Source organism: Halomonas caseinilytica (assembly GCF_001662285.1).
GTDB classification, from domain to species: domain Bacteria; phylum Pseudomonadota; class Gammaproteobacteria; order Pseudomonadales; family Halomonadaceae; genus Halomonas; species Halomonas caseinilytica.
In genome coordinates, this window is record NZ_BDEO01000002.1 from 1 (window position 1) to 112667 (window position 112667).

The following is a 112667-nucleotide window of genomic DNA, read 5'->3' on the forward strand; positions in this document are numbered from 1 at the left end:
GGTTATCCCTTATCGTCTCGGGCGTGCTCGGCGATGACCCGAGCCAGCCGGTCAGCCAACACCTCGCGATGCAGCATGTACTGCTGGAGATCGCCGGCGTTGGTGAGAAAGAACAGCTCGTGGATGATGCCGCCACCATCGCTGACAAAGGCCAGCCGGTAGTGCTGGCCGGCGTCCTCCGGCTTTGTGCCACGGCTGGCAATGCCGAGGACCGCAGCCGTTACCTCACAGAGACGGCCTGCCAGCGGATACGCCGAGCGACGCGAGAGCGTCTCGGTGCCGGTGGCCGCCGGAGTCGCGGCATTGCAGTGGAACTCGATGGCAATGTCAGCGCCGGCGGCGATCTTGACCGCCTCGCGCAACGGCAGGTTATCGCCGGCATCGCCATCGGTGAGGTGCCGGATGCCCTGGCGGGCCAGCGCCTGGCTCAGCAGGTCGCGGAACTCCAGGACGATCTCCGCCTCGGTCACGCCATGGGCAACGGCACCGGGATCGGTGTCACTATGGCCGGCACTGATCATCACGGTATGCACCTGCGGTGCCGCTTTCGGTACCGCCGCAACCTCAGTGACCCAGCCCATGCAACACCTCCAGATAAGTGCCGGCCGGAGCCGGCGCCGCCCACCACGGCGGGAGTAACTCGGTGCGTCAGAGGCGCCAACGAAAAACCCCGGCTCGAGGGCCGGGGCTTCTGTCGTCTTCGTATCGATTCACCGATCAGGCGCAACTATCTGACGGTAGCTATATGATGGGCGGCGAGTGCGGTGGCAACAAGCGGGTGGTAATGCCAACGCCGTAATGCGCAGGTAGAACGACTCCAGGTCGCCCTAATACGATGTGTTCATGCGCGGGTTTGCTTCCTCAGCTGATCGCCCAGCACCGACTGCAACGCTTCATGCAGGCGGTCCAGCCGGTCATAGTACGTCCGGCGAGCGATCCCCAGCCGCCGCGCCTTCTCGTCGCTGTACCCGTTCCAGCGATAGTGCTCATGAGCCAGCACTTGGTGGCGATCATCGAGCTGCTGGAGGGCCTGCTCGATCTGCCACGCCAGTTCGTCCATCTCTCCCAGATTGAGCGGGTCACGGCTACCCTTCGGCCCACTGGATCGGGGCGGGATGCCACCGAACTCCACCAGCCGGCCGATCGGCGAGCACTGGCGCATGCCCTGCCCTCGGTGCTGGTCGGCCCAGTGCTTCAGCAGTTCGTCCATTCTCGCAATCATGTGGTGTGCTCCTCGTCGTGGTGGTAACCAGGCCTGGTGGGGGCCTCTGTCGGAACGTCTGACTATCTGTCGGAATGTCTGTCTGATGAATTTCCTGTGTCCCATCAGCTAGTTATTTCATTCTTCAGACAGTCAGACAGAATATATAAGGGGTTAGTCGTGTGCGTACGCGCGCGCATGGGCTACCGGGAAAATCAGCGTCGGACTGTCGGAAACCGCGTGGTTGCGGCAATCCTGCGTCTGAAAGTCCGTCTGATGGTCTGTCTGACTGTCGGACTCACTGGCGAGCTCCCTCGTCGGATTTCAGCTCGAGCTTGAAACGGAAGGTCCTCGCCTGCTCGGCCGCATGGTCAGGCCAGCCTGTCTTGCCAATCCGGTCAGCCTGCTCAGGGGGCACGAACAGCCGAGTCGTCTTGAACTCACCGTTCGTCGCTGGATATCGAATGTCTCGTCGATCGCGCATCAGATCTCGAGCCACTTCATCGCAGAACCATCGCTGCTTGGTCTTGAACTCGTTGGTATTCTCGCACCATCGCAGGAAGGCCTTCCAGAGGTCGGAGACCGCCACCACTCCGTAAGGCAGCCCTAGGTCACCCGCTCGCCACTCATGCACGAAGAAGCGCGCCGGCGACAGGCTCGAGTCGATCAACCGCTGCTTGGCATCCGACAATGGCGGCTTGGTGTGGGCCTTGAAGTCCCCCAGGTCGAGATCCAGCAAGTAGCGGTAGAAGCACTCGACGCCACCCTGGTCGATCTCCTCGGCCAGCTTCTCGAAGTAGTCCGGGGGCGGTACATCCTCCACGTGCAACACGAAGTAGCGCCGATCCCCCAGGTCGAGCTCTAGCGGTACGGTCGAGTTGGAGAGGAAGACGAAGTTCACATGGTTGCGCTCGCTGCGCAGCGGCATATTCTTCTCGTTGATTTGCAGCTCGTCACCGGTCACCACGTGCTTGAGTACGCCCTTGTAATGGGCCTTCTCCGCCCGGCTGACAACCTCTTCAGCCAAGGCGAACAACCGGCGCGACTGCCAGCCAGTGAACTGGCTCTCCAGCTGCGCCTGGCCGATCGTGATGCCGTACTCGCCATAGATGCGCTTGAGGATGCCCTCGAACAGCAACGACTTGCCAGTGCCCTCCGAGCCATGCACGAGCACCGCCGTCGCCATCTTGGTGCCCGGACGCTGCAGCGGTAAGGCCATCCACTTGAGTAACCAGAAGTATTCCTCCTCCCGGTATCCGCACAACCGCCAAACGTGGTTGAGAATTCGCTCGCAGCCCTGACGAGACCGGGCATCCGGCTCCATCTTGAATCCATCGTACAGATTGACCGCCAGTCGTGGATCGACCGTTTCAGTAGGGTCGAACACCACCTCCTCGGCAATCATCCGCCAAGGATGGTCCTGCCATTCCTTGAAGGTTTCCCGACCCACCGCCTCGCGAACGTGAGGCACGCGGATCAACTTACGCCGCTGGCCATCCCAGATCAGGTCAGTGCCGTAGATCAGCCGGAAGTGGTGGAGCATGTCCTCCTTCCGCACGCGGACGCCATAGGGATTGTCCTCCCCTTCCCCCTCCGGCGGGTGTGAGCGCGCGCTGGGGTCATCCTCAGCCTGGTCACCGCACGCCCGGGAGGGGGCCACGGGGAGGGCCTCATCATTGGCTGCCTGGAGAGACGCATTGATCCTGTCACGAACGGCGTCCAGCCCTTGCGCGATATGCAGGTCATTAAAATCCATCAGGCTGCCTCCGTGCGCTCAGTCGTCGGGAACACCGCCACGGCGTTTAGCGCCTCAGCCACTTGCTCGGCCTTGCGTCGGCCGGGATTGTTGGCCACCTCCGGGTCATCATCTCCGCAGATCACCAGTTGAGCATCCGGGTACAAATTGCGCAGCAGCGGCGCCACTCGGGCCAGGTTCCCGGCATCCAGTGCCACGGCCACCGGCCAGCCCATCGCTGCGTGAATGCTCGCCGCTGTGGCATAACCCTCGGCCACACCGATCAGCGGCGCACCCTCCGGCTCGCCGAGCATGTGCCATAGTCCAGCCTTACGGCCGTACTTGGGAAACAACTTGGTGCCGTTGGCCTTGATCACCTGCAGCGAGTGCACCATGCCCTCGACATCGCGCAGCGGAATGACCAGGTCGCTCTGCTGGATGCGCAGGAACGACACATGGTCCGGCCGAGGCTTGGGCAGTTCGTCGAAGAAACGCTTCACTTCCTCGCCCGCCCACACGTTGGTCATCTGAGCCCGGTCATCGATGCTGATCACCAGCACACAGCGCGGGAACCACACGCCGTGCGCCCCCACCTGCTTGTGCTCTAGGTAGGGCGAGCGCCCCTGGTCTCGGCAGTGGTGCTGCAGCACATGCCGACAGGCCATGCCCACCGCCCGATGCATCGCCGCCCGGCGTTCCTCATCGGCCTCGATCTCGGCCTCGCGCGCCTTGCGCCGCTCCTCCGCTTCGGCCTTCAGCCGCCGGCGATCCTCGGCACTCATCTCGCGGCGCTCACGCTGCCAACCACCGTCGATCGCCAACTTGATGATGGTCCCCAGGCGCACATGTCCGGGTGTCAGGCTGCGCCATACGCTCTTGGCGTCGGCGACTTTATAGCTGCTGGCCTGCTGGCTCCACTCGTCCCAGGCCGCGAAGCCATCATCGCCGTATTCCGTTTTGCAGGCGTTGCCCACGTTGACCCACGTCTCGCGATCATCGGCAGGGATGTACTGCAGGGCCAGGCGCAGCTCTTCTGTAGTCAGAGGATCATGCATAAACACCTCCTCTCTGAGCCACCCCATAGCGAACAACATTACATCCTCCACTGTCTAAATAAGGGAGCCGAAAATAATCCGAGAGCAAAAAGAGGGTATATCCATGGCTAATACGGAACTGAAGACAAAAATCCTTGATCACGTCACGGAGCATCGCGTCTTCGAGTTCACTATCCCGATTGAAGCAACCCATTTTAAAGATCATAGTTGGCATGAAGTGCTCGCCGCTTGCGACGACCTGCAAAGGTCGGGATTTCTGAGCTACGAACTTCCACAACAACGTCTCTCCTACATCCGCCCTACCGACAAGCCCGGCTTTAATGGAGCAGAACGCGTCTTGCTCAATGGCAACGAAAAGGTCGTTTTGGTCACGCCAAAGAAGCTTGACAGCCCTGATGGATAAGCATCTCGCCATGCTCATCGACGCCCCTCCCTGATCGTCTGGCACGCCACGCAGGTGGCCACGCCCGGCAGCCGTTCACGACGAGCGGCGGGGATTTCCTCGCCGCAGTCCTCGCACTCGGTCGGACCTTGCTGCGCGGTAGCCTGGGCGGCCGCTGCCTGGCGGGCGGCCAGCGCCTGGTCCATCCGCCAATCGATGTAATCCTGGGCAATATCAGCTTTATCCATCGTACTCATCCCCCACATTGACCGCCGCGACCTCCAGTGCCAGCACCGCCTGCATCAGGCGGCGGGCACGCATGCGCAGCTCGGCTTGCTCGCGCTCATCGACGATCCCGTCGCGGGTCGTCTCGCGCACGCTGCGCAGCAGAGCGCCCAGCTGGTCGTGCAGCACCCCGATCACCTCGATCAGGTCATGCGGTGTTTCGGCCTGGCAGGTATCCGGCCGCATCCAGATCACACCACCGGCCACCTCGCCGATAGAGTCGAGGACGCGCTCATCCTGGGTAGCGCCCAGCACCGCCTCCAGTGAATCGAGGTCGATCCGGTGCGGCTCATGGGTTGGGCTCAAACGATGCTGCAGGGTGGTGGGGTTCAAACCGAACAAGGCGGCGATAGCCTTGGCACCGCCGGGATACTCCCGCGCGGCATGGTAGAGAGACAGGTTGAGCGGTAGCACCTCGCGCTGGGCGCGGTCTACCGACGAGGGCCAGCGTTTCGACATGGCGTTACTCCCGTATCGTTGCCATGCGCCACGCTTGCCAATGCGTTATCATGCCAAGCGTGCCACATGTGGTGTGCGCACACGCAGAGAGAGCCTGTGGTGGGCATAACCTCTCTGCACCCGCCGGGGAGACGTCTGTGGTGGGCAGATCCCCGGCACCCACAGGCCGCCGCTTAGGCGGCCTGTCCTTTTCGGTTCCGCTTCGGCGGAAACACGTCATCAAGCGTGCAGTCAGCCCCCAAAACCTGCAGGGCGTGAACAATGTCGCGACTGATATCCAGAGAGGGAGTACGTAGCCCCGTCTCATAGTTGCTCAGGCGCGGCGAAGGCCAACCGAGCTGGCCAGCCAGGTCCTTCTGCTTGATGCCGTTCTTATGTCGAATGTCTGCGATTCGGTTCATAGCCTGCCTACACAGAACTCAGGTCAGTAGCCCCAAGATATTCACGTTTAGTGAGAAAGTCCACCCCAAAAAGTGAGAAACATAGATAACGGAGCGTGATATTTTCACGGGCATGGAGACCCTCGGCGAACGAATAGCGCGCTTACGCCGCGCTAAGAAGTACACACAGCATACCTTCGCGGATGCCTGCGGCTGGGATTCAGCGTCGCGGGTGGGCAATTATGAGCGAGACCTCAGAGAGCCGAGCCTGGCTGACCTTCGCCTCATGGCGAGGATACTAGGCGTCCCGTTGATCGAACTGATCGAAGGTGACACGCCCAACGAAGTGCGCGAGCTCCCCGAGCAGTATGCTGCGATCCCCCAGCTCACCGCGATAGCCGCCGCCGGCAACGGTCACCTGAACGACCATGTCGAGGTAAACGGCGGCCTAGTATTCAAGCGCGAATGGCTGCACCGGAAAGGCCTGAAACCCCAACACCTTATCGCCTTTTACGCCGAGGGCCACAGCATGGAGCCTACCATCGCAGATGGCGATGTACTGCTCCTCGATAAAAGCCAGACCGATCCCGTGACTCGCGGAATCTATGCCATCCGTCGCCCCAACGGCGAGATCAGCGTGAAGCGTCTCATCCAATCTCTCACCGGTCGTTGGACTATCCGCAGCGACAACGATGACAAGCGCCAATTCCCTGATGAACCAGTCTCCCAGGATGAAATGGAGGGACTGGCGATACTCGGTCGAATCGTGTGGCATGCGGGCGTTCTGTGACACATAACGAAGACTGATTTTCACGTTTTGGTTGACAACATCGTCACATTGCGTGATGTTTAATGCCATACCCGCCCACCACGGAGTATGGCAATGCACACCACGACCACCACCCCCTGCCGGGTGTACCTGCACCCGGCTGCGGTCTTCGGACCCATCTCCCTGCGTGCCATCGAGCACGTCACCGGCCGTAAAGCCGTCATCGACGACACCGGCAGGAAAGTCCAGCTAATCCCCAAGTCCCAGCACGCCCGACTGTCTCAGCCGGGAGGTGCCGCATGATGACCACATCCCAGGAACGCGCCCTGCGTCGTCTGCTCAAGGTCGGCGGCAAACTGCAGCTGCCGGGCTTTCTCTCCTCAATCACGGTCCACGTCGAGTGCGCCGAGGCGACCACGATCGGCAAGGACGTGGCGCACGTCAGCATCACCGAGGGTGACTTCCTCGTCTGCCACTACCAACGCTTGAGCGCCCGGGACCTCTACCCGCTCGTCGCTGAGCGACTGGATGACCTGGTGATGGGAGGTGCGGCATGAGCATGACGGCCCTCGGCACGCCAATAACATCCGGCGTCACCAGCGCCCTGCAGGAGCTGCTGGCGAGGTGACCTATGACCCGATTTACAGATCCAGCCGCTGCTATCGCAGAGGCGGAGTATCTCGCCGCACAGACCGACCAGCCCCAGGCCATCGTCCGCGATGGAGATGGGATGCAGGTGATGGACTACAGCGATGCCTGGCACCAACGCCTGAATGTCATCGAGACCGTGACCCCGACATGGGAGGACATCGAATGACCCGCTACACCCTCAAACAAGCCGCCGCCCTGCTCGGCACCGGCCGCACCACCCTGTGCCGCGAGCTGCGCGAGATGGGCATGCTCGACAGCCACAACCTTGGCACCCGGCAGCACACGAGCGCCGGCCGTCTGATCGTCGAGCTGCGCACCTTCAAACACGTTGGCCTGGGCCAACCCAAGCCCTACGGCAAAACATTCGTGACCGACCGTGGACTGCTCTATATCGCCAACCGCCTGGGTCGCGATGTCGTCACCCAACGAGAGGCCGCCAACGATGCGCAGGCCTGAGTCGACGAGCATGCCGGCCTGGCTCGACGACGCCGAGCCGGTCAGCACCGTCGCCCTGCTCTATCGCGAGTTCGGCGACGTGCTGATTCCCATCGAGGCCGTGCGGCAGCGCTATTTCCGCAATCGCAAGGCTGAACGTTTCCGGCGCGCCCTGCGCGAGGGGGAGATTCCTCTCCCTGTAGTGAAGCTCGACAGCAGTTACAAGGGGCAGGGCTTTATCTGCCTCTACCAGCTGGCCGCTTACATCGAGCACCAGGCCCGCCAGGCAGCCGCCCGGCACGAGGTCATGATCACCACCTCGGACAGCGACCGACGCTTGCGCGACCGCCTGATCGACGCGGTACCACTCACCGATTCCCGACCGGCAACCGCCGGGGAATGACCGGCCCAAAGGGCCAACCACCACCACGAAGAGGACACACACCATGACAGACCAACCCACCACCGACATCAACGCCCTGCTCGATGACCTCGATGCCGGCGTGTTCCGCGAGAAGCTGGGCCGCGCCCTGACTGACGTCGCTGCCGGCGTCGTCCAGCACGGCAAAGCCGGCGACGTGACGATCAAGCTCTCGCTGAAACGGATCGCCGACAGCCGCCAGGTCAACTGCGACCACAAGCTGACCTATACCCAGCCCACGGCCAAGGGCAAGAAGAGCGAGGAGAACACCACCTCTACCCCGCTCTATGTCGGTCGCGGCGGCACGTTGAGCCTGTTTCCCGAGGAACAAGGCAAGTTCGATTTCGCCCAGCCGCAGGGCCAGGGCACCACCCAGGGCGCGTAATCGCCCTTCCACTCACCACATAACCCACCCGCACACCACATAGGAACCATCATGGAAGCTCAAGCACTCGAAAAGATCGTCGCCCTCGCCCACGCCAGCCAGATCGGCAACCCGGGCACCGACGTGCCGACCATGCTCGTGCCGCACGGCTACTCGCTGGAATCCCTCGAGCGGTATCAGGATTTCCCCAGCCGCTTTCGAGGCACCTATTCGACCAGCTCGATCGAGGACTACGCCGCCTATGTCAACGGCGAAGCCATCGCCCGCGTGTTCGTCGACACCGACGACATGGACGCCGAGGCATTCTTCGATCTGGGCGATGCCGACAGCGCCGGCCACGGCGAGCACCGCGCCCGCTTGAAATTGCAGCGCACCGCGCCTTATACCGCCTGCCTGCAGGCCCACGAGCGTGCCTTCGGCCAGAAAGAGTTGGCCCATTGGATCGAGGACTGGCATGCCCACATCACCGGCGAGAGCACCTCGGGCAAGGAGCTGACCGTCAAGGAACTGGCGACCCTGGTGCGACGCATCGAGGTGAAGGCCAGCAGCGAGCGTACCCACGAAGAAGGCGACTGGAACACCCAAAGCTCCGGCCTCGATGCCCTCGACGCCCGCGCCGGCGAGGACACCCCCGCGTTCATCCGTTTCGCCTGCCTGCCTTATGAAGGCCTGCGCCTGCGCACCTTCGACCTGCGCGTGTCGATCCTCACCGACGACAGCAAGCCGCGTCTCAAGCTGCGCATCACCGGCCTCGAGGGCATCCAGGAAGAGATCGCCAAGGAGTTCAAGCAGGTGCTCGGCGAACACCTCGGTGATCACGCCACCCTGCTGCTCGGCAACTTCGCCAAGCGCTAACCCCAAACCCACCGACACCCCGCCGCTGCCCACCACGGCGGCGGGGCTGACCACCACGCACGGGAGCACACCACATGATTCGTCATCAGCTACTCGACCACCCGATGTTCGATGAGCAGCCACTCGAGGAGATCCTCAAGCCCTTCGGATTCGAGGTCAGCCTCAAGCTGACCGAGCCCCCTATTGATCCGGTCGTCGACGTTCCCGAGGCCATCGACGCCTACGCGAACAATCCCAATGCCTATATCGACCGGCTCAGCTTCGAGCACCCCAACGGGTTCACCGAGATCGACCGGAGCGAAAACGACGACGGCGACATCTACAGCGTGGCCGTCCGCGCCAAGACGGTGTTCGCCCAGCTGCTGCTGTGCGCCGATTCCATCTTTGCCGGCCCGAACAGTTCCTATGTCGACGTCTATCACGAGCGCATGCGGCAGCTCTCGACCGAGGGATTCAGCCATGAGCGTGATGATGGGTACGTCAACGGTCAGCTCGGGTTCGCCGCCGCGAGCTACGCCTATGCGGCCTCCCTCCCGGAGAGGTTCCGGGGCCGGGTGACTGGCATCTACTCGATCGACAATGACCCTATTCTCCGCGACATGTGGCCCGCGACCTGGAGCAAGAAGTGGTGGAAGCCCAGCGACCGGCGCCACGACCTGGTTAAAGCCGGTGCCCTGATCCTCGCCGAGATCGAACGCCTAGATCGCACCGCCGAGCGGTAGGGAGAGGAAGCATCATGATTCCATTCGCTATCGGCTACGCCGCAGGCGTGATCTCCGTCGCAGTGGTGGCCGCCCTGCTCATCGCTAAGGGCGCCAAAGATCTCAACCATCGTGGCGAGGTCGTGCATTCTTACGATCCTAAACCTGGCATTAACACGCACGAGATGCCAAGCCAGGAACGCTCCGAGGTGCTACCAAAAGGAGATCGCAATGCTGCCCGTTGATCACGTCACGATTGAGCGCTTCGCCGAACTGACTGGCTACACCGAAGGAGCGGTGCGCTCGAAGATCCGCGACGGCAAATGGCGCAACGGCCATGAATTCATCAAGGCCCCGGACGGCCGGGTGCTCATATCATTGGAGGGATACGCACGGTGGGTAACAAGCGGAGCAACTACGAAGGGGTCCGGGTCGCTTCGGCCAGCACTGTCGAGATCGACTTCTACTACCAGGGAGTCCGCTGCCGCGAACGCCTCAAGCTCCAGCCCACGCCCGCTAACCTGAAGAAAGCAGCGCGCCACCGCGCCGCGATCATCGACGCGATCGAGGCCGGCCAATTCGACTACCAGGTGACATTCCCGCGCAGCAAGAACGCTCGCAAGTTCCTGCGCGGGGATCGGCTGGACCACTACCTGCGCAGCTGGCTCGATGCAAAGCGGCCGACGCTCAAGGCCAGTACCATCCGCACTTATGAGACGATCATCGAGCGGCTGATTATCCCCGAGTTGGGGGATCGGATGCTTGAAGAGATGACGCGACCGATCGTACGCGAGTGGGTCGCTAAACTGACGTGCGGCAACAAGCGGATCAGCAACATCCTGACCGTGCTGCGCTCGGCCTTGAGCGATGCCATGCACGACGACATGATTCCCACCAACCCCATCAAGGGCTGGCACTACCACCGCAACGATGGCCCAACCAGTAGCCGTGGACCCGATCCGTTCACCAAAGAAGAGCAGGCCGCCATCCTCTCCGCCATGCGCGACGAGGTGCGCCCCCTCTTCCAGTTCGCGTTCTGGACGGGCATGCGACCCAGCGAGTATATCGCCCTGGAGTGGGGCGACATCGACTGGAAACGCATGGAGATCACCGTCTCAAAGTCCAGTACCCGCGACGCCAAGGGCAACCTCGAGGACACAAAGACCAGCGCTGGCCGACGCACCATCAGCCTGTTGCCACCGGCGGCCCAGGCATTGAAGGACCAGAAGCGGCTCACCAGGCTGAACCCCTCGGGCCGCGTGTTTCTCTGGCCTCGCGGCCAGCAGCCATTCCGCAGCGACGCCGACATCCGCGAGAAGCTGTGGCGCCCTGCTGTGCTGCGCTCTGGCGTGCGGTACCGCACCCTCTACCAGACGCGCCACACCTTCGCCTCGATGATGCTCTCCGCCGGCGAGCCGCTTGCCTGGGTCAGCAAGCAGCTGGGCCACCGCGACGTCGTGTTCACTGCGCGCACCTACGCCAAGTGGGTACCCAATTCGTCACCGGACATCGGTATGCGCGCCGTGGAGATGTTCACCTAACGTGGTCAATTTCTAGTCAGCATTTACACATAAGATATTGAAAGATGGGGAAGTCTAGAAAATTCAAGTCTCCCCATCCGCACCATAATACCCTTATTTTTCAGCCGCCTATCGCTGTGGGCAGACACCGGGTTATAGCTCAACGGTAGAACCGCACTCGGCTCCCCCATTCCCAATCAGCCCCCTCCCCGTCCCGCTGTCTCACGATTCGCCAGTTGTCTCACGCCAAAAGCCGTCCATTACCATGGCAAAGCAGCAGCGCCCTCCCCCATACGAGCAACTCGGCCAACGCATCCAGATTGAGATCGCTGCAACAAGCCGCCGCGGAATCGCCAGGTCCATCTTGAGTCCTCGTCAGGTGCTGCTGACGACCTTGAAACGCTGAAAATGTCGAATTCCGCGGCTGCCCGCCCCCTCGGCCCAGTGCATACCGCCGGAGGCCCGGCAAGATGGGGAGCAACAAGCCAAGGATCATGCATCTACTAGCATTACTGTTCTTGATCGCATGTACCCATAGGGCTAGGTTCGACAAAGTGTTACGACTAGCCTTCGCCTTCTTGGCGCCTCTCCAACGTAAAGGGGATGAGGCAGCGAGTTCGATGAACCACAACAACCACAAGGAGTTCAGCAATGCGATATACGACCAAGGCTATGCTTGCGATCGGCTTGGTATCTACCGGTGTAGATGCTAGTGAGATTGCCCACTATGAGTTTGACTCGGAGACGCTAGGCGCCTCTTACCCCTACACTCTCTACACGCCGGATGGTTTCGACGAAAGCGACAAGCGCTACCCTGTCATGTACCTTCTCCATGGCTCTTTCGGCAATGAGGATGACTGGGCTTCCAAGGGTTCACTTCAAGAAACCGCAGATACCTTGATAGAACAAGGGAAAATACCTCCGGCTCTCATCGTAATGCCCGGCAGCCAAAGCTGGTGGGTCGATGGAAATAACGAACCCGCCGCTACAGCCTTTATCAACGACCTCCTTCCACATGTTGAAGCCACCTGGCCAGTCATCAACGATCGGGAAGGACGTGTCATCGGTGGGCTTTCAGCAGGCGGATACGGTACTATCAACTTCGTCTTTCAGCACCCTGAGATGTTTGCTGCAGGCGCTGCCTTAAGTCCGGCCGTTTACACACCCCTTCCCCCGGAACATTCGTCTGCCTGGCGCCACCCTGCCTACCTAGATGAAGAGAGCAATTTCTCCAAGGAGTTATGGAAAGATCTCAACTACACGTCCTATATCGACGACTATATGGATGGAGAGGAGATCGTGCCACTTTACATTAACTCCGGAGACCATGACACCTTCGATATTGCTTACCATGCCACTGAGCTGTATCAGATTCTCAGAGAGCACCAACCAAATCAAGTGGAGCTGCGCATCGTTGACGGCGATCATGAATGGAGTGTTTGGGAAGACACTCTGCCTGAAGCTATGGAGTATGTTTTCCGCTTTGCCAGACGTCCTCTCGGCACACTGCCTGAATAAGGAACTATGGCTTATACGGCGTCCTGTGCAAGGGCGGACTAAGGTATGGTGCCCAGGCAGGTACTTCAGGCATCAGTAGAGCAACCTCTTCGAACCCCATCTTTTGGGCAATCAGCGCTCTTCCTGCCGATCCACCGCATGGGTTAAGCGCCCTGCTCAGGACTGTGTTGAAACTACGTGGTCAGAATGAGGCGCTCACCAATACAAGAGAAAAGCCAGGAACACTGTTACAGGTGGCTGGTCACAGAAGTGGCTGCCTATGGCTTCCCGTTTCGGTGGCCACTCTTTATTCGTATGGAGACGACTATATGAAAACTCGATTGAAGGCCCTCACCATTGCTGGGCTATTCGGCCTCATGTCTATTGGGCAAGCTCACGCTCAGTCTCTTGACAGCATGAAAGACAAGGCCACTGACATGATGTCTGGCGGTGGGGGTGAAGGGGGAACAAGCCTGTTGAGCTCCCTATCGAGCGGCTCTTTCAACCCTGCAAGCTTGACCAACCTGACAGGCGTGATCAGCTACTGCCAAGAGAACGGTTATCTTGGTAGCACCGCCGATGTCGCAAAAAATCAGGTAATGGAGCAACTCGGCGTTTCATCTGAACCCACAGATGATAGCGACTACCAGCAAGGTTTGGGTGGCGTCCTTCAAGGAGACAAGCAATCGTTCAATTTAGCCTCACTTGGTGACCAGGTCGGTGAAAAAGCCTGCGGTATGGTGGCTGACCAAGCCATGTCCTTTGTCGGAGGATAGCTTTCCAGGGTGCCCCGTTACAGGCGGGCATCACTTACCCACCCGTCGTGTCTTGATCGCATCCATGCACGAGCTGTGATTCCCTCCTTGGCCACCAGTGGCTTTTTGCCAACGCGGTTGATATCGATACCCAACACAGCAGCCATGATGCCGAACACCGCCAGGGCGGAATTGTTGTCGATCTGGCGATGTCTCGTTCGACGACTGGATACGAGAAGACAAACCAGAGGAACGAGCTCATGAGAAACGTCATTGTCGGCGCCTTCGTGTCACTGGATGGCGTCATGCAGGCGCCCGGCGGGCCTCAGGAAGACCCGACCGGTGGATTCCACTACGGCGGCTGGGTCATGCCGTTGATTGACGAGGTCTTCGGTGAAGAGGTCGACAGGCTGTTCGATCAGCCCTTCGACCTTCTGCTCGGCCGTAAGACCTACGAGATCTTTGCGGCGCACTGGCCATACGCGGAGGGAGGCCCGGACGATTCCGTGGCCAAGGCGTTCAATTCGACCACCAAGTACGTAGCAACCCGAAAGGGCCTGAACCTGACCTGGAAGGGCTCGGTGGCCCTGCGTGATGCGGCGCTGGATGTCGACAGGCTGAAGCAGGAAGACGGACCGGCACTGGTCACGCAGGGCAGTACCGACTTGATTCGAACGTTGCTCGCCAACGATCTCGTCGACGAGCTCAACATGTTCACTTTCCCGATCGTGCTCGGAAGCGGCAAGAAACTGTTTAACGATGGCGCACGGGCGACGGCCTTCAAGCTGACCGCCAACCGTGTCTCCCCCAACGGGATCGTGATCTCGCGATATGAGCGCGACGGTGCGGTGAAAACCGAGGACCATGCCATGGATCCTCCCACGCCGGCGGAAGTCGCACGACGCGAGAAGCTGCAACGAGAGGGCTAGCTGACATCGTGCACTACCGAGCGACGCTCTCGCTGTCCATGGGCGCACGACACTCTCGCCACGTTGTCATCTTGTTGCCACCGGGTGTCGCCATCACGCCACAGGGCAAAGCTCCGATGTCTTGCTAGTATCCATCGGGTCTATCCCGATTGGAGTGATCATGCGTCCCATCTTCCTGCTGCCTACCGTCATCGCCCTGTCCATCCTGACGGGTTGTGCCTATCAGCCAGCACGTATCGGCTCGGTACCCGCCATCATCATCGACGACGGCCGCTATGAGCGCAGATATGACAGAGACGATGACGAGGATCGCTGGGAACGTCGCAGGGAATGGGAGGAAGAACGCTGGGAACGTGAACGCGAGCGTCGCGAAGAAGCCCGCGAACGGGCGCAAGAGCGTCGCGAACGACTCCGTGAACGCTGGGAAGACAGGCACGACGAGTGGGAGGACCGACACGACGACTGGGAAGACCGCTGGGATGACTGAGAACCGTACGCGGGATGACGCCCCACCTAGTCGCACGCGCTCTTGGGTGCTCCCCTCTCCGCCAGCCTGACCTCGGCGCCATCCATCTCGATCCTGAGGTTGGCGCCCCCCTATATTTTTCGAAAATATCGAATCGTATATGGATTTTATGTCTCTTTTGTTCGGCCTAAGAAATCTATTAGCATACTAATTATTGAGAGGAAGGCCTCTCGAGACACGCCGAAACACAGGAGATACACCATGAAATTCAAGCCGATGTTCTCAGCACTGTTGATCGCCGCTCTTCCGCTCGCCGCCCAGGCTGGCCAGGCACCAGCGCTCACCAAGCAATTGAACGAGCCGCTGTCCACTGCCAGCCAGACAGAAGACCAGAAGATCCAAGGTCATGCGCCAGTGGCAGATGTCTCCTCCGATCTCGTGGCCGAAGGCAGCAGCGCCGCCATGACCAAGGCCCGCCTCAAGCTGCAGGCAAAACAGCAACACACGACCGATATCGCAGTGACAGGCGATCCCCTGGCTCCGGCCCACGAAGCCACCAGCTAAAAAATGGCCGCCCGCCAGGCCTCCCCGGGCAAAGGTGACGCGCTACGTTAGATGACAGGCACGTCCCGTCCCGGGGACCTCTTCCTCCATGCCGGCAGCGCCAAGCGTCGCTCGATCAAGCGCACGCTCTTTTCCATCGCTCTGGGCGCCAGCCATCAGGCCACCGGGACAGTATGGCAATGATCAGGCAGGCGAAGAGCCATCGCGCCCACAACACGCCGGTCAGGTCTGCCCCCAGCAGCAGGATCAACAAGGTATCCTCGATGACGCTATGGCAGAGTCCCAGGAAGCAGAGCGCCAGGAAACTGTCGCGTCGGGTCATGCCGCCGGCATCGACATCGCGAATCAGCAGGCCCGCCCCGTAACTCAGCCCCAGCGTGAAACCGATCACGGTGATATTGGCCGCCGACCGGCCAATGCCAAGCACACGCAGCAGGGGCGCCAGAGCGAGATGAATCAACCGCTCGAGCCCCAGATGCCGTAGCACCGCCAGCAGCACCATCAGGCCGAGGATGATCGGGTAGATCATCGAGAGGGTGCGCAACTGCGCCATGCCCCAGGCCAAGGCTCCCTCAGGTAGCGGCGCCGGACGCCAGGCGATCTCGGCGGTTTCCTGAAGTAGCCCGCCCATGGCATAGACCCAGTGCAGAATGCCACCCAGCATCAGGGCACCTCCCAGGCGCAGCACCATGGTGACCCACCAGGGCACGCCGGCACGCTTGGCCACAGCGCCCTCGACGGGCAAGGAGTGACCTACCAGCATCAGAGCGCCGAGCACCGTGACCTGTGCCACGCTCAGCGACATGTCGCCGGCGACCTCGAAGAACACCACGAGCCCCGTGAAGATATTGGTCAGGAGAGTCGCCGCCCACACCACGCCCATGGCGTCGGGCAACCCCAGCCAACCCATCAGCGGGGACAACATCTCGCCGAGCCACTCGATGGCACCGAGCCACTCCAGGCCCTTGACGACCAGCAATGCCGGTATCAGTACCTTGAGCAGGGTCACATAGACGAAAAACGCATCACGCAAGAGCTGCCAGCCGACACTGGCACAACGACGGACATACATGACGGGCTCCATGCCAGAATGAACAGGGACCATCCTAGCCCGCAGCGTGCAGAATCTTCTTTTAAATACGGCATTTACGACATATATTATGTCGAATTATCTCTTGTTTTTCGCATATTATGTCATTGGATAATCTCGATCGCCGCATTCTCGACCGCCTGCAACGCGATGCCGACCTCACCAACCAGACACTGGCCGACGAGGTGGGACTCTCGCCCTCGGCCTGCCTGAAACGCGTCAAGCGATTGCGGGAAAGCGGCATCATAGAGCGCCAGGTCGCGCTGTTGAGCCCCGAGGCCATGAAGCCCTGCCTGCACATGGTGGTGGAAGTCACGATGGAACGGGACCACAAGCCTCTCTACCAGCGCTTCCTTCAGCGAGCCATCGCTGCCCCGGAGGTCAAGCAGTGCTACCAGGTCACCGGGGAGTGCGACTTCGTGCTGATCGTCGTGGTCCCCGACATGGATGCCTACGATCGCTTCTGCGACAGCGTCCTCTATGCCGACGACAACATGCGCAAGTTCCGCACCCTTCTCTCTCGCAAGCGCAACAAGTTCGACACTGCCGCCCTGATTGCCGACTGACCCCATTCGATCGGTACCAGGCCGCCAGCATGTCAACTCTTAAAAAAATATGGGTTTACATGTAGAGTGCGAAGCACATTCGCATGGCTGCCCGGAGACCCGATGAGCGCTTCCCCCCGGAATCCCACTTCCACCAGGAATCCCTCCCCCGTCTGGCATCCCTATGCCCATCTCAAGAGCCAGTCCCCCGCCCCCAAGGTGGTCGGCGGCGAGGGGCCGCGCTTCACCCTGGAAAGCGGCGAGTCGTTGCTGGATGCCACCTGCTCCTGGTGGTGCATGATCCATGGCTATCGCCATCCCCGACTGGTGCGCGCCATCCAGCAACAGGCCGATGAACTGTGCCACGTGATGCTAGGCGGGCTGACCCATGAACCCGCCGATCGGCTGGCACGGGAACTGGTGCGCATTACCCCGGAAGGGCTCAACCACGTCTTCTATTCGGACAGTGGCTCGGTGGGCATGGAGGTCGCCATGAAGATGGCCGTGCAGTACCAGTACCTGCGCGGCCAGCCCGACAAGCATCGCATGCTGTCCCTGATGAAGGCCTACCATGGTGACACCGCTGGCTGCATGGCGGTCTGCGACCCCGAGGAAGGCATGCACTCGCTGTTCGCTGGCTTTCTGCCGAAGCATCACTTCGCGCCGGCGCCCACCGCCTCGTTCGATGCCGAGGAGGATGCCGTGCAGGCGGATCTCGACGCCCTGCGCGCGGTGCTGGAAGCGCATCATCACGAGATCGCCGCTCTGCTCATGGAGCCGCTGCTGCAGGCGGCCGGTGGTCTCAACATGACCTCGCCTGCCTACCTGCGCGGGGCCCGTCGGCTCTGCGACGAATTCGATGTCCTGTTGATCCTCGACGAGGTCGCCACCGGCTTCGGCCGCACGGGACACATGTTCGCCGCCGAGCACGCCGATATCACGCCGGACATCATGGTACTTTCCAAAGGGCTGACCGGCGGCTATCTCGGCCACGCCGCCACCCTGGCCACCGACCGCGTGCACGACACCTTCATCGGCGACAGCGAGCTGCATGCCTTCATGCATGGCCCGACCTTCATGGGCAATCCCCTGGCCTGCCGGGTCGCCCTGGAGAGTCTGGCGGTCTTCGAGGAAGACGACTACCTGGGGCGTATCGCGACCCTCAATGACATACTGCGCACGGAACTGCTGGACGACGCGGCGCTACGCGCCCATCCAGCCGTGGCCGATGTTCGCGTGCTGGGCGCCACGGCGGCGATCGAGGTTCACGACGCCGACTCGCTCGAGGGCGCGGCGGACTTCGCCAGGCAGCAGGGTGTCTGGCTACGTTCCTTCGGCCGCTGGCTGTACACCATGCCCGCCTACATCACCTCCCCCGAGGAAATGCGCCAGATCACCGGCGCGATGAAAGGCTGGTTTCGGTAGCATGGCGAGACATTCACCGAACGCGGCACCACCATGACCACACTCAGCAAGACCCAGTCGAGCTTCTATCGTCGCCTCTATGTAGCCCACCTGGTCGCCGCCGGTACCGACAGCGTACCGGCGATCATCGCCGCCACGGGCATGCCCCGACGCACCGCCCAGGACACCTTGTCGGCACTGGCCGAACTGGACATCCATTGCGAGTTCGAGCCTGTCCCCGGCGAGCGTCACAACATCGGCCACTACGTGATTCGCGACTGGGGGCCCATCGACCCCGACTGGGTCGCCCGCCATGCCGAACGCCTGCGCGAGGCGCTCGGCTACCCGCCGGCCTGAACATCAGTGCGATGCGCTCTGGCACTCAATTCGTACGACTGAACAACAACCGAAGACCGAACCCCAGCATCACCATGCCGAGCACCCGGTCGACCCAATGGCCGATGCGCAGGAAACGGCGCTTGACCGCCGGCCAGGAAAGCAGCAACGCCACGCTCGAGAACCAACCGAACTGCAGCAGCATCATCCACAGACCGAGGGCGGCCAACTGCAGTGGCGGCATGTCGGGCGTGAGCACCAGGCTGAACACCGAAAGGAAATAGAGCGGCGCCTTGGGATTGATGGCATTGCACAGAAAGCCCATCGACACCAGCTTCCACGCGGATCGCCGCAGCACCTCCCCCGGCGCCTCGGATGTCGAAGAAGCCGCCCGACTGCGCAACCCCTTGATGCCGAGATAGATCAGATAGGCCGCTGCCAGATACTTGATGACCCACAGCAAGCCACTGGACTGGCTCATCAATGACGCCATGCCAATGGACGAATAGACGATATGCACCGACAACCCCAGCGCAATGCCCAGACTGCACAGGAGTCCGGCGCGTCGGCCGTGCACCAGGGACTGCTGGGAGACCATCACGAAATCCGGTCCCGGCGAGGCGGCGGCCAGTAGATGAACCACTGTCACGGTGAGAAAGGCCTGGAGGAGTTCCATCACGCAACGCTCCTGAAAGGTGAACGAGAAAGCAGGGGAATCTCTCTTCCGATACTAGCGTCCCGCCCATTGGCTGTCTGCCTCGGCACCGGCGCGTTCAGCCCCCTTCTGTTAGGCTGAAACCCACATCTCGACGACGAGGAACCAGCCAGCATGCCCCTGACACCTTCCCGGATGACCGAACTGCAAAGCCCCTTGCCCACCTTTCGGCTGCCCGATGCGGAAGGTCACCTGGTAGGCAGCGAGGGCTATCCCAACCAGCCACTGCTGGTCATCTTCATGTGCAACCACTGCCCCTTCGTGAAGCACCTGGCCGACGCCCTTGCCGACTTCGCCCGTGAGTACCAGGCACGGGGCCTGGCGGTGGTCGGTATCAACAGCAACGACTTCCAGGCCCATCCCGAGGATCGTCCCGAACGCATGGTGGAGGAAGCCCGCGCACGCGGCTATACCTTTCCCTATCTGGTCGACGAGACCCAGGACGTGGCACGAGCCTTCGATGCGGCCTGCACCCCGGACTTCTTCCTGTTCGATCGCCGACACAGGCTCGCCTATCGCGGCCAGTTCGATGACAGCCGTCCGAGCCACGATACACCGGTGACCGGACGCGACCTCCGCGAGGCCGCCGATGCCGTACTGGCCGACCAGGCGCCCAGCGAGACACAGAAGCCTTCCATGGGCTGCAATATCAAGTGGAAGTGACCCGAATGCCATGACCGCCGACACGTCCGCCCCGCTCACCCTGCGCCCGGCCACACCGGACGATGTGCCACGACTGCGTCACTGGGATACCCAGCCCCATGTCGTGGCGGCCTCGCCCAACGATGACTGGGGCTGGGAGACGGAGCTGCTGCGTACGCCGCCCTGGCGGGAACAGTTGATCGCCGAGCTCGGCGGCCGCCCCATCGGCTTTCTCCAGATCATCGACCCCGCGCAGGAAGACAGCCACTACTGGGGGGCGGTATCGGCCGGACTGCGCGCCATCGATATCTGGATCGGCGAGACGCAGGATCTCGGCAAAGGATACGGCCGTCGCATGATGCGCCAGGCACTGGAGCGCTGTTTCGCCGCCGAGGATGTCACGGCCGTGTTGATCGACCCGCTCGCCGCGAATCGTCGCGCCCAGCGCTTCTACGAGCGCCTGGGCTTTCGTTTCCTGGAACAGCGGCGCTTCGGCGACGACGACTGCTTCGTTTACCGGCTCTCGCGCCGCCAATGGCTCGCAAGCCCCGCCAGACACGCATCAGACCATGCCCCGTACCATCAGGAGGAAACGTCCATGAACGCCCATCTCTACTTCGAGATCCAGGCCGAGATGCCCGATCGTGCCCGCCACTTCTATAGCGAGCTCTTCGGCTGGACATTCACCCGAGTCGAAGGGTTACCAGTGGCATACTGGCGTATCGACGCCAAAGGCATGCAAGGCGGCCTGCTGCAACGCCCCGCCGCCACGCCACCGGATGGATGCGGCACCAATGCTTTCACCTGCTCCTTCGAGGTCGACGACATCCATGCCAGTACCGAGCGCATTGCCGCCCTCGGCGGCCGGGTCGCTCTGCCGGTCTTCGCCGTTCCCGACACCTGCTGGCAAGGGTACTTCCTCGACCCCGAGGGCAATACCTTCGGGCTCTTCCAGGTCGACGAACAGGCCCGGTAGTCCGAGGAACGGCCCCTCGTCGCCATCTCACGCTCGACACAGCCACGGTCTCGGGCCGCTTCGCGCAGGCCCCGTCACAACAACGCCGCCACCCGCCCGAGCTCATGCTGGCTGAAGACCTTCACGCCATGCCGCGTCAGCAGCGCCGAGGTCACGCCCATACCAGCTACCGTATGCCCCGCGAAATCACCATCATAGATACGCTGGCTGCCACAGGAGGGACTGGCCTCGGTGAGGATGGCATAACGGATTCGATGGCGCTGACAGAGCGCCAATGCCAGCTCGGCGCCATGCAGAAAGGCCGGCGTGACATCCTCGCGATCACGGGTGATGACGCGAGCGCTACCCTCGAGAACATCGTGACCATCTCCCGCCTGGATCTCGGCCGGCGCACGAGGCGTGGCGAGCCCGGCCTGCACCTCGGGGCATACCGTGACCAGCCGTCCTTGCTCGCGCCAGCACGCCAGGAGGTCGCTCTCCTGTGTCTTGGCACGACCATCATAGCGAACCGGCTGGCCCAACAGGCACGCACTGATCAGGATTTTCTCCACTGGTCCCCCGAACTTTTCATCCTCCAGCTTTTTCATACCCAGCTTGCGATGTCTTGGTCACGCTGGACATAGCGCTCGCCATAATCCCTTGGGAGTACCGACCCAGCGCTCCTCGCCCAAGGTGACTCCCCCCAACTCAAAGGACGTCCTGGACCCTGAATCGCACTCGAAACCCAGCGAACGATAGAACCGCAACGCTCGCTGATTGGCGGTCAGCACCCATAGGCTAATGCGAGTGGATGAACCTTGACGTATTTCTGCCAAGGCATGCTGCCAAAGTCGCCGACCGACCCCGCGAGACCAATAAGCCGGATCCAGATAGAAGCTATACACCTCGATCTGGCATGGCACGGCTTCGGTGTCGCGACAGGAGCCCCAGGCGCAGAAGCCGATCACCCGTCCGTCACTCTCGGCCACCATCACCCGAGTCTCGTCATGCTTCAACCTGGCCTGCCACTGGCGCTGTCGTTGCGCGACAGACAAGCGCTCCAGATAATCCCGCGATAGCATATCGCGATAGGCTATCTGCCATGACCGGACATGCACATGGGCGATGCCGGCGGCATCCTCCGATCTCGCCCGTCGCATGACGATAGATGCCTCCTCGGTCACGCCCTCACCTCGCCTCCCATTCAGGCGCCAGCATGCCGTATACCCGGTGCGTCACGGGTTGCTCGCCGAGCCACTCGCACTCTCGCAAGCGCCCTTCCTCAGTGAACCCCAGTCGCTCGGCCACGGCACGGCTCTTCGCGTTGTGCTCGCCGCAATGCAACTCGATGCGATGCAGCCGCAGCTCGCCAAAGCCGAGTTCCAGCAACTCGCGTACGCAAGCCGTCACGATGCCGTGGCCGGTGGCGTCATGAGCCAACCAATAGCCCAGCGCCGCCGAGCGCCGACGCGCCACGATTCGATTGAATCCGCAGGCACCCACCAGATCGCCGCGCCACAGAATGGCGAAATGCATGGCAGTACCTGCCTGCCACTCCTGCATCGCCGAGTCGATGAAGGCGCGGCTATCGTCGACCGATCGGGTGGCCTCCACCCAGGGCAGCCACTTGTGCAGCATGGGCCGGTTGGCATCGACGGCGTCGAAAAGCGCCGAGGCATGATGGCGGTCCAGTGGCACCATGGTGAGCTCGTCGGAGACCTCGCGAGATCGTGACAGCGTGACAGTCATGAGGCGTTTCTTCCTTGAATCGCTCGAACGTATTGCCTGGAAGCCCCATCATGCCACTTTTGTGACACGATCTGCGATTCCTCGGTACCTCCTGGCGCCTCTCTTCCGTCGTCACGATCCTGTCGCCATGAAACCGGGATATTTGTTAGAGTGCTATCTATCATCCTTCATGGTACATGGTGGAACCTCAGGAGGCTTCCATGCAGATTGATCTGACCGGCAAGACGGCCATCGTCACTGGCTCCACCGGCGGCATCGGCTTCGCCATCGCCAAGGGTCTGGCCGAAAGCGGGGCCACGGTGGTAGTGAATGGGCGCAAGCAGTACGCCGTCAACGATGCCCTGGACCGCCTGCGCCAGCAGGTGCCGAATGCCGATGCGCGCGGCGTGGCCGCCGACCTCGGCGGTGCCGATGGCTGCGAGGCCATGCTCACCGCCGAGCCCGAGGCCGATATCCTGGTCAACAACGTCGGCATCTTCGGCCCTCAGGACTTCTTCGACACGCCGGACGATGAATGGCAGCGGTTCTTCGATGTCAATGTCATGTCCGGCGTGCGCCTGTCGCGGGCCTATGCCGGCGGCATGGTCGAACGGGGCTGGGGGCGCATCCTCTTTCTGTCGTCGGAATCGGCGCTTAACATTCCCGAGGACATGATCCACTACGGCGTGACCAAGACCGCCTATCTGTCGCTGTCTCGGGGCCTGGCCAAGCGTCTGGCCGGCACCGGCGTCACGGTCAACGCGATACTGCCGGGGCCGACGCTCTCCGAGGGCGTCCAGGAGATGCTTGCCGAGCAGCAAAAGGAAAGCGGCAAGTCGATGGAAGACACTGCACGGGACTTCGTGATGGCCCAACGACCCAGCTCGATCATCCAGCGGGCCGCCAGCGTCGAGGAAGTGGCCAACATGGTGGTCTACGCCGCCTCGCCCCAGGCCTCGGCCACCAGCGGCGCCGCCCTGCGGGTGGACGGCGGTGTGGTGGACAGCATCGCCTGAGGCCTGTCGCAAGGCGTCGCTATCCGGCCGACGAGAGGCCGGTCGGGTAGCGTGCGCGGCGGCGAGTCAGTCCGTACGCCAGGGATCGTAGCTGCCGAAATTCCATAGGTGCCCCTCGAGGTCCCGACAGCTGTACAAGCGACCGCCATAGGGCTGGTCCTCGGGCGGCATCAGTACTGTCGCGCCCATCGCTGCGGCCTGGCGATGGTGAGCATCGACATCGTCGACGATGACATAGGGGCTCTGCGTCACCGGCGCCTCTCGTGCCGGCATCGGCACCTGCCAGCGGTCGAATTCTCCTTCCCGCGCCGATCCCAGCATGACCATGCCGTTACCGAGGGTCAGTTGGGCGTGGGCGATGCCGCCGGCATCGTCTTCCACGACCCGATGCCGCTCGAAGCCGAACGCCTCGCACAACCAGTCGATCGCCTCGGCAGCATGGCGATAGCGCAAGGTCGGCATAATGGTGGCTCGAATGTGGTTCGTCATTTCAGCCTCCCCCCAGTCGAGGTTCGCCAGTCTGTTTACCCGCATCAAGCACAAGATATCACCTCACCTTGCCGGTCGCCCGGTAACCGCCGAAATCGACACCGCCCCACCAGGACATAAAAAAGCGGCGGGCAAGGCCCGCCGCAACACCGATCAGAGCGCCTGATCAGAGAGAGCCACAAGGATCAGATTTCGAACCCGCGACCGAAGTCGTCGGGGGACAGTGTCATCAGCGACTCGCCGCCAGCCTGGACCATCTGGGCATGAGCGCGAGTGCGTGGCAGCAGCCGTTCATAGTAGAAGCGCGCGGTATTGATCTTGGCGCGGTAGAAGGCGGCATCATCGGTTCCGGCTTCCAGTGCCGCCTGAGCGTGCTTCACGGCACGGGCAAACAGATAGGCAAGCGTCACGTAGCCGGCATACATCAGATAATCGACGCTGGCTGCCCCCACCTCCTCGCGGTCATTCATGGCCTTCATGCCCACGCTCATGGTCAATTCGCCCCACTCGGTATTGAGCTTGGCCAGCGGGCGCACGAACTCGGCCATGGCGGGATTGCCTTCCTCGGCCTGACAGAACTTGTGAATTTCCTTGGTGAAGACCTTGAGCGTCTCACCCTGGCTCATCAGCACCTTGCGACCCAGCAGATCGAGCGCCTGAATACCGGTAGTGCCCTCGTAGAGGCGGGTGATACGCGCATCGCGTACCAGTTGTTCCATGCCCCATTCCTGAATGAAGCCATGCCCACCGAACACCTGGACCCCCTCGTTGGTCGCTTCGAACCCGACCTCGGTGAGAAAGGCCTTGACGATGGGCGTCAGCAGGCCAAGCAGGGTCTCGGCCTGCTCGCGTCGGTCGGCATCGTCGCTACGTTCCACCAGATCGACCATCTGCGCGGTGTAGAGCACCAGCATGCGACCGCCCTCGGCGAAGGCCTTCTGGGTCAACAGCATACGGCGAACGTCCGGATGCACGATGATCGGGTCGGCCGGCTTGTCCTCGGCCTTGGCGCCGGACAGTGCACGCATCTGCAGGCGCTCTCGCGCATAAGCCAGGGCATTCTGGAAGCTGGCTTCGGTGAGCCCGAGTCCCTGAATGCCCACGCCGATACGGGCAGCGTTCATCATGGTGAACATGCAGGCCAGCCCCTTGTGGGGCTTGCCGACCAGAAAGCCTTGAGCACCATCGAAGTTCATCACGCAGGTGGCATTGCCATGAATACCCATCTTGTGCTCGAGGGAGCCGCAGCTCACGCCGTTCCGCTCACCGGGGTTGCCATCGGCATCCGGCATGAACTTCGGTACCACGAACAGCGAGATCCCCTTGGAACCCGCCGGCGCGTCCGGCAACTTGGCCAGTACCAGGTGAACGATGTTCTCGGCCAGGTCGTGATCGCCGGCGGAAATGAAGATCTTGGTGCCACTGATCGTATAGCTGTCGTCATCATTGGGCACCGCCCGGGTCTTGATCAGCCCCAGATCGGTCCCGCAGTGCGGCTCGGTCAGACACATGGTGCCGGTCCAAACGCCCTCGACCAGCTTGGTCAGGTAGGTGTCCTTCTGCGCTTCGGTACCATGGTGGCGCAGGGCATCGGCAGCTCCATGAGACAACCCCGGATACATGCCCCAGGCCAGGTTGGTGGCACAGATCATCTCCGAGAGCACCATGGCAAGCGACGGCGGCAACCCTTGCCCACCCTGTTCCGGGTCAGCAGCCAGACCCGGCCAGCCACCCTCCACATAACGGTGGTACGCCTCCTTGAACCCCTTCGGCGTCTTGACCTCGCCGCCCTCGAGCAGACAGCCTTCCAGGTCGCCGCTCTGGTTCAACGGCAGCAGTTCCTCTCGCGCGAAGCGTGCGCCCTCCTCGAGGATCGCCCCCACTACATCGGGCGTTGCCTCCTCGCCACCGGGCAGCCCCGCGTAATGGGTCGGATAATCGAGCATCTCGTCCATGACGAAGCGCAGATCACGCAAGGGGGCCTGATAGTCGGGCATTGTCTCTCTCCTCGAACGTGGACGCAGGAGGCGGCCCATCCATCACTGGCAAACCGCCTTTCAAACATTTGTTTGAAATTACGCTCGCCACGCATGACAGTCAAGCGTTCGTTCAAGACGGAAAACGGAAGGCAGAAGCTGGAAGACAGCATGAGTTCCGACAGCATGGGGTCATGGTTTTTTCTTCCAGCGATCGCTTACGACTTATCGCTCCCGGCGAGGCCGGGTCATTGCATCCTGATTCCGCCGTCCAGGCGAATCACTTCGCCGTTGAGCATCGGGTTGGTGACGATCTGCTCGGCCAGGCGGGCATATTCATCAGGCTTGCCGAGCCGCTTGGGGAAAGGAACGGAGGCGGACAAGGCCGCCACGGCGTCTTCCGGGATGTCGCTCATCATCGGTGTCTCGAACACACCGGGGGCGATGGCCATGACGCGAATGCCGTGCCGCGAAAGTTCACGGGCCGCCGGCAGGCTCATGCCGACCACGCCGGCCTTGGAGGCACTGTAGGCGCACTGGCCCACCTGACCGTCGAAGGCGGCGACCGAGGCCGTGTTGATGATCACCCCTCGTTCTCCGTCCTCGAAAGGGTCATTCTGCGACATCGCCGCCGCGGCCAGACGCATCACGTTGAAGGTGCCTACCAGATTGATCTGCACGGTACGTGCATAGGCCTCGAGATTGGCAGGATTGCCCTCGCGATCCAGGAGCTTGGCCACGCTGACAACCCCGGCGCAATGAATCACACCGGCCAGCCCATGCTTGCCACCCAGTGACACGGCCGCCTCCACGGCGGCTTGCATGTCATCTTCTCGAGTCACGTCCCCGCGTACCGCCAGGGCCGCCTCACCGAGCCGGGCGGCATGCGACTCGACCGTCTCGCTGAGATCGCACAGCACCACCCGGCCGCCGGCAGCGACGATGCGCTCCGCCGTGGCGGCGCCCAGCCCGGATGCGGCACCGGTGATCAGAAAGGCGTTGTCCTTCAATTGCATCGCTACATCTCCATGGTCATTGAGCGGTCGTCTCCGCCTTGTCGGCGGCATCAGCACGCAGTTTGAAGCGCTGGATCTTGCCGCTGGGTGTCTTGGGCAGGGTGTCGACGAATTCGATCACCCTGGGAAAGGCATGGGTCGAAAGGCGCTCGCGCACCTGCTGGCGGATCTCGTCGGCAAGCGTATCGCTGGCCTCGACGCCATCTCGCAGGACCACATAGGACTTGATGATCTCACCGCGAATCGCGTCGGGCTGGCCCACCGCGGCCGACTCCGCCACGGCCGGATGCATGAGAACCGAGTTCTCTACATCGGTGGGCCCAACTCGATAACCGGCGGTAGTGATGATGTCGTCGTCGCGACCGGCGAACTGGAAGCTACCATCCTCATTGCGCTGCACCACGTCACCGGTCAGATAATAGCCCCCCACGAAGGGTTCCTTCTCCTGCCAGGTATAGCCGGGGAAGAAATGTGCCGGAGAACAGGCGATGTCGACCGCCAGCACGCCGGGTTTCCCAGGCGGCAGCTCGTTGTACTCGGCATCGAGGATCGCCAGGCGATAGCCAGGCATCGGCACGCCCATGCCACCGACATGCTTGGGATGCGCCAGGGCGTGATGGTTGCAGCAGGTCATGCCGGTCTCGGTCTGGCCATAGTGGTCCATCACCGAACAGCCCAGCGCCGTTTCCACCCAAGTGACCACCTCGGTATTGAGCGGCTCGCCGGCAGAACTGGCACGCCGCAAGGAGAGCCGCTCATGAGCGTCATCGAACAGTCCCGATGCCTTCATCAGGCGGTAGGCGGTGGGCGCGGCGGCGAAATTGGTGATGCCATGACGCTCCATGAAGCTCAGCGCACCCTCGGCACTGAAGCCAGACTCGCAGAAGTGCGTGGTCACACCCAGCAACAGCGGACCGACGATGGCGTAGTAAAGACCATAAGCCCAGCCGGGATCGGCCATGTTCCAGAAACGGTCGCAGTCATCGAGACCGATGGCCAGTTCCATGTAGAGCGCGAAGGCCGGCATGGCGGCGAGCGGCACGGCAACGCCCTTGGGCTTGCCCACGGTGCCGGAGGTGAACATCTGCAGGAAGGGGGCATCCGGCGACTGCCGCGGTGCCGCTGTCTCGATGGGCGAATGCGCCAGGGCCGAGGCCCAATCCAGATCATCGCCATGCTCGGCATCGGGCCCACCCACGACGAGTACCGGCGGGCACCGGTCCAGACCATCGAACTTGGCGCGATTGTCGCCATCGGTGATCACCAGGCGGGTATCGGCACGCTCCAGCCGATACGCCACTGAATCGGATCCGAAGGCGGTGAACAGCGGCTGGTAGACCGCGCCGATGCGCCAGCTGGCCAGTATCGCGATCAACAGCTGTGGCGAGCGAGGCAACATGCAGGCGATACGGTCGCCCTCGCCCAGGCCGTGCTCGGTGAGCCAGCCGGCGAGCTTCTCGCTTTCGGCAGCCAGTTCGCCATAGCTCAGCGTCGTGATCCGTCCTCGCGTGTCCTCGTGGACCAGGGCCGTCACTTCGGTGCGCCCTTCGCGCAAGTGGCGCCCGCAACAAGCCTCGAATGCATTCAACCGGCCATCGCAATGGTCGTCGAGCCGGGCGACGACATCGTCGATGGCAAAGGTCTCGAGATAGGCATGATAGTCGGGAAAGGTCGTGGTCATGGGCTTGCCCCCTTGTGATTGTTGTCGGAAACCGCTCGCCATGTTTTCGTTGACGTAAGCGTCAACCTATCAAGCGCTAGGGTCAAGCTAGAGGCTCGTGCTCGGCAGGGCAAGCGCCGAAGACGCAAATGGAGCTAGACCATGGTCGACGCCATGCCCAAACGACAAGCGCCCGTCAGCCGGCAGGATGGGTCAACATGGCGACGAGCTCCCCGGCGAGTTCATCCGGCGTCCGTTCACCATCAGGGTCATACCAGCGCACGGTCCAGTTGAGCGCGCCCATCACGAAACGCGAGACCAGAAAACGATCGCCCCGGATCAGGCCGGCGGCCAGGGCGTCGTCGATCACCTCTTCCCAGAGTGCCTCATAGGCATCGCGCAGGTGGCTGAGATGGGCTCTCGCCGGCGCGTCCAGGCGTCGCCATTCGTACAGCGCCACCACATGGGCGTTGCGGTCGGTGAGCAGCGTCTCCAGGTGAGCCCGGGCCATGGCGTGCAACCTCGAAGCAGGGTTGCTGTCGCAGTCATCGAGGGCTGCCCGTGCGATACCGAGGGCGTTTTGCGTGCCTTCCTCGATCACCGCGGCCAGGATCTCCTGCTTGTCGCGGAAATGGTGGAACAGGCTTCCGGACTTGATGCCCATCTCCTGGGCCAGCATGCGCACCGTGGTACGGTCGAAGCCTTCCTGAACGAAGAGCTGGGCAGCCTGGCGCGTCAGTTCCTTGCGGCGCGGAGAGTCATTCATTACATTCATCGAGATTTACACTAGCGCTTGCTTGGTTGACCCTGAGAAGATCATAGCCCCGCCGACGGGTCAACGCCGTTGACCAACGCGCCCTCACAATCACAACCATCACTGATCGGGAGATACCTCATGAGCCACGCCGACGATATCGTATTCCTCTCCGCGACTCGCACGCCCATGGGCGGCATGCTCGGCAGCCTCGCCTCGCTCACTGCCCCGGAGATCGCCGCCACGGCGATCCGCGCCGCCATCGAACGTGCCGGCATCGAGGCCTCCGACATCGACGAGGGCATCCTGGGCTGTGTACTGCCCGCCGGCGTCAAGCAGGGGCCGGCCCGGCAGGCCATGCGTCAGGCCAACATTCCCGACACCATCGGCGCCACCACCATCAACAAACTATGCGGCTCGGGCATGAAAGCCACCATGCTGGCCCATGACCTGATTCGTGCCGGTAGCGGCGAGGTCCTGCTGGCCGGCGGCATGGAATCCATGTCCAACGCCCCGCATGTGCTGACCCGGGCGCGCACCGGCTACCGCCTGGGGCACGGCGAATTGAAGGACCACATGTTCCTCGATGGCCTGGAAGACGCCGAGACCGGCCAGTTGATGGGCGGCTTCGCCCAGCAGATCGCCACCGAGCGCGGCTATTCCCGCGAGCGGCTCGATGACTTCGCCATTGCCTCGCTGGAACGCGCCATGCAGGCCACCGAGGCAGGCCACCTGGATGCCGAGATGGCACCTGTCACGGTCAAGGATCGCAAGGGCGAGACTCGGGTCGAGCACGACGAGCAGCCCTTTCAGGCCCGGCTCGACAAGATTCGCGAACTGCGCCCGGCCTTCGCCAAGGACGGCACCATCACTGCCGCCAACTCGAGCTCGATCTCGGATGGTGCCTCGGCGCTGATCCTGGCCAGCCAGGCGGCGGCGGATCGGGCTGGCGCCAAGCCCATCGCCCGCATGCTCGGCCACAGCACCCATTCGCGCCATCCAAGCGAGTTCACCATCGCCCCGGTGGGCGCCATCGACAAGCTGATGAACAAGCTCGACTGGGGTGTCGACGACGTGGATCTGTTCGAGATCAACGAAGCCTTCGCCGTGGTCACCCTGATGGCCATGGACGACCTGGGCCTGCCCCATGACAAGGTCAACGTCTTCGGCGGTGCCTGCGCCCAGGGCCACCCCATCGGCTCCACCGGCTCGCGGATCATCGCCACCCTGATCCACGCCCTGCGCACCCGAGGCGGCAAGCGCGGCATCGCCAGCCTGTGCATCGGCGGCGGTGAAGCCACCGCCGTGGCCGTGGAACTGATCGACTAGGGCGCTTCGCCCATTGCCCCTTGCTAATGGCGAGGGGCGGCCAGGCGCTCCAGCCGCAACCGCTGGCGATCGTCGAACAATCGCCGACTCCCTGCAGCCACCGCCACCAGGGTGCCGAACCCGGTGCCCAGGGTCAGGGTGAACATCACCAGGATCTGATACTTGACCGCCAGTGCCGGCGGGCTGCCGGCCAGTATCTGGCCGGTCATCATGCCCGGCAGGCTGACCACGCCGGCGGCGGCCATGGCATTGATGGTGGGCATCAGGCCGCTGCGCATCGCTTCGCGGCGGATATCGCCGACCGCCTCCTGCCAGCGCTGCCCGAGCATCAGGCGATTCTCGATCACCGCCCGCTGGCGCCAGGCCGTGTCGGTCAGACGGTCCAGCGCCAAAGCCACGCCGGTCATGGTATTGCCCAGCATCATGCCCAACAGCGGGATGGCGTATTGAGGCCGATACCAGGGATCCGGCCCGATGACCACGGTCAGGGTCAGCACGGCCACGCTGAACGAGGACACGAACATCGCCAGCGTGCCGATGCCGAACGCCCAGCCGCCTACCAGGCGACGCGTCTGGCGTGCCATCACCTCGCGCCCGGCAATCAGCAACATGCCGAATGCCATCAGCGCCACCCAGTGCAATGCCGATGCCGCGAACAACGCCTCCAGCACCAGGCCCACCAAGGACAACTGAATCACAGTGCGCGCCGCGGCGAACAGCAGGCTTCTGGCCATGCCCAGTCGCGCGACGACCGTGCACCCTGCCAGCGCCACCACCAGCAGTGCCGCCAGGGCCAATTGCCACCAGCTGAGCACGATCACGTCCATGCGCTCATCTCCTCCTCTTCCACCAGTTGCCCATCGCGGAGGCACCAGTGACGATCCGCCACCCGAGCGATCTGGCCCGTGTCGTGGGCCACCCAGAGCGTCGGCCAGCCTCGAGCGCGAATGCGCTCGACCAGCCAGGCTTCCACGCGTCGGATCGTGACTCCGTCGAGATTGGCGGTGGGTTCGTCAAGCAGCAATGCCCGGGGCCCGCGGGCGACTGCCCGCAATAGCGCCAGACGCTGCCTCTCCCCGGAAGAAAGCCGCGCCACCTGCCAATCAAGCACGTCCGGAGTAAAGCCCAACATCTCCAGATCGGCCGGGGCGACCGTCGGCAGATGATCGCCAACATGATCGGCCCACCAATGACTCTCCGCCGGCACCAGCATCACCTGGGCCCGCCATTCATGGGCCGGGATCATCGACTGCGCCCGTTCACCCAGCCATGCCTCCCCTGCGTGAGGCTCGAGGTCCGCCAGGGCACGCAACAGCCGGCTCTTTCCCGAACCGCTGGCCCCCGAAAGGCAAAGAATCTCGCCGGGCGCGAGGTTCAGGTCGACGTCGCTTAGTTCACCTACGGCGAAGCGCTCGAGGCTCAGCGAATGAGGGCACACAAGTGATGGCTCCTGAACGGGGTCAACGAAAGTCGGCAATAGCATTCGCCTATCAAGAAAGCACGATAATGCCTCACTATCCGCTTCTCTGGACAGCACCACCGGAAAGCTGAACACCCTTTCGGGTCTCGATGACAGTAACTCCCGACTCTTCGCGAATCACGCTTCAGGGTCACCTAACCTTCATCGGCACGACATCTCCTCGACCCATCGTTGTCACGACCTCTGACCAAGCTATCGCCCGAGTTCCCATTTCCCGACACAGGTGATGACCCGTGCACAGCTTTCCCCGTTTCCTGATCGCTGGCGGCATGGCCGCCACCGCCCTGGCCGCCGGCCTCTCCCAGGCTCAGGCCGACTTCCAGCTCAGCGAGCGTTTCACCGACGCCGACGGTGACCTGGTCGCCGACATCCCCGACGACGAGTCCCAGTGGCTCGACCCGGACACCCTGGTGTTTGCCTATACACCGGTCGAGGATCCCGCCGTCTATGCCGACGTGTGGGCCGGCTTTCTGGAGCACATGGAAGAGGTAACCGGCAAGGAAGTGCAATTCTTCCCGGTACAATCCAACGCCGCCCAGATCGAGGCGATGCGTGCCGGACGCCTGCACGTGGCTGGCTTCAATACTGGCTCCAATCCCCTGGCAGTGGCCTGTGCCGGCTTTCGCCCCTTCGCCATGATGGCCGCCGAGGATGGCTCTTTCGGATACGAAATGGAGATCATCACCTACCCGGATTCCGGCATCGACGAGGTGGAGGACATTCGCGGCAAGACCCTGACGCACACGTCCGAAACGTCCAACTCGGGCTTCAAGGCTCCTACCGCCCTGATGGCCTCGGAGTTCGGCATGACCTCCGGCGAAGACTATGAGGTCGATTTCTCCGGCAAGCACGACAACTCCGTGCTCGGTGTGGCCAACGAGGACTACGAGGTCGCCACCGTTGCCAATTCGGTGAAGAACCGCATGATCGACCGCGGCGTCATCGATGCCGATCAGCTCGAGGTGATCTACCAGTCCGACACCTTCCCCACCACCGGCTATGGCACCGTCTACAACCTGGCTCCCGAGCTGCAGGACGATATCAAGGAAGCCTTCTTCAGCTTCGATTGGGAAGGCAGTCAGCTTGCCGAAGAGTTCGGCCGCAATGGCGAGGAACAATTCATTCCCATCAGCTTCCAGGATCACTGGGCCGTCATCCGTCAGATCGACGAAGCCAACGGTGTCGAGTACAACTGCGACTGAGTCGGCCGTCCATCAGGAAGCAGGCGGCAAGTCGCCTGCTTCCTCGTCGCATGCTGAAAGGTGACAAGTGCTGACCCTCGATCACTTATCCAAGACGTACGGCGCCGGCTCCTCGGGCGACAAGGCATTGCACGAGGTGACCTTCCAGGTGCCGCAAGGCCAGGTGCTGGGGCTGATCGGCCCTTCCGGCGCCGGCAAATCCACCCTGATCCGCTGCATCAATCGGCTGGTGGAACCCAGCGCCGGGACCATCCGGTTGGGCAAGACGAACCTGGCCGGGCTGCGCGGCCGGGAGCTGCGCCGGGCTCGCCGGCGCATCGGCATGATCTTCCAGGAATACGCTCTCGTGGAGCGCCTCACCGTGATGGAGAACGTGCTCTCCGGGCGACTGGGCTATGTCCCCTTCTGGCGTAGCTTTACCCGACGCTTCCCGGGCCACGACATCGAGAACGCCTACCGCCTGCTCGATCGGGTGGGCCTGCTCGACCACGCCGACAAGCGCGCCGATGCCCTCTCCGGCGGTCAACGACAACGTGTGGGCATCGCACGTGCCCTGGCGCAGGAGCCGGAGCTTTTGCTGGTGGATGAACCCACGGCAAGCCTTGATCCACGGACCAGCCGACAGATCATGCGCCTGATCACCGAGATCTGTGCAGAACGTGACCTGCCGGCCATCGTCAATATCCATGATGTCCCCCTGGCCCAGCAGTTCATGCATCGTATCGTCGGGCTGCGCAGCGGCGAGATGGTCTTCGATGGTGCGCCTCAGAAACTCGACGACACCATGCTCACCGAGATCTACGGCGCCGAGGACTGGACCCTCATGCGCCAGGAACACGAAGACGACGAAGTCGCCGAACGGGCTGGTCGACTGCCACTCGCGGAGAGCGTGGGATGAAGCAGGCTCGGCACTATCCACGTCACTGGCGACGCCCGCCGCAGATCATCACTGGCCGTCGCTGGCGAGTCCTCCTGCCGCTGGCGATCCTGGCCTATCTGACATTGGCCATCAGCTCGCTGGAAGTCGACACGGCACGCCTGATCGATGGCCTGGAACGCGGAGCCCGCTTCGCCCATGGCTTCTTGCAGCCGGACTTCAGCAGCCGCTGGAGCGATATCCGTCAGGGGCTGATCGAGAGCCTGACCATGACACTCACCGCCACCGTGGTGGGCATTCTGATCTCGGTGCCCATTGGCATCGGTGCGGCACGCAACCTGGTGGCACGCCCGGTCTATCTGGTGTGCCGCTCGATCATCGCGGTGAGCCGTTCGCTGCAGGAGATCATCATCGCCATTTTTCTGGTGGCCATGTTCGGCTTCGGGCCTTTCGCCGGCTTCATCACCCTGGCCTTCGCCTCCATCGGTTTTCTGGCCAAGCTGCTCGCCGACGACATCGAGGAGATCGACGCCAGTCAGGCCGAGGCCATACGCGCCACCGGCGCCAGCTGGTGGCAACTGGTCCACTACGCCATCCAGCCCCAGGTGATGCCACGCCTGCTCGGCCTGTCGCTCTATCGGCTGGACATCAACTTCCGCGAAAGCGCGGTGATCGGGATCGTCGGTGCCGGCGGCATCGGCGCCACACTCAATACCGCTATCGACCGTTACGAGTACGACAGTGCCGGGGCCATCCTGCTGATCGTCATCGCCATCGTCATGCTGGCGGAATACGCATCCAGCCATCTGAGGAAAACCCTGCAATGAGCAAGCTCGACGTCAAGCCCGGCGAGCCCTCCCACTACTCGCAAGCCTGGACGTTCCGCACGCCTCGGGCCCGCCTGGCCCTGTGGCTCGGATGGCTGGCACTGGTGGCGTTGTTCGTGTGGTGCTGGCAACTGATGAACGAAGACACCATGTGGCTGTTCGTCGCCGATGCGCCGCGCCAGGCCGCCGACATCGGCAGCCGCTTGTTTCCGCCGGCGCTGGGCTACATGCCGGAGTTGCTGGCGCCCCTGTGGGATACACTCAACATCGCCACCCTCGGCACCTTGGGTGGCGTCATTCTGGCGGTACCGGTAGCGTTTCTGGCGGCGCGCAACACCACGCCTTCGGCCGCGCTGGTCCGCCCCGTGGCACTGCTGGTGATCGTGACCTCGCGCTCGATCAACTCGCTGATCTGGGCCTTGCTGCTGGTCGCGATCATCGGTCCGGGACTGCTGGCCGGCATCGTCGCCATCGCCCTGCGTTCCATCGGTTTCGTCGGCAAGCTGTTGTACGAGGCCATCGAGGAGACCGATGCGCGCCAGATCGAGGCCATGGTCGCCACCGGCGCTCGATCCGCCCAGGTGATCCATTACGGCATCGTGCCCCAGGTACTGCCCGCCTTCTGGGGCATTTCAGTGTTTCGCTGGGACATCAACATTCGTGAAAGCACCATCCTCGGCCTGGTCGGCGCCGGGGGAATCGGCATGAAACTGCAGTCCTCCATCGACACCCTGGCCTGGTCCCAGGTCGCCACCATCCTGCTCGTCATACTGGCTACCGTGGTGGTCAGCGAAGCGATCTCGGCACGCATGCGGCGCGCCTTGATCTAGGCCCTGTCGCGGAGGTCGAGGAATAGGCACCCGGCGCTAGCCACGACAAGCTCGATGGATCGTCAGCACAGGGCCACGCGACGCTCGGAGCGGTCGCCCAGGTGAGCGAGACGCGCCCGGAGCGTTTCGAGGCGCGTGATCTCGCCTTCCGCCCCGGCCATCAGGATAGCCGATGTCCAGTCGGGAAGGTCGGGAGCGATGCCGTAGTAGACCCATTGGCCGTCACGCCGATCCACCAGCAGCCCACACTGACGCAGCTGGGCGAGATGGCGCGACACCTTGGGCTGCGACTCGTCCAGCGCATGGGTCAATTCGCAGACGCATAACTCCCCTTCCTGCCGAATGAGCAGCGTCAGCATCAGACGAGTCTCGTCGGCCAGGCACTTGAAGACGCGCAAGGGTGTCATATGGCTCAAGGTCGTGGCCTCCTCGTGTGTGAATGCTCGTGCGAGCGGCTCTGCTTCGGCACAACTCAAGCCGTGTGCCTCTGGCCTGGCAACGCCAGGGCCATCAGCGCGCTGGCCGCCACCAGCGCCGCCGACCCCCACAGGCAGACGGAAAGGCCATGCACCTGATACAGCCAGCCTGACAGGACCGTTCCCGCAAGCCGGCCCATGGCGTTGGCCATGTAGTAGAAGCCCACGTCCATGGAGACGCCATCGGCGCGAGCGAAGTGGACGATCAAATAGCTGTGCCAACTGGAATTGATGGCAAACAGCACGCCGAAGGCCAGCAGTCCCGCCACCAGCCAGCCCACCTCGGCCAGCGGCAGCATCGCCAGCAGTGCCGGCAGGCCGGCCAGCATCAAGGCCCAGAACACCGTGACGGTACGTGGGCCGCCCTGCACCAGACCGGTCAGCCGCGGAGCCTGGGTCTGCACGCCGCCATAGCCGATCACCCAGATCGCCAGCAGGCCGCCTACCGTCCAGTAACTCCAGCCATGCTGGTCATACAGAAAGACCGGCAGCGCCACCACGAACCACACATCGCGAGCGGCAAACAGGCAGCACCTGGCCGCCGAGAGTACATTGATGGCCCGCGACTTGGCGAACACCTCGGTGAATTTCGGCTTGCGCTTGCCGCGGCCCAGGTCGGCCTTGAGCCTGAGCAACGACAACCCCAGCACGACGACCAGCATCACCGCCATGGCGATGACGGCCCCGCGAAAGCCGATCCAGGTCAGCAGTGCCCCACCCAGGAAGAAACCGGCTCCCTTGAGGGCGTTTTTGGAACCGGTGAGAATCGCCACCCAGCGATAGAGAGCGCTGCCAGCATTGGCACTATCCTTCGGCGCCAGCACCTTGACCGCGCTCTTGGCGCTCATCTTGTTGAGATCCTTGGCGATCCCCGAGAGCGCCTGGGCGGCCATCACCCATGGCACGCTCAAGGCGGCGGACGGCACCATCAGCATGCCCAGCGCCACGATCTGCAGGCCAAGCCCGAGATTCATGGTGCGATTGAGCCCCAGGCGCGCCCCCAGCCAGCCTCCCACCAGGTTGGTGACCACGCCGAAGGCCTCGTAGAAGAGAAACAGCAGGGCCACTTCCAGCGGAGAATACCCCAACTGGTGAAAGTGCAGCACCACCAGCATGCGCAGGGCCCCATCGGTCAGGGTGAAGGCCCAGTAGTTGCCGGTGATCAGCAGATATTGTCGAATCTCGAAGGGCAGCGTCCTGAAACGCGCAACAAGCGACTCAGCCACAGCTCACCTTCCGTGTCAGCTCGGCCGTGCGATTGGCATAGCCCCACTCGTTGTCGTACCAGGCGTAGAGCTTGAGCTGAGTCCCGTTCACCACCATGGTCGATGGCGCGTCAATGATCGAGCTACGTGGGTCGGTACGATAATCGATGGAGACCAGAGGGCGTTCTTCATAGCCCAAGATACCGGCCAGCGGGCCTTTCGCCGCCTGTTCCAGGGCGGTGTTAACCTCCTCCACCGTGACCTCGTGCTCCAGCTCGAAGACCATGTCGGTCAGCGAGGCGTTCGCCAGCGGCACGCGCACGGCGTGGCCGTTCAGCTTGCCCTCGAGTTCCGGGAAGATTGCAGTGATCGCCTTGGCCGAGCCGGTCGTGGTGGGAATCAGGCTCATGCCGCAGGCCCGGGCCCGCCGCAGGTCCTTGTGAGGAGCATCGAGGATGGTCTGGGTATTGGTGATGTCATGCACCGTGGTCATCGAACCGTGGCGAATGCCGAAGGTCTCCTGGATCACCTTGACCACCGGCGCCAGGCAGTTGGTGGTGCAGCTCGCGGCGGTGACGATGCGATGCACCTCAGGATCATAACGGTCTTCGTTCACCCCCATCACCACATTGAGTACATCGTCATCCTTGAGCGGCGCGCTCACGACGACGCGCGCCACGCCCTGCTCGAAATACGGCGCCAATTGCATGCTTTTCTTGGCAGTACCGGAGGCCTCGATCACCACGTCACAGGTCGACCAGTCGCTTGCCCCATAGTCTCGCCCGCCGCTGAAGGCGATACGCCGACCGTCCACCAGCAGGACATCATCCTCGGCCCGAATGCCACATCCCGGCGCCCAGTGGCCATGCACCGAGTCGAATTCCAGCAGATGCGCGAAGGTCGCGGCATCGCCACCCGGATCGTTGATACGGACGATCTCGACCTGCCCAGCCTCGATTTGGGGCCAGAGGCTACGCAGAGTCAGTCGGCCGATACGGCCGAAGCCGTTGATACCGATGCGTCGTGTCATGAAGGAGTGTCTCCTCCGTCGTCGTGTGCCTTGAGCTGCTGCCATAGCAAGAGGCGCTGGCGGATCTCCTGCAATGCCTGTTCGTAAGCATCGGGACGCTCGATGAAGCGGGGGTCGCGGATATCCCAGTAGAGCTGTTCATCGCGGCTACCCTGCCAATCGCGACACGCCTGCTTCGCCTTGTCGCAGAGCACGATCACCGTGTCGAAGTGCTGACCGGCGAAGTCATCCAGCGATTTGCTGGCCAGCCCCGAGCTGTCGATGCCCTGCTTGCGCAATGCCGCCAGGGCCAACTCATGGGGTCTATCCGGGTCGGTACCGGCACTGAAGACCTCGAAACGATCGCCGGCCATGTGCCTCAGCAAGGCTTCGCCCATCAGCGAGCGGGCGGAATTGGCGTTGCACAGGAAAAGAACGCGCGGTTTGGCCATGTCGGGGGCTCCAAAGCATATATGGAATTCCATATATACAATGCCGGGATGTCAAATCCATGACGGCCGGACACGACAACGGGGAGACGATGTCTCGCCTCCCCGTTTCCGATGCCCGTCAGCGAGAGATCAGCCGTAACGCCCGGTGATGTAATCCTCGGCCTTCTTGGTGGCCGGATTGGCGAACATCGTCTTGGTGTCGTTGTACTCGACGATCTCGCCCAAGTGGAAAAACGCCGTGTAGTCGGCGACTCGGGCGGCCTGCTGCATGTTGTGAGTCACGGTGATGATGGTGAACTGCTGCTTCAGCTTGTCCATCAGATCCTCGATGGTCGCCGTGGAAATCGGGTCCAGGGCAGACGTCGGTTCGTCCATCAGGATCACATCGGGGCGCACGGCGATGGCCCGGGCGATGCACAGGCGCTGCTGCTGACCGCCGGACAGCGAGGTGCCGGGCTCCTGCAGCTTGTCCTTGACCTCTTCCCACAGACCGGCATCACGCAGGGCCCGCTCGACCAGTTCGTCGGAATCGGCCTTGCGGCTCACCAGATCGTGCATGCGTGGCGCATAGGCGACGTTTTCATAGATCGACTTGGGGAAGGGGTTGGGCTTCTGGAAGACCATACCCACCCGGCGACGCAACGCCACCTCATCCATCTTGGCATCGTTGACGTCGCGGCCATCCATCTCGACCAGTCCCTGGATACGCACGCTAGGAATCAGGTCGTTCATGCGATTGAGACAGCGCAGGAACGTCGACTTGCCGCAACCGGAAGGCCCGATCAGCGCCGTGATATTCTTCTGATAGATATCGATGTCGATATCACTGAGAGCCTGGTTCTTGCCGTACCAGAGATTGAGATCGCGCACACGGATGCTCAGCTCGTGGTTGGCGTCCTCGTTTCGTGTCACCGGCTCTCCGGCGGTATGACCGGTCATAGATATCGTACTCCGCTGGGCAACTTGCATGTTCATCATTGCATTACCTGTATTAGGCCGCGGGATTACCAGCGACGTTCGAATTTCTTGCGCAGCACCACGGCAGTCGCATTCATGAAGATCAACACCGCCAGCAACACCAGAATGCCGCCGGATGTCTTCTCGATGAAGGCTCGTTCCGGTTCGCCGGCCCAGGTAAAGATCTGTGCAGGCAGTACAGTGGCGGCCTCGGTAAAGGAGCCCGTGATATCCGGGATGAAAGCCACCATGCCGACGATGATCAGCGGCGCCGTCTCGCCCATTGCCTGGGCCAGCCCGATGATCGAGCCGGTCATGATCCCCGGAAAGGCAACCGGCAGCACATGGTCCTTGACCATCTGCCAGCGCGAACAGCCTACGCCGAAGGCGGCATGACGAATGGAGTCCGGCACGCTGCGCAACGCCGAACGTGTCGAGATGATGATCACCGGCAGGGTCATCAGTGCCAACGTCAAGCCACCCACCAAGGGTGACGAACGCGGTACACCGAAAAAGCCGATGAAGATGGCCAGGCCGAGCAGACCGAACAGAATCGAAGGAATCGCTGCCAGATTGTTGATATTGATCTCGATCAGTCGGGTAAAGCGATTGTCCGGCGCAAACTCTTCCAGATAGACCGCCGTCATCACGCCGATGGGAAAGGCCACCGCCAGCGTCACCAGCAACGTCATCACCGTACCGAACGCCGCCGCGGCAATACCGGCGAACTCGGCCATCTTGGAGTCGCCCTTGGCGAAGAAGGTCGTGTTGAACTTGAGTTCCGCGCGACCCTGGGATGCAAGGCGATCCACTGTCGACTGCTCGTCGGCCCCGAGATTGGAGTGATGCCCCTTGAGGTACTGATCCACCGCGCTGTCGGCCAGCACCCACTCGGTGCGCGTCGTCCCCTGCAGTTCCGGGTTGTCCTTCATGCGCTGAGGTATCAGGCGCAGGTAGCCACGGCTGACCAGCGGGCGAATCTCCTCACTGAGTGCCGCCAGCGGAATCTCGCTGGCCTGCTCGCTGTAATCGACTTCCACTTGGATCTGCGCCTGCTGAAAAGCCGGCAGTCCCTTGACCAGCATGTCGGCAAAGAACAGGACCAGAAACATGCCAGCCAGCCCCAAGGCACCCATGGACATCCATTTCAAGCGTGCCGACTTGCGGTGACGGCTCTTGAGCTGGGCACTGATCTCATCGAAAGATTGGTTCATCGGTCACGACTCCCAGCTTAGAGGTTGTTGATGCGGTACTTTTCGCGGAATCGGCGGATCATGATCACCGAGACGAAATTCAGGGAAAGGGTTACCGCAAACAGCACCAGCCCCAGGGCAAAGGCCGACAGGGTTTCGGCACTACCAAACTCCAGATCGCCTGTCAGTGCCGCGACGATCCGGACCGTGACCGTGGTCATGTCCTCGAAGGGGTTGGCGGTGAGATTGGGACGCATGCCGGCAGCCATCACCACGATCATGGTCTCGCCCAGCGCCCGCGAGACGGCCAGCAACGACGCAGAAATGATCCCGGGCATGGCCGCGGGAACCACAACGTCACGGATCATTTCGCTCCGGGTCATGCCGAGTGCCATGGCCCCCTCGCGCATGCTGCCGGGAACCGAACTGATGACATCATCCGACAGCGAGGAGATGAAAGGAATGATCATGATGCCCATGACGATGCCAGGGGCCATGGCGTTGCTGAAGGAAGCCTCGATCCCAAAGAAGGCAGCGACCGCCACGACGATGGGCGCCACGGTGATGGCGGCGAAAAAGCCATAAACCACCGTTGGGATGCCGGCCAGCACTTCGAGAACCGGCTTGGCCACGGTGCGCACTTTCTCGGGCGCAAACTCGGACATGTAGATCGCCGACAGCAGGCCCACCGGAATGGCCACCAGCATCGCGATCAGGGTGATCATGAAGGTCCCGGCGAACAGCGGCACCGAGCCGAACTGGGCCGCACTTGAGGCTTCATCACTGCGTCCCGCGGCTTCCAGGAAACTGGCACCGGGGTTCCAGGTCGTGCCGGTGATGAAATCCCAGAAACTTTGCATCTGGAAGAAGCGAATCGCCTCCCCGATGATCGAAATCAGGATGCCGAAGGTAGTGAAGATCGACACCATCGCCGCACCGGCCAGCAGGAAGCGCACTACGGCTTCGATGGCCTTGCGGGCATGAAAGTTGGGCTTGACCAGATAGATACCGGCCATCAGCCCGACGCAGGCAACGGTCAGACTACCGGCCAGCAGATAGAAGGTCGGAATGTCTCCGCCCAGCAGCAGCATCACGAAGGCACCGACAGCCCCTACCAGCACCGCAGGCCCCGCCGTGGATAGAACGGTGAACCAGCCATACTGATCGGGCTGAGCGTGCATGGAGGTACCTGCCGCACGCACCCTGGAGGCTTTGGACCGTCCCAGGAAGAAGGCTATCAGACCCAGCACCAAGAGAGTGCCGCAGAAGATGGCGAAGAGTTGATTGGTCTGCATAGGATTCTCTCGAAGGAGTTCATCGACGGATCATCCGTCTTAACGTGAGCCGGCCGACAGCCCTGGCTGTCGGCCGGTTCAGGGCAAGCCCCGGTCGACTTACTTCAGATCAGCCAGTTCCAGTTGCTCCTGGTTCTTGATGGCATTGCGCTGCTCTTCACGCAGATCTTCCGGAGCCGGGATCAGGCCGAGGTCCTTCAGATATCCCATGTCGCCGATCATCTTCTCGCTCATGAACAGGTTGGCATACTCCATCATCGCCGGAACGTCTTCGGCATGCTGGTTCTTGGTATAGAAGAACAACGAGCGAGACACCGGATATTCGCCGCTGCCGATCGCTTCCGGAGTCGGCTCGACGCCATCGATGCTGGAACCGATCAGCGTATCGGCGTTTTCTTCCAGGAAGGAGTAGCCGAAGATGCCGAAGGCATCGGTGTTCTCGGAGAGACGCTGAACGATCAGGTTGTCATTCTCGCCGGAATCGATGTAGGCACCGTCGGAACGGATATCGGTATAGGCTTCGCCATAGGCCTCCATGTCTTCGGAAGCGGCTTCCATGACCAGCTCCTCGAAGGCATCACGGGTACCGGAGGTGGTCGGCGGGCCATAGACGGCGATCTCGCGCTCCGGCAGAGAGTCGTCGATATCGCTCCACTGCTGGTACGGGTTGTCGACCAGCTCACCGTCGACCGGCACCTGAGCAGCCAGGGCCAGGAAGAGCTGCTCACGCGTCACCGGCATGGCATCATTTTCGCTGGACTGCGCGAAGGCGATACCGTCATAGCCGATCATGGCTTCGCTGATGTCCGTCACCCCATTTTCCTGGCAGCGCTCGAACTCGGAGGGCTTCATGCGACGCGAGGCGTTGGTGATGTCCGGCGTGTCGCTGCCCACACCGTTGCAGAACAGGCGCAGGCCACCGCCGGAACCGGTGGACTCGATGACCGGCGTCGGATACTCGGTGGTAGCACCGAACTCTTCAACCACATAGCTGGCGAACGGATAGACGGTGCTGGAGCCCACGATACGCAGTTGCTCTCGCTCTTGGGCCTGGGCAACACCAGCCACGCCAACGGCGGCAGCGATGACGGTGGTCTTGAAAGTGCGGCTATTGAGGATGCGGTTCATGGAGTAGAGCTCCTGTTCATGGAAGTGTTCATCCTGCGCGAAACACAAGATGCCGCACGAAAATGACAGCTTCATGACAATCGCTTACTCGATGTAAAAAACTCAGGCGCCCTCTTCTCGACCCTCCTGGCTCGCAGCGGCCGACCGGCCGGCATGACCGGCCAGCACGCGCAACGCGAGATTGCCGGCCAGCGAGACGAACAGCATGGTCAGCACCATCGGCCAGGCGCTGTCGATCTCGAAGGCGCTCACGATCACGCCGGCCAGAGCCCCGCAGGTGAACTGGATGCTCCCCAGCAATGCCGTAGCCGTGGCACTCATATGACTGAAGTGCTCAAGCATCGAGGAAATGGCATTGGGCGTGATCAGGCCCACCATGCCCATGAACACCATGATCAGGGGCACCACGCTAACGGGCGAATCAAGCCCGGTAGCTACCAGCAGGATCAGACTCAGTGCCACGACGAGTTGCACGCCCATGCCCAGCCGCATGTTCTGCTGCGGGGTACGCCGGCGCAGCAAGCGGATATTGAGACGATTGGACCCCGCCATGACCACCACATTGGCCCCGAAGACCACCGGATAGATCGCCGGTGACAGGCCATAGTGCGTCATGTAGAGAAACGGCGAAGCGGTGATGAAGGCGAACATGCCCGCGAAGGTCGTGGCCACCGACAACACGTACCCCATGGCCTCGCGATGGCACAGCACGCTGACGTAGTTGCGCAACACCTGACGAGGCGAGGCACTGGGCGCATCCGGCGCCCGGGTCTCCGGCAACCGGGTGCCCATCAGCCACAGCAGGAAGGCAGCGTAAACCGCCAGGAAGACGAAAATCAGCCACCAATCGGCCAGATACAACAAGCCGCTCCCCACGGCCGGTGCCGCCAGGGGCGCCAGCATCATGATCATCGCCATGGTCGACATGACCTTGGCGGCCTCCCGACCGCTGAAACAATCGCGCACGATGGCCGCCGAATTGACCACGCAGGCACCGCCGCCCAGCGCCTGCACGAAGCGCAGCACGAGCAATTCGACCAGCGAGTCGACTTGGGTGATCATCAAGCTGGCCAGCAGAAACACCACCAGCCCCGTCAGCAGCACCGGCCGACGCCCGAAGCGATCGGAGGCGGGGCCGCCGGTCAGTTGGCCGAAGGCGAATCCCAGCAGGAACAGACTGATCGACAGCTCGGTATGATGGATGCTCTCTCCCACCGCCTCGGCCAGTGCCGGCATGGCCGGCAGGTAGGCATCGATGGCAAAGGGAGCCAGAGCGGTATTGGCCGCCACCAGCAAGGCGGCACGTCTAGCATCGAGGATCAAGGCGCCTCCGCAATCTTCCATGGCAAACTGTTTATGATAACGCCAATTCGCCTTTCCTGCCGGGCGCTGTCACGCGCCCGACGTCCTTGCCCGGTATATTCACTCATTCGGCCTTGTTAGAGTGAAAGGCCGCTTCGAACGATCCACACAAGGGACGCCCCATGGCAGATGACCTGCTTTCACAACTCAAGACCATGACCACCGTGGTGGCCGACACCGGCGACCTCGAGGCGATTCGCCGCTTCCAACCCACCGATGCCACCACCAATCCTTCGCTGATCCTGCAGGCCGCCCAACAGCCGGATCGCCGCGCACGGCTGGCAGAGATCGCTCGCGACGCCATCGACATCGATGATGCCCTGGACGCCGTGGCGGTGGAGATCGGCGGGGAAATCAGCCAGCTGGTTCCCGGTTACGTCTCCACCGAAGTCAGCGCCCGCCTCTCCTTCGATACTGACGCCACCCTGGCTCGGGCCCGTTCGCTGATCGAGCGCTATGGCCGCCAGGGCATCGCGCCCGAACGCATCCTCATCAAGGTCGCCGCCACCTGGGAAGGCATCGAAGCGGCCCGGGTGCTGGAGCGCGAAGGCATTCATACTAACCTGACGCTGCTGTTCAACTTCGCCCAGGCCCGAGCCTGCGCCGATGCCGGCGTGACTCTGGTCTCCCCCTTCGTGGGCCGGATTCTCGACTGGCACAAGGCCCGCGACCCCAATGCCGACTTCAGCGGCGAGCGCGACCCCGGCGTCCAGTCCGTGCGCCGCATCTACGAGCACTTCAAGGGACACGGTTACGATACCGTGGTGATGGGGGCAAGCTTCCGCAACAGCGGCGAGATCCTGGCGCTGGCCGGATGCGATCGATTGACGATCTCGCCCGCCCTGCTCGGCGAACTGGCCGAGACCCACGCGCCGCTGGAACGGCAATTGACGCCTCTGGACGCCGAAACCCAGGTTCCCGAGCCCCAGAACGAAGCCGAGTTCCGTTGGGCGCTGAACGAGGACGCCATGGCCACCGAGAAGCTGGCCGAAGGCATTCGCAAGTTCATGGACGATCAACGCAAGCTGGAAACCCTGCTCGGCGAACTCCGACAGTCATGAGAGCAGCATGGCATGCCTAACGTCCCCGGCATGCCATGCCGAAACACCGGCACTTGCCCCGGCAAACGTTCGACGCGTCAGTGATGCCTGGTCGCAGCGCTCTGCGCCTCCAGCATTTCCACCAGAGGCTGGAATTGCTCGCGATTGTGCTCGTTCATGCGCATGAGAATACGATGCGCCTCGAGCACACGCTCGCGCGTGTCCGCCTCGTCGGCAGGCACTTCGGTCAGATCGCGCAACTCATGCGGCTCGGTGATCGGAGACTCGACCAGGGTGTAGTAACTGGCAAAGCCCATGACATCGAGCATACGTCGTACATCGGGATTGTCGACCACGATGGTGGGCGCCTGCTCGAGCCGCCCACGCAGTGCCATGGCAACCTTGGCCAGGAAGCCAAGCGCGGTGGAATCCACATTGGTGGCCTCGCGCAGATCCACCATCACCGCCTCGAGTCCAGGGGTGTCGGCCAACTGCTGAGCCTGTTGATCGAGAGTCGCACACAGTGTCAGTCGTACGTCGCCACACAGCTTGAGCACGAAGACACCGGAATCGAACGCCGCCCGCAGGCGGCCTTCATGAATCATCATCGCCAAATCCGCTCAACATCATGATCGTCAGGTCGTCGGGCAGCTCGTCATGTCCAGGCGCATCCACGGCGATATTTCCATCGTCCTCCGCTATCTTGCCCAACGCAAGGCCTTCCTTGAGCCCCGCCAGCGTATCGTTGGCCAATGCACGACGCTCGAGCTCTCCCAGCCTGTCATTGAGCGTCTCGCCCGGCAGACACTCCAGAATGCCATCGGAGCATAGCCAGAGCTTGAAGCGTTCAGGCAGAGGACACCCCAGGCGGGGATATTCGACATCCGGGAAGAGCCCGACCGGCATGCCCTCACCGGCCAGCGATGACACATCGTCGCCGGCGACCAGCACGGGCATGGGAAGCTGCGCGCCCAGCGAATAGTGCAGATAGCGACGCTCACGGTCAATCACCCCGACAAACAGGGTCGCATGCTTGCCGATACCGGTATCGAGCAGCTCGCGGTTGAGCGCCGCCAGCCAGCGCGGGCCGAGTTCCTGCGGGTCGCGTCCGTCCCATTCACTCTGCCAGCGATTGAACAGATACTTGAGCAGCACGGTCACGAAGGCCGACGATGCGCCATGCCCCGAGACATCAGCGAAATAGAACAGCGTGTAGCGCTCGTCGTAGTGCTGGAAATCCAGGAAATCCCCGGAGAGATACAAGGAAGGCGCGAGCCAGTAGTCGCAGTTGACGCTACCCGAGCGCTGCGGACGTGGCGGTAGCAGCTTGCGCTGGATCTGCCCGCCGGCCTGCTGGTCGAGGCGCAGCATGGCCAGGTGGGTCTCGAGATGCTCGTTGAGCTCGGCCAGCCGTCGACGATCCTGCTCCCGCTCCTCGGCCAGCCGGTTGATCTCGATGACCCGACGAATCATTCGCCGCAACAGGTGGCCATGCCGCAGCGGGTCGATGACATAATCCACCAGACCGGCATCCACCGCCGAGAGCAACTCGGCATCCTGGCGTTCATCGCTGACCACCAGCGTCGGCAGTCGCCGGCACAAGTCGGGCCATGTCTCCGGCGACACCGCCCGCGAATGCGCCACCACCAGTGCCGTCTCGTCGGGCAATTGCTCGACACTCTCCACCGCCAACACCGCCAGGCCGTCCCTGGCGATGGTGTCGGCCAGGGCGTCGCGCTCCTCGCCCGGCACGTCGACCACTCCGATCAACTGATTGTCGCTCGGCATTCCGTCATCGCCTCACTCGGCGAAGGCATCATCGAAGTCGGTGCCTTCCAGATCGAAACCGTCGCTGGCGAAGGGGTCCTCCCCCAGTTCTCCGTCGCTGACTTCAAAGCGGCGACGCTGCAGCCAACTGTCGCGGATGAAACTGTAGCGATCACCGCGGATCAGGTCTTCCTGGTCGAGCAGTCCCGCTCGGGCATCAATGGCCTGCAGCCCACGCAGGGAATAGCGCACCGTGTCGTCCTCGACATAGGTCACCGGATAGGTATACATGTCCACCGGCAGGCCGCCGGTGTCGCGCAGCGTACTCGGGCCCAGCAGGGGCAGTACCAGATAGGGGCCGGAGTCCACTCCCCAGACGGCCAGAGTCTGCCCGAAGTCCTCTTCCCGGGCCGTCAGATCCATGTGAGAGGCCACATCGAACAACCCGAGAACCCCCACGGTGGAATTGATCAGGAAGCGTCCCGTGGAAGCCCCGGCATTGGCACCCTTGCCCTGCAACAGACTGTTGAGCGTGGTCCGAATCTCGCCGAGATTCGAGAAGAAATTGCCCACACCGGTTTGCACTGGATCCGGCGTCACAAAGCGATATCCCTGGGCCACTGGCTTCAGGGCATAACGGTCGAGCGTATCGTTGAAAGCGAAGACGCCGCGGTTGAAGCCCTCCCAAGGATCCTCGGGATTCGTTCCGGTACTGCTCGAGGTGGTGGCGCAGCCGGACAGCACGGCGAGAGCCAGCCCTGCCAGCAAGGCACGCCCAAGGCCCGGAACGGTTTGCATGGATGGTCGATTCATTGACTCTGCGGTCTCCCTACATAGCATTTCTATTCCCTGAGAAGCGCGGCGTAAATGCCAACGCATGAACGCAGGAAATGCGATGGCCCGACGGAGCCAGGCCTGACCTTCGCCCGGCACGGCCATTCATTCAGTGCTTCCAGTGTTTCCCTTGCCATCAGCGTCGACGCACCACGACATTGCCGGCACTGTAGCCTGCGCCAAAGGAACACACCACCCCCAGGGCGCCCGGCGCTAGATCGGCGCGATGCAAGTGAAAGGCGATGATGGACCCCGCAGAACTGGTATTGGCGTAGCGATCGAGAATGATCGGTGCCTCTTCCGGGGATGCTTCCCGCCCCAGCACGCGTCGGGCGATCAGATCGTTCATGTGACGATTGGCCTGGTGCAGCCACAGACGCGACAGGTCGTCGCCTCGCAGCGAGAGACGCGCCAGATGTTCATCGATCAACGCCGCCACCAGGGGGCAGACCTCCTTGAACACCCGCCGCCCTTCCTGGACGAACAGCTTGTCGGCGGCCTGGGGGTCGCTGTCGGTGACCCGGTTGAGGAACCCAGCGTTATTGCGAATGGCATTGGAAAAGCGTGTCGCCAGGCGCGTGCCGAGCACCTCGAAGCGAGACTCGGCAGTGGCTACGGCATCGTCTTCGAGCACAATGGCCGTGCAAGCATCACCGAAGATGAAATGGCTGTCACGGTCGCGAAAATTGAGGTGCGCCGAACAGATTTCGGGACTGACCACCAGGACGCGGCTGGCCGAACCAGCCCGAATGGCATTGGTTGCGGCATCGATCGCAAAGGTGGCGGAAGAGCAGGCGACGTTCATGTCGTAGGCATGGCCACCGGCACCCAGCGCTGCCTGCAGCTCCACGGCCACGGCCGGATAGGCGCGCTCCAGATTGGAGCAGGCCACAATCACCAGGTCGATATCGGCGGCCGCTACCCCGGCCGCCTCAAGGGCCTCGTTGGCGGCGGCAGCCCCCATCTCCCCCTGGATGGAGAGCGCATCGTCGTCACGCACCGGCAGTCGCGGCCGCATCCGTTCGGGATCCAGAATCCCCTCGGCATCCAGCACGTAGCGGCTGTGAATGCCCGACGCCTTGACGATGAAGGATTCACTGGATGGCTGCAGCGGCTCCCGCTCTCCCGCAGCGATAGCCTCGGCGTGACGGGCGTTCTCCGACTCAACCCAAGCATTGAAGGTCTCCACCAGGGCCGCATTGCCAACGGCGTGCGGTGGCGTAAAGAGCCCCGTGCCGGTAATCACCACTTGTTTCATCGTATCTCCTCGGACCCGTCGCCCTTCTTTGGCGGCGCCGGTAACTTCCTGTACATGCGTCAGGCCCTGCCGGTCAATTCGGCCCAGCGTCGTTCCAGACGCTTGGTCGATACCGGCATTCTGGTCCCCAACTGCTGGGCAAACAATGAGACCCGCAACTCTTCGATCCACCAGCCGAACTCGACCAGCGCCGGGTCCTCTACCTCGCCGCGTCGTTCGCTCTCGCGCCGCGCGGCCAGGCGTGCCTCGAAATCCTGTATCTCCTGCATGTGCATCTGATCACGCATGCGCTCTCTCGGCGCCTTCTCCAGGCGAATGCGGGCGGCTTCCATATAACGAGGATACTCTTCCAGCCACTCGCCCGCTTCACTGACGAAACCGGGGTGCACCAGACGCTGCATCTGGGCCTTGAGATCACTGTATACCAGTGCCAACGAGAGGTTCAGATTGCCCTTCAACGCCTTGGTCACCGCCAGGTGACCCTCGAGAGCCTTCTCCAGGGTAGCCAGCAGCATCTCCGCCTTCGGCACCAGTTCCGCGCGACACGCCGCCAAGCGCTGCTCGAGCTCGTCCGCCGAACGGGGCAGCGGATCCACCGCCACGACCTGGCGGAAGGTCGCGGCCACGACATCGTCGCTGAGCTGGCGCTTGCTGCCGACCTTGGTGAACAGCAGAGCGCAAGGCTTCATGCCGGCAAGGCGCTCGATGGTTCTGGCCTGATCGGGCAGGCGTGTCATGGCCGCCCGCACCACGCCTCGACGATGCGCCTCTCGGGCCTTGTCGGGATGGTCGAACAGCTCGACATCCAAGGCATCGCCCCGGGGAACCACGGCCGGAAAGGCCTCGACACGGATGCCCGCCTGCGTCGTCACCCGGGACTCGGGTAGCGGCGTCTCCGGCAGACTATCGAGCGAACGTCCTTCGCTGGCCTGCTCGGCCAGCGCCTGGGCTCCCTGCCCCGCCGCTTCTTCAAAGCGTCGCTCGAGTTCACGAACATCACGCCCCTGCCCGAGCTCGCGCCCTTCGTGATCGACCACCTTCAGATTCATGATCAGATGCGGCTCGAGCTGATCGATCCGCCAGTCGTCGGGATGCGGGCGTGTGCCTGTCTTGCGCCGCAGGAACTCGCCCAGCGCCTCGGTGAGCGGCGTGTCGTCCGGCGTCATGGTCTGCAGGGCGGCATCCACCCAATCCGGGATCGGTACCACCTGACGGCGCATGGCTTTAGGCAACGACTTGAGCAGGCTGATGCATTTCTCGCGCAGCAATCCCGGCACCAGCCACTCGAGGCGCCCCGCGGGCAACTGCGGCAACATGGCCGCCGGTACGGTCAGCGTCACACCGTCGTCCTCGGCGCCAGGCGCGAAATGATAGCTCAGCGGATAACGCACGCCACCCAGTGCGAGCTCATCGGGGTAATCCGCTTCGGTGACTTCCTCTGCCTGGCGGGCGAACAGCGCCTGGCGGTCGAACTTGAGAATGTCGGGATCGTCACGCTCGGCCTTCTTGCGCCAGGCCTCGAATCCCTTGCCGTTGACGACGTCCTCGGGAATCCGGGCATCGTAGAAATCAAACAGCGCCTCCTCGTCGACCAGGATGTCGCGCTTGCGAGCCCGGTCCTCAAGGTCCTCGACCTCTTCGATCAGCGCCCGGTTATGGGCAAAGAACTCGCCGTGCGTCTTGAACTCGCCCTCGACCAGTGCCCGGCGAATGAACAGCTCCCGGGATTCCTGCGGTGCGATGGGACCGTAATGGACACGCCGGCGGGCAACGATGGGCAGGCCGAACAGGGTCACCTGCTCGAAGGCCACCACCTGAGCACGCTTCATTTCCCAGTGCGGCTCGCTGTAGCTGCGCTTGACCAGATGCTCGGCCACGGGCTCGATCCACGCCGGATCGATACGCGCCACGGTGCGGGCGAACAATCGCGAGGTCTCGACCAGCTCGAAAGCCATCAGCCACTTGGGTGTCTTCTTCGCCAGTCCCGAACCGGGGTGGATCATGAACTTGCGGTTGCGCGCCCCCAGATACTCGCGATTCTCGAGAAACTGGCCTAGATGCGAGAGCAGGCCCGGCAGCAGCGCTTTGTGCAAGCGCGCGGCGTTCTCGCGACGCGCCTGCCGAGCGGCGTCGTCGTCGGCCTCGGCGGCCGGCTCGGCGGCTCCGGCCGGTACCTCGATATCCATGTCGCGCAGCAACTGGCGCAGCTGGCGGAAGGTATCGTGCCACTCCCGCAACCGCAGATAATTCAGGTAGTGATCACGGCACCAGCGACGCAAGCGATTGCCGGAGAGCTCTTCCCGAGCGGCCTCGAAGCCGTTCCAGAGATTGAGCAAGGCCACGAAATCGGAATCCGCATCCTGCCAGCGCCGATGCGCCTGATCGGCGGCCTCGCGCTTGTCGGCCGGCCGTTCCCGGGGATCCTGGGTAGCCAGCGCCGAGACCACGATCAACACGTCGCGCAAGCCGCCCTGCTCGGCACCAGCCAGCAGCATGCGCGCCAGTCGAGGGTCGATGGGCAGGCGAGCCAGACGCTTGCCCATGGACGTAAGACGCTGTCCGTCATCCACCGCGCCGAGCTCGAACAGCAAGCGGAAGCCATCGGTGACAAAACGCGAATCCGGCGGATCGACGAAGGGAAAATCCGAGATGTCGCCGAGCCTGAGCGACAGCATCGAGAGGATCACCGACGCCAGGTTGGTGCGCCGGATCTCCGGATCGGTGAATTCCGGACGCCCCAGGAAATCCTCCTCGTCGTAGAGACGAATGCACACGCCCTCGGCGATACGCCCGCAGCGCCCCTTGCGTTGATTGGCACTGGCCTGGCTAATCGGCTCCACGGGCAAGCGCTGGATCTTGGCGCGGTAGCTGTAGCGGCTGATGCGCACCAGCCCCGGGTCGATCACATAACGGATGCCCGGCACGGTGAGCGAGGTCTCGGCGACATTGGTCGACAGCACGATGCGCCGTCCCTTGTGAGGCGCGAAGACGCGATTCTGCTCGGCATTGGAAAGCCGCGCGTAAAGCGGCAGGATCTCGGTGTCGCGCAGGTCGGCACGACGCAGGGTATCGGCCGTCTCGCGAATCTCCCGCTCACCGGGCAGAAACACCAGGATGTCCCGAGGCCCATGGAACCAGCGCTTCTCGCGCTCGATGGTCTCGATCTCTTCCACCGCATGCAAAATGCCTTCCTGGAGAGTACGATCTTCTTCGTCTTCCTCGTCGCGAATCAGCGGGCGGTAACGCACTTCCACCGGATGAGCACGCCCGGAGACTTCCACCACCGGCGCCGGTCGCGTCTTGCCATCGGCATCCTCGATGGCGAAGTGCGCGGCGAAACGCTCCACGTCGATGGTCGCCGAGGTGATGATCACCTTGAGATCGGGGCGACGCGACAACAGGCGCTTGAGATAACCGAGCAGGAAGTCGATATTGAGGCTGCGCTCGTGCGCCTCGTCGATGATGATCGCCTCATAACGAGACAGATCCGGGTCGTTGCGCGTCTCGGCCAGCAGGATGCCATCGGTCATCAGCTTGACCCGAGTGGCCTCCGCCGTCTGGTCGGTGAAACGTACCTGGTAGCCGACCTGCTCGCCGAGCGGTACCTGCATTTCCTCGGCCAGGCGGGTCGCCACGGAGCGCGCGGCCAGTCGCCGCGGCTGAGTATGGCCGACGAGGCCTCGCCGGCCGAGCCCGAGTTCCAGGCACAGCTTGGGCAACTGGGTGGTCTTGCCCGAGCCGGTCTCGCCGGCCACCACCACGACCTGGTGGTCGCGCAGGGCCGCGAGGATATCCTCGCGGCGCTCGGAAACCGGGAGTTGCTCGGGATAGTCCAGATGCACCGGACGCGCGGCGCGGGCCTCGACCTTGGCCCGCGAACGTTCGATCTCGCGGCTCACCTCGGCAAGCCCGCGATCCACCGGCTTGCCTTGCCGCGCACGCCGGTTCAAGCCGGCGAGTCGCTTGCCCAAGCGAGAGGCGTCGCGCAGCTGGACACCCTCGAGTTCACGCTGCAGGGCCTTCAGGGCATCGAGATCGCGGTGGGAAATGTCGGCGGCTTGATCGGTCTGGGGGCTACTACTCACGATGGCTCGATGACTCCGGTGTTCATTGGCGGGAGAATTGTAACGCCCCGCCGGGTGCACCGCCTAATCGAGCCGGCCCAGCGCCGCTGCCGCTCACGACGTTTCGCTTTCCTCGTCACGCAACTCGCGACGCAACACCTTGCCGACATTGGTCTTTGGCAGTTCGTCACGGAACACGACCTGACGCGGCACCTTGTAGGCGGCGAGTTCCTGCTTGCACCAGCGACGCAGGGTCTCGGCATCGAGCTGCGGATCCTTGGCCACCACGAACAGCTTGATCGCCTCGCCGCTGTCCTCGTCCGGCACACCCACGGCGGCCGATTCCACCACTCCCGGATGCATGGCCACCACATCCTCGATCTCGTTGGGATACACATTGAAGCCGGACACCAGAATCATGTCCTTCTTGCGGTCAACGATGCGGATATAGCCATCGTCCTGCAGCAGCGCGATGTCGCCGGTATGGAACCAGCCGTCGGCATCGATCGCCTTGGCAGTCTCATCGTCGCGATTCCAGTAGCCCTTCATCACCTGGGGACCACGAACGCACAGTTCCCCGGCCTCTCCCCAAGGCAGATCGTTGCCCTCGAGGTCCACCACCTTCACCGAGGTGCCGGCCACCGGCTTGCCGATGGTCCCGAGCTGGATGGCGTCGATCGGATTGAAGCTGACGATGGGCGATGTCTCGGTCAGGCCATAGCCTTCCGCCACGGCACAGCCGGTGACCTCCTCCCAACGCTTGGCAGCCGCCTTGGTCAGGGCCATGCCGCCGGAAATGGTCAGCCGCAGCGACGAAAAGTCCAGAGCTCGGAAGTCCTCGCGATTGCACAGGGCATTGAACAAGGTGTTGAGGCCGATGAAGCCGGAGAAGTCGAGCGACTTCAGCTCCTTGACGAAAGCGTCCAGGTCACGCGGATTGGTGATCAGCACCGAATGGTTGCCCGTCTCCAGCATGAACAGGCAATTCACCGTGAAGGTGTAGATATGATAGACGGGCAACGGTGCGATGATGGTTTCGCCGCCCTCGTGCAAGCCCTTGCCGATGGCCTGGCGAGCCTGAAGCATGTTAGCCACCAGGTTGCCATGCGTCAGCATGGTTCCCTTGGCCAGCCCCGTGGTACCGCCCGTGTACTGCAGGGCCGCGATATCGTCGGCCCCCCGGCTCGCCTCACGATGTTCCAGGCCGGCGCCGAGCCGCAGCGCACGCCGCAAGGGCACGGCCTGAGGCAGGCCATAGGCCGGCACCATCTTCTTGACGTACTTGACCACAGCATTGATCAGTTGGCGCTTGGGAAAACCGTGCAGATCGCCAAGCTCGGTCACCACCAGGTGCTCGATATCGGTCTGTTCCAGCACCCGCTCCAGCTTGTCGGCCATATTGGCCAGGATGACGATGGCCCGTGCCCCGGAATCCTTGAACTGATGAGCCATTTCCCGCTCGGTGTACAGCGGATTGGTATTGACGACCACCATCCCGGCCCGCAGGGCACCGAAGACCGCCACGGGAAACTGCAGCGTATTGGGAAGCTGAATGGCAATGCGATCGCCAGGCTCGAGGCTCGTCTCATGCTGCAACCAGGCCGCGAAATCACCGGAGAGCCGGTCCAGCTCGGCATAGCTGAGCGTCTGCCCCATGCAGCTGAAAGCGATATTGTCGGCAAAGCGCTCGACGCTGGCGTGAAAGACATCCAGCACCGAGGCGTAGTCGCCGGTGCCTTCCATGTCGGGGCCATTGAGAATGGCCGGGTTGGCGTGCTCGTTCATGGCGTTCTCCACGATTCGCGCCGACCCCGAGGTCGGCCATTGTTATTCTGGGACTACCCTATACCAGCAGGGCACTGCAGTAAAACAGTCGATTGAAACTCACGTATGATAGCGCCCCTGGATGTCGCCATCCCGCCAGACCAGCAGCTCGCCGGGCATCATGCGCACCCAGTTCTCGTTGTCGGTCAACGGCTCGGTGGCAATGACCGACACCACATCGTCGGGCGTGGTGTGTTCGGCGAAGTTCACTGCCAGTTCGGCATCAGACAGGCTCGCCCGCCCAAAGGGCGCCCGCCGGGTAATATGCGCCAGCTTGGTCGAACAATAGGTATAGAGATGCTCGCCGTCGGCGAGCAGCAGATTGAAGACGCCATATGTCCGCAGGTGCTCACATAGCCGATGCAGATACTGCCAGAGCGCTTCCGGATCGTCCGGCGGGTCGGGAAAGGCCCGACGCAGTTCGCCCATCAACCAGCAGAAGGCATGTTCGCTGTCGGTAGTTCCCACCGGCCGATAGAACGACAGGGGCAGATTCGACCATTCGCGGCTGAGCTGACCATTGTGAGCATAGCACCATGGGCGCCCCCACATTTCCCGGGTAAAGGGATGGGTGTTGGCCAGCCGCACTTCCCCGACATTGGCCTGGCGGATGTGGCTGATGACGACGTGAGACTTGATCGGATAATCGCAGATCAGGCGCGCGATCGGCGAATCGACCGACGGATGGGGGTCGCGGAAATCACGATAGCCACCGGCTTCGTAGAAGGCGATGCCCCAGCCATCCCGATGCGGGCCAGTGCCGCCACCGCGATGCAAGAACCCGGAGAAGCTGAAACAGATATCGGTAGGCACATTGGCACTCATGCCAAGCAATTCACACATGTGGCTCCTCCCTTGCCTTGGTCCGTGACCGACGGCGGCGATGCCACCACCCCACGGACAATAGCCACAGCAGCAGCAGTGCCCCGATGGCGATCCAAAGCCGCGGCTCCTTGCCATGTTTCTCGACGGCGCGCTCCACACCGGGCCAACCGGCCTGCCAGGCGTCATGGAGCCGATCCGGTACGGCATTGACCCATTCGACGAAGCGATCGGCGATATTCTCGTCGGGTTGGCTGGCCGAAGGCTCATCTGCCTCCGCGAAACGCTCGGCGGTCAATGTCGGCCCCGCCATGTCGGGCCGTCCGATCCCCACCTGGCTATCGGCATTGAGCGTCACGGTCGGCAGCATCAATTCGCGGGTCTCGCCGTCCAGAGTCACCGTTGCCACCAGGCGCAGCGGCTGGCTCGTATCGTCCTCCAGCTCGGGCAGGGACAGTCGCCAGCGGGTCTCGCTCACCGCTTCGGCCTGGAGGCGTCGCTCCTGGAAGTCACCGTGGATCTCGGTATTGCCGCGATTGAGCCGGGGGTGCTCGGCGGCCAGCACCAACTGGTGATTGCCCGGGTCATGGGCTACGCCGATGGCCGGCAGGACATTGGCGGCCTGCTCCCGCTGACGCTCGAACCCTTCGCCCTGGGCACGGAGCATCAAACGGGCATTGCCCGTCTGCGTCGGCGCCGGCAACCGCCCCTGGAAGCGGCCTTCGTCGCCGGCATCGAGCCGTACCGATGCCAGCGTCTCGCCATCATCGCCCTCGAGCGCCACGGAGAAGCGCAGGTCATCGGGCAGCGGCGTCCCGACCTCGTCATGCTCGAGCCAGGCTTCCACCGATACCGGAAAACCGCGATACAGCGTCGTCGGCAAACCCGAGGTGCGCAACCGCCAGGGCGAGGTCACGCTGATTCGGCTCTTCGCGCCTACCGGTCCTTCGAGACGCCATTCGCCGGCCTCGGGATCGGGTACGCGAATCAGGTCGAAATGCGGCTCCACCTGCCAGCGAATGTCGTCGGGAGCGGTGTCGGCGGTGTACCGGGTACCATCCGGCGCCACCAGGGTCACCGGTTCATCGTCGGGGCCGTGGAAGACCAGCGCCGAGAGATTCTCCACGCTGGGATCGATGACAAACCGGTCATCCTCTTCCAGCGGTACCTGATCGGCCGGGAAGATACGTTCGATGATGTCCAGGAAGGCACCCAGGAGACGTTCCGGCGACTTGGCCACGGCCGCCAGCCCTCCGGTGCGCTGCGCCAGTTGCTCGACCAGGGCGAGATCGGCCTCATCGGAGAAGGCGATCGCGTGCACGACCACGCCCCGATCGGCGAAACGCGGCGCCAGGCTCTCCACCAGCCGCTGCCGGGACGCCGCGTCGATGTCGGGCTTGTTGCCCCGAGACGGCGGCAGATCGATGACCCCATCGGTCATCAGAATCAGGTGCCGCCAACCGTTCGCCTCGGCTGAGGCGGCCTGGTCCAGTGCCGTCTCGATATCGGTGTACTGCTGGTAGTCCCGTAGCGCGGGCGGCAGCGCCAGTGCCCGCTCACGCCACTGGTCGGACACCTCATCCAGCGGCAGAGGGTTGTCGATTCGCTCGCCAAAGGTCCAGACGCCGGCGCTCACTCCCTCCGGCAACAGCGACACCAGAAGCTCCATGGCACTGGCCGCCAGTTGATCGGGGTCGTTGCGCTTCATGCTGCCGGAGACATCGACCACCACCCGCACGTCCGGACGCTGCTCCGGCACCTGAGCCAGAGCCGCCCCGCCCCACCCCAGGCAGCTCGCCAGCAACGCCAGTGCGAAGCAGACAGACGGGATACGGCAACCGACTCTGGCCATAATGGCTCCTTAGGTCCTGTACGAAAGGTCGACCACGCTTCGTACTGGCCTTAACCGACGACCGGCTCCCGGCGCGTCTTGTCATCTCGACCGCGATCGGCACGTGACGTCGTCCCGGTCCGATCACCCTGCGAATCGCCGTTTGAGCGGCGCTTGGCCCCCCGGCCACGCCGCCACAGCAACAAGCCCAGCAGACCGCCGAGGGCCGCTGCCACCGCCACCAGCAGCAGCGCCGAGGCCATGGTGCCACCATCCTTCTCGAGGAAGGCCAAGCCGGCCACCACGACCGCCGGTGCCATGCCGGTATAGGCATCTCCTTGATCGTTCAGCGGTGTACTGAAACTGGAGGGCACCCACATCACGCCGGCCACCGCCCAGGTGATCACCAATCGCGGCAAGCGCGGCAGAAACGCCAGTCCCAGGTAGCCCGTAACGAGCACGACCAGCGACAGCGCCGCATAGCTCAGCCATAGTAGGGGAATAGAATCCGAAATCAGCATCGATACCTCGTCAACGTATGTACAGGAGCGCCCCTGGTGGCGCACCTTATTGAATTCACTCCGAGTATGGTACATCTCGCAGCATGAAAGCACAGCCGCCACATGACCGAAACGCCGATACCGGCGATCGCTCCAGCCCCGTTCAGCGCTTTCGGCGCCCCGAGGACCCCGACTGGCACTGGCTGGAACAGCGCGACGACCCCGCGGTGAAAGCCTTTCTCGAGGCCGCCAACGAGCAAGCGGATCGCTGGTTCTCTCCACTGGCGGGACTCACCGAGCGGCTCTACCACGGCCACCTGGCACGACGCGAACTGGCCGAACGCAGTCTGGCGGTTCCGCTGGACCATTTCACGATCTGGAACGAAACTGCCGCAAACGCCGATCATCCGGTTTGGTGGCGCCATCCCAACGATGCACCGCAAAACGCCGAACCCTTTCTGGACCTTCAGGCCAGGGCCCGCCACAGCGCCTTCTTCGAGATCGGCGACATGGCGCTCTCCCCCGACGAGACCTGGCTGGCCTGGACGGAGGACACCCAGGGCGACGAGACCTTCACCCTCTGGCTGCGACACCTGCCCGCGGGCGAACCGGTGCAACTCCTCGACGACATCGGCCCCGAACTCTGCTGGGCGGAAGACGGCAAGACATTGCTGTTCACGCGCTTCGACGCCACACAGCGCCCGGAGAGCATCTGGCGATTGCCGCTACAACTCACCACAGCGTCGCCAAGTGCCGCTCGCGCGACGCTGATGCTGCGCGAGACAGACCCGGAATTCTGGCTCGGGCTGGGCAAGACACGCTCCCGGGAGTGGCTGGTACTGGAGTCCGCCTCCAAGGACACCAGTGAGACCCACCTGGTTCCCGCTCGAGCCCCGACGACCCCGCCGTGGTGTTTCCGCCCTCGGGAAGCCGGTGTCGAATATGCCATCGATCACCGCCCCGGGCACTTCTATGTGCTCCACAACCGCAACGCCCCCCACTTTTGCCTCGACCGCGTCGCTGAAGCCGCACCTGACGCACAAGGCGAGACGCTGATCGCTCACCGTGACGACACCACCCTGGAAGGTGTCGACGCCTTTTCCTGGGGCCTGGTGCTCACCGAGCGCGATCACCACGAGGCCCAGGTGCGGTTACGCGTCATCGAACTCGACGCCACCCATGCCCGGTCGCGAGATACCTGGCTGCCGTTGAGCGAAACGCCCTGCAGCCTGGCGCTCGACGCCACCCCGCATTTCGACGCACGCCGCCTCAGGATGCGCGAAGAATCCTTCACCCAACCGCCGAGCTGGACGGAGTTCGACCTGGACAGCGACCAGCGCCGCCTGCTCAAGCGTCAGGCAGTCCACGGCGACCTCCAGCCCGACCAGCTGGCCTGTCAGCGCCTCTGGGCGCATTCTCACGATGGCGAACGCATTCCCGTCTCGGTGGTGATGCGAGCCGATCTCGTGGGGCATCCGCTACCGACACTGCTCCACGGCTACGGGGCCTACGGCGAGGTACTCGATGCTTGGTTCTCGGTGGCTCGCCTGGAGTTGCTGTCCCGAGGAGTGGCCTTCGCCGTCGCCCATGTGCGCGGAGGCGGCGAGCGTGGCGAACCCTGGTATCTGGCCGGCAAGCTCGCACACAAGACCAACAGCTTTCAGGACTTTCTCGCCGCCCGGGATGCCCTGGTCGATCAGGGCGTCAGCGATGGCGAACGCATCGTCGCCCATGGTGCCAGTGCCGGTGGTCTGCTGGTCGGCGCCAGCCTCAACCTGTCACCCGAGCGCTTCTGTGCGGCAGTGCTCGACGTGCCTTTCGTCGACGTCCTGCGCACCATGCTGAACCCCGAGCTGCCGCTGACCACTGCCGAATACAGCGAATGGGGCGACCCAAACGACCCGAGCGTGCGACAACGCCTCCAGGCCTACTCGCCCCTCGACAACCTCCCCGATCGCCCCTGGCCACCGGTTTTCCTGCAAGGTAGCTGGCACGATACCCGAGTCGCCTACTGGGAGCCGGCCAAGCTCTACGCCCGTCTCAGCGAACTGGCCGGCCCTGGCCATACCCCTCCGCCACTGCTGCGCATCGACATGGAGGCCGGCCACGGAGGCGCCTCCGGCCGGTTCAAGGCCTGGCATGATCATGCGCGGGAGGATGCCTTCATCCTCTGGGCGCTGGGGAAAGCATGAAGTGGGACGACAATAAGAAGGCAGAGATAAGTGGAAAGAAGCGGGAGGACAGCCGGATCGTGACAAGATGCGAGCCGTATCTTCAGGCATCTCTTGGTGCGAAGGCGACGGTGCGGACCAGCGCCGTCACTTCCTGCCCCACGACAAGCCCCAACTCGTCGTAGGACTTGCGGGTCAGGCGGGCACGTAGCGCCTGACTCCCCAGGCGCAGGCGAAGTTCGATGGTGGCGGCATCGCCAGGCGGCACCCAGGCCTGCTCGATGACCGTCACCAACTGGTTGCGATAGCTGAGCCCGGCACTCGGTGCACGCGCCAGCGCCACCTCGCGCACCGGCACGCGCAGCCGTATTCGCTGCCCCACCGGAACCGAGAGGCCGGGCACGGTCAGTACCTGGCCGTCGTCGAGCTCCAAGCGGGTCAACCCGTAGGCCTCATCGTGCGATCGGACCTCTGCCTCGAGCGGCATGGCGGCATCGAAGCCTCCCAGCGCCTCGGTGAGATCGCACCGTTCCATCAGTTCGTCCAGCTTGCCCTGGGCACGCACGCGTCCCTGCTCCATCAGGATCAGCGTATCGGCGATCTCGACCAGCTCGGCGGGTTCATGGCTGACATAGACGATAGGGATCTCGACCTCCCCGGCCAGACGCTGAATGTAGCGCAGCAGCTCACGCTTGCGCGCCCCGTCCAGGCCAGTCAATGGCTCGTCCATCAGCAGCAGGCGCGGGTCACTGAGCAATGCCCGCCCAATGGCGACACGTCGGGCCTCGCCGCCGGACAGCGTGGCCGGATAGCGCGCCAGCAGGTGATCGATACCCAGCAGGCCGACGACCGCCTCGAAGCGCGACGTCATGCGTGCGGGCATGCCGTAAGTCAGATTGCCGCTCACCCGATAGTGCGGGAACAGACGCGCCTCCTGGAAGACCACGCCGAGCCGGCGTCGATGAGCCGGTACGAAGCGGCGCGATGCGGTATCCACCAGAGTGTCACCATCCAGTGCGATGTGACCACGCACCGGCCGGTCGAGACCGGCGATCAGACGCAGCAGACTGGTCTTGCCACTGCCGGAAGCGCCGAACAGCGCCGTCACGCCGCGTCCAGGCAGCGCCAGGTCAGCCTCCAGGGAAAACTGGCCGAGACGGTGCTGCACGTTCAGGATCAAGCCGCCGGCGTGGCTCATGCGTCCCTCCCCCGGAGCCGTGCCCGCGCACGTCTGGCCAGCCATTCCGAGGCCACCAGTGAGGCCATCGCGATCACGACCGACAAGGCACAGAGTCGCGCCGCCGCCGCCTCGCCACCAGGGGTCTGGATCAACGAATAGAGCGCCAACGGCAAGGTGCGAGTCTCGCCGGGAATGTTCGAGGCGAAGGTGATGGTGGCACCGAACTCCGAGAGCGCCCGGGCAAAGGCCAGTACGGTGCCGGTCAGAAGACCCGGCAGCGTCAGCGGCAAGGTGATGGTGGCAAAGACCCGCCAGCGCCCGGCGCCCAGGGTGCTGGCCGCGGCTTCCAGGCGTGGATCGACCGCTTCGAGAGAGAGCCGCAGGGCACGCACCAGCAGTGGAAAGGCCATGACACCTCCGGCCACGGCAGCGCCCTGCCAGGTGAACGGCAACCGGATTCCCCACCACTCGTCGAGCCATGTTCCCATCGCGCCCTGGCTTCCCAGCGACAGCAGCAGCAGATAGCCCACCACCACCGGCGGCAGCACCAGCGGAAGGTGCAACAGGCCATCGAGCAGCGCCTTGCCGCGAAATTCGCGACGCGCCATCAGCCAGGCCACGGCAATGCCGGGTATCAGGATCCAGGCCACAGCGACGCCCGCCACCCGCAGGCTGATCAGGATGGCCTCGGTTTCAGCATCGCTCAGCATCCATAACCTCTAGCGTGGCGTGCCTGGAAAGAAGCGTCACCTAAACCCATGCTCTGCGAAGATCGCCATGGCGTCATCGCCTTCGAGCCAGGCCCGCAGAGCCAGTGCCTGTTCAGACGGTGCTTGGCCGATGACGGCCACCGGGTAGGTAATCGGCTCGTGAGACGTCGAGGGGAACATGCCCAACGTCCTGACACCATCGCTGGCCTCGGCATCGGTGCGGTAGACCACCCCCATGGGCGCTTCGCCCCGTTCGACCAGAGCCAATGCCGCCCGCACATTATCGGCACGCGCCAGGCGCGATGCCAGCGCCTCCCACTCGCCCAGCGACTGAAGCGCTTGCCTGGCGTAGATTCCGGCCGGCACATGCGCCGGATCGCCCACGGCCAGACGTTCGTTCTCGCCGAGCCGAGCGGCCAGCGGCTCTCCCTCACCCGGAGTGAAAGGCTCGTGCTGCGTGCCCGCCGGCGCCACCAGGGCCAGACGGTTGTGGACCAGATCGGCACGCTCGCTCAGCGCCACCCCCTGCTCGCCGAGCCAGTCCATCCACTCGACATTGGCCGAGATGTAGAGCTCGGCGGGCGCCCCGTTGGCGATCTGTCGCGCCAGCGTGGACGAAGCGGCATAGACCGGCACCACATCCACATCGTGCGTTGCCTCGAAGCGCGCCACCGCCCGGTCGATGGCATCGGTCATCGAGGCTGCCGCAAACAGCTCGACCCGCTCGTTCGCCGATGCCGACATGGCTACCACCAGCAACATCGGCGCCATTCCGAGCCGCCCATACCGCCCTTGTGTTTCCCGCATCGCCATCGTTCTCGTTATGCATGAATGGAAATAACGAGAACACTATAGTTCCACTGCGTGCCACGCAACAAGCTTCCCCCCTGAGGCGGTAGCGGTTTTCAGGAAGGCGAGAGACGACCGTGACAGGGTGTGACGCCGAACCTCAGGAAGCGCCAGGATCGGCACCTTCGTCAGGTGCGAGCAGGTCGAGCAGGCGCTCGGCGGCAGGCGAGGCCGCGGGCTCGAGCAGTGCCTGCAAGGCGCGATAGCGCGCCAGCAGCTCGTGGCCGGTGGGCGTCAGCCGCGCCCCGCCCCGTTGTTGGCCACCGGAGGCAGTCTCCAGGACCGGCTCGGGAAGATGGCGATTCATGGTTGCCACCAGTTGCCAGGCCTTCTTGTAGCTCATGCCGAGCTCACGGCTGGCCGAAGCGATCGAACCGGTACGCGCGATGGCATCGAGCAGGTCAGCCTTGCCGGGTCCGATGACCACATCCTTGTCGGCCACCAGCCTGAGTTGCAGGCTCGGAATCTCGTGACGGGTACGGGTCATGGGGTCCGGAGGTTAGTCGTTGACGGGGAGAATCGCGATAATATGCTCCTCGAGCTCCTCTTCGGCCACCCCGTCCGGCGGCACGGCGAAGCTGCGCACGCTGATCCCCTTGCGATGGACCCGCTCGGGGTCACCGGAAATCAAGGGATGCCAACCGGCAAGCTTGCGTCCCTCGGCCAGGCGGCGATAGGCGCAGGACCCCGGCAACCAGCTGAACGCCTCGATGCGCTCCGGCGTCAATTGCCGACAATCCGGCACTCGCTCGAAACGATGCTCATAGTCGCCGCAGCGGCAACTGCCGATATCCAGCAACTCGCAGGCCACGTTGAGCACCGCCAGGTCACCGTCATCGTCCTGGAGCTTCATCAGGCAGCATTGACCACAGCCATCGCACAGCGCCTCCCATTCCTCGTCGGTCAATTCCTCGAGGGAAAAGCGCTCCCAGAAACGTTCTCTCATGATTCTCCCGAGCTACGCGCAACGAGATTCGAGGTGACAAGCGGCGAGTTCTGGTTCTCGCGTCTCGCCGCTTGTGCCTTCCTTCTTTCCTCTTATCTCTTGCCACTTCCCACTTCAGTACTTCGCTTGCGTCGGCGCACGATAGAGATCCAGCAGATACTCTTCCTTGGCCGGCGGCAACTGCAAGTAGTAACCCTTTTCCTGAATGGCCGCCATGATGGCGCTCCCCGTGGTACGGGCCAGTTGCTTATCGGGAGTGAGCAGCAGGGTCATGGCCGATCTCGGCTCCCCGAAGCGCTCGAGCAAGGCGTCGGGCACTTCGGTCAGCCCCTGAGTCTTGTCCACGAAGAGATACATCTCCTCCTTGCGTGGGCTCTTGAAGACCTCGCACAACAGTTTGCCCTTGAAGTAGGTCATGACGACGTTTCCGATGTTTCGTGATGGGCTATTCCATGAAGCGCCGTCTCGAGCGCCTCGGCAAGCCGCTCGCCTCGCCAGCCTTCGGGCATGGGCAGTGGCTCATCCCGCAGCGAGGCACTGACCAGCGCTTCGAGATCGCGGCGACGCAACAATACTTCCGGTGCCAGGCCCAAGGCCTCGGCCTCACGACCGACCACTTTCTTGAGCGCCTTGTAGCGCTTCTTGAAGGCGGCATCCATCGGTGACCAGGGCGGCGTCGGCAGTTCGTCTTCCGCCAGGTGATGCGCCTCGCGCACCAGCGCCAGCAGGGCGTCGCCCTCACGCTTGACCAATGGCGGCTTCATGCCCTCCACGCCGGCCAGTTCGAAGCGATTCTCGGGCATGCGCTCGGCGATGCCGTAGAGCAGCTTGTCGCTGGCCAGCCAGCCACGAGGCAAGTCGCGGCGCCTAACCTCGCCCTCACGCCAGATGGTGAGCCGCCGATACGCCTCGATCTGGCGGGGCGAGAGTCGCCATAACTGGCGCTGACGCAGATACCACTGGCCGTCGCTTTCTTCACCGCGTGCGGCCTGATCGACCAGCTTCCGGCATTCTTCTTCCAGCCAGGCCAGCCGACCGTGACGTTCCAGCGATTCGCGCTGAGCCCGCCAGACCGACAGCAGATAGATCACATCGAGGGCGGCATAGGTCTTCTGTGCCTCGCTCAACGGACGCTCCAGCCAGTTCGAGCGCGTTTCGTCCTTGGGCAGGGTTTCACCGACCCAGAACTCGACCAGCTTCTGGTAGCCCATCGAAGGCACTTCGCCGAGCAGCGACTGGGCAATCTGGGTATCCACCAGCGGCGTTACCGTCACGCCTGCCCAGTGGATGAAGACTTCCAGATCCTCGCTGGACGCATGCAGCAGTTTCAGCGGCCCCTCGCCGAGCAGACGACAAAAGGCATCGGTGCAGGCCACCACGGTCGGATCGACCAGATAAGCTGCACCACCCACGCAGAACTGGATCAGGGCGGGAACGGGATGAAAGGTCTTCTCGCGGAAGAACTCGGTGTCCAGGGCGATGACCTCGGCCTCGGCCACCTCGGCGCAGGCCTCGTCCAGGGCCTCGGGCGTGTCGATCCAGCGAATCTCGGGAGTCAGGGGCATGCGGGGTTCCGGTGGAAAAATGATGTCACTCGCTCTCGAAGGGCAAGCGACCATTGAAGGCACGACTCAGGGTGCCGCCATCGACGTATTCCAGCTCTCCCCCCATGGGCACGCCGTAGGCGAGCCTCGACAGCTTCACCCCTCGAGGCCCCAACTGGGAGGCGATGTAATGGGCAGTGGCCTCCCCCTCCACGGTGGGATTGGTCGCCAGGATCACTTCCTCGACGCCATCCTCGGCCACCCGGGTATCGAGCTGGTCGAGTCCGATGTCCTCGGGGCCGATGCCATCCAGCGGCGAAAGATGGCCATGCAGCACGAAATAGCGGCCCCGGTATCCCCCGGCCTCTTCGATGGCCAGCAGGTCGGCGGGCGACTCCACCACGCACAGCACGCTGTCGTCGCGTCGACCACTTTCGCACAGCGCGCAGACCGTCTCTTCGGTCAGGGTACGGCAACGCTGGCAATAGCCGACCTCCTCGAGAGCCACGCCCAGCACCTCGACCAGGCGACGACCGCCATCGCGATCACGCTCGAGCAGATGCATGGCCATGCGTTGGGCGGTCTTGGGGCCTACGCCGGGCAGCACCCGAAAGGCCTCCATCAACCGATCGACCAGAGGGGAAAAGCTCATACGGTGTCTAGATCCAGAGTTAAGAAGCGACGACTCAAATGCCAGTCACCCAGCATGACGCGCGCGCTCACAACGCAGCACTGAGTGCAGGATGATGCTCACCCCTGATGCAAGAACCTTCACAAAGGTGACGAGCGACGGCCAGGCTAGGCGAAATTAGCGGAAAAAGCGGAATTTAGCAGCGCTAAATGAGCACTTTGACGCTAAGTTCAACACCGCATGGCCGAGCGCAGTCCTTTGCAAGCATTTAGAAAGGCATCTTGAAACCTGGCGGCAGATTCATCCCCGCCGTGGCTTCTTCCATCAGCTCCTTGGAGCTGGCTTCGACCTTGCGCACGGCATCGTTGACCGCGGCGGCGAGCAGGTCCTCGAGCAGTTCCTTGTCTTCTTCCATGACGCTCGGGTCGATGTCCACCGAGATCACGTCGTGGCGACCGTTCATGGTCACCTTGATCATGCCGGCCCCGGCTTCGCCCTGGACCTCGGCCTTGGCGACCTCCTCCTGGGCCTTCTGCATCTTGTCCTGCATTTCCTGGGCCTGCTTCATCAGGTTGCCCATTCCACCCTTCATCATGGCGGTATCCTCGTCTCGTGATTTATCGACGCCAGTGGCGATACCTCGCCCTCGGCGCTCGTTGTCTCAATTCGGCAGTGCATTTCCGTGACGCACGGCTTCCGTAGTGCACGGCGTTCAACCCTGGGCGTGCTCGCTCGACGGTTTGACCGAGGCTTCGATCAGACGTGCCCCGAATGCCTGCTGCAACTGTTTAACATGGGGATCGGCCTTCAAGGCGTCAACCGCCTGGGCATGACGCTCGGCGGCGAGCCGCTCGGCGCGCTGCCGGGGCGTTTCGATCGACTCGGGCAAGTCACCGTCGGTGATCACCAGTCGCCGGTCGAAGCCCGCTCCCGCCAGGGCCTCCCGAATTCGCTCCACATGCACGTCGGCCTGCATGGCAGCCTGGGAGGGATCCAGCCGCAGGTGAAGGGTCTCGCCGTCATCGTGGTCGACCATGCAGTGAGCTGCCAGATTGCGCGTGAGTCCGGAAAGCGCCAGGTTATCGAAGTTCGCCAGCCAGGCATCATGGCTCAAGGCATCGCCAGTCGCGACAGGCTCGTCGGCCGTTGTCGACGCTGCCTCCCCTTCTCTCTCGGCAGGCAGCGGGGCTGCGTCCTCGGCGTCGGCGACTGCCGGTTCGCCATCGACCTCAGGGGCCGGCGCAACGGCCGGCGTCATGTCATCGGACACAACGGCCTCGGCGCCTTCGCTTTGTCCCATCTCCGGTACGGTGCTCTCCGCCGGCTCAGCCGCCACTGGCGCCTCAAAGGAGGTTCGGTCAGCGGGCATGTCTTCCCATGGTGGCGTCGAGGCCTGTGGCGGCGGTTCACTCGGCGTCGGCTCGTCGGGCGGCGCGGCTGCCGTTGCCAAAGCGGGTTCAGGCGCCGCCTCGGGTTCCCGTGCACTCGACACTCCCGCGGAAGGTGCCGGAGCCGACGCTTCAGCACTGGCGGGCGCCCCCCCCTGCTCACCGGCAGGTGTGGCGGAAGGCGAGCCGCCTTCACTCCCCCCGGCGCCACCGGCGCTCTCGCCACGCATCGGCAGCGGCGTCCTGGCGGGCTTGGGAACGCCCTGGGGCCGGAAGGCCAGCATGCGCAGCAGGGTCATCTCCAGCGCGGTGCGCAAGTCTGGCGCGTGGCCCATGTCGCCGCGCCCTTGCACGCCGATCTGGTAATAGAGCTGGATGTCCTCGGCCGTGAAGCGTGCCGCCAGTGCCAGCAGGTCATCCCGGTCGCCATGCCCGTTGTCCAGGGCATCCGGCACCATCTGGGCGATCGCCAGCCGATGGAGGATGGCGGTGACATCGTCGAGCACGGCAGCAAAATCCGGCCCCTGTTCGGCCAACGAGGCGACCTCGGCCAGTACCCGAGCGGCGTCCACATCAGCCAGGGCCTCGATCAGCGCCAGCACATGGCGATGGTCCAGGGTGCCGAGCATGGCCGCCACATCGGCATGGTGAATCTCGCCCTGCCCGAAGGCGATGGCCTGGTCGGTGAGACTCATGGCGTCGCGCATCGAGCCCTCGGCTGCCTTGCCCAGCAGCCACAGCGCACTCTCCTCGAATGGCACGGATTCGGCCTCGAGCACCATCGAGAGATGGCCAACGATGCGCTCCGGCGGCATGTGCTTGAGGGTGAACTGCAGGCAGCGCGACAGCACCGTAGGTGGCAGTTTCTGCGGATCGGTGGTCGCCAGCAGGAACTTCACGTGGGGCGGAGGCTCTTCCAGGGTCTTCAGCAGGGCGTTGAAACTGCTGGTCGACAGCATGTGCACCTCGTCGATGAGATACACCTTGTAACGCCCCTGGGTCGGCGCGTACTGCACGTTGTCGAGCAGCTCGCGCGTATCCTCGACCTTGGTGCGCGAGGCGGCATCGACCTCGAGCAGATCGACGAACCGCCCCTGGTCGATGGCCTGGCAGTTCGCGCATTGCCCACACGGCTGCGAGGTCACGCCCTCGTCGCCCGAGCCACCCGCCGTGCAGTTCAGGCACTTGGCCAGAATCCGTGCCAGGGTGGTCTTGCCCACGCCTCGCGTACCGGTGAACAGGTAGGCATGATGCAGCCGCCCCTGGTCCAGGGCGTTGACCAGCGCGCGCTGGACATGCTCCTGCCCGACCAGTTCATGGAAGGTGCGCGGCCGCCACTTGCGGGCCAGTACCTGATAGCTCATGCGGCTCGGAATCCTTGCAGCTGGGCCGGCTGGCAGCCGGAAACGTCTGATTCGCCGATTACGGCGAATCCTCTGGATGGTCGGCTCATTCTACCGGGTGGCGACCGGGGCGCAAAGTCGCGGCAAGGGCCGGCGCTTTCATGCCGATCACTCGGAAGCCGCCGCTCTGCCCTCGAAGCCACTCAGCACGTTGACGACGTTGATGCCGATCTCCTCCACCGCGTAGCCGCCCTCGAGCAGGAAGGTCGTCGGCAGCCCCAGTCCGGCCAGGCGGCGGCCGACCTCGGTGAAATCGTCACTGGTCAGCTTGAATTCGCTGATCGGATCATTCTCGAAGGCATCCACGCCGAGCGAGACGACCAGCAGTTCGCAGCCGGCGGCGCGGATGCGTTCCAGGGCATCGTCCAGGGCGCCGGCCCAGGCCGCGAAGTCGGTGCCCGGCGGCAGCGGATAGTTGACATTGAAGCCCTCGCCCTTGCCGCAACCGATCTCCTCGGCATGACCGAGAAAATACGGGAAGCATTGACGCGGATCGCCATGCAACGACAGGAAGAGCACATCATCGCGCTCGTAGAAGATCTGCTGAGTGCCGTTGCCATGGTGGAAATCGATATCCAGCACCGCCACCCGGCCAAGCCCGTGATCCAGCGCGTACTGGGCGGCAATGGCTGCATTGTTGAAGAAGCAGTAGCCACCGAACTGGTCGGTGGCGGCATGATGGCCCGGCGGGCGACACAGTCCGAATGCCGGCTCGCCGGTGGTCAGGCTGTGGCGTACCGCGGACAGGGCGATGTCCTTGCTTGCCTGGGCCGCCTCGAAGGTGCCCTCGCAGATCGAGGTGTCTGCCGAAAGTGCATAGTGGCCAAGCCGCCCATCGAGGTGGTCGGGCAGGATCTCGCCCGGCATGGTACGCGTCGGCCAGATCCAGGCGATCGCCTCGCCCTGGCGCCCCAGGGAGCGCCATTCGTCCCAGCACCCGGCCAGGAAGTCCACATAGCCGCGATCATGAATGGCCAGAACCGGCGCGAGTCCGAAAGCATCGGGCTCGCGCACCTCACCAAGCCTTGAGGCATGCACGTGTTCGAGTACCAGATCGACGCGCTCTGGGCACTCGTAAGGCGTCACCAGAACGCCACCGTCCAGCTCGGTACGGGCACGACGTTGCTGGGTGGCGGCGGTGTGGAAAGTCAACATCGGCGTATCGGTTCCTTGAGCATCTCAGAGGGCTGACAGGATATCAGGAAGCTACCGCCTGCTGTTCCAGCTCGCGCTTGAGCGAATCATCGAGCCCCAGGGCGGAGGCCAACTGATCGAGCCAGGCACGCTCCATGGGGTTGTCGTCGTCGATCACCGCAACGCTGACCAGATACATTTCGCGGGCCGCCTGGGGAGAATCCGCCTGTCGCGCCAGGGCCAGCGCATCGAGCGGCGCGGCAAGCTGGCGTTCCACCCAGTCGTGCAGCTCGTCATCGGCGCCCATCTCGTCGATCTGCTCGGTGAGCATGGCCCGCTCACGCTCGTCGATATGCCCATCGGCGCGCGCCGCCATGATCATCGCCTGCAGCAACTCCAGGCTACGCTGCTCCTGCTGGTTACCCTCGAGACGATCCATGGGCTTGCCTTCACGCGCTTCATCCCCCGCATCGCCACCTCGGGAATTCTGCCAGGCCTTCCAGGCCAGCATGCCGACACCGGCGATAGCACCGTACTTGAGCGCCTTGCCGCCCATCTTGCGCCCTCGCTTGGAGCCGATCAGCATGCCCAGGGCGCCACCGCCCAATAGCTGCTTCGGGTCGAAACCGCCCTTTTGTCCACGACTCTGGCCACTGCCGCCACCCAACTGGGACGACAGGCTATCGACCATGCCCTTGAGGTCTGTCCCCCCCGACCCGGAGCCGCCGCTGCCGGCTTGTTTCATCAACTGATCGAGAATGCGCTTGGCGTTCATCCTGGTCTCCTTGTCGCCTTCGCCACTGCCTTGGATGATCGGCTCGCCACTTCGTTTCATCAAGCCATAAATGCACGAGCCGAATCGGCCACGAGCGGGCGGTGTGGGGATGACGAAGAAAGAGAAGGAGCAGTAGCGCAGGAAGCCGGATGAAAAGAGAAAAGAATGGACGAAAGGAAGGAATGCAGAGAAGGGCAGGAGTGGAAAGAGACAGAACGGGAAGCATATGGCTCCCAGACCAGCCAGAATGGAGGCAGCCCCGACAGCCACATCCCGGCACACGCGTCCATCACTACCGTTGCTCCCTTCCGGGCCTGGCGGGGTTCGCGATCTAGCGTTGCGGGAGGACCGACGGGGCCACCACAGACGACACTTTTTGCTGTCGAACTCGAAGGCGATCAAGTGCCTATCGAGCGGCGCGCACTATAACAAGCGTGCCGGCTGCGAGCAAGCGTCGTTGGCCCCGCGCGCACCGTTGATGCCGGATCCCCTGGCCACCCTCCGATTCGGCTATGCTGAACTCATGAGCGTGCGGCCATTCTTGAGTCGGCACGTTGTCGCTTGCACCAAGGAGGTGTCTATGCAGAAGGACCCCGACAAGGGCTACATCGCCCTGCTGGGCTGGAGCCTGAACGCCATTGAGGCCGCCGAGAATTTCGACCGCCGGTATGTGGTCGTGGCACCGGACTGGGCAGCGGAATACTGTCAGCAGCACGACCTGCCCTATGTTTCCTGGAACTTCGAGCGCTTGAACGACCGCTCCATGGAAATCGCCGAAACGCTCAAGGGGATGGGCGTTGACGTCGCCATCCCCCTGTACGAGGAAACGGTGGAATGGGCCGGCGCCATCAATTCGGTACTGCTCGACAACCCGCGGCTCTATGGCCAGTCGCTGTTGCTGCGCGACAAGGCGCTGATGAAACGACGCGCACAGCTTGGCGGCATCCGCGTCGGCATCTTCGAGGAAGCCCATGACAAGGACGACGTCATCCGCTTTCTCAAGCGGGTCAACCAGACACTGCTCAAGCTCGACGGCGACCCCAACGATCCCATCCACCTCAAGGCCTTCGACAAGGCTGGCTGCCTGGGCCACCGAGTGATTCGCACTCCCGATGAGGTCGATACCATCCCGGACGAGGAGTTTCCGGTCTTGATGGAGTCCCACCTGGATGGCTGGGAGTTCGCCGTCGAAGCCTGGATCCACAACGGCAAGATCGCCTTTCTCAATATCTCCGAGTACGTGACCCTGGGCTATTCGGTGTTCGTGCCGGCCTCCCCCGAGCTGGAGCGCTATCGCCCGCAGATCACCGCCCAGATCGAGAAGCTGATCAAGGCGTTCGATATCGAATTCGGCCTGATACACCCGGAATACTTCGTCACCAGCGACGGCGAGATGTATTTCGGAGAGGTCGCGTATCGACCGCCCGGTTTCAAGGTCTTCGAGCTCCTCGAGCGCGTCTATGGGTTCAACGCCTACCAGGCCAGCATGCTCGTCTTCGACCCCAACACCACCCCCGAAGAGGTTGCCGCCTTCTTCCCGAAAGAGGTCGTCGACGCCAATGGCTATGCCGGCTGCTTCGGCGTCTATCCGCGCCTGCGGGTCGTCAGCCGCCTGGAAATTCCCGAGGAAGTGGAAGATCACCCCTATTTCGAGTCTCACGAACTCACGCCGCCCTTGCAGGAAACCGTCACCAAACGCACCGCCTTCGGCACTCACTGGGGCTTGACCTACTTCAAGGGCGACGACCCCCATCGCCTGCGCGACCTGCTCAAGACGCTGGAAGAACTTGATTTCTATGTCTGAACAGAGCGTCATGTCGAAAATCGACGACCGGGAGTCCGCGTGACGACGCAATCGAATCACCCCCAGAACGGCGAGCCGCCCGATAATGACGGCAAGCTCGCCGCCGTGCTGGGCAAGTTGGATGACGCCATCGGGCAATTGGCCGAGGCGCCGGACTTCGCCAAGCCCGGCAAGCTGCCTCAGGTACTGGACACGGCCCGCCGGGCGATGATGCAGGACGGCGGGTGCGCGGCGGTGGAGCCACGCGCCGTGGAAATGGAAGCGGCAGGCATTTTCCAGGGCTCCGACTGGGCCACGCCACAGTTCCTGCTGCCGTCATTGACCGTTCAGGCATTGCAGAGCCCCGACCCGAACACCGTGGTGGTCGAGGCCCTGAGCGAGCTGCGCCTGTTGCCCGTGGCCAAGGGCGAGACACGTCATGCGCTGATTTCCACCGAACAGGCGCATCATTACCTGACCCAGGTGATGGCCCTTAACCTGTCGTTGCTGTTCGGCGCTCCCACCGAGTCGGAGCGCGCCACCCAGGGGCGACTAGCCAACCTGCCCCGCCAGCTGTTCCAGCACCTGGCGACACGCATCGGTTATGAACACATCATCGACAGGCTGATCGAAGAAATCTGGCGCATTCTCAACCAGCGGCCAATCCAGGTCGAGCCGGTCAAGCGAATGATCACGCAGATCGCGATCTGTCAGGCCGATCCCGCCATCGACCTGGGCGCCAGCGGGCAGGGAGCCGACCGACTCGTCAGTTCCCTGTTCGGCCCCACCCAGGCCTGTCGCGAGGATCCCGGTCTCGACACCTATCGTGAACGCCTGGAGAGCATGGACGCCACCGCCCTGCAGGCGGAGGCCACCGGCTTCGCACGGGCCATGCATGACACCGGCCTGGTGTCGCCGTATCACCCTGTATTGCTGCTCCATCTCACCGACCACAGCGACCATCTGCTGGCCGAGGCGCTGGGGCTCTCCGCCACGGGACGCGATGGCCTGCTCTGCTATCAGGAACTGGTACGCGCCCTGATCCGCGACGCCATCCTGCCGGAAACGGCCCAGGCAGCCTACGGCCTGGCCTTGCTGCTCGAGCGTGGCATCCTCTATCAACCCCCGGTGGCACCGGCCATGTGGCGCCAGCTCAGCCTGCCGCTTTCGGAATGGTCACAGGCGCGCCTCAACCTGGCCTACGGCGAGACCGTCTCGCCACGCGCCAGACTCCTGGAAGGCGTGCTCTGCATGCTCGGGCAGCCGCTCGGGGTCGGTCAGGGCAACAACCCGACCTGCCAATCAGCTCGGGCACTGTCGATGTGGGCCTATAACGACCCTGACTACCTGTTGCAGATGGTGGCCTGGGCGGCCCGGGACGATGAGATCATCATGCACTTCGAAGGCCAGCCTATCTCATCGATGGCGAGCCTTTCCGGCGTGGCCAGCGAATTGCCCATGGACCTCGACCCGGTTTCCCTGATCGTGGTACCCCACCTGGACCGCATCTATGCCGAAATGGGCCGGCGCTGCATCGGCCGGGAGGGCGACCCCCACCGCTGGGTCAACCCTGAGTTCCATGGCTGGTGGTCGGGACGCGGCTTTCGCATCAACGTCGATGTGGCCAGCGGGCAGCTCCACGAACTGGACGCCTTTCTGCGCCACTTCTATGCCAGCTACCATCCCGACTACAACGGCAACCAGCCACTGATTCACCCCCAGCCGGCGGGTATTGCCGTGACCGACAGCGCCGCCCGTTTCATCGGCTGGCATGCCATCACCATTTTGCGTGCCGGAATCGATCCAGAAGGCATCACGCGCGTCTACTTCTACAATCCCAACAACGACAGTGGCCAGAACTGGGGCGATGGCGTCAAGGTCAGTACCTCCGGCCGTGGCGAGCGCTTCGGCGAAGCTTCGCTCCCCTTCGACCAGTTCGCCTCCCGACTCTACATTTTCCATCACGACCCACTGGAACGCGGCGAACTGGCCCAGGTTCCTCAAGAAGAGCTCGACCGCGTCATCGGCCACATCGAGCGCAGCTGGGGCGCTGATCGCCTGCCGCCGGCGGGGCTGCAAGCTTCTCGGGGTAGCGCTCCGCCGTGATGGTCACGCCCCGGTGTCCGCCGGACATCGGGGCCCACGTGGTCCGATGCGGCCGTTCGTTATGTCATAATGATGCTTTTCTCGCTGCCGGAACCGCCCTACCATGCCACGCCTCGATCAACTCCTGCTCGGCCAGGGACTGGCCCGTTCGCGAACACGCGCGCAGCGGCTGATTCGCCACGGCCGGGTACGCCGGGCCGATGACGGCAAGGTACTGACCCGGCCCGGCGAGAAACTGGCCGAGACGGTGGAATTGAGAGTCGATGATGATCCCGAGGAGCGCTATGCCTCCCGGGCCGGCCTCAAGCTGGAAGCCCTGCTGGAGACACTCTCGCTTCCTCTGCAGAACCGAGGAGTGCTAGACGTCGGGCAATCCACCGGCGGCTTCACCGATTGTGCGTTGCGCCATGGCGCTCGCCATGTGGTCGGCGTTGAGGTGGGACGCGACCAATTGGATCCTCGCCTGCGCGAAGATCCGCGCGTTCTCTGCCTGGAAGGTCTGAATGCCCGCGCCATGCGCAATGATCCCCGGCTTCGAGCGGCGCTGCATTCGCACCCGGTCGATGTTGCCGTCATGGACGTCGCCTTCATTTCTCAGACGTTGATTCTGCCGGAACTGGCCGTTCTCCTGCCCACGGGCAGTGAGTTGCTGTCACTGGTCAAACCGCAATTCGAGGTTGGCCCGGAGGGTGTCAATGCCCAGGGACTGGTCACCGACCCGAACCGCTACACCGACGTGGAAGCAAAATTGCGTCTCGCCTGCGACACCCACGGCTTCGAGATTCACCACTGGTGTGAAAGCCCGATCCTAGGCGGTGATGGCAACCATGAGTTTCTGCTCTACGCCCGACGGCGATGAAAGCCCCCGTCATGGACGGACGCTTACAATTCCTGCATATCGATCACGCGATCCGTCATGGCAAGTGTCGAGGGACGGTGCGCTATCACGACCCGAGTAATCGACAGCTTCTGTATCGCCGCATTGATCGCTGCCTCGTTTTCTGGATCCAGGTGGCTGGTGGCCTCATCCAGCAACAAGACTTTAGGCCGTCGGTATAATGCCCTGGCCAGAATGATGCGTTGCATTTGACCGCCGGAGAGCGTGCTCCCCATGTCCCCCACGAATGTCTCGTAGCCCATCGGCATCTTCGCGATCTCATCATGGATGGCAGCCAGCATCGCACACTGATGAATGAGGCGAATATCGGGATCAGGATCAAAGCCGCTGATGTTTTCAGCGACCGAGCCGGCAAAGAGACGATCATCCTGAAGCACACAGCCGATTCTATCCCGATAAGCAGCGGCTCCAATGGATGACAGCTCCTTTCCATCGATACAGACTTGCCCTTTATTAGGCAACATCAAGCCGGCCAGGATCTTCAATAACGTCGTCTTTCCCGACCCCGAAGGGCCGGATATACCAACACACTCCTGTGCATTGATCGAGAAGCTGACATCCTTTATCACCTCCTCCTCACTATCAGCATATCGAAAGCTGACTCCTCTGACATCGATGTGCCCAGCCCCTGACGAATCTTCATCGCTTTCCGAATCGCCAGAGACACGATCGGTCTGCTCGGGCTCGACCAGGGCAATATCTGCCACACGCTCACCATGCAATGACAACATCCTGAGCTGTATCATGGTGGAGATGAAATTATCCATCCGGTTGGTGAACTGATCCTTGTACGACAGGAAAGCAATCAGCATACCTATCGAGAGCGTATCACCCATGATCGCTCTCGCACCAAGATATATGATGATAATTCTATCAGCCCCGAAAAGCAGGCGACTGGCGTTTTTGAACACAATATCGAACTTCTCGACCTGAAGATTGGCATTGACTCGATCAACCAGATAGTTGATCCAGACAGAACGACGACGCTCCTCCAGATTGAGAACCTTCAGACTCGCCATCCCACGCAGGCTTTCCATGAAGTGCGTATTTTCCTGTGCTGCATATACGATGGCTTCTTCCGACAGGTTCCTGTACGGACGATACAGACACAGGCGAAGAATGGTGTACAGCAGAACGGCAATGATGGGAACACTGGCAAGCCATCCACCATACAGCCACAGCATGACCACCATCGCGATCGACATGACACCATCCAGCAGCGCCATGATGGCGCTCGTGGTGAGCGTCTTCTGAATGGAATCAAGCGAGCCGAAGCGGGAAACGATATCCCCCACGTGGCGCTTCTCGAAATAACTGAGCGACAGCCTCATCAAGTGATCGAACAGTCCCGCCTTCCATTGCAGAACCAGACTCGACCCAATCAACATCGATGTCCATGACCGAACAAGGCTTGCCAGTACCTGCAGAACCAGAAGTAAAGCAAATGCAATGGTGATCAAGGTCAGGAGGTCATGATCCTGGGCCACGATAACTTGGTCGATCACCAGTTGAAAGCCAATCGGCATTGCAATGGTAACGATCTCCAGAAGAACGGATATTGCAATGATCTGCAACGCAGCCCGACCGATACCAGCCGTTCGCTTGATCATTTCCGTGACATGAATGCGCTCACGCTCATTTTTCTTCGTGAAGAGCTCGTTTGGCCATGCCTCCAGAGCAACCCCGGTAAATCGCTTCGAGACTTCCGAATATGGCAGCTTCCGGCTGCCTGTGGCGGGATCATGAATCGTAACGCCGTTTGCACCCACGCGGGTCAACACAACGAAGTGGTTATGATTCCAGTGCAGAATGCATGGTAACTGCAACTTCCCCAGATCGGAAAGTTCCAGACGAACAGCCCGAGTCGATAACTTGAGATCCCCTCCCACTTTCAAGAGGTCCTTTAATGCCATTCCCTTCAGTGAAGTGGAAAAGCGGTGCCGCATGGCAGGGAGGTCGAGCGCATGCCCATGATGACTTGCCACCATCGCCATGCATGCGAGGCCGCACTCTGCCGCCTCGGACTGGATAATGACGGGCGTCCCACGCCTGAAGCCACCCAGCAGACGCTTTGGTAGTTCCGACAGGTTCATTGTGCCTCCCCCTCAGCGGCTAAAACTTCCGACAGCCCGTAAAGCGGCTCGAATATCCACTGGTAGAGGGGACGCGTCTCCACCATGATATGGGCCTCTGCCTGCATGCCGGCCTGTAGCGGAACACGATCGCCATATGTCATGGCGAAAGGTGAATCCGGCTTAACGGTGATACGATATATGGCGGTTGAGGTAGGCGCTGTAGCCCCATTGTCCACCAGCATCTTGATTTCATCTTGCTTCAAGGGAGCTCTGGTGATGTCCGTAACGGTTCCGGGGTACTGGCCAAATTTCTGATAGGGGAAGGCGGAATAGCGCAGCAATACCTCGTCGCCCTCTTTCAGGAACCCGATATCTCGACTCGGCGCCAATAACTGCGCTTTCAACTGCGCATCATCGGGCAATATCGTCAGAAGTGGTGTGCCGGTGGAGACGGTCTGCCCTGCCTGGGTGGCGATCGACTCGACAACACCGCTTCGTGGCGCCGTGACGCGAATGGACTGGCGAGACTCACCCTCCGCAATTTGTTTTTCTATCGTAATGAGCTGACGTCGCAAATCTCCAAGTTCAGAAGCAACATTCAAGTCAAAGGAAGACAGTTCATCACGAACTCTTTGCAACTCGGATTTCAGCCTGACCCGCTGTCCTTTCAGACGCTCCAGGGTTTCTCGCCGTTCCATGTAAGCCTGTAGACGACTCTCGAAAGCCTGAGAGGGCGTCAGCCCCTTATCCATATACTCTTTTTGCTCCATGGCATAGCCATGCAACGTATTGGAAAACTCTTCTGCCACTTCTATCTGGTCTTCAATCTGCTCGACTTCTTCAACCAGATTGTCTCGCTGATGTTGAAGGGAGCTTTTTTCCTTTTCAGACAACGCTTCATGACGTTGTATCTCAACCTTCAACTCTTCTTTTTGATTTCTCATCAACTGATTGACGGCTTCCTGAGTATCTCCCAGAGCAGTTGAACTATCTAGATTTATCTCATAGAGAGGCTCCCCTCTCTCGACACTCTCGCCTTTTTTCACGTATTGGCGGGTTATCCATCCATAGCTCGGCGCGGAAACTCGGGTCAGCCCTTCCGTTGGCAACATGACGCCGGAAACAGCGACACGCCTGGTGTAGTTCCCGAAAACCAGAAAGACGATTATCGCTATAACAATAACCACTGACACAACAGCCAAGACTTTTGTCGGGATATTCTGTAATACGGTGGGACGCCCCAGCCACGTCATCCGACGAGCCTCGAACGATTCCTTCCGAAACAACGGCGACTTCTCGCTCATGCAGCAGGTTCTCCCTTACCCATATCATGCTGCTCCCATCACTGTTTCCCGGAGGACCGAAACGGGGAACCTCTTTCCGATCAAGGATAATCGCCCATACGTTTTACAGAATCGGCATGCGCTTCACAAGGGATCTTTTTATCCATTAACGAGCTAACAATCACCTTTTATTCATTCAGGTTATTTAACTAGACCCATACCCCATCATGTCAATGACCATCAGTAGCTCAGTCATCTCATATAACAAAAACCAACACTCCGTAACATTTCCCAGTCTTCACCCCCTCAATCGGGCCATGCCATGGCGAAACCAGGCGCCATGAATGGATAACATTGCGTTTCCTGCTTAGCGATATTGCAACAAATCCTCTCCATGAACTCTGTAATCGGGATCCAGAGAACTTGTCGTACCTTGACCCTTTTCACTCGAAGCTCTAGAGATATAAGTGCTGTTTGACAGGCGAACTGCTTCAACAGCACTACTTGATTTCTCACAGCAGCACACAAGGAGGTCACATGTCTGATTCGACCATTCGCCCCATGACTCTCGATGAGATCGATGTCGTCTCTGGCGGCATTAGCTATGATCAAGCCTATCAAGACTTCCAGGAAGGCGGTCAGCAGCTTGGTGCCGGTGCCGGCAAGCTTGTGGCAAGCGCCTGGACAGGCATTGCCTTGACGCCGGCGCTCATCGCCGACTCACTGGGCCTGAGCACGTCCCTGCCGGGCGGTCTGCCCGACCTGCCCTGACACCAGGGCTCATCGTCACAAGACAATGCCCACTATCGTGGGCATTGTCTTTTTCGTTGCTCCTGCAACACCGGCCGTGATGAGAAAACGGCAGCCGTTAGCGCCGGCTAGCGTCCTCCGCCGTCACCACCGCCATCGACATCGCCGGGATCCCCCGCCGCACCGGGCGGTGGATGGCGTGGCATGTCATCGTCAGAGGGCGGCCGGGGATGCAGCTTGGCACGAGCTCCATCACTGCGACGGTGCAACCAGACGGCCATCTGGTTGAAGGCAATGTTCAGGTCGTGTTCGGCCAACAGCTCGCCGACCCGCCCATTGAGTTCATCGGTGGCATACAACCGATCACCGAGACTGTTGACGTAGATTCGCAACTCATACTCCATGGCACTCTCGCTGTAGCGCATGAAGAAGATCTCCGGCGGTGGGTCGCGTAGTACCCGCTCGTTCTCGTCGGCGGCCTGCTGTAACAGGCGCTGCACCAGACGATGATCGGAGCCGAGTTCCACGCCGTAGGTCAGGATGACCCGCGTGATATTGTCCGACAGCGACCAGTTGATGAGCTGGTCGGTGACGAACGTCTTGTTGGGGATGATGATTTCCTTTCGATCGAAGTCGGTGACCGTGGTCGCTCGAATCCGGATGCGGCTGACCGTACCGGTCAAATGACCGAGCGTAATGGTGTCACCGATGCGCATCGGGCGCTCGAAGAGAATGATCAGCCCCGAGATGAAGTTGGCGAAGATCTCCTGCAACCCGAACCCCAGACCGACCCCCAGGGCCGCCACCAGCCATTGCAGCTTGCCCCAGGAGACACCGAGCGTTCCCAGTGCCATCACCACGCCGGTGCCCACGATGGTATAGGAGAGCAAGGAACTGATGGCGTAGGCACTGCCCTGCTTGAGCTCCAGGCGAGACAGAACCATCACTTCGAGCAGCCCGGGCAGGTTTCGCGCCAGCATCAAGGTCAAGGCAATGGTCAGCAGGGCCACGATGGTGTCGGCCACCGATACTGCACCCCCTACCAGTTCAGCGCCTTGCTGCCCCTCGCCGCCCAGCAGCATGACCTGTTCCAGATAGCCGAATACCGTGAGCAGATCGGCCCAGACCAGGTAGAGCACCACCAGAAAACCGATCAGCAACGCCAGCTTGGCCAGACGCAACGACTGTTGATTGACCTGCTGCATGTCCAGCGGAGGTTCTTCGACGACATCGAGCCCGCTCTCGCCTTCGTGCTCCTGCAATGCTCGCCGTCGCGCCAGGGCACGGCGATAGGCCAGACGACGTGCGGCCACGGCCAACCCACGCACCACCGCCGCCTCGACGAGGATCCAGACGCCAAGCACATAGAGGGTCATCACGAATCGGCTGACCAGACTCAAGGCCGTGTACGCGTAGCCGGTCACCACCAGCCCACCCAACAGCAACGGCACTGCCGCCATCGCCAGGCCCAGCACCAGACGGAAGAATTTCACTCCGAAATAGGGGGTATGCGCCACGATCAGCTTGGCCAGCGACACGCTCATGCCCAGGAACCCGGCCAAGAGCAGCCCCATGGCCAAGGGGCGATGATTCAGGTTGATACCAGCATCGCGGGCCAGGGGGGCGACCATCAGCACCGGGACCATCGACACGAACAGCCAGAACAGCCAACGGCGCAGCTTCACCGCGTAGGCCGAAGGCCAGTAGAAATGGCGAATGGCGACGCCATCGGCAACCAGCAGACGCCTTGCCCAGGCCACCACCGCCCAGGCCAGTGCGATCTGCATCAACGACCCACCGATACCCAGCGCAACACCTTGCCCGCCAAGCACCAGTGCCAGGCCAACACTCGCCAGCAGCAATGGCATGGGCATCGCCAGCAGGGCATTGAACAATACCGCCTTGGGCGTGTGAGCCTGGCTGTCGCGGCGCAGGTGGCCGACTTCATCGTGCAACTGCAACAGGCGCCGCTTGAGATTGCGCCTCAGCAGCAGCAAACCGGCCACCGCCAGCAACAAGGGAATGACCAGCAATGCCCTGGCATCCGGCACCGTCCATCGGTTCGGCAAGGCATGGCGCCACTCGCCCTCGCGCCATTCGGTCATCAGATGCTCCGGTAACTTGAGCAGCCAGGCGAGATCCAGAGGGCGCGCATTGGCCACCCAGAACAGTTGCTTGTCGATGGTGTCGCGTAACGATCGACTGGTCGACAGCAGTTGTTGCTGATGGAGCTGCAGCTCGATGGCCGCGCTGAGCATCTCGCCATACGTCGGCTCGAGCTGGTCCAGCAGATCGCGACGCGCGCGGAACAGCTGCGAAAGCGGCTCGACCAGGGCTGGCGATACCTCTTCGCCCGTCGCATTCTCCATTCGCTGTCGCGCCAGCGCTTCGGCATCCTTGAGCGCTTCACGCTGGCGATCCAGCTCGAACTGGCGCAGGCGCCAATCGGCGATTTCGTCCTTCAGCCCCCCTTGCACGTCGACCTTGGGCAAGGCCTGGCGCTGCTCGCGCAGAATCTGTGACAGCAAAGTGCTGCCGCGAATCGCTTCCACGTGCTCATCCATGCCGCGCTGGAGCTGGCGCACCTGATCGAGCTGTCGACGCGTCTCGAGCCCCTGGCGCACCAGCTCGTTGGCGCGACTGGTGATGCGCAGCAATTCCAGGCTCATGTCCCGATTGACGCGCTGGGCCTCACTGACGAGGGGGTGGCTCGCCACATCATCGGGCTCGTCCTGCACGGCCTCGGCGATGGCCTGCTCGGAGCGTTCCCGGCGACGCTGGTCGATCAGGCGCTGCAAGGTCAACACTTGGGCTTCCTGCGTGGTGACACGGCGCTCGAGCAGGTCGCGGCGTTGCTGGGCCAGCTCCCGCAAACGCGAATTGGTGGCCAGTTCACGCTGATGCAATGCCAGGCGTTGCTCGGCCAGGGCCCGCTTGACCCGCGCTTGCATGTGACGCGGATCGCTTTCGTCGACATCGCGGGCCGCCAGGTCCTCGAGCGTACGGCGGCTCTCCTCCACAGCCTGGGTCGCTTCAGAGATGCCTTGCTGGGCGCGCTCAGGCAAGGTCTGAGTACCGAGCAGGCGCGTCTCGATCTGCGACAGGCGATCCTGGTCCCGGCGCAGCGCCTGGGAGGCCTCCTGCAACTGGCTTTCCAGTGTCTCCAGATCCTGCGACTCCAGCGCTTCCAGAGACGCCGTCGGTGTCTCGTCCTGGTGCTCCGACAAGGCTTGCTGCAATTCCCGGAGTTCAGCGGGCGCACGCTCCACCCGCACTTCCAACTCCTCGAGTCGAACCTCGACGGCTTCCTTCGCCGCCAGGTCATCGAGCGTCGACTGGAGGGTATCGATCTTTTCCTGGGTTGCCGCATCGGGTTCTTGCCCTTCGGCCGGGCGCAGTTCTTCCAGGCGCTGCTCGATCGCCTCGCGCGTCGGTGGCTCGGCGGCCCAGACCGTCGAGCCGACCAGGGCCATCAACAGGCAAACAATGTGCAATACCTTCATGCCGGCACGGCGCGACACTACGCTCACAATCACCTCGTCATCGGTGGCACCACGGGAATTGCTGTGATTCTCGATGCATATCGCTGACAAGGCAATTCCAGGCGTCGCCAGGCCGCCACAGTTGACTTGCCCTGCCGGCATGGTAGAAACGGCGTCCTATACCCAGTAATCGCAGGCGGCGCATGAAGCCCTCACGACTCTTCCTCTCCCTGATGCTCGTTGGCCTGGCCCACGATTCGGTAGCCGCCGAGTCGCTCACCGATGCCGAGCGGGAGGCCATCGAATCGCGCATCCAGTCGTTGCAGGCGGAACTTCGCCAGCTACGCGGGCGCCTGCACGATGATACGCCGTCGGCTCATCACACTGTCGTGCCTGACGAGGAGGCCCATAATCAGGAACTGGAGGAGTCGGTGGCCAAGCGGCGTCTGCTCGAGCAGGAATCCGAGCACAATCCTTTCGCCATCACCACGCACCGGCGCAACTACCTGCTTCCGCTGAGCTACACCTCCCGACCGAGCGAGCGCACCATCAATGGCGTCGACAACGATGTCGATGCCGACCGCATGGAGATGCAATTCCAGTTCAGCGCCAAGTTCGAGCTTGCCGATGACCTGCTGCCCGCCGGTGGCGACCTCTATTTCGGCTATACCCAGCGTAGCTGGTGGCAGGCTTACAACACGGACGCCTCCTCGCCGTTCCGCGAAACCAACTACGAACCCGAGATCTTCGCCGATTTCGACAACGACTGGACCATTGCCGGCTGGACCAACATCCACAACCGGCTCTCGCTCAACCACCAGTCCAACGGCCGTTCCGGCGAGATGTCGCGCAGCTGGAATCGCGTCATCCTGACCAGCACCTTCGTCAACGACGCCTGGGCCGTCTCCCTGGCCCCCTTCTGGCGAGTGCCGGAATCCGAGGATGACGACGACAACCCCGACATCGAGCATTTCGTCGGCTATGGCGATGTCACCGTGGCGCGTCGACTGTTCGGCGATCACGAAGCCAGCCTGATGTGGCGCGGCAACCCCAGCAGCGGCAACATGGGCGCCCAGTTCGACTACTCCTGGCCACTGTTCGGCAAGGTGCGCGGCCACATCCAGTACTACCATGGGTACGGGGACAGCCTGATCGACTACGATCGCAGCGTGCATCGACTCGGCCTGGGCTTCAGCCTGAACCCCCTGTTCTCCTCGGGAGAGTTCGAGCGCTGAAGCACGTCATAATGATTGCACCGCTAACGGCGGCTGCTATGCTGGGCATGTCATGAACCGTCAGAGGAAGACCCAATGACTGATCGCACTCCCCATAGCCGTGAAACGTCCCAGCAACTCAAGGAAGACCTGCACAACCTCACCCAGACCGTCGAGGAACTGGTGAGCGCCACCGCCGACGACTCGCGCAGTAATGTCAAGGAATTGCGCGAACGGGCCGAAAAGCGCCTCAAGGATACCCGCGCACGCCTCGAGGCCCGCGGCGAGCGAGCCTATCACGAGGCTCGTGACAGCGTGACGCGACAGGCCGATGCCTGCGACCGTTACGTTCACGACAACCCCTGGACCAGCATCGGCATCGGTGCCGCCGTCGGTGTCGTCGTCGGCATGCTGATCGGACGGCGCTGATGTCGGCGAGCCAAGGACCGGCACAACGCCTGTTCGACGCCGGCAAGCGCTTGTTGGGCAGTCTGCTGGCCACCGGCGAGACGCGTTTGCGTCTCGCCGTTCTCGAACTCGAGGAAGAGCGCGCCCGGTTGGTGTCCCTGCTGCTGCTGGCTGGGCTCAGCCTGATCCTGCTGCTGCTCGGCCTGGGCACCTTGACCGCTCTGGTCATCGTCGCCTTCTGGGAGAGCCACCGCCTGACCGCGATCGCCATCAGTGCCGGCGTCCTGCTGTTCGGTGGCGCAGGGCTGGCAGCCTGGGTCATGCACCTGGCACGTCGCCCCACCCTGCTGGCCAGCACCCTGAAGCACCTGGCCCTGGACCGCGAACTGGTGGAGTCGCAACGTGACACGCAAGAATGAGGCGGATCGCCGTGAACGCAAGGCCACGCTCGAGGCGACCATCGAGCAACAGCGTGTCGATATCTTGCTGGCGGCTGAACGCTGGCGCGATGCCGCCGGTCCACTCGAGACCGGCTGGCAGATGGCGTATCGCTATCGCACACCGGCACTGACGCTGGGCGGTTTGATGCTGCTGCCGCTATTGCGACGTCCGGGCAAGGCGCTGAAGCTCGGACGACGCCTGGTCTTCGGCGCCTTGACCCTGAAGCGCCTGCGCACACTCTTGCCAGGTCGCCACTGAACTGGCCATTGCCTCTCGCAAGCTGCCCTGAAAAGGACGACGAGACGTATCATCGCCTCGTAACACTTTCATGTGTCACGACTGTTATGATCTCGTGTCAATTCGATAAATCGAACATGGCCTTTCAGGGAGCCCACCGCCCATGCGCATGCTGGCGCTCTACAGCATCAAGGGAGGCGTCGGCAAGACCGCCTCAGCCGTGAATCTCGCGGCACAGGCCGCACGAGCCGGCCATCGCGTACTGCTCTGGGATCTCGACCCCCAGGCCGCCACCAGCTTTTACCTGCGCAGCAAGCCCAAGATCCGAGGCGGCGTCGAAAAGCTCGTCAAGGGCAAGGCGTCCTTCGACAAGGTTATCCGGTCCACTCAGATGGACTATCTCGACCTGCTGCCGGCGGCTCTGGCATCGCGCGAAATGGACCGCCTGCTGGCCAAGCGCGGCAATAGCCACCTGCGCCAGATTCTCAAGCCGGTCCGAGACGACTACGACCTGGTGATCCTCGATTGTCCTCCGAGTCTTTCGCACCTTTCGGAGAACATCTTCTCGAGCGTCGATGCCCTGCTGGTGCCGGTGGTTCCGACCACGCTCTCGTTGCGCACCCTGGAGCAGCTGCGAGACTTTCTCGACGACCAGGATCAGGACTGTACCTTTTGGCCCTTCATCACCCTGGCCGATCGCCGCCGCAAGCTGCACTGCAATATCATCGAGACCATGCAGTCCCAATGGCCGCTGATGCTGTCCACGGTGATTCCTTCGGCCAGCGTGGTCGAGCGCATGGGCGTCGAGCGCGCCCCGCTTCACAGCTATGCACCACGCAGCGTTGCCGCCCGCAACTACCAGGCCCTGTGGCAGGAACTGGACCAGCGTCTAGGATGATATCTCGCGCATGGCCGCACAGGCCGCCTCCAGACGCATCGACAAGGCCTCGATGCCACCGGCCCCCTCGACGCCCACGGCGATCTCGTAATGCGCCAGCAGGCGGCGCCGGTTCTCCCTCACCAAGCCCATGAAACCGCGAAGGTGCCGTGGTGCCGACGCGCGTGGCGTCCCGCCCCGGGCGACCTCGACGAGCCTGGCCTCGAGTTCTCCGGACGCCTGAGCGAGGGCCATGTCACGCATCGCCGACTCACGTACCAGGTCGTCATGCAGCACGCCGAAAGCGTCCTGGAACGCCTTCATCGCACGCTCCGCACGCCGACAACGCAGCGACGCCTTGCGCCAGGGGCGCAACAAGTAGCGAATACGCTTGCCGGTGATGCGCGGTCGGTGCAGGGACTCGGCGTCCTCCACGGATCCCAACGCTTTGACTTCCGCGACCAGTCGTTCGCGCAACGCCGACAACGCCACCGCGCTGGCCTCGCCGAAGCTCGGTGCCCTCCCTTTCTTGCGGGTGCGCAGCTTATCGAGCCGCGACTGCAAGCGAGCATCCAGCCCGGGGAAGTGCGTTTCGACCGCCAGGTTCGCCGACTCATAGGCCTCGGCAACGTCGAGTTCGAGACGTTGCCGCCACCACTCGCCCGCCCCTCGTTCGGCGGCGGGCAACGAGGGGAGCGTCTGTCCCAGCCAGGCCAGCATCACCTCACCGTCTCGGGCCCGATTGGTCGCGCGGGCCAGATCGCGCAGGTCGCGCCTCAAGGACTTGGAAAAGGCGATACCCGGCTGGCCCCGATAGGCCTGGAGCCAGGCTCGCAAGCGACGCAATGCCACCCGGAAGTCATGCAATCCCTCGGCATCCCCGGGATCGGTAATGCGCGGCCTCGCCCGGCGCGCGTCGTTCAGCAGGTCCAGCCCGACCTCACCGACCACGCGTGGCAGACGCTGCCGTTGCAGAGGTTTGCCCATGGCCGCCTCCTTCCGCTGTCATGGCCCCCAGTATAGAAAGCAGCATGCCATCGCAAGGAAGAGGTAAAGAGAGGAGCAGGAGGACAAGGAGAAAGAAGCACAGGACGAGCGGCCATCACACTGCTTGTCCGCAGGCCACGCCGGAGGCCCAGGCCCACTGGAAATTGTAGCCCCCGAGTTCGCCGGTGACATCGAGCACCTCACCGATGAAGCGAAGCTGTGGCAGCCCCTGCACCTCGAAGGTCTTGGACGACAGATCACGAGTATCGATACCGCCCAGGGTCACCTCGGCGGTCCGCCAGCCCTCGGTACCGGCGGGCTTCAGATGCCAGTCGTTGAGATGGCCGGCCCAGGCCGTCAGCGTGGCATTGGAACATTCGGCGAGAGGCGCATCCCCGCCATGCCATTCCACCATGGCCTGAGCGAGACGTCGCGGGAGCCGCTCGGCCAGCCAAGTGGAGAGTCGGCGCTTGGGCGTCTCACGACGCGCAGCCGCCAGGGCATCGAAGGTATCGATATCGGGCAACAGGTCGATGGTCAGGGCATCGCCGGCCTGCCAGTAGCTGGAAATCTGCAGCATGGCGGGCCCCGAGAGGCCCCGATGGGTAAACAGCATCGGCTCGCGATACTCGCCGCCATTGCAGCGTACCACCACCTCGTGACTGAGGCCGGCCAGCGAGGCCGCGCGCGCCTTCCAGTGGGATGTCAGCGTGAAGGGCACCAGGGCGGCCCGGGTCTCGGTGACCTCCAGGCCGAACTGTCGAGCGATGTCATAGCCGAACCCCGTGGCGCCCATGGTCGGAATCGACAGCCCGCCGGTCGCCACTACCACCGCTCCCGCCTCGATGCGCCCCAGGCTGGTCGACAATCGCATACCCTCGCCCTGGCGCTCCACGGCACTCACCGAAGTTTTCAGGCGCAGCTCGACGCCGGCCCACTCACATTCGGTGAGCAGCACATCGAGCAGCTCCTTCGCCGAGCCGGCGCAGAACAACTGCCCCGGCGCTTTTTCCACGTGCTCGACGCCATGCCGCTCGACCAGTTCCACGAAGTGCTCGGGTCGATAACGCTTGAGCGCCGAAATGCAGAAGTGCGGGTTGCGCGAGAAGAAGTTTGCCGGTGTGGTCGCCATGTTGGTGAAGTTACAGCGCCCGCCCCCTGACATCAGGATCTTCTTGCCAGCCTTGTTGGCATGATCCACCACCAGCACCCGACGCCCCGCGTACCCCGCCGTCAAGGCGCACATCAGGCCCGCGGCGCCCGCACCGATCACGACCACGTCGTATGTCATGCCACTCTCCCCCGCAGAACGCACGCCGTCTCCCCTCATGCCCATGGCAACGCAAAACCGAGCATTCTAGCAGAGCGTGCGACCGAGGTTGGATTCGAACTTGTGCATTCTTGCCACACTCTCGTTCTCGAAGCAGAGTAATCTGGGCACCGTCAAGGGCTGGAGGCCCGATCTCATCACCCGCAGGATCCAGCGAGCCCGTCATGATCTCGAGACCCGAAACCGCCGGTTGGCGAAAATGCCTGTTGCTGCTGTTGCTCGGCCTGAGCCTGGCGTTTCCTGTGTTCGCCCAGGCGCCACCTTCCCAAGCTCCCACCCCGGTCATCGCTGCCCGTGCTGAGTTGGCCAGGTGGAGCGACCCGCTGGATGCCCTGGGCACCCTCAAGGCCGACGAAAGCGTGACGCTGTCGGCCAAGGTGACCGAGACCATCGAGAGCCTCGAGTTCGAAGGCGGCGAACGGGTCGAAGCCGGGGATGTGCTGGTACGTCTCGACGACGACGAGGCCCAGGCCAACCTGCGCGCGGCCGAAGCCTTGCGTGACGAGCGCCAGGCCGCCGTGAATCGTCTCGCCCAGTTGCAACAACGCAACCTGGGCGTCCGAGCCGATGTCGAGGACAGCCGCGCCCAGCTTCGCCAGGCTCAGGCGGAGCTCGAGTCCTTGCAGGCCCAGCTCGACAACTACCAGATCAGAGCGCCTTTCTCGGGCGAGGTCGGTTTTCGCGATATCAGCATCGGCACCCTGGTCTCGCCGGGCGATGAACTGGTGACGCTCGACAAGCTCGATCGCATGAAACTGGATTTCCGGGTGCCCGAAACGACGCTTGGCTCACTGGAACCCGGCATGTCGCTGACCGCCACCAGCGCTGCCTTCCCGGAAACCGCTTTCGAGGGCGAGATCGCCACCATCGGCACCCGGGTCGATCCAGTCAGCCGCAGCGTGTCGATACGCGCTCTGATCGACAACCCGCAACGCAAGCTGCGTCCCGGCATGCTGATGGAAGTCACCGTCACCCTCCATCCGCGCCAGGCCCTGGTGATTCCCGAAGCGGCACTGATCCCGGAAGGCGAGCGCCATTACGTGCTGGTCATCGACGAGGACAGCGACGCACAGGTAGCCCGTCGCCAGGTCAAGGTCGGCGAGCGCCGCCCCGGCGAGGCGGAGATACTGGCGGGCCTGTCGGCCGGCGACCTCGTCGTCAGCCACGGCGTGGAACGTGCCCATGACGGAGAACGGGTCCGTCTGCTGGGCATCGCCGATGACGACACCTCGGTGCGCGCGTTGCTCGAGGCCAATCGCGACGCAGGAGGCGTCTGATGCGTCTCTCCGACATTTCCGTCCAGCGGCCGGTACTGGCCACGGTACTGGCCGCCTTGATCGTCGCCTTCGGCCTGCTCGCACTCGATCGTCTGCCCCTGCAGGAATACCCGTCCATCGATCCGCCGATCGTCAGCATCGACACCAACTATCCCGGTGCCTCGGCCGATGTGGTGGAGACCCGCATCACTCAGGTGCTGGAGGATCGCATCAGCGGCGTGAGCGGCATCGAAGTGATTTCGTCGTCCAGCTCGGACGGCAGGTCCAGCATCCGCGTGGAATTCGGCCTGGACAAGGATATCGATGCGGCGGCCAACGACATCCGCGACCGCATTGCCGGCGCCCGGGACAATCTGCCCGACGCCGCCGACGCCACCGAAGTGCGCAAGGAAGACTCGGGCTCCGATGTCGTGATCTGGCTTTCCCTGTCGGGAAGCGACTATGACATCGGCGAGCTCACCGACTACGCCGAGCGCTATCTCACCGACCGCTTTTCGGTGCTGGAGGGAGCCTCTCAGGTCATCGTCGGTGGCGGCGAAGAATACGCCATGCGCGTCTGGCTCGATGCCAACGCCCTGGCCGCTCGCGGTCTGACCGTAGGCGACATCGAGGACAGCCTGCGCGAAGAGAACGTCGAATTGCCCGGCGGTTCCGTGGAGTCCCGGGACCGCCAGTTCATGGTGCGCCTGCCCCGCAACTTCGCGACCCCCGACGACTTCCGAAATCTTGCGCTCTCGCGAGACGACAATGGCTATCTGGTTCGCCTGGGCGATGTCGCCCGAGTGGAAGTCGGTGCCGTGGAGGATCGCTCGCTGTTCCGAGGCAATGGCGTGCCGATGGTCGGCCTGGGCATCCGCAAGCAGTCCACCTCCAACGTCCTGGCCCTCTCCGATGCGGTCAAGGAGGAACTGGCCCGCGTTGCACCGACCCTGCCCGACGGCATGGAGCTCAAGCTGCACCATGACGCCTCCACGTTCGTCTCTCATGCCATTTCCGAAGTCGTCCAGACGCTGTTCATTGCCATGGGTCTGGTCGTGGTCGCCATCTTCATCTTCCTCGGCAACCTGCGTACCACCCTGGTGCCGGCGGTCACCGTGCCCATCGCCCTGATCGGCACCTTCGCCGCCTTGGCCGCCATGGGCTTCACCATCAACCTGCTGACCCTGCTTGCCCTGGTGCTGGCCATTGGCCTGATCGTCGACGACGCCATCGTGGTGCTGGAGAACATCCACCGCCGCATGCAGGAACATGGCGAGACAGCACTGGTCGCGGCCTACCGGGGGAGTCGACAGATCGCCTTCGCGGTGATCGCCACCACCCTGGTGCTGATCGCGGTGTTCGTGCCATTGAGCTTTCTGCAAGGCGACATCGGCCGGTTGTTCTCGGAATTCGCCCTGACGCTGGCCGCCGCCGTCTCCATCTCCACGCTGCTGGCGCTGACCCTGACGCCGATGATGGCGTCCAAGATCCTCAAGCGCGACATGCACGAAGGGCGCATTGCCCATGGCGTGCATCGCGCCCTGGATGCCAGCCGTGCCGTCTATCGCCGAATGCTCGAGCGCGTACTGCGCTGGCGCTGGGCCGTCATGGCGCTGTTTCTCGCCGTGATCGGCGCCATGGTCTGGCTCAACGGCCAACTGCCCCGGGAATACACACCCCAGGAGGATCGCGGCACCTTCTTCGTGCTAATCAACGGACCTCCCGGTGCCACCTACGACTACATGCTCGACTACATGGACGAAATCGAGGCGCGGCTACTGCCTCTGCGCGAACATGGCGAGGTCGAACGCATCCTGGTGCGTGCGCCGCGCGGCTGGGGCGCCATCGAGAACTTCAACAGCGGCTTCGTGATCGTCAACCTCAGCGACTGGGGCAGCCGGCGCTCGGCCTGGCCGATCATGAACGAGATCCGCTCACGTTTGGCCGACCTGCCCGGTGTTCAGGCCTTCCCGGTGATGCCCCAGGGCTTCGGCGGCGGCAGCATGGATCAGTCGATGCAGTTCGTGCTCGGCGGCGGTACCTATGAGCAACTCGCCGAATGGCGCGACACCCTGATCGAGCACGTGCGCCAGGACAATCCTAATCTGCTCAACCTGGACAGCGACTACGAGGAGAACCAGCCACAGCTCAGGGTCGACATCGACTATGATCGTGCCGCCGACCTCGGCGTCACCATCAGCGAAATCGGCAGCACCCTGGAGACGCTGCTCGGCGGCAGAACCGTGACGCGCTACGTGGACGACGGCCAGGAATACGATGTCATCCTCGAGGCCGAGCGCGGTTCCCGCCCCAGCCCTCGCTCGCTGGACAGCCTCATGGTGCGTTCATCGCGCTCGGGTGAACTGGTGCCCCTCTCCAGCATGGTCACCCTCACCGACTTCGCCGGGCCCAGCACCCTGAATCGCTACAATCGCCTGCGCTCGATCACCATCCAGGCCAACCTCGCCGACGGCTATTCCATGGGCGAGGCACTCGACTACCTGGAAACCACGGCGGACGAGCTTCTGCCTCCCGAAGTACAGACCGACGTCAAGGGCGACGCCCGGGACTACCAGGAAGCCAGCAGTGCCACCACCTTCCTGCTGGCCCTCGGGGTCCTCGTGGTATTCCTGGTACTGGCCGGGCAGTTCGAAAGCTTCATCCATCCGCTGGTGATCATGTGCACGGTGCCTCTGGCGATGATCGGCGCCCTGCTGGGGCTGGGCCTCACCGGCCAGTCCCTGAACACCTACAGTCAAGTGGGGCTGGTGATGCTGGTCGGGCTGGCCGCCAAGAACGGCATCCTGATCGTCGAGTTCGCCAACCAGTTGCGCGACGCCGGCCACGCCTTCCACGACGCCCTGGTCGAGGCCGCGGTGACCCGGCTGCGTCCGGTCGTGATGACCGCCGTGACCACCATGGCCGGTGCAGTGCCCTTGATCGTCTCCACCGGTGCCGGCGCCGAGACACGCCTGGTGCTCGGCACGGTGATCCTCGGTGGGCTGGCCACCGCGACACTGTTCACGCTGTTCGTGGTCCCCGTGGCCTATGACCTGTTGGCGCGACGCACCGGCTCGCCCGGCGCCGTGGCCCAGCGCCTGGATCGCGAGATGGCCGAACACCCTCCCTCCCACTGACGCCACGACGGGCCGCCGCGCAGGCGGCCCGTCATCTTCCCGCCTCTCCCCCTTCCCGAACGCGACCGGGACTTTCCACAACGCTCTCCGGAACGCCCTTCAGACCATTGTTACGATCTTTCTTCCGCATAGCGTTGACACAACGACGACCCATGCCCCTGAAAGACGTGGTGAAAAGGCGTGACGCCCGGCTAGGCTGTCTTGTGCAGCTCGTCGGGATGAAACCCGTCGCAATGAAGACATTGCCTGTCGTATCGGCGCCTTCCTTGCCAGGCGCAAATACCGGAAGCTGAACCCACAACGGTTGAAAAACAACTCACAAGGATCGCCTCCATGATCGACTCCCTGCAGAGCGCTCTGCCCCGTCGCGCCTCCCTGCTCGCCCTCATGGCCGGCATGAGCCTCGGCGGCCCGATGATGAATGCACAAGCCGCCACCCAGATGGACTTTTCCAACGAATACAACGCCAGTTCGATCCACGCCGAAGGCGACGCCTGGTTCATCCAGCGCGTCGAGGAACTGACCGACGGCGAACTGGACATCACCCTGCACACCGGCGCCTCGCTCGGCTTCCGTTCCGCCGACCATTTCTACGCCGTGGCCGACAACGCCGTGCAGATCGCCGACAGCCTGTCCGGCACCCTGGGGGGCATCGATCCCATCTTCCTGCTGTCGTCGCTGCCCTTTCTCGCCGACGATGTCGAATCGGCCAAGCGGCTCTACGAAATCGCCCGGCCCGAATACGCGAAGGTCTTCAACGAGAACAACCAGGTGCTGCTCTATGCCTCTCCCTGGCCGGCCAGCGGCATCTGGTCGCAAGACCCCGTCACCGACATGCAGGCACTGCAGGATCTCAAGATCCGCACCTACGACCGCAACGGCACCGAAATCCTGCGCAATGCCGGGGCCGCTCCGGTCAAGCTCTCCTGGGCCGACGTCGTGCCGCAACTCGCCACCGGGGGGATCGAGGCCGTGCTCACCTCGGCGGAATCCGGCGCCAATGCCAGCTTCTGGGAACACCTGAACGACTTCAGCGCGATCCAGTACGCCATTCCGCTCAACATGGTGCACATGAATCGCGATGCCTTCGAATCGCTCGACGAATCCCAGCAAGACGCCATCAAGCAGGCCGCTCGAGAAACCGACGAGCACAACTGGGAGGTGGTCAAGCAGCGCGTCGCCCAGAATTACGAAACGCTCGAATCCCATGACGTCGCCATCCACGACCCGATTCCCGATGAATTCCGCGCGGGGCTGGAAGAGGCCGCCACCCCGGTCGTCGACAACTGGCTCGACAACATCGGCGAACGCGGCGAGCGCATCCTCGATGAATTCGACAACAGCCAGGCTTCACCATAATGCCGACGACGCCCGCACGCTCCCGAAGCATGCCCGAGACACTCGCCATTCGGCTCGGCCAGCTCGCCTCCGGGCTGGCCAGGCTGGGGGCCTGGCTCGGCATGCTGCTGATCGTCTACATGTTCGGCCACATCCTGCTCGAGATCGCCCTGCGCTTGTTCGGCCGCTCCACCTTCGTGCTCGACGAGTTCATCGGCTACAGCGTGGCGGCCATGACCTTTCTCAGTCTGCCCTACGCGCTGGAACAAGGCGGGCTGATTCGCGTCTCGCTGGTGCTCGAGCGGTTTCCGAAGCGCTGGCGCTGGCCATTCGAGCTGTTCGCCAGCCTCTCCACCCTGGTCGTCTTCGGCTGGCTCGCCCACTTCTGGACCATCGCCGTGCAACGCAGCCATGCCCGCGGTATCGTCAGCGAAACCCTGGCCGAAACGCCGCTGTGGATTCCCCAGGGAGCCGTGCTGGTCGGGCTGTACCTGCTGTGCCTGATACTCGTCGCCCGAACGCTCAGGATTCTGGTCGAGCGCGCCACCTTCGACAGCGGAGCATGAGTCATGGATATTCTATGGATTGGCCTCGGCGTGCTGGCCCTGTTGCTGGGCGTGCTGGCGCTGGGCAGCTGGATCTTCGCCGGCCTGGTGATGGTCGCCGTGCTATCGCTATGGGGTCTCGGCGATTTTGGCTTCGACCGCATCGGATTGATTCTGTCGAAGATTCTCTTTCGTGCCGCCAACAGCTGGGAGCTCTCGGCGATCCCCTTGTTCATCCTGATGGGGGAATTGATCTTCCGCTCGGATATCGCCGAGCGTCTGTTCAGGGGGCTGACCCCTCTTACCCGATATCTGCCCGGCGGCATCCTGCACACCAACGTGCTGGGCTGCACGCTGTTCGCCGCTGTCAGCGGTTCCAGCGCCGCCACCACGGCGACCATCGGCAAGATCACGACCCGCGAGCTGGCCGACCGGGGATATGATCGCCGCCTGTCGATAGGTTCTCTGGCCGGAGCTGGCAGTCTGGGGCTGCTGATTCCGCCATCGATCGTCATGATCGTCTATGGCGTTCAGGCCGAGGTGTCGATCAGCAAGCTGTTCATGGCCGGTGTGTTGCCCGGCTTGCTCGTGGCACTGCTCTACATCGGATATGTCATGCTGCGCTGTCTGGCGACCCCCTCCCTCGCTCCCCGACAGGAGGCCGACTCGACCACGCCCGGACAAGCCCTGCGCCTGCTGGCTCCGGTACTCGGCCTGGTCGTGGTGGTGCTCGGCGCCATCTACACAGGTATCGCCACGCCATCGGAAGCCGCCGCCATCGGCTGCGGCGCCACCCTGCTCCTGCTCGCCGCGGAACGCCAGCTGAGCATCGGACTGTTTCTCTCCGCGTTGCGCGGCACCCTGGTTACCTCCGTCATGGTCTGTAGCCTGCTGGTCGCCGCCGCCATGCTGTCGACGGCCATGGGCTACCTGCACCTGCCCAGCGAGCTGGCCAGCTGGATTGCCCATCAGGGGTTCTCGCCGATTGCCCTGCTGCTGGCCATGGCACTCTTCTACATCCTGCTCGGGCTCTTCCTGGACGGCATCTCGATTACCGTGATGAGCCTGCCGATCACCCTGCCCATCATCATCCAGGCCGGTTATGACCCGCTGTGGTTCGGCATCTTCCTGGTGATCATGGTCGAGCTCGGACAGATCACCCCGCCGGTGGGCTTCAATCTCTTCGTGCTCCAGGGGCTGACCGGCGAGAGCATCAGCCGCGTGGCCCTGGCGGCGGCGCCGTTCTTTGCGCTGATGTGCCTGGCGGCGTTGATCATCAGCGTCTGGCCCGAACTAGCGTTGTGGCTGCCCAGCGTGCTGTCGGGATAGGGGCCGCTCACCGATCTTCGGGACCGATCCACACGAAGGGGTTATGGGCGACTTCCCAGAGATGGCCATCGGGGTCGGCGAAGTAACCGGAATAGCCGCCCCAGAAGACCTTCTGCCCCGGCTTGACCAGACGGGCGCCAGCCTCTACCGCTCGCGCCAGCACGGCATCCACCTCGGCCTCGCTCGACACATTGTGAGCCAGCGCCACGCCGCCGAACGCCGGCTTGTCGCCCGCAGACAGGCCGGCATCCTTGGCCAGGGCCTCACGACCGTAAAGCCCTAGCCAGGTGCCGTTCAGGGTGAAGAAGGCCACTTCCGGCGGTGACTCGAGCCTTGGCCAACCTAGCCCCTGCTCATAGAAACGTACGGCCCGCTCGATATCGTCGACGCCGAGCGTGATCATGCTGATTCTGGGCTGCATGTCGACCTACCTCTTGTGGCCTGCCTCTCGTATGGCACAGCCTCAACATAGGCGGCTCGCCGATACCCGGCAAGCCACCGATCACCGTTCTCCTTGCGGGTCGTCGAGCACAGCTACCTGCCAACACCCGCTTAGTCTCGCCACCACCAGTCAGCCTGTGTCTCGGCCACCGCATCATGGGCATGCAGGCTCTCGGCATGTTCCACCCGCACGTGGAATCCCGTGATGTCCGGCGCCTCGCTCAACGCCTGGTGCAATCGGCGCGCCGCGTCCTCGCAGAACATCGTGTTCTGGCCATTGGCCAGGGCGAACGCCTGTTCATCGACGCGCTTGACCGCCGTCTGCAGCGCCGTGCCCAGCGCCTGCTCGACTCGCTCGATCAAGGCCAGCCAGGGAGGAGCATCGACTCCCTGGGCAAGCCGTACCGTGATCCGTGCCTCGCTGCGCTGACTATGGGGCGTGGCCAGAATGCCCTGCGACTCGCCAAGCCAGTCGCGTATCGCGGCATGATCGAGAGGCTCACCGCCGAAGTCACGGTCGAATTGCTGCTGGATCAGCTGGCGTGCCAAGGCCGCCGAACAAGGGCAGGTCGAGGAATAGCCGACCGTCAGTTCCACCTGTGTTTCGACACTGTTGCCTTCGCGCCAGCTCCGCAGCGCGACGGGATAGCCCTTCCAGCCCGCCAGCGGGCTGATCAGTGCCGGTCGTCGTAGCGTCAACTCCCCCGTCAGGGCGATCCGCGCCCGCCTGGACAAGTCGGCGTGGCTCGCCAGGAAGCCTTCCAGCAGCCCGGAGAGCCTCGATACCTCGAGCTCGCGTTCCGCCAGTTCCTCCAGCATCAGGTAAAGCCGGGACATATGGATGCCCTTGGCATCGGGATCGTCCAGGCTGACCGACGCCGACACTCGCGCGTCGACGGGATGCTCGGCCACGCGAACCGGCAAGGCGATGCCTTCCATGCCGACCCAGTTCAACACACCGCGCGTCGTCGTGCGGCCTGCGGCCACATCCTCGAGCGTTTCCGGCATCATGACGCCTCCCGCTCATCGACGACATCCCAGCTCGGAAACGGATCGGGCAAGGCGAGCCAGGCATCGAGGCCTGCCTGCAATTGCTCGTCGTCGAGCAGGCAATCATCCAGGGCACGCCGAATCGCGTCCTCGTCCATTTCCTGCCCGATGAAGACCAGTTCCTGGCGCATGTCGCCGAATGGTTCTTGCCACTTTTCGAGGATGCGTTGCCGAAAGGTCGGCTCGGTCGGCCAATGCGCCTCGGGAATGGCTTTCCAGAACATGCCGGCCAGACCGTAGTGCGCGATGCCGCCGGCCTGGCTCCACTGGCCGGCATGGCGCGGCCGGCTGGCCAGCCAGAAGAAGCCCTTGGAACGCAGCAGACGGTCGCCGAATCCTCGCTCGTGCAGCTGATCGAAGAATCGCTGAGGATGGAAGGGACGCCTCGCCCGGTAAACGAAGCTCGAGACACCGTATTCCTCCGTTTCCGGCTGGTGCTCCCCGCGCATTTCCTTGAGCCAGCCGGGTGCCTGGCTGGCACGCTCGAAACTGAACAGGCCGGTATCGAGCACCTTGCCCAACGGCACGTCGCCATGGCGCATGGCGATGAGCTCGGCCTGGGGATTGAGTGCCCGCAGCACGGCTTTCAGCTCCACCAGCTGTTCGGCCTCCAGCAGATCGACCTTGCTGATCAAGAGCACATTGCAGAACTCCACCTGATCGACCAGCAGATCGGCCAGGTTGCGCTCGTCGTCCTCGCCAAGGCTTTGCCCCGCTTCCTCTAGCGAATCGGCCCGACGGTACTGCTCGAGAAAGTTCACGCCATCGACCACGGTGACCAGGGTGTCCAGCCTCGCCACATCCGACAGGCTGCGGCCCTGTTCGTCCTCGAAGGTGAAGGTCTCGGCCACCGGCAGGGGCTCGGAAATCCCGGTGGATTCGATCACCAGTTGATCGAAGCGACCCTCCCGGGCCAGACGCCCGACCTCTTCCAGCAGATCCTCGCGCAAGGTGCAGCAGATGCAGCCATTGCTCATCTCGACCAGGCGCTCCTCGGCGCGGTTCAACGCGATTTCGCCACGTCCCTCGCCGCGTACCAGGTCGGCATCGATGTTTACCTCGCTCATGTCATTGACGATCACGGCGATACGTCGTCCTTCGCGATTGGCCAGGATGCGGTTGAGCACGGTGGTCTTTCCTGCTCCCAGAAACCCTGACAATACGGTGACGGGCAGCGGACCATGGGCATGGTTCATCGTTGTCTCTCCTTCATTCGACACGGCAGCGCCGCCAAATATTAAACGTTATAACATAACAAAAACAACCTGAAGACAAATCCGTACGCGATGGGCTGCACCGACCCTGTCGCGAAATGCCAAGCTGGAACCCGTCGCCGGCATGCCTGTCAACCGATCAGTGCCATACTGTGGGAAGCACCGACTACATGGCGATTGACACGCGCCGCCCACCGCCCTGGCATTTCCTGGTGGCTGGCGCACGTCAAGCCCCTCCAGGAGGATCGAACCATGCTGGAATTATTGCCCTCGGGTGCCGCTCATGTCGTGGCGATACGTGTCAGTGGGCGAGTCGACGCGCATGACCTGCAGCGGGCCATCGATGCCATCGAATCGACCAAGAAGGCCTACCCACGCATCAGTCTCTATGTCGAGATCGATGACATCCGCTGGATGACCTTCACGGCCTTCCTTCGCGATCTCGGCTACGGACTGACCCAGATCGGCGACATGGGGCGCTACTACCGGGCCGCCACGGTCAGTGACAAGCACTGGATCCGTCACCTGGTGCGACTCGAGAACCATGTGTTCCGCTCCATGGAGATGCGGACCTTCCGCATCCGCGACAAGCAGGCCGCCATGGAATGGGCCAGCCAGCCGCCTCCCGACCACGACGGCCGTGAAGGCGCCATGGCCTAGGCTCCGGTGCCGTCCTCAAGGTGCCGAGCAGGCACCCCGCGCCACGCCATGTGACAGGCCGATGTGTTCATCGAGCAGCGCCCGAGCCTGCTCTATGCGTCGTTCCATCGCCAGCTGCACCAGTTCACCGTGCTGTCGGTCGAGCCGTTCGCGCACGCCAGGATTCGGCGGCGCCAGACGCCGGTAACGGTCGAACTGGTCATGCAACTGCTCGATGAAGCGCAACAGCCACGGCGAGCCGCAGGACGCCAGCAAGGCCCGGTGAAAACGCAGGTGTGCCTGCTCCCACGCCTCCACATCCTCGGGCCGCTCATCGGCGCGACGCAGCCGATGATGCGCCGCCAGCAGCTGTGATTCCCATTCGGCATCGCCATTCTGGAAGGCCTGGGTCAAGGCCATGCACTCGAGCTGACTGCGCAGGTCGGCGATGTCATCCAGCTCATCAAGCCTCAGGGGCGGCACCCGGAAGCCACGCTGATTGACCTGCTCCAGCAACCCATAGGCGGCCAGGCGATTGAGCGCTTCGCGCAAAGGACTGAGGCCCACCTGGTAGTGCGTTTTCAAGCTGCCGATGGCGAGCTTCTCGCCGGCCGCGAAGCGCCCGCGAATCAGATCCTGCTTGAGAGCCTCGAAGACCCGGCTGGCAGCAGTGGCGCCCGACGGGGGCGAAGCGGTTCCACTGACGTTCGGTGTACTCATGGTATCGCTCTGGCTGATGGCTCCCGCAGGGTACGTCCTCGGTTGACGGTATCCAACTCTCGCGCCATAGTGAATCCCGAAAAATCGATTTTTTTAAAAACAACGATTATCGTGCCGACGCAGGTCACCGTCTGCCACTCCGCGAACGTTCGCCTCGCTTGGCACGAACCGACAAAACAAGACAAAGCGTCATGCCCATGCGCCTCATGCAACGACAGCCTCTCGACGGCCGCCATCATCTCATTCTGCTGGCCGGTGCAGTCGGTATCCTGCTCTATGGCATCATCGCCCTGGACACACCGACGGCCATTGCCCTCATCGCCGCCGGTGCCTATGCCATTGCACTCTGCCTGCTCTGGGGCATCGACTGGCAACGTATCGAACAGGACCTACTGACGGGCATCCATGCCATGCTGGTGCCCATCCTGATTCTGATCAGTGTCGGCATGATGGTGGGGGTGTGGATGCTCTCCGGCACCATTCCGTCCATGGTCGCCATCGGGCTGGAGGCGTTATCGCCGGCGCTGTTCCTGGTTGTCGCCTGCTTGTCATGCTCGATGATGTCGATCATGGCCGGCACGTCCTGGGGGACCCTGAGCACGATCGGCGTAGCCCTGATGGGGGTTGCCATCGGCCTGGACATCCCGCCGGGCTATGCCGCGGGCGCCATCGTCACCGGTACCTTCTTCGGCGACAAGCTCTCGCCGCTCTCCGATACGACGGTCATGGCATCGGCCGTCTGCGGGGTCAATATCATCACGCATATCAAGCATATGCTGTACACCACCCTGCCCGCCTACGGCCTGGCGCTCATCATCTATGCCTGGCTGGGCAGCATGGCGGCCACCAACGGGGGCATCTCCGGCGATACCCAAGTCATCCTGCAGGCCCTGCATGCCGACTTCTTCTTGACGCCTGTGACCCTGTTGCCCCCACTGGTCGTCTTTGCCTGCATTCTATTGCGCAAGCCGGTCCTGCCCTCCTTCTTCCTCGGCATCCTGAGCGGGGCGCTGATCGCCATGCTCGTCCAGGGTGCCTCGCTGTCGGCGGTGGGCGAAGCCCTGAACACCGGCTTTCGCGCGGACAGCGGCATCTCCATGGTCGACGACATGCTATCGCGCGGCGGCCTGCAGGGCATGATGTCCACTGTCGCCGTACTGATTGCCGCCGCCGTGCTGGGCGCCCCCTTCAAGAGCGCCGGCACCCTGGACGCCGCCGTGCAAATGCTGGCCCGCCGCCATGCCGGGCGCCGCCAGGTGCTCGGCGGTGCCATGGCGCTGCATGGAACCGCCTTTTTGCTGACGGGCAGCTACTACGTGACCTTCTCCCTGCTCGGCCCGCTGCTGCGTCCTCTCGTTACCGCCAGTGGCAGTGATCCCAAGAACCTTTCGCGTATTCTCGAAGACACCGGCACCACCCTCTCTCCCCTTGTTCCCTGGGGCGTGACCGGGGCCTTCACCGCCGCCACCCTGGGCGTGGCCACCGCCGAGTTCTTCGTCTACGCCATCCTCTGTTATACCACGATCCTGTTTTCGCTCTTCTATGTGATCAGTGGACTGGCGCAGGGGCGCCCTGTCGCCACAAGCGACACCAATTCCTGATCACGGTCCATACAAGGCGCCACCTCGATACCTGGAGATAATATGCCGACCTCCTTTTCCGCCACCACGCCCTATGCCTCGCAGCGCAGTCTCACCTATGCACGTCACGGCATGGTGGCGGCTTCTCAGCCGCAGGCCAGCCAGGTGGGACGCGACATTCTGGCCCAGGGAGGCAACGCCGTGGATGCCGCCATCGCCACGGCAGCGGCCTTAACCGTCGTCGAACCCACCGGCTGTGGCATTGGCGGCGACGCCTTCGCCCTGGTGTGGATCGCCAGCGACGATGCCGGCAATGGCCACCTGCATGGCCTCAACGCCAGCGGCAACGCACCGGCCGCGCTGACACCGGAAGCCGTGACCGCCGCCGGACACACCGCAATGCCCTTGCATGGCTGGACACCGGTTACCGTGCCCGGCACACCCTCCGCCTGGGCCGAGCTGTCACGACGCTTCGGCAAGCTCGACTTCGCCAGCCTGCTGGCACCCGCCATCCGTCTGGCCCACGAAGGCTTTCCGGTCTCGCCGGTGATCGCCAGCCTGTGGCAACGCGACGAGGCCACCTTCCGTCGTCACCTGGAAGGCGAGGCGACGCAGGCCTGGTTCGAAACCTTCACGCCGGCCGGTCGGGCGCCCCGAGCCGGCGAATGGCACCGCTGCACCGACCAGGCCGCCACGCTCGAACGCATCGCCGAGACCGGCGCCGAAAGCTTTTATCGCGGCGAGCTCGCCGAGCGTATCGACGCCTTCTCGCGCCGCACGGGGGGCTACCTGCGCGCCGAAGATCTGGCCGATTACCGACCGGAATGGGTCGCGCCCATCTCGGCACGCTACCGCGACGTCGATGTCTGGGAGATTCCACCCAACGGGCAAGGTCTGGTGGCCCTGATGGCGCTGCGCATGCTCGAGGGGTTCGAGCCCGGACACCGCGATGCCCCCGAGGTGCTGCACCGTCAGCTCGAGGCCATGAAGCTGGCCTTCGCCGATGGCCAGGCCTACATCACCCAAGCCGAGCACATGAGCCAATCCGTCGAGGCCCTGCTGAGCGACGCCTACATCGAGTCGCGCCGCCGGCTGATCGGCGACCGTGCCCTGACGCCCGAGCCCGGCACGCCACCTGCCGGCGGCACGGTCTACCTGGCCACCGCCGACACCGAGGGCAACATGGTGTCCTACATCCAAAGCAACTATCACGGCTTCGGCTCGGGCGTGGTAGTACCCGGCACCGGCATCGCCCTGCAGAATCGCGGCCACGACTTCAGCCTCGACCCGAATCACGACAACTATCTGGCACCCGGCAAGAAGACCTACCACACCATCATCCCCGGCTTTCTGACCCGAGGCGGCAAGGCGCTCGGCCCGTTCGGCGTGATGGGCGGCTACATGCAGCCTCAAGGGCATGTGCAGGTGGTGATGAACCTGGTCGACTTCGGCCTCAACCCCCAGGCCGCACTCGATGCACCACGCTGGCAATGGCTGGGCGAGCGACGCATCGGCATCGAACGCGGCTACCCGGCGCATCTGGTCCGCGCCATGGCCGAACGCGGCCACGACATGCGAATCGCCCACGACGAACGCAGTTTCGGGCGTGGCCAGGTCATCCTGCGCGATCCTGACACCGGCGTTTACAGCGGGGGTACCGAGCCGCGTACCGACGCCAGCATTGCGGTGCTGTGACCATGTGGCAACGGCAGATTCGACTCTTCATGGCCTTCCTGCGCGTCGGCCTGTTCGGCTTCGGCGGCGGTCCTTCGATGATTCCGCTGGTCCGTCGGGAAGCGGTCCAGCGCCACGCCTGGCTGGACGATAACGACTTCGCCGACGTACTGGCCATCGGCAATACCCTGCCCGGCCCCATCGCCACCAAGATGGCCGGCTACATTGGCTATCGCGTGGGCGGGCCGCTGGGCGCCATCAATGCGGTGGTCGCCGTCACCGTGCCATTGATCCTGGCGATGATTGCCCTGCTGGGCCTCTACGCCCGATACGGCGACCAGCACTGGGTCCAGGGCATGGGCCAGGGAGTGGTTCCCGTGGTGATGGTCATGATGGCCCAGTTGACGTTCGACTTCTTCGTCAAGTCCCGGGCCGGGCTCGGCTGGCTGGCCACCGTGATCCTCGGGGTCGCCGCTGGCGGCCTGATCTATGGTCTGGGCCTGCATCCGGGCCTGGTGATCGGCGCCATCCTGGTCGCCGCTCTGTTGCGTCCCATGCGCCGAACCTCAGCCGAGGAGCCCTCCCGATGATCTACTGGCAACTGTTCCTGGCCTTCTTCGTGCCCAACATCGTCGGTTACGGCGGCGGCCCTGCCATCATCCCGCTGATCGAGAACGAGGTAGTCGGCCGCTACGGCTGGATGACCTCACAGGATTTTGCCGAGACCCTGGCATTGGGCAATGCCCTGCCCAGCCCCATCGCCACCAAGATGGCCGGTTACATCGGGCACGACGTGGCCGGCGTGCCCGGTGCATTGATCGCCGTGCTGGCCACGGTCGCCCCCTCGCTGATATTGATGCTGGCCGCCCTCGGCACGCTCTACCGCTATCGGCATTCGCCTCGAGTCAAAGCCATGAGCCAATGGGCCCGCCCGGTGGTAATGGTGCTGATGGCCTATCTGACCTGGTCTTTCCTGGACGAGGGACTCGACACCCTCGGCTGGCTGCATACCGCCATCATCGGCGGGGTCGCCGCCCTGCTGCTCACGCTGACCCGAGTACATCCCGCCCTGGTCGTGTGCTTCGGCATCGGCTACGGCGCCCTGCTGCTGGGGTGAAGCGGTGCCCTAGTCGGAGAAAGCAAAAAAAGCAGAAGGTACGGCGTCGAGAGTGGGTGAGAGACCCTCGGCAGGAAGCCCCCACCGAAGGTGGGCGCCAGGTTTCCCCGCTCAGTCGCTCACCTCGGTATCGGAGAGCTCCATGATCATGCGTGTCGTCAGGTAGAGTCGGGGCACCACACTGTCGACCAGCACGAATTCCTCATCGCTGTGATAGCGTCCTCCCGCCAGCCCAAGGGACTCCAGCACGGCCGGGGTTGAGGAATCGGCATGATAGGCATAGGCCGCATCAGTGCCACCACCGATCTCGACGGCCTGCAGTTCCCGATCGAGCTCCCGGTAGATCTGCTGAGCCTGCTCGGCAAGGGCTTTGGTCTGGGGATTGGAGGGTAAGGGCGGACGCCCCTTCTCGAGCCGGAACTCCACGTCGGTATCATCGATCAACTGGTTCTCGATGATATCCCGAGCCTCGTTCAGGACACGCTCGTATTCACTGCTATCAAAGTAGCGCATATCACCTTCAGCCCGAGCCTGCTCAGGAATGATATTGCGCTTGCTGCCACCTTCGACGATTGTCCAGTTAAGCGTGGTCTCCTTGTCCGGGTCACCGAGATCCTTCAATTGCAGCAACTGGTGGGAGAGCTCCATGACAGCGTTACGCCCCTCCTCCGGTGCGCCACCGGCATGGGAGGATCGACCGTTCACCTCGAGAAAAGCGTAGTTGATACCCTTGGTGACAACTGTCACGGCATCGGTTTCCCCCTCACTGAACGTCGGTTCAAACACCAACACCGCATCCTGCTCGGCAGACAGTTTCCGGATCAGATCACGAGAACCGAGCGACCCTTTTTCCTCATCGGGATTGAAGACCACGGTCAACTGGCCATAGTCGTCGAACCCTAGTGTCTCCAGCGCCTCCAGACTGTGCAGGATGACAGCGACGCCGCCCTTGGCATCTCCCACTCCCGGCCCATAGGCGCGGTTCTCCTCTATGCGGAAGGGGCGTTCCTCGGCGGTTCCCTCGCCGAAGACGGTGTCGTAGTGGATCATCAACATGATGTGGCTATCGCCATTCCCCTGAAGGCGCCCCACCAGAGTGTTGCCGCCGTAGGCCTCGGCGGGGTAAGTCTCCACCTCAGCACCGAGGGCTTCCAGACGCTCGGTGAGCAACGTCTCCACCTTGTTCAGGCCGGTGACAAAGCCCGTTCCAGAATCGATGTTGACGAGCGTTTCCAAGGTCTGCAGTAACGGTTGTTGCTGTTGCTCGACGGCATCGTGCACTTCCTGGTGCGGAGCGGCATGCGCCACCGTGGTGAGCACGCCATATGCCAATCCCATGGCCAGCATCGAGGGCTTCATCGGTGTCTCCTGTTTTGTTGTATCAGCAATAACGAAGTTAAGCAGAGGTTGAAGGAAACGCAACCAGCCCCCGTTGAAGGGCGTCTGAAAGCAAAAAGGCCCCCGTCCTGTCCGGACGGGGGCCAAGCGCGACGCAGAGCTTGAGAGCGAGCCGAGAAGGAGGGGCAGCACGCACGACCGACGCTGCGTCACACCTTGAACATGACGCACCTCAGGCAACTCTTCTGAACGCCAATTCATGCAACTTCTGTAAGACATCCCTGATCATCGATGATGGCATTCGGCGCCACGACATCAGCCTTTCTCCACATATCGGTGATGCTCCAACGGACTTGCCTTCCTCTTTCTTCCACCCGATACTGTATATAAATACATATCAGGTGCCACACCATGCCTGACACCACCCTGCATACACCGCCCTTGCGCCCCGGTGCCTTTCCGTCGACCGCCGCACGGGCGGGCCTGACCGGCTTTCCCTCGCCAGCGGAGAACTACGCCGAGCGCACCCTGGATCTCAACGAATGCCTGGTGAAACATCCTGCCGCGACCTTCTTCATGCGCGTGGAGGGGCACAGCATGCAAGCCCATTCCATCCATCACGGCGATATCCTGGTCGTGGACCGCGCGGTGTCGGCTTGCTTCGGGCATATCGTCGTCGCCCCGATCGACGGCGAGATCCTCGTCAAACGCCTCGAGCAGCGCCACGGACGCGCTTTTCTCTGTTCCGGACATCCTGACCACGCTCCCATCCCGATCAATGAGCGAAGCCTCCAGATATGGGGCGTGGTGCGTTCGGTCATCCACGAGTTCCCGCTATGATCGGACTGGTCGACTGCAACAACTTCTACGTGAGCTGCGAGCGCGTCTTCCAGCCGAGCCTGGAAGGACGGCCCGTCGGCGTGTTGTCCAACAACGATGGCTGTGTCATCGCCCGCTCCACCGAACTCAAGGCCATGGGCGTGGAGATGGGCACCCCGGCCTTCAGGCTGCAACCCTGCTTGCAGCGTGGCGAGATCCACCTGCTGTCTTCCAACTACGAACTCTACGGCGACATGTCGGCGCGCGTCAGGATGGTGCTCGAGGAGGGCGTCGATGAGGTGGAACCCTACTCCATCGACGAGATGTTCGTGCGGCTCGAGGGCCTCGACGATGCGGCACTGACGCGCCAGGCGCGCTCACTGTACGATGACGTGCGGCGCTACACCGGCCTGCCCGTGTGCGTCGGTGTAGGCCCCACCCACACCCTCGCCAAGCTCGCCAATCATATGGCCAAGTCGTCCGCCGCGTATCAGGGCGTCTGTATCCTTACCGCCGATAGCGACGAGACACGATACCTCCTGCGTCACACGCCAATCGGCGATATCTGGGGACTGGGCCGTCGCCTGGCCGAACGCCTGGCGCTGCTGGGACTGCGCAACGCCTGGGATCTGCGAAATGCCGATGCCAAGACCCTGCGCCGTCATCATTCCGTGGTGCTCGAACGCACCATCCTCGAGTTGCGTGGCATCAGTTGCATCGCCATGCAGGACGACGAGGCGCGCCGGCGCATCATGGTCTCTCGCTCCTTCGGTCGCGCCACCGGCGAGTGGCAGCATCTGCGCGAAGCCATCACCCAGCATGCCCAGCACGCCGCCGAGAAACTGCGGCACCAACGTAGCCTGGCCTGCGCCCTGTACGTCTTCCTCAAAACCAATCGACACCGTCACGACCAGCCTCAGCACACGCCCGAACTCGTCGTCGCACTACCCCATCCCACCAACGACAGCCGCCCCATCATCGCGACCGCCCGACGGGCGCTGGCTCGCATTCACCGTCCCGGTTACCGCTACATGAAAGCCGGCGTGATGCTGCTCGACCTGCTGGACACCGAGCACCACCAGCTCTCGCTGCTGGATACCACCGACGACACTGAACACCCACGCAACGAGCGCCTCATGACCACGCTGGATACCCTGAATCGACGCATGGGGCGCAACACCATCAGCTTCGGTCTCCCCACCGCCAACGCCCCCTGGAAGTTGCGCTGCGGCAACCTTTCATCGCGCTATACCACTCGTTGGGGCGAACTGCTCAAGGTAAAGGCATGAGCCTGCCGCGGAGACGGCCCGAGCCGAACCTTTCGGCTCGACAGGCATTGGGATAGGCAATGAGGCGTGTAGATAGTCCCGTGTTCCGGCGCGTACAATGCGCCCTCTACTTTGGTCCAAACCGCTTCCGGTGTCGGCCGAGGTCTCTCATTCATGATCCTCCCGCGAGATTTTCCGCCGTGCTCTCTACCGCCAACATCACCATGCAGTTTGGCCCCAAGCCGCTGTTCGAAAACGTTTCCGTCAAATTCGGCCAGGGCCATCGCTACGGCCTGATCGGCGCCAATGGCTGCGGCAAGTCGACCTTGATGAAGATTCTCGGCGACGATCTGGAGCCTACCAGCGGCCAGGTCATGAAGGATGCCAGCACGCGTCTGGGCAAGTTGCGCCAGGATCAGTTCGCCTTCGAGAATGAGCGTGTCATCGACACCGTGATCATGGGCAACGAGGAGCTCTGGGCCGTCACCGCGGAGCGTGAGCGCATCTACTCGCAGGCCGAGATGAGTGAAGAAGATGGCATGGCGGTCGCCGATCTCGAAGTGCGCTTCGCCGAGCTCGACGGCTATACCGCCGAGGCCCGTGCCGGCGAGCTGCTGCTGGGCCTGGGCATTCCCCTCGAACAGCACGACCAGCCGATGAGCGTTGTCGCGCCGGGCTGGAAACTCCGCGTGCTGCTGGCCCAGGCGCTGTTCAGCGACCCCGACGTACTGCTGCTCGATGAGCCGACCAACCACCTCGATATCAACACGATTCGCTGGCTCGAGGACATCCTCAAGGCACGCTCATCGACCATGATCATCATCTCCCACGACCGCCACTTCCTGAATAGTGTCTGTACCCACATGGCGGACCTGGACTACGGCGAGCTGCGGCTGTTCCCCGGTAATTATGATGAGTACATGACCGCCGCCACCCAGGCGCGCGAACGCCTGCATGCCGAGAATGCCAGGAAGAAGGCGGAAATTGCCGAGTTGCAGCAATTCGTCAGCCGCTTCTCGGCCAATGCCTCCAAGGCCAAGCAGGCGACGTCGCGCCAGCGCAAGATCGACAAGATTCAGCTCGAGGAGGTCAAGCCCTCCTCGCGCGTCAGTCCCTTCATTCGCTTCGAGCAGAACCGGAAGATTCACCGCCACGCCCTGGCAGTGGAGGATCTCACCAAGGCGTGGGGCGACAATGTGTTGTTCGAGCGCCTTGGCCTGCGCATCGAAGCAGGGGAGCGCGTGGCTATCATCGGGCCCAATGGCATCGGCAAGACCACCCTGCTCAACTGCCTGATGGGCACGATGCCACCCGACGCCGGCGAAGTGAAATGGACCGATGCCGCCGAGGTCGGTTACTTCGCGCAAGACCACGCGGCGGATTTCGACGGCGGCGAGACGCTGTTCGAATGGATGCAGCAGTGGACGACCGGCGGCGAGCAGACCGTACGTGGCGCCCTGGGACGGATGCTGTTCTCCAACGATGAGATCGGCAAGTCGGTGAAGGTCATCTCGGGTGGCGAGCAGGGGCGCATGCTGTTCGGCAAGCTCATCCTGCAACAACCCAATGTGCTGGTCATGGATGAGCCCACGAACCACCTGGACATGGAATCCATCGAAGCACTCAACCTGGCACTGGAACACTATGCCGGCACACTGATCTTTGTCAGCCACGACCGAGAGTTCGTCGGCTCGCTGGCCACGCGCATCATCGAGATGAAAGACGACGGCATCGTCGATTTCAGCGGTAGTTATGATGATTATCTGCGCAGCCAGGGCGTTGCCGGATAAGCGTTCCCTCGCTCATGATGGGCAGCACCTCCGCCCATCATGAGTGGCCGACCTCATCGACACAGCCCTTCCACGACTCGACCTGAATCGTCGCGTGCTCGACGGCAAAGGCGTCGCTCAGCATCGCCTTGATCTCGACCAGCACCCGCTCCTGGTCCGCCTCCTCATCCAGAATCGCATGCAGCGACATCAGATGGCGCCCCGGCGTCAGTGACCAGGCATGCACATGATGCACATCGCGGACCTCCGGCAGTTGCTCGGCAAGTTCACGCTTGACCCGCTCCACATCCAAACCTTCCGGCGTGCCTTCCAGCAAGATATGCCCGGACTCCCGCGTCAACTTCCAGGCGCTGCGCAAGATGAGCGCCGCCACCAGCAACGACAACAAGGGGTCAATCGGCGTCCAGCCGGTCAGTAGTATCACCACGGCGGCAACGATCGCGGCCACCGACCCCAGCAGGTCGCCCAGCACATGCAGGGCCGCACCGCGAATATTGAGGTTCTCGCGATCCCCCATGTGCAGAATGGCGAAAACCACCAGGTTGACGACCAACCCGAGCCCGGCGATCACCAGCATGGTACTTCCAGCCACGGCGATCGGCGCGAACAGCCGGCGGATCGCCTCGATGGCAATCCAGACGACGATGGCGATCAGCGTCAGCCCATTTACGAAGGCCGCCAGCACCTGAACGCGATGATACCCATAACTGCGCCGCGTATCGGCCGGACGCCGACTGACCCAGGCGGCGAACAGGGCCAGCGCCAACGCCCCGGCATCGGTGAGCATGTGCCCCGCATCGGCGAGCAGCGCCAGCGACCCCGACAGCACGCCACCGACCAGCTCGGCCACCATGAAGCTCCCCGTGAGCAGAATGGCCCAGCCCAGGCGTCGCTGGCTGTCGTGCTCCCCATGGGCGCCATGATCATGTTGATGAGACATCAGCTCTCCTTCCGTCAGAGGATACCGCCTACCTCATTCTCGTCCCCTTCCGGCCGCGAGTCGACCGCTGCCATGGCAGTAGCTGGCCCACTCGACATTACCGATCGGTAACTCAATTCTGGACCGTCCATGGCTGACTTCACCCCACCCAAGACGCTTGGCGAACACGTTCGACACAGCGAAGACCTCGGCAAGCTGGTCCGCCAGATCCGTGCCGAACAGGAACTGCTGCAAAGTGACCTGGCCGGACTGGCCGGCACCGGCAACCGTTTCATCGTGGACCTGGAACGCGGCAAGCCCACGCTGCAATTGCAGAAAGTCCTGGACGTGCTGGATCTCATGGGCCTCGAAGTCATCGTGCAACGCAAGGGAAACGCCCCATATGGCGAATGACCAGGCGCTGGATGTCTACCATGACCACGATCTCGTGGGAAGGTAATCCGCCATCCCGGAGGGACAGCCCCATCCAGCCATATTCTCAAGCCGGACATTCGCCGCCTGAACGGTGTATGGGGATCTGCACTGAACGAGACCTTC

General features: G+C 62.9%; 114 protein-coding genes, 1 other RNA gene and 1 pseudogene. 55 read left to right on the forward strand and 61 right to left on the reverse strand.

The window, feature by feature from the left end:
- Positions 1–2 precede the first annotated feature (2 nt).
- The 4 genes from HSDC_RS03965 to HSDC_RS03980 all read right to left on the reverse strand — a co-directional run bounded on the left by HSDC_RS03965 (position 3) and on the right by HSDC_RS03980 (position 3991).
- Entirely contained in the window at positions 3–581 is a 579-nt protein-coding gene (locus HSDC_RS03965; protein WP_064698659.1) for an N-acetylmuramoyl-L-alanine amidase, read from the reverse strand.
- A gap of 260 nt (positions 582–841) precedes the next feature.
- Positions 842–1222 carry a hypothetical protein gene (locus tag HSDC_RS03970; RefSeq protein ID WP_137055183.1) on the reverse strand — a complete coding sequence of 127 codons (381 nt, stop codon included), beginning with the start codon at positions 1220–1222 and terminating at the stop codon, positions 842–844.
- A 277-nt stretch (positions 1223–1499) separates the two neighbouring features.
- A complete protein-coding gene (locus HSDC_RS03975; protein WP_064698661.1) occupies positions 1500–2957 on the reverse strand; it encodes a primase-helicase family protein in 1458 nt (485 codons plus the stop codon).
- Positions 2957–3991, reverse strand: a complete 1035-nt coding sequence (locus HSDC_RS03980) for a PriCT-2 domain-containing protein (protein WP_064698662.1) — start codon at positions 3989–3991, stop codon at positions 2957–2959. The genes HSDC_RS03975 and HSDC_RS03980 overlap by 1 nt, the downstream gene beginning before the upstream one ends.
- 103 nt (positions 3992–4094) lie before the next feature.
- On the opposite strand from HSDC_RS03980, the gene HSDC_RS16370 reads away from it, so the two are divergent.
- A complete protein-coding gene (locus HSDC_RS16370) occupies positions 4095–4394 on the forward strand; it encodes a hypothetical protein (protein ID WP_082919940.1) in 300 nt (99 codons plus the stop codon).
- 14 nt (positions 4395–4408) lie between these two features.
- On the opposite strand, the gene HSDC_RS03990 is transcribed toward HSDC_RS16370, so the two are convergent.
- From HSDC_RS03990 to HSDC_RS17075, 3 genes are all read right to left on the reverse strand, one after another.
- Complete coding sequence (locus tag HSDC_RS03990; RefSeq protein WP_064698664.1) at positions 4409–4621, reverse strand: TraR/DksA C4-type zinc finger protein; 213 nt, start codon at positions 4619–4621, stop codon at positions 4409–4411.
- Positions 4614–5117, reverse strand: coding sequence for a phage regulatory CII family protein (locus HSDC_RS03995; RefSeq protein ID WP_064698665.1), 504 nt, complete (start codon positions 5115–5117; stop codon positions 4614–4616). Before HSDC_RS03995 ends, HSDC_RS03990 begins: the two co-directional genes overlap by 8 nt.
- Positions 5118–5290: 173 nt before the next feature.
- Complete coding sequence (locus tag HSDC_RS17075; RefSeq protein WP_064698666.1) at positions 5291–5518, reverse strand: helix-turn-helix transcriptional regulator; 228 nt, start codon at positions 5516–5518, stop codon at positions 5291–5293.
- Positions 5519–5630: 112 nt separating this feature from the next.
- Here HSDC_RS17075 and HSDC_RS17080 point away from each other — a divergent pair.
- From HSDC_RS17080 to HSDC_RS04075, 17 genes and pseudogenes are all read left to right on the forward strand, one after another.
- A pseudogene (locus HSDC_RS17080) lies at positions 5631–5807 on the forward strand (helix-turn-helix domain-containing protein); the annotation flags it as partial.
- The gene (locus HSDC_RS04005) at positions 5808–6287 is read left to right on the forward strand and encodes a S24 family peptidase (protein WP_244883828.1); all 480 of its coding nucleotides are present in this window, start codon (positions 5808–5810) and stop codon (positions 6285–6287) included.
- A 93-nt stretch (positions 6288–6380) separates the two neighbouring features.
- Entirely contained in the window at positions 6381–6569 is a 189-nt protein-coding gene (locus HSDC_RS16825; protein ID WP_064698668.1) for a hypothetical protein, read from the forward strand.
- Positions 6566–6823 (forward strand): hypothetical protein, encoded by a 258-nt coding sequence (locus tag HSDC_RS04015; RefSeq protein ID WP_064698669.1) that lies wholly within the window; start codon positions 6566–6568, stop codon positions 6821–6823. The genes HSDC_RS16825 and HSDC_RS04015 overlap by 4 nt, the downstream gene beginning before the upstream one ends.
- Positions 6824–6897: 74 nt before the next feature.
- A complete protein-coding gene (locus HSDC_RS16625; protein ID WP_137055185.1) occupies positions 6898–7083 on the forward strand; it encodes a hypothetical protein in 186 nt (61 codons plus the stop codon).
- On the forward strand, positions 7080–7373 hold the full coding sequence (locus HSDC_RS04020) for a phage antirepressor KilAC domain-containing protein (RefSeq protein ID WP_064698670.1): 294 nt from the start codon (positions 7080–7082) through the stop codon (positions 7371–7373). The genes HSDC_RS16625 and HSDC_RS04020 overlap by 4 nt, the downstream gene beginning before the upstream one ends.
- A gap of 10 nt (positions 7374–7383) precedes the next feature.
- Positions 7384–7755: a pyocin activator PrtN family protein gene (locus tag HSDC_RS04025; RefSeq protein ID WP_082919950.1), complete on the forward strand. Its 372-nt coding sequence runs from the start codon at positions 7384–7386 to the stop codon at positions 7753–7755.
- Between the two features lie 43 nt (positions 7756–7798).
- Positions 7799–8158 carry a YfdP family phage-associated protein gene (locus HSDC_RS04030; protein WP_064698671.1) on the forward strand — a complete coding sequence of 120 codons (360 nt, stop codon included), beginning with the start codon at positions 7799–7801 and terminating at the stop codon, positions 8156–8158.
- A gap of 51 nt (positions 8159–8209) precedes the next feature.
- A complete protein-coding gene (locus HSDC_RS04035) occupies positions 8210–9013 on the forward strand; it encodes a YfdQ family protein (protein ID WP_073292212.1) in 804 nt (267 codons plus the stop codon).
- Positions 9014–9087: 74 nt separating this feature from the next.
- Entirely contained in the window at positions 9088–9735 is a 648-nt protein-coding gene (locus HSDC_RS04040) for a hypothetical protein (RefSeq protein ID WP_064698672.1), read from the forward strand.
- 14 nt (positions 9736–9749) lie between these two features.
- On the forward strand, positions 9750–9959 hold the full coding sequence (locus HSDC_RS04045; protein WP_064698673.1) for a hypothetical protein: 210 nt from the start codon (positions 9750–9752) through the stop codon (positions 9957–9959).
- A gap of 150 nt (positions 9960–10109) precedes the next feature.
- Entirely contained in the window at positions 10110–11255 is a 1146-nt protein-coding gene (locus HSDC_RS04050; protein WP_064698674.1) for a site-specific integrase, read from the forward strand.
- A gap of 630 nt (positions 11256–11885) precedes the next feature.
- Positions 11886–12752 (forward strand): alpha/beta hydrolase, encoded by an 867-nt coding sequence (locus HSDC_RS04055; protein ID WP_064698675.1) that lies wholly within the window; start codon positions 11886–11888, stop codon positions 12750–12752.
- A gap of 308 nt (positions 12753–13060) precedes the next feature.
- Complete coding sequence (locus HSDC_RS04060; RefSeq protein WP_064698676.1) at positions 13061–13507, forward strand: DUF2501 domain-containing protein; 447 nt, start codon at positions 13061–13063, stop codon at positions 13505–13507.
- Positions 13508–13791: 284 nt separating this feature from the next.
- Positions 13792–14415: a dihydrofolate reductase family protein gene (locus HSDC_RS04065; protein WP_244534490.1), complete on the forward strand. Its 624-nt coding sequence runs from the start codon at positions 13792–13794 to the stop codon at positions 14413–14415.
- Positions 14416–14575: 160 nt separating this feature from the next.
- On the forward strand, positions 14576–14902 hold the full coding sequence (locus HSDC_RS04070) for a hypothetical protein (RefSeq protein ID WP_064698678.1): 327 nt from the start codon (positions 14576–14578) through the stop codon (positions 14900–14902).
- A 240-nt stretch (positions 14903–15142) separates the two neighbouring features.
- Complete coding sequence (locus HSDC_RS04075; RefSeq protein WP_064698679.1) at positions 15143–15445, forward strand: hypothetical protein; 303 nt, start codon at positions 15143–15145, stop codon at positions 15443–15445.
- 115 nt (positions 15446–15560) lie between these two features.
- Here the strand turns inward: HSDC_RS04075 and HSDC_RS04080 are convergent, their stop codons facing one another.
- Entirely contained in the window at positions 15561–16517 is a 957-nt protein-coding gene (locus tag HSDC_RS04080) for a nucleoside recognition domain-containing protein (protein WP_064698680.1), read from the reverse strand.
- Between the two features lie 119 nt (positions 16518–16636).
- Between HSDC_RS04080 and HSDC_RS04085 the strand changes: the two genes are divergently transcribed.
- From HSDC_RS04085 to HSDC_RS04095, 3 genes are all read left to right on the forward strand, one after another.
- Positions 16637–17101 (forward strand): Lrp/AsnC family transcriptional regulator, encoded by a 465-nt coding sequence (locus tag HSDC_RS04085; protein WP_064698681.1) that lies wholly within the window; start codon positions 16637–16639, stop codon positions 17099–17101.
- A 102-nt stretch (positions 17102–17203) separates the two neighbouring features.
- Positions 17204–18505, forward strand: a complete 1302-nt coding sequence (gene bioA / locus HSDC_RS04090; protein ID WP_064698682.1) for an adenosylmethionine--8-amino-7-oxononanoate transaminase — start codon at positions 17204–17206, stop codon at positions 18503–18505.
- A gap of 33 nt (positions 18506–18538) precedes the next feature.
- On the forward strand, positions 18539–18841 hold the full coding sequence (locus tag HSDC_RS04095; RefSeq protein WP_064698683.1) for a winged helix-turn-helix domain-containing protein: 303 nt from the start codon (positions 18539–18541) through the stop codon (positions 18839–18841).
- Positions 18842–18866: 25 nt separating this feature from the next.
- On the opposite strand, the gene HSDC_RS04100 is transcribed toward HSDC_RS04095, so the two are convergent.
- Positions 18867–19496, reverse strand: coding sequence for a LysE family translocator (locus tag HSDC_RS04100; RefSeq protein WP_064698684.1), 630 nt, complete (start codon positions 19494–19496; stop codon positions 18867–18869).
- A 153-nt stretch (positions 19497–19649) separates the two neighbouring features.
- Here HSDC_RS04100 and HSDC_RS04105 point away from each other — a divergent pair, with 153 nt between their 5' ends.
- Together HSDC_RS04105 and HSDC_RS16940 are read left to right on the forward strand one after the other, a co-directional pair.
- Positions 19650–20198, forward strand: a complete 549-nt coding sequence (locus tag HSDC_RS04105; RefSeq protein ID WP_064698685.1) for a thioredoxin family protein — start codon at positions 19650–19652, stop codon at positions 20196–20198.
- 10 nt (positions 20199–20208) lie between these two features.
- The gene (locus tag HSDC_RS16940) at positions 20209–21153 is read left to right on the forward strand and encodes a GNAT family N-acetyltransferase (protein WP_244534489.1); all 945 of its coding nucleotides are present in this window, start codon (positions 20209–20211) and stop codon (positions 21151–21153) included.
- A 74-nt stretch (positions 21154–21227) separates the two neighbouring features.
- On the opposite strand, the gene HSDC_RS04115 is transcribed toward HSDC_RS16940, so the two are convergent.
- The 3 genes from HSDC_RS04115 to HSDC_RS04125 are packed head-to-tail and all read right to left on the reverse strand — an operon-like array spanning position 21228 to position 22881.
- Positions 21228–21704 (reverse strand): 2-thiouracil desulfurase family protein, encoded by a 477-nt coding sequence (locus HSDC_RS04115; protein WP_064698870.1) that lies wholly within the window; start codon positions 21702–21704, stop codon positions 21228–21230.
- Positions 21705–21761: 57 nt separating this feature from the next.
- Positions 21762–22292, reverse strand: a complete 531-nt coding sequence (locus tag HSDC_RS04120; protein ID WP_064698686.1) for a GNAT family N-acetyltransferase — start codon at positions 22290–22292, stop codon at positions 21762–21764.
- Positions 22293–22320: 28 nt separating this feature from the next.
- Positions 22321–22881, reverse strand: a complete 561-nt coding sequence (locus HSDC_RS04125) for a GNAT family N-acetyltransferase (protein WP_082919942.1) — start codon at positions 22879–22881, stop codon at positions 22321–22323.
- Between the two features lie 200 nt (positions 22882–23081).
- On the opposite strand from HSDC_RS04125, the gene HSDC_RS04130 reads away from it, so the two are divergent.
- Positions 23082–23876, forward strand: a complete 795-nt coding sequence (locus HSDC_RS04130) for an SDR family NAD(P)-dependent oxidoreductase (RefSeq protein ID WP_064698687.1) — start codon at positions 23082–23084, stop codon at positions 23874–23876.
- A gap of 66 nt (positions 23877–23942) precedes the next feature.
- On the opposite strand, the gene HSDC_RS04135 is transcribed toward HSDC_RS04130, so the two are convergent.
- Entirely contained in the window at positions 23943–24365 is a 423-nt protein-coding gene (locus HSDC_RS04135; RefSeq protein ID WP_064698688.1) for a VOC family protein, read from the reverse strand.
- Here HSDC_RS04135 and HSDC_RS16630 point away from each other — a divergent pair.
- Complete coding sequence (locus tag HSDC_RS16630; protein ID WP_137055187.1) at positions 24352–24531, forward strand: hypothetical protein; 180 nt, start codon at positions 24352–24354, stop codon at positions 24529–24531. The two genes, HSDC_RS04135 and HSDC_RS16630, sit on opposite strands and share 14 nt — an antisense overlap.
- A gap of 19 nt (positions 24532–24550) precedes the next feature.
- Here HSDC_RS16630 and HSDC_RS04140 read toward each other — a convergent pair whose 3' ends face one another.
- The 4 genes from HSDC_RS04140 to HSDC_RS04155 form a co-directional block, all read right to left on the reverse strand.
- A complete protein-coding gene (locus HSDC_RS04140; protein ID WP_064698689.1) occupies positions 24551–26362 on the reverse strand; it encodes an acyl-CoA dehydrogenase C-terminal domain-containing protein in 1812 nt (603 codons plus the stop codon).
- 227 nt (positions 26363–26589) lie between these two features.
- A complete protein-coding gene (locus tag HSDC_RS04145) occupies positions 26590–27357 on the reverse strand; it encodes an SDR family NAD(P)-dependent oxidoreductase (protein WP_064698690.1) in 768 nt (255 codons plus the stop codon).
- A gap of 16 nt (positions 27358–27373) precedes the next feature.
- The gene (locus HSDC_RS04150; RefSeq protein ID WP_064698691.1) at positions 27374–29038 is read right to left on the reverse strand and encodes an AMP-binding protein; all 1665 of its coding nucleotides are present in this window, start codon (positions 29036–29038) and stop codon (positions 27374–27376) included.
- A 175-nt stretch (positions 29039–29213) separates the two neighbouring features.
- A complete protein-coding gene (locus tag HSDC_RS04155; protein WP_064698692.1) occupies positions 29214–29783 on the reverse strand; it encodes a TetR/AcrR family transcriptional regulator in 570 nt (189 codons plus the stop codon).
- Between the two features lie 129 nt (positions 29784–29912).
- On the opposite strand from HSDC_RS04155, the gene HSDC_RS04160 reads away from it, so the two are divergent.
- Positions 29913–31100 (forward strand): acetyl-CoA C-acyltransferase, encoded by a 1188-nt coding sequence (locus tag HSDC_RS04160; protein WP_064698693.1) that lies wholly within the window; start codon positions 29913–29915, stop codon positions 31098–31100.
- Positions 31101–31123: 23 nt separating this feature from the next.
- Here HSDC_RS04160 and HSDC_RS04165 read toward each other — a convergent pair whose 3' ends face one another.
- Positions 31124–31927: an ABC transporter permease gene (locus tag HSDC_RS04165; protein WP_064698694.1), complete on the reverse strand. Its 804-nt coding sequence runs from the start codon at positions 31925–31927 to the stop codon at positions 31124–31126.
- Positions 31918–32538: an ABC transporter ATP-binding protein gene (locus HSDC_RS04170; protein ID WP_137055189.1), complete on the reverse strand. Its 621-nt coding sequence runs from the start codon at positions 32536–32538 to the stop codon at positions 31918–31920. The genes HSDC_RS04165 and HSDC_RS04170 overlap by 10 nt, the downstream gene beginning before the upstream one ends.
- Before the next feature lie 311 nt (positions 32539–32849).
- Here HSDC_RS04170 and phnD point away from each other — a divergent pair, with 311 nt between their 5' ends.
- The 4 genes from phnD (at position 32850) to phnE (HSDC_RS04190) (ending at position 36316) form a co-directional block, all read left to right on the forward strand.
- Positions 32850–33782: a phosphate/phosphite/phosphonate ABC transporter substrate-binding protein gene (phnD, locus tag HSDC_RS04175; protein ID WP_064698872.1), complete on the forward strand. Its 933-nt coding sequence runs from the start codon at positions 32850–32852 to the stop codon at positions 33780–33782.
- 67 nt (positions 33783–33849) lie between these two features.
- Positions 33850–34680, forward strand: coding sequence for a phosphonate ABC transporter ATP-binding protein (gene phnC / locus HSDC_RS04180; protein ID WP_064698696.1), 831 nt, complete (start codon positions 33850–33852; stop codon positions 34678–34680).
- Entirely contained in the window at positions 34677–35486 is an 810-nt protein-coding gene (gene phnE, locus HSDC_RS04185) for a phosphonate ABC transporter, permease protein PhnE (RefSeq protein WP_064698697.1), read from the forward strand. Before phnC ends, phnE (HSDC_RS04185) begins: the two co-directional genes overlap by 4 nt.
- A complete protein-coding gene (phnE, locus tag HSDC_RS04190) occupies positions 35483–36316 on the forward strand; it encodes a phosphonate ABC transporter, permease protein PhnE (RefSeq protein WP_064698698.1) in 834 nt (277 codons plus the stop codon). The genes phnE (HSDC_RS04185) and phnE (HSDC_RS04190) overlap by 4 nt, the downstream gene beginning before the upstream one ends.
- A gap of 62 nt (positions 36317–36378) precedes the next feature.
- Here the strand turns inward: phnE (HSDC_RS04190) and HSDC_RS04195 are convergent, their stop codons facing one another.
- The 9 genes from HSDC_RS04195 to HSDC_RS04235 all read right to left on the reverse strand — a co-directional run bounded on the left by HSDC_RS04195 (position 36379) and on the right by HSDC_RS04235 (position 45354).
- Complete coding sequence (locus HSDC_RS04195; protein ID WP_064698699.1) at positions 36379–36723, reverse strand: metalloregulator ArsR/SmtB family transcription factor; 345 nt, start codon at positions 36721–36723, stop codon at positions 36379–36381.
- Positions 36724–36788: 65 nt separating this feature from the next.
- Positions 36789–38018, reverse strand: coding sequence for an organoarsenical effux MFS transporter ArsJ (gene arsJ / locus HSDC_RS04200; RefSeq protein ID WP_064698700.1), 1230 nt, complete (start codon positions 38016–38018; stop codon positions 36789–36791).
- Positions 38011–39027, reverse strand: coding sequence for an ArsJ-associated glyceraldehyde-3-phosphate dehydrogenase (locus HSDC_RS04205; RefSeq protein WP_064698701.1), 1017 nt, complete (start codon positions 39025–39027; stop codon positions 38011–38013). The genes arsJ and HSDC_RS04205 overlap by 8 nt, the downstream gene beginning before the upstream one ends.
- Positions 39024–39458, reverse strand: coding sequence for an arsenate reductase ArsC (locus HSDC_RS04210; RefSeq protein WP_064698702.1), 435 nt, complete (start codon positions 39456–39458; stop codon positions 39024–39026). Before HSDC_RS04210 ends, HSDC_RS04205 begins: the two co-directional genes overlap by 4 nt.
- 129 nt (positions 39459–39587) lie before the next feature.
- Positions 39588–40397 (reverse strand): phosphate ABC transporter ATP-binding protein PstB, encoded by an 810-nt coding sequence (gene pstB / locus HSDC_RS04215; RefSeq protein ID WP_425292859.1) that lies wholly within the window; start codon positions 40395–40397, stop codon positions 39588–39590.
- Positions 40398–40462: 65 nt separating this feature from the next.
- On the reverse strand, positions 40463–41629 hold the full coding sequence (pstA, locus tag HSDC_RS04220; RefSeq protein WP_064698703.1) for a phosphate ABC transporter permease PstA: 1167 nt from the start codon (positions 41627–41629) through the stop codon (positions 40463–40465).
- Between the two features lie 17 nt (positions 41630–41646).
- Positions 41647–42903 (reverse strand): phosphate ABC transporter permease subunit PstC, encoded by a 1257-nt coding sequence (pstC, locus tag HSDC_RS04225; protein WP_064698704.1) that lies wholly within the window; start codon positions 42901–42903, stop codon positions 41647–41649.
- Between the two features lie 99 nt (positions 42904–43002).
- Positions 43003–44031 carry a PstS family phosphate ABC transporter substrate-binding protein gene (locus tag HSDC_RS04230; RefSeq protein WP_064698874.1) on the reverse strand — a complete coding sequence of 343 codons (1029 nt, stop codon included), beginning with the start codon at positions 44029–44031 and terminating at the stop codon, positions 43003–43005.
- Positions 44032–44133: 102 nt separating this feature from the next.
- Positions 44134–45354, reverse strand: coding sequence for a multidrug effflux MFS transporter (locus tag HSDC_RS04235; RefSeq protein ID WP_064698875.1), 1221 nt, complete (start codon positions 45352–45354; stop codon positions 44134–44136).
- 161 nt (positions 45355–45515) lie between these two features.
- On the opposite strand from HSDC_RS04235, the gene tal reads away from it, so the two are divergent.
- Positions 45516–46454 (forward strand): transaldolase, encoded by a 939-nt coding sequence (tal, locus tag HSDC_RS04240; protein ID WP_064698705.1) that lies wholly within the window; start codon positions 45516–45518, stop codon positions 46452–46454.
- Positions 46455–46531: 77 nt separating this feature from the next.
- Here the strand turns inward: tal and HSDC_RS04245 are convergent, their stop codons facing one another.
- The 9 genes from HSDC_RS04245 to HSDC_RS04285 all read right to left on the reverse strand — a co-directional run bounded on the left by HSDC_RS04245 (position 46532) and on the right by HSDC_RS04285 (position 59354).
- On the reverse strand, positions 46532–47041 hold the full coding sequence (locus HSDC_RS04245; protein ID WP_064698706.1) for an STAS domain-containing protein: 510 nt from the start codon (positions 47039–47041) through the stop codon (positions 46532–46534).
- Complete coding sequence (locus tag HSDC_RS04250) at positions 47028–48221, reverse strand: PP2C family protein-serine/threonine phosphatase (RefSeq protein ID WP_064698707.1); 1194 nt, start codon at positions 48219–48221, stop codon at positions 47028–47030. Before HSDC_RS04250 ends, HSDC_RS04245 begins: the two co-directional genes overlap by 14 nt.
- A gap of 12 nt (positions 48222–48233) precedes the next feature.
- Positions 48234–48998, reverse strand: coding sequence for an MlaA family lipoprotein (locus HSDC_RS04255; protein WP_170825718.1), 765 nt, complete (start codon positions 48996–48998; stop codon positions 48234–48236).
- 172 nt (positions 48999–49170) lie between these two features.
- A complete protein-coding gene (locus HSDC_RS04260; protein WP_064698709.1) occupies positions 49171–50292 on the reverse strand; it encodes a beta-ketoacyl-ACP synthase III in 1122 nt (373 codons plus the stop codon).
- A gap of 59 nt (positions 50293–50351) precedes the next feature.
- Positions 50352–54377, reverse strand: coding sequence for an ATP-dependent RNA helicase HrpA (gene hrpA, locus HSDC_RS04265; RefSeq protein ID WP_064698710.1), 4026 nt, complete (start codon positions 54375–54377; stop codon positions 50352–50354).
- A gap of 93 nt (positions 54378–54470) precedes the next feature.
- Positions 54471–56141, reverse strand: coding sequence for an AMP-binding protein (locus tag HSDC_RS04270; RefSeq protein ID WP_064698711.1), 1671 nt, complete (start codon positions 56139–56141; stop codon positions 54471–54473).
- 99 nt (positions 56142–56240) lie between these two features.
- Positions 56241–57023 (reverse strand): class II glutamine amidotransferase, encoded by a 783-nt coding sequence (locus HSDC_RS04275; RefSeq protein WP_064698712.1) that lies wholly within the window; start codon positions 57021–57023, stop codon positions 56241–56243.
- A complete protein-coding gene (locus tag HSDC_RS04280; RefSeq protein WP_064698713.1) occupies positions 57016–58854 on the reverse strand; it encodes a vWA domain-containing protein in 1839 nt (612 codons plus the stop codon). Before HSDC_RS04280 ends, HSDC_RS04275 begins: the two co-directional genes overlap by 8 nt.
- Positions 58855–58904: 50 nt before the next feature.
- The gene (locus HSDC_RS04285) at positions 58905–59354 is read right to left on the reverse strand and encodes a hypothetical protein (RefSeq protein WP_064698714.1); all 450 of its coding nucleotides are present in this window, start codon (positions 59352–59354) and stop codon (positions 58905–58907) included.
- Between the two features lie 83 nt (positions 59355–59437).
- Here HSDC_RS04285 and HSDC_RS04290 point away from each other — a divergent pair, with 83 nt between their 5' ends.
- The gene (locus HSDC_RS04290) at positions 59438–61525 is read left to right on the forward strand and encodes a S9 family peptidase (RefSeq protein ID WP_064698715.1); all 2088 of its coding nucleotides are present in this window, start codon (positions 59438–59440) and stop codon (positions 61523–61525) included.
- An 82-nt stretch (positions 61526–61607) separates the two neighbouring features.
- Here the strand turns inward: HSDC_RS04290 and modC are convergent, their stop codons facing one another.
- From modC to ffs, 13 genes are all read right to left on the reverse strand, one after another.
- Positions 61608–62702, reverse strand: coding sequence for a molybdenum ABC transporter ATP-binding protein (gene modC / locus HSDC_RS04295; protein ID WP_064698716.1), 1095 nt, complete (start codon positions 62700–62702; stop codon positions 61608–61610).
- Positions 62699–63394, reverse strand: a complete 696-nt coding sequence (gene modB / locus HSDC_RS04300) for a molybdate ABC transporter permease subunit (RefSeq protein ID WP_064698717.1) — start codon at positions 63392–63394, stop codon at positions 62699–62701. Before modB ends, modC begins: the two co-directional genes overlap by 4 nt.
- Positions 63395–63430: 36 nt before the next feature.
- Entirely contained in the window at positions 63431–64207 is a 777-nt protein-coding gene (modA, locus tag HSDC_RS04305) for a molybdate ABC transporter substrate-binding protein (protein ID WP_064698718.1), read from the reverse strand.
- Positions 64208–64343: 136 nt separating this feature from the next.
- Positions 64344–64730, reverse strand: a complete 387-nt coding sequence (locus HSDC_RS04310; RefSeq protein ID WP_064698719.1) for a winged helix-turn-helix domain-containing protein — start codon at positions 64728–64730, stop codon at positions 64344–64346.
- 12 nt (positions 64731–64742) lie between these two features.
- Positions 64743–65189, reverse strand: a complete 447-nt coding sequence (locus HSDC_RS04315; protein ID WP_064698720.1) for a YcgN family cysteine cluster protein — start codon at positions 65187–65189, stop codon at positions 64743–64745.
- 114 nt (positions 65190–65303) lie between these two features.
- Complete coding sequence (locus tag HSDC_RS04320; RefSeq protein WP_064698721.1) at positions 65304–65606, reverse strand: YcgL domain-containing protein; 303 nt, start codon at positions 65604–65606, stop codon at positions 65304–65306.
- Entirely contained in the window at positions 65603–66754 is a 1152-nt protein-coding gene (rnd, locus tag HSDC_RS04325) for a ribonuclease D (protein WP_064698722.1), read from the reverse strand. The genes HSDC_RS04320 and rnd overlap by 4 nt, the downstream gene beginning before the upstream one ends.
- Positions 66755–66779: 25 nt before the next feature.
- Positions 66780–67385, reverse strand: coding sequence for a recombination mediator RecR (recR, locus tag HSDC_RS04330; RefSeq protein ID WP_064698723.1), 606 nt, complete (start codon positions 67383–67385; stop codon positions 66780–66782).
- Between the two features lie 247 nt (positions 67386–67632).
- Positions 67633–67959, reverse strand: a complete 327-nt coding sequence (locus HSDC_RS04335; protein ID WP_041601939.1) for a YbaB/EbfC family nucleoid-associated protein — start codon at positions 67957–67959, stop codon at positions 67633–67635.
- Between the two features lie 117 nt (positions 67960–68076).
- Entirely contained in the window at positions 68077–70116 is a 2040-nt protein-coding gene (gene dnaX / locus HSDC_RS04340) for a DNA polymerase III subunit gamma/tau (RefSeq protein WP_064698724.1), read from the reverse strand.
- A 147-nt stretch (positions 70117–70263) separates the two neighbouring features.
- Positions 70264–71310 (reverse strand): histone deacetylase family protein, encoded by a 1047-nt coding sequence (locus HSDC_RS04345; protein ID WP_064698725.1) that lies wholly within the window; start codon positions 71308–71310, stop codon positions 70264–70266.
- A gap of 43 nt (positions 71311–71353) precedes the next feature.
- The gene (locus tag HSDC_RS04350; protein WP_064698726.1) at positions 71354–72064 is read right to left on the reverse strand and encodes a tellurite resistance TerB family protein; all 711 of its coding nucleotides are present in this window, start codon (positions 72062–72064) and stop codon (positions 71354–71356) included.
- A 257-nt stretch (positions 72065–72321) separates the two neighbouring features.
- Positions 72322–72418, reverse strand: an RNA gene (gene ffs / locus HSDC_RS04355) — signal recognition particle sRNA small type.
- Between the two features lie 226 nt (positions 72419–72644).
- Here ffs and HSDC_RS04360 point away from each other — a divergent pair.
- The 3 genes from HSDC_RS04360 (at position 72645) to HSDC_RS04370 (ending at position 76812) form a co-directional block, all read left to right on the forward strand.
- Complete coding sequence (locus tag HSDC_RS04360) at positions 72645–73868, forward strand: ATP-grasp domain-containing protein (protein WP_064698727.1); 1224 nt, start codon at positions 72645–72647, stop codon at positions 73866–73868.
- Positions 73869–73907: 39 nt separating this feature from the next.
- Positions 73908–75953 (forward strand): hypothetical protein, encoded by a 2046-nt coding sequence (locus tag HSDC_RS04365; protein WP_064698728.1) that lies wholly within the window; start codon positions 73908–73910, stop codon positions 75951–75953.
- A gap of 103 nt (positions 75954–76056) precedes the next feature.
- Positions 76057–76812 (forward strand): TlyA family RNA methyltransferase, encoded by a 756-nt coding sequence (locus tag HSDC_RS04370; protein ID WP_064698729.1) that lies wholly within the window; start codon positions 76057–76059, stop codon positions 76810–76812.
- 23 nt (positions 76813–76835) lie between these two features.
- On the opposite strand, the gene HSDC_RS04375 is transcribed toward HSDC_RS04370, so the two are convergent.
- A complete protein-coding gene (locus HSDC_RS04375; RefSeq protein ID WP_064698730.1) occupies positions 76836–78944 on the reverse strand; it encodes a peptidase domain-containing ABC transporter in 2109 nt (702 codons plus the stop codon).
- Positions 78941–80230, reverse strand: coding sequence for an HlyD family secretion protein (locus HSDC_RS04380; RefSeq protein ID WP_064698731.1), 1290 nt, complete (start codon positions 80228–80230; stop codon positions 78941–78943). Before HSDC_RS04380 ends, HSDC_RS04375 begins: the two co-directional genes overlap by 4 nt.
- Before the next feature lie 516 nt (positions 80231–80746).
- On the opposite strand from HSDC_RS04380, the gene HSDC_RS04385 reads away from it, so the two are divergent.
- Positions 80747–80980 carry a hypothetical protein gene (locus tag HSDC_RS04385; RefSeq protein WP_064698732.1) on the forward strand — a complete coding sequence of 78 codons (234 nt, stop codon included), beginning with the start codon at positions 80747–80749 and terminating at the stop codon, positions 80978–80980.
- A 107-nt stretch (positions 80981–81087) separates the two neighbouring features.
- Here HSDC_RS04385 and mscK read toward each other — a convergent pair whose 3' ends face one another.
- Positions 81088–84603 carry a mechanosensitive channel MscK gene (gene mscK / locus HSDC_RS04390; RefSeq protein WP_064698733.1) on the reverse strand — a complete coding sequence of 1172 codons (3516 nt, stop codon included), beginning with the start codon at positions 84601–84603 and terminating at the stop codon, positions 81088–81090.
- A gap of 41 nt (positions 84604–84644) precedes the next feature.
- Between mscK and HSDC_RS04395 the strand changes: the two genes are divergently transcribed.
- From HSDC_RS04395 to HSDC_RS04415, 5 genes are all read left to right on the forward strand, one after another.
- The gene (locus HSDC_RS04395; protein ID WP_064698734.1) at positions 84645–85676 is read left to right on the forward strand and encodes a phospholipase A; all 1032 of its coding nucleotides are present in this window, start codon (positions 84645–84647) and stop codon (positions 85674–85676) included.
- Positions 85677–85751: 75 nt separating this feature from the next.
- Entirely contained in the window at positions 85752–86084 is a 333-nt protein-coding gene (locus HSDC_RS04400; RefSeq protein ID WP_064698735.1) for an ElaB/YgaM/YqjD family protein, read from the forward strand.
- Positions 86084–86482: a phage holin family protein gene (locus HSDC_RS04405; RefSeq protein ID WP_064698736.1), complete on the forward strand. Its 399-nt coding sequence runs from the start codon at positions 86084–86086 to the stop codon at positions 86480–86482. Before HSDC_RS04400 ends, HSDC_RS04405 begins: the two co-directional genes overlap by 1 nt.
- A complete protein-coding gene (locus tag HSDC_RS04410; protein WP_064698737.1) occupies positions 86466–86762 on the forward strand; it encodes a YqjK family protein in 297 nt (98 codons plus the stop codon). Before HSDC_RS04405 ends, HSDC_RS04410 begins: the two co-directional genes overlap by 17 nt.
- 142 nt (positions 86763–86904) lie before the next feature.
- Positions 86905–87639, forward strand: a complete 735-nt coding sequence (locus tag HSDC_RS04415) for a ParA family protein (RefSeq protein ID WP_064698738.1) — start codon at positions 86905–86907, stop codon at positions 87637–87639.
- On the opposite strand, the gene HSDC_RS04420 is transcribed toward HSDC_RS04415, so the two are convergent.
- Both HSDC_RS04420 and HSDC_RS04425 read right to left on the reverse strand, forming a co-directional pair.
- The gene (locus tag HSDC_RS04420; protein WP_064698739.1) at positions 87631–88605 is read right to left on the reverse strand and encodes a CHAD domain-containing protein; all 975 of its coding nucleotides are present in this window, start codon (positions 88603–88605) and stop codon (positions 87631–87633) included. The two genes, HSDC_RS04415 and HSDC_RS04420, sit on opposite strands and share 9 nt — an antisense overlap.
- A 115-nt stretch (positions 88606–88720) precedes the next feature.
- Positions 88721–89896, reverse strand: a complete 1176-nt coding sequence (locus HSDC_RS04425; RefSeq protein WP_064698740.1) for a BaiN/RdsA family NAD(P)/FAD-dependent oxidoreductase — start codon at positions 89894–89896, stop codon at positions 88721–88723.
- 203 nt (positions 89897–90099) lie between these two features.
- Here HSDC_RS04425 and HSDC_RS04430 point away from each other — a divergent pair, with 203 nt between their 5' ends.
- The 5 genes from HSDC_RS04430 (at position 90100) to HSDC_RS04450 (ending at position 97540) form a co-directional block, all read left to right on the forward strand.
- A complete protein-coding gene (locus tag HSDC_RS04430; protein WP_064698741.1) occupies positions 90100–91212 on the forward strand; it encodes an efflux RND transporter periplasmic adaptor subunit in 1113 nt (370 codons plus the stop codon).
- Entirely contained in the window at positions 91212–94328 is a 3117-nt protein-coding gene (locus tag HSDC_RS04435; RefSeq protein ID WP_064698742.1) for an efflux RND transporter permease subunit, read from the forward strand. The genes HSDC_RS04430 and HSDC_RS04435 overlap by 1 nt, the downstream gene beginning before the upstream one ends.
- A 333-nt stretch (positions 94329–94661) precedes the next feature.
- On the forward strand, positions 94662–95687 hold the full coding sequence (locus HSDC_RS04440) for a TRAP transporter substrate-binding protein (protein ID WP_064698743.1): 1026 nt from the start codon (positions 94662–94664) through the stop codon (positions 95685–95687).
- Positions 95688–95716: 29 nt separating this feature from the next.
- Positions 95717–96232, forward strand: a complete 516-nt coding sequence (locus HSDC_RS04445) for a TRAP transporter small permease (protein WP_064698876.1) — start codon at positions 95717–95719, stop codon at positions 96230–96232.
- A gap of 3 nt (positions 96233–96235) precedes the next feature.
- Entirely contained in the window at positions 96236–97540 is a 1305-nt protein-coding gene (locus tag HSDC_RS04450; protein WP_064698744.1) for a TRAP transporter large permease, read from the forward strand.
- A gap of 7 nt (positions 97541–97547) precedes the next feature.
- On the opposite strand, the gene HSDC_RS04455 is transcribed toward HSDC_RS04450, so the two are convergent.
- The 3 genes from HSDC_RS04455 to zigA all read right to left on the reverse strand — a co-directional run bounded on the left by HSDC_RS04455 (position 97548) and on the right by zigA (position 100227).
- Positions 97548–97961 carry a VOC family protein gene (locus HSDC_RS04455; protein WP_064698745.1) on the reverse strand — a complete coding sequence of 138 codons (414 nt, stop codon included), beginning with the start codon at positions 97959–97961 and terminating at the stop codon, positions 97548–97550.
- 131 nt (positions 97962–98092) lie between these two features.
- Positions 98093–98992, reverse strand: a complete 900-nt coding sequence (folE2, locus tag HSDC_RS04460; RefSeq protein ID WP_064698746.1) for a GTP cyclohydrolase FolE2 — start codon at positions 98990–98992, stop codon at positions 98093–98095.
- Positions 98989–100227, reverse strand: coding sequence for a zinc metallochaperone GTPase ZigA (gene zigA, locus HSDC_RS04465; protein ID WP_064698747.1), 1239 nt, complete (start codon positions 100225–100227; stop codon positions 98989–98991). Before zigA ends, folE2 begins: the two co-directional genes overlap by 4 nt.
- Before the next feature lie 270 nt (positions 100228–100497).
- Here zigA and HSDC_RS04470 point away from each other — a divergent pair, with 270 nt between their 5' ends.
- On the forward strand, positions 100498–100905 hold the full coding sequence (locus HSDC_RS04470; protein WP_064698748.1) for a SpoIIAA family protein: 408 nt from the start codon (positions 100498–100500) through the stop codon (positions 100903–100905).
- A 15-nt stretch (positions 100906–100920) separates the two neighbouring features.
- Here the strand turns inward: HSDC_RS04470 and HSDC_RS04475 are convergent, their stop codons facing one another.
- Positions 100921–101604: a GntR family transcriptional regulator gene (locus HSDC_RS04475; protein ID WP_064698749.1), complete on the reverse strand. Its 684-nt coding sequence runs from the start codon at positions 101602–101604 to the stop codon at positions 100921–100923.
- A gap of 191 nt (positions 101605–101795) precedes the next feature.
- Here HSDC_RS04475 and HSDC_RS04480 point away from each other — a divergent pair, with 191 nt between their 5' ends.
- From HSDC_RS04480 to HSDC_RS04495, 4 genes are read left to right on the forward strand one after another with little or no spacing between them, the layout of a single operon-like run.
- Positions 101796–103205, forward strand: a complete 1410-nt coding sequence (locus HSDC_RS04480) for a Na+/H+ antiporter NhaC family protein (protein WP_082919946.1) — start codon at positions 101796–101798, stop codon at positions 103203–103205.
- Positions 103206–103247: 42 nt separating this feature from the next.
- On the forward strand, positions 103248–104879 hold the full coding sequence (locus HSDC_RS04485; protein ID WP_064698750.1) for a gamma-glutamyltransferase family protein: 1632 nt from the start codon (positions 103248–103250) through the stop codon (positions 104877–104879).
- Between the two features lie 2 nt (positions 104880–104881).
- Positions 104882–105448: a chromate transporter gene (locus tag HSDC_RS04490; protein ID WP_064698751.1), complete on the forward strand. Its 567-nt coding sequence runs from the start codon at positions 104882–104884 to the stop codon at positions 105446–105448.
- Positions 105445–105975 carry a chromate transporter gene (locus HSDC_RS04495; RefSeq protein WP_064698752.1) on the forward strand — a complete coding sequence of 177 codons (531 nt, stop codon included), beginning with the start codon at positions 105445–105447 and terminating at the stop codon, positions 105973–105975. The genes HSDC_RS04490 and HSDC_RS04495 overlap by 4 nt, the downstream gene beginning before the upstream one ends.
- Before the next feature lie 111 nt (positions 105976–106086).
- Here the strand turns inward: HSDC_RS04495 and HSDC_RS04500 are convergent, their stop codons facing one another.
- Positions 106087–107334 carry a glutamate carboxypeptidase gene (locus HSDC_RS04500; protein WP_064698753.1) on the reverse strand — a complete coding sequence of 416 codons (1248 nt, stop codon included), beginning with the start codon at positions 107332–107334 and terminating at the stop codon, positions 106087–106089.
- Positions 107335–107724: 390 nt separating this feature from the next.
- On the opposite strand from HSDC_RS04500, the gene HSDC_RS04505 reads away from it, so the two are divergent.
- From HSDC_RS04505 to HSDC_RS04515, 3 genes are all read left to right on the forward strand, one after another.
- Positions 107725–108153 carry a LexA family protein gene (locus HSDC_RS04505; RefSeq protein ID WP_064698754.1) on the forward strand — a complete coding sequence of 143 codons (429 nt, stop codon included), beginning with the start codon at positions 107725–107727 and terminating at the stop codon, positions 108151–108153.
- On the forward strand, positions 108150–109421 hold the full coding sequence (locus tag HSDC_RS04510; protein WP_064698755.1) for a Y-family DNA polymerase: 1272 nt from the start codon (positions 108150–108152) through the stop codon (positions 109419–109421). Before HSDC_RS04505 ends, HSDC_RS04510 begins: the two co-directional genes overlap by 4 nt.
- Positions 109422–109600: 179 nt before the next feature.
- Positions 109601–111190 (forward strand): ABC-F family ATPase, encoded by a 1590-nt coding sequence (locus tag HSDC_RS04515; protein WP_064698756.1) that lies wholly within the window; start codon positions 109601–109603, stop codon positions 111188–111190.
- Positions 111191–111227: 37 nt separating this feature from the next.
- Here HSDC_RS04515 and HSDC_RS04520 read toward each other — a convergent pair whose 3' ends face one another.
- Positions 111228–112130 carry a cation diffusion facilitator family transporter gene (locus HSDC_RS04520; RefSeq protein WP_064698757.1) on the reverse strand — a complete coding sequence of 301 codons (903 nt, stop codon included), beginning with the start codon at positions 112128–112130 and terminating at the stop codon, positions 111228–111230.
- A 129-nt stretch (positions 112131–112259) separates the two neighbouring features.
- Here HSDC_RS04520 and HSDC_RS04525 point away from each other — a divergent pair, with 129 nt between their 5' ends.
- Entirely contained in the window at positions 112260–112523 is a 264-nt protein-coding gene (locus HSDC_RS04525; RefSeq protein ID WP_064698758.1) for a helix-turn-helix transcriptional regulator, read from the forward strand.
- Positions 112524–112667 lie beyond the last annotated feature (144 nt).

Excerpts from the sequence above, each read along its gene's own strand:
- HSDC_RS04520 (WP_064698757.1), bottom strand. The coding sequence starts at position 112,130 with ATGTCTCATCAACATGATCATGGCGCCCATGGGGAGCACGACAGCCAG.
- HSDC_RS04065 (WP_244534490.1), top strand. The coding sequence starts at position 13,792 with ATGCAGGCGCCCGGCGGGCCTCAGGAAGACCCGACCGGTGGATTCCAC.
- HSDC_RS04335 (WP_041601939.1), bottom strand. The coding sequence starts at position 67,959 with ATGATGAAGGGTGGAATGGGCAACCTGATGAAGCAGGCCCAGGAAATG.
- HSDC_RS04525 (WP_064698758.1), top strand. The coding sequence starts at position 112,260 with ATGGCTGACTTCACCCCACCCAAGACGCTTGGCGAACACGTTCGACAC.
- HSDC_RS04435 (WP_064698742.1), top strand. The coding sequence starts at position 91,212 with ATGCGTCTCTCCGACATTTCCGTCCAGCGGCCGGTACTGGCCACGGTA.
- HSDC_RS04055 (WP_064698675.1), top strand. The coding sequence starts at position 11,886 with ATGCGATATACGACCAAGGCTATGCTTGCGATCGGCTTGGTATCTACC.
- HSDC_RS04385 (WP_064698732.1), top strand. The coding sequence starts at position 80,747 with ATGTCTGATTCGACCATTCGCCCCATGACTCTCGATGAGATCGATGTC.
- HSDC_RS04230 (WP_064698874.1), bottom strand. The coding sequence starts at position 44,031 with ATGAACCGCATCCTCAATAGCCGCACTTTCAAGACCACCGTCATCGCT.
- phnE (WP_064698698.1), top strand. The coding sequence starts at position 35,483 with ATGAGCAAGCTCGACGTCAAGCCCGGCGAGCCCTCCCACTACTCGCAA.
- HSDC_RS04440 (WP_064698743.1), top strand. The coding sequence starts at position 94,662 with ATGATCGACTCCCTGCAGAGCGCTCTGCCCCGTCGCGCCTCCCTGCTC.
- HSDC_RS04250 (WP_064698707.1), bottom strand. The coding sequence starts at position 48,221 with ATGCCGAGCGACAATCAGTTGATCGGAGTGGTCGACGTGCCGGGCGAG.
- HSDC_RS04290 (WP_064698715.1), top strand. The coding sequence starts at position 59,438 with ATGAAAGCACAGCCGCCACATGACCGAAACGCCGATACCGGCGATCGC.
- HSDC_RS04510 (WP_064698755.1), top strand. The coding sequence starts at position 108,150 with ATGATCGGACTGGTCGACTGCAACAACTTCTACGTGAGCTGCGAGCGC.
- HSDC_RS03990 (WP_064698664.1), bottom strand. The coding sequence starts at position 4,621 with ATGGATAAAGCTGATATTGCCCAGGATTACATCGATTGGCGGATGGAC.
- HSDC_RS04320 (WP_064698721.1), bottom strand. The coding sequence starts at position 65,606 with ATGACCTACTTCAAGGGCAAACTGTTGTGCGAGGTCTTCAAGAGCCCA.
- HSDC_RS17075 (WP_064698666.1), bottom strand. The coding sequence starts at position 5,518 with ATGAACCGAATCGCAGACATTCGACATAAGAACGGCATCAAGCAGAAG.
- pstB (WP_425292859.1), bottom strand. The coding sequence starts at position 40,397 with ATGACCGGTCATACCGCCGGAGAGCCGGTGACACGAAACGAGGACGCC.
- HSDC_RS04455 (WP_064698745.1), bottom strand. The coding sequence starts at position 97,961 with ATGCAGCCCAGAATCAGCATGATCACGCTCGGCGTCGACGATATCGAG.
- HSDC_RS04420 (WP_064698739.1), bottom strand. The coding sequence starts at position 88,605 with ATGGGCAAACCTCTGCAACGGCAGCGTCTGCCACGCGTGGTCGGTGAG.
- HSDC_RS04080 (WP_064698680.1), bottom strand. The coding sequence starts at position 16,517 with ATGTATGTCCGTCGTTGTGCCAGTGTCGGCTGGCAGCTCTTGCGTGAT.
- phnE (WP_064698697.1), top strand. The coding sequence starts at position 34,677 with ATGAAGCAGGCTCGGCACTATCCACGTCACTGGCGACGCCCGCCGCAG.
- phnD (WP_064698872.1), top strand. The coding sequence starts at position 32,850 with ATGGCCGCCACCGCCCTGGCCGCCGGCCTCTCCCAGGCTCAGGCCGAC.
- HSDC_RS04350 (WP_064698726.1), bottom strand. The coding sequence starts at position 72,064 with ATGAACGCCAAGCGCATTCTCGATCAGTTGATGAAACAAGCCGGCAGC.
- HSDC_RS04400 (WP_064698735.1), top strand. The coding sequence starts at position 85,752 with ATGACTGATCGCACTCCCCATAGCCGTGAAACGTCCCAGCAACTCAAG.
- HSDC_RS04155 (WP_064698692.1), bottom strand. The coding sequence starts at position 29,783 with ATGAATGACTCTCCGCGCCGCAAGGAACTGACGCGCCAGGCTGCCCAG.
- modC (WP_064698716.1), bottom strand. The coding sequence starts at position 62,702 with ATGAGCCACGCCGGCGGCTTGATCCTGAACGTGCAGCACCGTCTCGGC.
- HSDC_RS03995 (WP_064698665.1), bottom strand. The coding sequence starts at position 5,117 with ATGTCGAAACGCTGGCCCTCGTCGGTAGACCGCGCCCAGCGCGAGGTG.
- HSDC_RS04470 (WP_064698748.1), top strand. The coding sequence starts at position 100,498 with ATGCTGGAATTATTGCCCTCGGGTGCCGCTCATGTCGTGGCGATACGT.
- modA (WP_064698718.1), bottom strand. The coding sequence starts at position 64,207 with ATGGCGATGCGGGAAACACAAGGGCGGTATGGGCGGCTCGGAATGGCG.
- HSDC_RS04145 (WP_064698690.1), bottom strand. The coding sequence starts at position 27,357 with ATGCAATTGAAGGACAACGCCTTTCTGATCACCGGTGCCGCATCCGGG.
- HSDC_RS04125 (WP_082919942.1), bottom strand. The coding sequence starts at position 22,881 with ATGACTGTCACGCTGTCACGATCTCGCGAGGTCTCCGACGAGCTCACC.
- HSDC_RS04475 (WP_064698749.1), bottom strand. The coding sequence starts at position 101,604 with ATGAGTACACCGAACGTCAGTGGAACCGCTTCGCCCCCGTCGGGCGCC.
- HSDC_RS04285 (WP_064698714.1), bottom strand. The coding sequence starts at position 59,354 with ATGCTGATTTCGGATTCTATTCCCCTACTATGGCTGAGCTATGCGGCG.
- HSDC_RS04105 (WP_064698685.1), top strand. The coding sequence starts at position 19,650 with ATGCCCCTGACACCTTCCCGGATGACCGAACTGCAAAGCCCCTTGCCC.
- HSDC_RS04205 (WP_064698701.1), bottom strand. The coding sequence starts at position 39,027 with ATGACACGACGCATCGGTATCAACGGCTTCGGCCGTATCGGCCGACTG.
- HSDC_RS16825 (WP_064698668.1), top strand. The coding sequence starts at position 6,381 with ATGCACACCACGACCACCACCCCCTGCCGGGTGTACCTGCACCCGGCT.
- HSDC_RS04500 (WP_064698753.1), bottom strand. The coding sequence starts at position 107,334 with ATGAAGCCCTCGATGCTGGCCATGGGATTGGCATATGGCGTGCTCACC.
- HSDC_RS04025 (WP_082919950.1), top strand. The coding sequence starts at position 7,384 with ATGCCGGCCTGGCTCGACGACGCCGAGCCGGTCAGCACCGTCGCCCTG.
- HSDC_RS04375 (WP_064698730.1), bottom strand. The coding sequence starts at position 78,944 with ATGAACCTGTCGGAACTACCAAAGCGTCTGCTGGGTGGCTTCAGGCGT.
- HSDC_RS04315 (WP_064698720.1), bottom strand. The coding sequence starts at position 65,189 with ATGAGAGAACGTTTCTGGGAGCGCTTTTCCCTCGAGGAATTGACCGAC.
- dnaX (WP_064698724.1), bottom strand. The coding sequence starts at position 70,116 with ATGAGCTATCAGGTACTGGCCCGCAAGTGGCGGCCGCGCACCTTCCAT.
- HSDC_RS04310 (WP_064698719.1), bottom strand. The coding sequence starts at position 64,730 with ATGACCCGTACCCGTCACGAGATTCCGAGCCTGCAACTCAGGCTGGTG.
- HSDC_RS04070 (WP_064698678.1), top strand. The coding sequence starts at position 14,576 with ATGCGTCCCATCTTCCTGCTGCCTACCGTCATCGCCCTGTCCATCCTG.
- HSDC_RS04415 (WP_064698738.1), top strand. The coding sequence starts at position 86,905 with ATGCGCATGCTGGCGCTCTACAGCATCAAGGGAGGCGTCGGCAAGACC.
- zigA (WP_064698747.1), bottom strand. The coding sequence starts at position 100,227 with ATGAACCATGCCCATGGTCCGCTGCCCGTCACCGTATTGTCAGGGTTT.
- HSDC_RS04345 (WP_064698725.1), bottom strand. The coding sequence starts at position 71,310 with ATGTTGACTTTCCACACCGCCGCCACCCAGCAACGTCGTGCCCGTACC.
- HSDC_RS04270 (WP_064698711.1), bottom strand. The coding sequence starts at position 56,141 with ATGAACGAGCACGCCAACCCGGCCATTCTCAATGGCCCCGACATGGAA.
- HSDC_RS04495 (WP_064698752.1), top strand. The coding sequence starts at position 105,445 with ATGATCTACTGGCAACTGTTCCTGGCCTTCTTCGTGCCCAACATCGTC.
- HSDC_RS04150 (WP_064698691.1), bottom strand. The coding sequence starts at position 29,038 with ATGACCACGACCTTTCCCGACTATCATGCCTATCTCGAGACCTTTGCC.
- HSDC_RS03970 (WP_137055183.1), bottom strand. The coding sequence starts at position 1,222 with ATGATTGCGAGAATGGACGAACTGCTGAAGCACTGGGCCGACCAGCAC.
- HSDC_RS04045 (WP_064698673.1), top strand. The coding sequence starts at position 9,750 with ATGATTCCATTCGCTATCGGCTACGCCGCAGGCGTGATCTCCGTCGCA.
- recR (WP_064698723.1), bottom strand. The coding sequence starts at position 67,385 with ATGAGCTTTTCCCCTCTGGTCGATCGGTTGATGGAGGCCTTTCGGGTG.
- tal (WP_064698705.1), top strand. The coding sequence starts at position 45,516 with ATGGCAGATGACCTGCTTTCACAACTCAAGACCATGACCACCGTGGTG.
- HSDC_RS04370 (WP_064698729.1), top strand. The coding sequence starts at position 76,057 with ATGCCACGCCTCGATCAACTCCTGCTCGGCCAGGGACTGGCCCGTTCG.
- HSDC_RS04040 (WP_064698672.1), top strand. The coding sequence starts at position 9,088 with ATGATTCGTCATCAGCTACTCGACCACCCGATGTTCGATGAGCAGCCA.
- HSDC_RS04060 (WP_064698676.1), top strand. The coding sequence starts at position 13,061 with ATGAAAACTCGATTGAAGGCCCTCACCATTGCTGGGCTATTCGGCCTC.
- HSDC_RS04160 (WP_064698693.1), top strand. The coding sequence starts at position 29,913 with ATGAGCCACGCCGACGATATCGTATTCCTCTCCGCGACTCGCACGCCC.
- HSDC_RS03975 (WP_064698661.1), bottom strand. The coding sequence starts at position 2,957 with ATGGATTTTAATGACCTGCATATCGCGCAAGGGCTGGACGCCGTTCGT.
- HSDC_RS04445 (WP_064698876.1), top strand. The coding sequence starts at position 95,717 with ATGCCCGAGACACTCGCCATTCGGCTCGGCCAGCTCGCCTCCGGGCTG.
- HSDC_RS04260 (WP_064698709.1), bottom strand. The coding sequence starts at position 50,292 with ATGAAACAAGTGGTGATTACCGGCACGGGGCTCTTTACGCCACCGCAC.
- bioA (WP_064698682.1), top strand. The coding sequence starts at position 17,204 with ATGAGCGCTTCCCCCCGGAATCCCACTTCCACCAGGAATCCCTCCCCC.
- HSDC_RS16370 (WP_082919940.1), top strand. The coding sequence starts at position 4,095 with ATGGCTAATACGGAACTGAAGACAAAAATCCTTGATCACGTCACGGAG.
- HSDC_RS04450 (WP_064698744.1), top strand. The coding sequence starts at position 96,236 with ATGGATATTCTATGGATTGGCCTCGGCGTGCTGGCCCTGTTGCTGGGC.
- HSDC_RS16630 (WP_137055187.1), top strand. The coding sequence starts at position 24,352 with ATGTGGTTCGTCATTTCAGCCTCCCCCCAGTCGAGGTTCGCCAGTCTG.
- HSDC_RS04015 (WP_064698669.1), top strand. The coding sequence starts at position 6,566 with ATGATGACCACATCCCAGGAACGCGCCCTGCGTCGTCTGCTCAAGGTC.
- HSDC_RS04135 (WP_064698688.1), bottom strand. The coding sequence starts at position 24,365 with ATGACGAACCACATTCGAGCCACCATTATGCCGACCTTGCGCTATCGC.
- HSDC_RS16625 (WP_137055185.1), top strand. The coding sequence starts at position 6,898 with ATGACCCGATTTACAGATCCAGCCGCTGCTATCGCAGAGGCGGAGTAT.
- folE2 (WP_064698746.1), bottom strand. The coding sequence starts at position 98,992 with ATGATGCCGGAAACGCTCGAGGATGTGGCCGCAGGCCGCACGACGACG.
- HSDC_RS03980 (WP_064698662.1), bottom strand. The coding sequence starts at position 3,991 with ATGCATGATCCTCTGACTACAGAAGAGCTGCGCCTGGCCCTGCAGTAC.
- HSDC_RS04490 (WP_064698751.1), top strand. The coding sequence starts at position 104,882 with ATGTGGCAACGGCAGATTCGACTCTTCATGGCCTTCCTGCGCGTCGGC.
- HSDC_RS04430 (WP_064698741.1), top strand. The coding sequence starts at position 90,100 with ATGATCTCGAGACCCGAAACCGCCGGTTGGCGAAAATGCCTGTTGCTG.
- HSDC_RS04360 (WP_064698727.1), top strand. The coding sequence starts at position 72,645 with ATGCAGAAGGACCCCGACAAGGGCTACATCGCCCTGCTGGGCTGGAGC.
- HSDC_RS04485 (WP_064698750.1), top strand. The coding sequence starts at position 103,248 with ATGCCGACCTCCTTTTCCGCCACCACGCCCTATGCCTCGCAGCGCAGT.
- modB (WP_064698717.1), bottom strand. The coding sequence starts at position 63,394 with ATGCTGAGCGATGCTGAAACCGAGGCCATCCTGATCAGCCTGCGGGTG.
- HSDC_RS04035 (WP_073292212.1), top strand. The coding sequence starts at position 8,210 with ATGGAAGCTCAAGCACTCGAAAAGATCGTCGCCCTCGCCCACGCCAGC.
- HSDC_RS04085 (WP_064698681.1), top strand. The coding sequence starts at position 16,637 with ATGTCATTGGATAATCTCGATCGCCGCATTCTCGACCGCCTGCAACGC.
- HSDC_RS03965 (WP_064698659.1), bottom strand. The coding sequence starts at position 581 with ATGGGCTGGGTCACTGAGGTTGCGGCGGTACCGAAAGCGGCACCGCAG.
- HSDC_RS04280 (WP_064698713.1), bottom strand. The coding sequence starts at position 58,854 with ATGGCCAGAGTCGGTTGCCGTATCCCGTCTGTCTGCTTCGCACTGGCG.
- HSDC_RS04395 (WP_064698734.1), top strand. The coding sequence starts at position 84,645 with ATGAAGCCCTCACGACTCTTCCTCTCCCTGATGCTCGTTGGCCTGGCC.
- HSDC_RS04275 (WP_064698712.1), bottom strand. The coding sequence starts at position 57,023 with ATGTGTGAATTGCTTGGCATGAGTGCCAATGTGCCTACCGATATCTGT.
- HSDC_RS04425 (WP_064698740.1), bottom strand. The coding sequence starts at position 89,896 with ATGACATACGACGTGGTCGTGATCGGTGCGGGCGCCGCGGGCCTGATG.
- HSDC_RS04120 (WP_064698686.1), bottom strand. The coding sequence starts at position 22,292 with ATGCGACGGGCGAGATCGGAGGATGCCGCCGGCATCGCCCATGTGCAT.
- pstA (WP_064698703.1), bottom strand. The coding sequence starts at position 41,629 with ATGAACCAATCTTTCGATGAGATCAGTGCCCAGCTCAAGAGCCGTCAC.
- HSDC_RS04020 (WP_064698670.1), top strand. The coding sequence starts at position 7,080 with ATGACCCGCTACACCCTCAAACAAGCCGCCGCCCTGCTCGGCACCGGC.
- HSDC_RS04255 (WP_170825718.1), bottom strand. The coding sequence starts at position 48,998 with ATGCAAACCGTTCCGGGCCTTGGGCGTGCCTTGCTGGCAGGGCTGGCT.
- HSDC_RS04505 (WP_064698754.1), top strand. The coding sequence starts at position 107,725 with ATGCCTGACACCACCCTGCATACACCGCCCTTGCGCCCCGGTGCCTTT.
- rnd (WP_064698722.1), bottom strand. The coding sequence starts at position 66,754 with ATGCCCCTGACTCCCGAGATTCGCTGGATCGACACGCCCGAGGCCCTG.
- HSDC_RS04075 (WP_064698679.1), top strand. The coding sequence starts at position 15,143 with ATGAAATTCAAGCCGATGTTCTCAGCACTGTTGATCGCCGCTCTTCCG.
- HSDC_RS04405 (WP_064698736.1), top strand. The coding sequence starts at position 86,084 with ATGTCGGCGAGCCAAGGACCGGCACAACGCCTGTTCGACGCCGGCAAG.
- HSDC_RS04165 (WP_064698694.1), bottom strand. The coding sequence starts at position 31,927 with ATGGACGTGATCGTGCTCAGCTGGTGGCAATTGGCCCTGGCGGCACTG.
- mscK (WP_064698733.1), bottom strand. The coding sequence starts at position 84,603 with ATGCCGGCAGGGCAAGTCAACTGTGGCGGCCTGGCGACGCCTGGAATT.
- HSDC_RS04030 (WP_064698671.1), top strand. The coding sequence starts at position 7,799 with ATGACAGACCAACCCACCACCGACATCAACGCCCTGCTCGATGACCTC.
- HSDC_RS04140 (WP_064698689.1), bottom strand. The coding sequence starts at position 26,362 with ATGCCCGACTATCAGGCCCCCTTGCGTGATCTGCGCTTCGTCATGGAC.
- HSDC_RS04380 (WP_064698731.1), bottom strand. The coding sequence starts at position 80,230 with ATGAGCGAGAAGTCGCCGTTGTTTCGGAAGGAATCGTTCGAGGCTCGT.
- HSDC_RS04095 (WP_064698683.1), top strand. The coding sequence starts at position 18,539 with ATGACCACACTCAGCAAGACCCAGTCGAGCTTCTATCGTCGCCTCTAT.
- HSDC_RS16940 (WP_244534489.1), top strand. The coding sequence starts at position 20,209 with ATGACCGCCGACACGTCCGCCCCGCTCACCCTGCGCCCGGCCACACCG.
- HSDC_RS04130 (WP_064698687.1), top strand. The coding sequence starts at position 23,082 with ATGCAGATTGATCTGACCGGCAAGACGGCCATCGTCACTGGCTCCACC.
- HSDC_RS04100 (WP_064698684.1), bottom strand. The coding sequence starts at position 19,496 with ATGGAACTCCTCCAGGCCTTTCTCACCGTGACAGTGGTTCATCTACTG.
- HSDC_RS04195 (WP_064698699.1), bottom strand. The coding sequence starts at position 36,723 with ATGACACCCTTGCGCGTCTTCAAGTGCCTGGCCGACGAGACTCGTCTG.
- HSDC_RS04245 (WP_064698706.1), bottom strand. The coding sequence starts at position 47,041 with ATGATGATTCATGAAGGCCGCCTGCGGGCGGCGTTCGATTCCGGTGTC.
- HSDC_RS04210 (WP_064698702.1), bottom strand. The coding sequence starts at position 39,458 with ATGGCCAAACCGCGCGTTCTTTTCCTGTGCAACGCCAATTCCGCCCGC.
- pstC (WP_064698704.1), bottom strand. The coding sequence starts at position 42,903 with ATGCAGACCAATCAACTCTTCGCCATCTTCTGCGGCACTCTCTTGGTG.
- HSDC_RS04480 (WP_082919946.1), top strand. The coding sequence starts at position 101,796 with ATGCCCATGCGCCTCATGCAACGACAGCCTCTCGACGGCCGCCATCAT.